Origin of the sequence: Providencia sp. PROV197 (assembly GCF_028479625.1) — a bacterium.
Taxonomy (GTDB): domain Bacteria; phylum Pseudomonadota; class Gammaproteobacteria; order Enterobacterales; family Enterobacteriaceae; genus Providencia; species Providencia vermicola.
The window spans coordinates 1-115343 of sequence record NZ_JAMPNZ010000029.1; the positions used below are offsets into that span (position 1 = coordinate 1).

Genomic DNA, 115343 nt, shown 5'->3' on the forward strand with positions numbered 1-115343 from the left:
CACCCCTTAAAATAAAAAACAATAAAATCAATACATTAAAAAATCACATATTATTTACATGGTTTTGTTACAATTAATGAATGTTCGTGTTTTTTAATACCATTGGATTAATCAAATTATGATCGGCAATATTTTTATTACTTTCTTTATTTTAATTTATGAGCCCTAATTTTTGTACTAATGCTCATGACGCAATAATAACACTGTCAATTTATGACTATTTTTCACTCAATATATTACTCAAACATTTAAAAAAATTTTTTTTAACTTCTATAAAAAATGAATTCGATAGTTTAATCGTGAAAACCAAATCACAATAATCAAAAATTGACACACAGAGGAAGCACAAAAAAACGAGGAATATTTTTACGATGGCATAGTATCCAAATCAACGTTATTCAGTTTAGGATACCAACGGTTAAAAAAATTTTCTTATTCATCATTTAAAATAATGAATACCTTCTTAGCGCTATTGCACTTACTGTTTTTCACTATCCAATTTGTAATAACTTTATTCACCGTCAATCTCACAAATGCCGTTGAAATAGGTTCACCATAACGATACCGTTCTCCATCATTTGGGATCATCTCTTAATTAGGAGAGCATAAAAAAGTGAGGGGTATCCCTTTAATCAATTAGTATGATCGTTCTCGTATTAATTGTGACAAAGGAGGAATAATGTCTGTCTATAAGGTCAAAGTGACTATTCGCGATATTAGCCCGATGATTTGGGGCACTGTTGCAAAGTTTGAATGACCTCTTATGCTAAGTTAACCAGCCCGCGATGGAAGCTTACTTCATGAATGCATTTAAAGGTCGCCATTTCACTGGCATTATCATCCTGTGGGCGGTACGTTGGTACTGTAAGTACGGCATCAGTTACCATGAGCTGCAGGAAATGCTGACCGAGCGTGGAGTAAATGTGGAGCACACCTCAGTCTATCGTTGGGTTCAGCGCTGTGCACCACAAATGGACAAGAAACTCCGATGGTATTGGCATAATTCAACCGGTGCCCGAACCTGGCACCTTGATGAAACTTATATAAAAATCAATGGAAAATGGGCATATCTATACCGTGCAGTTGATAGTAAAGGGAATACGCTGGATTTGAATTGAAATTGTGGCGACGAGGAATGAATTGGGATCAGGAACGCGCAGCTGAAGAACTGGGCGTAAGTGTGCGAAGTTACAAACGTTATGAAAAAGCACAAAACATCGCTAAACTCATTGAGCTAGCGACGTTTGCGTTAAGCACAAAAATGACTAAGGAATAGGGTAATACTACTGAAGGGAAATGAGCTCTTCACGGCTTAAACCGGTACTCTCAACAATAAGATCAAGGCTAACCCCATTTTTAAGCAAGTTACGAGCCATTGTAATTTTAGCTTCCCGCATACCTTCTTCGCGGCCTTCTTCACGGCCTTTTTCCCAGCCGATTTTCTCGCCTTTGTCTTGCAAGCGTTGTGCAATATTCATAATTGCCTCCTTGTGTCTTTCTGCCTGTTCACTCAATTGCTGGACAATATGTTCAAAGTTGGGGGAGTCCAGCGTAATAAACAGGTAATTAAGCATCGTCACGATGTCATTATCACTATTATACTGTTGATCCATCGCTTGTGCCAATAGGGGGATAATCGTGTCAAATTTATCCCGTAAATATTTGTGCTTCATCGCCAGCTCCATCACAGCCACTTTGCGATGATTCACCAATTCATTATCATCAATTACCGTCACATCAACCAACGGGAACGGTTGAGTATACAATTCATAGGCCATATCCGGTAACGAAAAACAATCGGTCCACAATTGGGAATAGGGGTAGGGCGAACGGCCACCGTGATAAAACAGCACGGGGATCACTAACGGGAGTGTTTTATGGCCTTGCTGAAGGTGCTGATTCATGGCTAAGAAGGCATAGTGAATAAGTCGCCAAGCCATGAGTTTATCAGGCGTCGATTGGTGTTCCAGAACCAAATAGACATATCCTTCCCCCTCCGTCGTTTGTACCGAATAGAGCACATCCGATAAGCGTGAGCGTAATTGTTTATCAATAAACGAGGAGTTTGTCAGGGTCAAGGTACTAAAATCACACAGTGATTTAATGTGCTCGGGCAAGTGGATATCAAAAAAGTCCCGCGCATTCTCCACTTGCGTCATAAACCCTTTAAAAGCCGCATCATGTGCCGTCGGCGTGTGCTTAGGTTTCATTATTCACTCACTCTTCACTAAAGACTGTGCATCATAGCGCAGAATCGATTTTCTGTCTGTTTTTCGACTTTTCATGTTCACGTTAAGTCGAATTGGCCTTTTCGCCCACCCATTCAATCAATTTAATGTCATTATTTCAATAAATTAGTGAATTCATGGACGATAAATGAAAAATCACACTTATTTTCGTCCAGGTCAGGATGTCAATCCAATCACGAAAAATGTTAACACTATTTGCTAAATAGTCATGATATTAAGCTAATTTGACAACCATTAACGTCTAAACGACAAACCATTCAAGGGATTGGCTTTACATTTCATTCCATAAGCGTGGGGCTGGCGATTGGGTGATGATGAGTGTCACGGTCAATAAAATAAAACAAAAGACTAATGTGTTTAAATATTTATCTGACCCACCATGAAGACGTGAACGCAGATACACAAATAACATCAAGCAAAACACAATAACTTGTGTCGTCATTAAAATGATAAACACACTTAACTCTTCTGACTGATGTGTTATGCCGATATTATCGGATCTTACGCTATAAATCATGCCGACATTATGATATAAACACATTTGCATATAAACAAGAGTGTTAATTAACATGAAATTGATTGACTATATTGAAGCCGTTTATGGATGTGATAGAGGCAATAAAGCGGCTTTTCTTAAGGCTAACCCCCGAATTTTACCTCAAGAACAGTTGCCCACCTACGGTGGGAGCTAAGGCTCTGTAAGAGTAAAGCTTTATTCAGGCTTCATCGCTCGCTATAATCCCTCAATGCACATACCTCGACCCGCAAAACTTCTTTTCCAAATTGATGATGGATGGGATCAGCTACTCATTAAAAATGGCCATTCCATTCCTGAGTGGACTAAACTCGTCATTGAGCGCGTGCTCGCTTGCGGGACCAGTGCCATGGGCATTCGCCGGTATTGCTGTGCCTCACCTGCCTGCTCGCACACAAAGTATTTCTGCCAAAGTTGCAAAAGTAAAGGTTGCAGTGCCTGTGGCATGAAGGCCACGGAGCAATGGATTGCCCAGCAACAACATGTTCTCCCTGACTGTGAATGGCAGCACATCACCTTCACCATGCCTGATAAACTCTGGTCTGCTTTTACCAACAACTGGCCGCTACTTAATCAACTTTTTGCCTGCGCTGCCAATACCCTGCTGAAATGGGCGAAAAAACTCAGCATCGAAATCGGCTTGTTTGTCGCCCTTCACACTTACGGTCGCCAACTCAATCAACATCCTCATATCCATTTATCGGTGACTCGCGGTGGGCTGTGTCACAAACACGGTATCTGGCGCCCTATCTTCTTCAAAAAGAAAATCGTTGAGCGTTACTGGCGTCAGGCCGTCATCAACTTGCTACGAAAAAATTATCCTTCACTGAATTTACCCACCGCAAGCTACCCACATATCCGTGATTATCGTGAGTGGTGCCAGTTTCTTGAGGCCCAATTCCAGCGCCGCTGGAAAATTCACTTTGCGAAAAAGACTCGAAATCCCCGACAAAACGTCAATTATCTCGGCCGTTACTTAAAACGCCCACCGATTGCCGCCTCAAAATTGCGTCATTACACCGGCGGAGCCGTGGTCCATCATTACTTTGACCATCGAACACAGCGGCATCGTATTCAACGGCTCACTCAGGAAGAGATGCTATGGCGTTATATCAGGGGGCCGCTTGGAAAACGGAAATTATCCCACGCTAAGACTATATTTTGTACAGCAGTGGAGAAGGATGAGAGACCAGCAGTTCATTAACAGGGACTCCTTTTTGCTTAAGCGGCTCAATGGTTCTTTCTATATAAACTGTATTCCAGAGTGTTATCGCCGCCGTATGTAGTGTCAGCGCCGGTGGCGTGGTAACGCTGATCCTCCCACCCCCAGATCCCTGATTTCATTCAGCCGGTGCATGAAGGATGCTCGCCCAAGGGCCTCACCCTTATTCAGCCCCGCCTGTATGCATCGGCCTAAGCCTTTATCGCAAAATCAGTCCAGCATAAACAGCGTCCGATCTCTGCAGAAAATCGCCCTCTGCGCTACGAGTTTGAACGCATTTACTCTGTTTATAGGTAACGGGGTTTGAAGCCCAACCGTGCGCAAACGTACGCTAAGTACATTTATTGACCATTATTGCTGACTCTATGTATTTGTACAGCGTTGGCTTCGATACTCCCATCAATACACAAATCTGCGCAACAGTATGTTTTTTATCGTTATAGAGTTGAACTGCCAGAGCCTGTTTATCCTGACTTAGTGTTTTCGGCCTACCGCCCTTACGTCCCCTGGCTCGTGCAGCCTGAAGTCCGGCCTGTGTTCTCTCTCTTGTCAGGTTACGTTCAAATTCTGCCAGTGCCCCAAAAAGATGAAATATCAGCATTCCGGAACTGGAGGTAGTATCAATCGATTCCTGAATACTTTTTAAACCGATACCGTTCGACTCCAGATGTTTAACCATCTCAATTAAGTCTTTCAGGGAACGGCTCAAACGATCCAGTCGCCAAATCACCAGGATGTCTCCGGGCCGAGCAAAGTGGAGAGCAGCCTGAAGCCCTGGGCGTTCAACTTTGGCTCCACTGATTTGGTCTTCGAATATTTTTCCGCACCCTGTCGTTTGAAGTGCATCCCGCTGCAAATCCAGATTCTGGTCATCGGTTGAGACACGGGCGTATCCGATTAGCATAATTTCATCCCCAATATGGCAATATACTCGTTAATTATAATTAAATATTAACATTGATTTCTTTACTGGGTATATTAACACCAATTATTCAGTCTTTTCGTTTTGAGTTTAAACGAGGGAGTAAAGTAAAGAAAACGACCGTTTTTTTTACTTTGCTAGGGAGGCTATTTTGCCCGCCGATTTTTTAAATGCCGAACAACGGGCCAGCTATGGTCAGTTTTCCGGTGAACCTAATGATGTTCAGTTGGCCCGCTTTTTTCTGCTGGATGAAGCTGATATAGATTTCATTAACAATCGCCGCGGCAGGACAAATCGTCTTGCAGTGGCATTGCTGATTGGATGTGTTCGTTTTCTTGGCAAATGGCCTCATAACCTGTCATCAATTCCGGCTAACGTACAGTGGTTTGTTGCACGACAACTGGGAATATCTGATATAGGTGTTCTTTCTGAATATTCCAGAAGAGAAACCACATTGCGAGAACATCAGGCACTAGTACGACGTCAGTACGGTTATCGTGATTTTGCCTGGCCATGGACCTTCAGGCTGAGCCGTTTACTGTTCACCCGCAGCTGGCTTAGCAACGACCGACCGGGGCAGCTTTTCGATCTGGCTACCAGCTGGCTCCTGCAAAACAAAATACTATTGCCTGGCGTAACCACATTGACTCGCCTGATATCGGAAATTCGAGAAAAATCAGCAGACAGACTCTGGTCACGTCTTTCGGGACTGGCATCGGGCGAACAGTGCTCATCACTTGAAGAACTGTTACAGGTGCCTGATGGAGTGCGCACTTCACGTTTTGAACAGTTAAGAAAAGGTCCTGTTGCCATCAGCGGCCCAGCATTTAATCAGGCCGTCGCGCGCTACCTGAAACTGAAAGCATTTGGTATGCAGGATCTCGACTTTACCGGTATTCCTCCGGTCCGTTTCAATGCGCTCGCACGGTATGCTGAGATGATTTCAGTGTACAAAATAGCTCGGATGCCTCCCGCAAGACGAATAGCTATGCTGGTTGCGTTTGTCCGTTCCTGCGAAGTTTCGGCACTGGATGACGCACTAGACGTTCTGGATGGAGTCATTGCTGATATCGGCCGGGAGGCGAAAAAAATTGGGCAGAAAAAACGCCTGAGGACACTGAAAGATCTTGATAAATCAGCGTTAGAACTGGCACATATCTGCTCGGTGCTTCTGGATGAAAATATCGACAGTGAACTGCTACGCTCGACAATATTTAAAAAATTCCCTCCGACCAGGCTGGCCGATACCATAACATTTATAAACGCTATTGCCCGCCCTCCGAATGCCAACTTTCATGATGAAATGGTGGAACAATATGGCAGAGTCCGCCGTTTTCTTCCCTGTTTGCTGGAAAATATTGAATTCAGCGCTGCTCCGGCAGGTGAAACTACGCTGGAAGCTATACGCTATCTTGCGGCGATCCGGTCAACCCGAAGACAGCATATTGATGATGCACCGGGGGCAATAATTACCGGTCCCTGGAAGCGACTTTGCTATGGCAAAGACGGACATTTATCCCGGCAGGGCTATACTCTCTGTGTTATGAATAAGTTACAGGACAGTCTGCGGCGACGGGATATTTACGTCGTACAGTGCGAACGCTGGGGTGATCCGCGGGCTAAACTTCTCCAGGGGCAGGACTGGCACACCAACAGAGTGCAGGTGTATCGCTCCCTCGGACATCCCCTTAACGCCGTAGAGGCTGTCAACGCGCTTACCCGGCAACTCGACACAGTTTACTGGCAGGTTGCCAAAAATTTTTCCGATAATCAGGCTGTTTCGCTGGATTTTACAGGCAAACGCACTAAGCTGACCATTGCTCATCTGAACGGACTGGATGAGCCGCCAACGCTGAAGTTACTCTCAAAACGTATATCTGATCTGCTACCAGTTGTCGATCTGACAGAACTCCTTCTTGAAATTAATGCGCATACAGGATTTGTAGATGAGTTTACTCATGCAAGCGAAGCGGGCGCACGTATGGATGATCTGACCGTCAGTATCTGTGCAGTATTGCTGGCTGAAGCCTGTAATATTGGCATAGACCCCTTTATTCGCCCCAATATTCCGGCGCTGACCCGTTACCGTCTGAGCTGGACCAAGCAAAATTATCTCAGGGCAGAAACGTTGGTCAAAGCAAACGCCAGACTGGTTGATTATCAATCTACTCTGCCTCTTGCTCAAAAATGGGGCGGTGGTGAGGTAGCCTCTGCTGACGGCATGCGGTTTATTGCTCCGGTGCGAACGGTGCATTCTGGCCCTAATCGAAAATATTTTGGCTCCAGTCGAGGGATCACCTGGTACAACTTCATTTCAGATCAGTACTCCGGATTTCATGGCGTTGTCGTTCCTGGCACGTTAAGGGATTCCATCTTTGTACTGGAAGGGCTACTGGAGCAGCAAACCGGGTTAAATCCAACGGAAATAATGACGGATACAGCGGGCTCCAGTGACTTGATTTTTGGCCTTTTCTGGTTATTGGGCTATCAGTTTTCTCCACGTCTAACGGATGCAGGCGCTTCAGTATTCTGGCGCGTGGATAAAGAGGCGGATTATGGCGTACTGAATGATCTTGCCCGTAACACTGCCAATACGCGGAAGATAGAGCAGCACTGGGATGACATGATGCGTATGGCCGGTTCTCTGACTCTGGGGAAAATCAGGGCCTCAGTGGCGATCCGTTCATTGTTGAGCAGCGATCGGCCTTCAGGTCTGACGCAGGCGATTATAGAAGCGGGAAAAATAAATAAAACGTTGTATTTACTTAACTATATTGATGATGAAGATTATCGGCGCCGCATTTTGACTCAACTCAACAGGGGAGAAAGCCGACACGCCGTCGCCAGAGCCATCTGTCATGGACAAAAAGGTGAAATCAGAAAACGCTATCAGGACGGGCAGGAGGATCAGTTGGGTGCGCTAGGGTTGGTGACCAACGCAGTTGTTCTCTGGAATACCATCTACATACAAGCTGCGTTAGATCATTTGCGCAATGAAGGTGAAACCACCAATGAAGAGGAAGAAGCCAGGCTTTCGCCACTGAGACATGCGCATATAAACATGTTGGGGCACTACACATTCACGCTTGCAGAGCAGGTAACAAAAGGTCAACTTAGACCACTGAAACAAGCGGAAGAAACTGATGAATGGCCGCTGTGACGGTCATATTTGAGTGAGGCCATAATTCGTAATTGTATAAAAAACGTACTTAGCGTACGTTTTCGTACGATTGGGCTTCAGACCCCTTAAACATCTGGAGTCGAACGGTATCGGTTTAAAAAGTATTCAGGAATCGATTGATACTACCTCCAGTTCCGGAATGCTGATATGTCATCTTTTTGGGGCACTGGCAGAATTTGAACGTAACCTGACAAGAGAGAGAACACAGGCCGGACTTCAGGCTGCATGAGCTAGGGGACGTAAGGGCGGTAGGCCGAAAACACTAAGCAAGGATAAACAGGCTCTGGCAGTTCAACTTTATAACGATAAAAAACATACTGTTGCGCAGATTTGTGTATTGATGGGAGTATCGAAGCCAACGCTGTACAAATACATAGAGTCAGCAATAATGGTCAATAAATGTACTTAGCGTACGTTTTCGCACGGTTGGGCTTCAAACCCCGTTACTACCGGGAGAATATCAGCGGTACAAAACTTGACCGTCCAGAGCTGGGACGCTTACTGATGGACAGTCACCACAATGATATTTTACTGGTCGAGCAGATAGACCGACTGACCCGTCTGAGTAACAGCGACTGGATGACGCTGAAAAAACAGATAGAACAACACGAGCTGCGGATTGTCAGCCTGGATGTCCCCACATCATGGCAGGCGCTGTCAGATAAAGATCCTTCGCAGGCTGATCCAATCACCCGCGCAGTGATAACCGCCATCAATAACATGCTTATCGACCTGATGGCCGCGATGTCTCATAAGGACTGGCTGAGCCGTCGCCAGCGCCAAAAACAGGGAATTGAACGGGCCCATACGCAGGGTAAATACCGGGGTAAGCAGGCCGATCTGGAGCGTCACCAGAAAGTCCTCTACTATCGGCAGACTAAGAAGCTGAGCATTCAGGAAACAGCTGAAGCTACGGGCTATAGTCGTTCACAAGTCTGCCGTATACAGTCCCTTTACCGACAGGAAGATAAAGGATTATGAATAAATACAAATTCAAACCCTGGCTGAGTCACTGGGAACTCATTCCAGATGGCGCTCCATTTGTAGATTTACATCATGGTAACAGGCTATCCAATGCCGAATGAATCAGAACGATTATTTTGGAAAACTCTAAAACCGTGGCCAATTTTTGTTGACCACTGCATACAAATTCCCCCAGATGGGGAGGGATAGATTGAACAGATTAGTAACAATTAGGAGAGCATCTGCACATGATGCTGAGACATTGGGTGTGGTTGGTCCTGCCGCTTATGCTGCGGCATACCATTACCTGTGGAGTGACTGCGTTGCTCTAGCTCATCAACTCGATACTTTTAGTAAATCAGCATTTTTGGTACTGTTACAACGAGATAACTCAAGGGTATGGGTTGCCGAAATATCGGGTAAAATTGTTGGTTTTCTAACAATGTTAATAAATTCGGAAAATCCAGTTACACATGATATTAGCGGTGCAGAAATTTCGAGGATTTACCTACTTCCAGGTAGCCAAAAGATGGGGATTGGCATGCAACTGCTGAATGCAGCACAAGAACATGCGAGTGAACTTGAGCTTACGCATATGTGGCTTGATGTAATGGAGTCAGCAACAGCAGCAAGGAATGCGTATTATAAATGGGGTTTTTCAGATATAGGGAGTAAAGATTTTCCTCGTCAAGTCAAAGCAGATTTATCGAAAATGATTGTTCTGAGTATAAGGCTCAATGCTAAAGGCAACAGAACATTGTCGTGTATGAGGTAATTATGGAACTACGAAGATTCGTAGATGGTGACGAAATTGCTTTGCTCAATGTATTTTTATCCTCTGTACGTCACATCGCGTCGCACTACTATACACATGAGCAAATAGAGGCTTGGGCTTCTCCAGATATGGACCCGGAACAATGGGGCAACTACATGAGGGAATTGCGGCCATTTATCGTTGAGGTGGATGGCGAAATAGCGGGATACGCAGACGTCCAGCTGAATGGATACATCGATCACTTCTTTGTATCGGGAACCTATCCCAGACAGGGAGTAGGGACACTATTGATGAATACCATTCATGAAAAAGCCAGACAACTGGGCGTTTGTGAACTTACGTCAAATGTAAGTAAGGCAGCAGAAGCATTCTTTCTACGACACGGTTTTCACGTAGTGGAGCGAGGTTTTCCTGTTCGCCGTGGCGTAGTATTGCAAAATGCATTGATGCGAAAAAAACTCTTGAAGCCATAAAGAGCTAATTGAAAGGAAGAATCGTCCTTTACGACCAGTTGATGTCAGTTAGTACAAAAAAAACTTAAAATACAATATTTTCCGTTTCCTAAAATAAAAGGAGCCATATACTATCGTTCATAATTTGAATGATCTATGGGTATCAGTTCATGGTTAGCACAAAAGAGATGATGGAGCATTATGTCATCGATCCTCAGGATAGCTACTTTGTTAATGGTGTACCGCCGATTGAGAATGTTGCGGTCGTTGCTTATGATCCGTCGTGGCCGGAAATATATGAAGCATTGGAATCTAAAATTAAGAATAAATTAGGTTCGAATCTACTAAAAATTGATCATGTGGGTTCAACGGCAGTACCTGGTCTGACCGCTAAACCCGTTATTGATATTGACGTGACGGTTGCCGATGCTGCAGATGAAGAAATATATTTATTAGCGCTTGAAAACCTTGGGTTTAGACTAATTGTTCGTGAACCCCGCTTCCATGGTCATCGTCTTTTTCATTATGAAAATCCTAGAGTTAATCTACATATTTTTACTCAGGACACCCCTGAAACAGCTCGGCATTTGCTTTTCCGAGATTGGCTTAGGCAGTCAGAAGATGACTGTCTGCGGTACGCGAATGCAAAGCTTGAGGCAGTGCAAGGTTGTAGCGTAGATATCGCAAAATATCATGAAAATAAAAAGAGAGTAGTTCATGATATTTATAGAAAAATTTTCCAATCTCTTGGTTATTTAGATAGTGAAGACGCATAGCGTATCCATAGATAATCCAGCCGTATATTTCATATCTGGACGATCAGCCCGCCATGATTATCCGATTTAGCACTGCCTGGTGTCTTATGATCCAGGCTGCACTGCGAGTTCTCCACGATATGTAACCCATACATCACAACTCCTCCCGGTTAAAACATCAACCGATGGCATAAAAGCGATGCTAAAAATTATCGATGACCTGGAAGAACAAAGAGGTAATGCACTTATGGCATGGTGGGGAGGACGTGGAGCTGCCCCAGTAATTTCCCATGAAAATGAGGCAATTCTTCTGGAGCGTGCCACGGGGCCCGCATCTCTGTCCACGATGTCCAGAGAAGGTCAGGACACAGAGGCTTGCCGTATTCTGTGCCTTACAGCAAACCAGTTGCACATAGGTCAGAAACAGCCAATACCACAACTTACTTCTCTTCATGACTGGTTCCACGCCCTTAAACCAGTCGCCCGGATATATGGGGGGGATTCTGAAACAGTGCGCAGAAATATCTGAAGATCTGCTATCTTCGCCGCATGATGTGACCACGCTACATGGCGATTTGCATCACGCTAACGTCCTTGATTTTGGGTCATCTGGTTGGCTGGCAATTGACCCGAAAGGCTTAAAAGGTGAGCGAGGGTTCGACTATGCCAATATTTTCACAAATCCGGACCTTGGTAATCCAGCTTCTGGAATAGCCGTTGTCCCGGAAATATTTAAACAACGACTTAATATCGTGACCGAAACTGCCGGTCTGGACAGAGAGAGGCTGCTGATGTGGATCTGCGCATGGTGTGGATTATCCGCGGCTTGGTCTTTGGAAAGTAACGACCCGGTCACTGTTACAACGAAAATAGCAGAGCTGGCACTATCTGAACTGGAAGTTAAGGTTAACTTTTGCGATTAAAAATCAGCCGTAACGTACAATAATTTTCGATATCCAAACTGACCCCTATTAGGTTAAATAAATAATTAGAATTCAACTATGGTAGTTATAGTGAAATTAAGCATTTTACTAACCTATAAGGCTATATATTTCTTAATAAAGGCACATTAAATAATACAGAAAGTTACATTTTAATAATCAAGTAACTTGTGAAATAATGTTTAAATTCGATTATATAACGTTATCATTCTCAATTTATGATAATGATTTGTACTCATTTAAAAGGAAATAGAATGCCATTATCATCAAAAAAAACAAGAAGGTGGGGGAAAATAAATCCGCCCGTTTTTTTTGTTTCTGCCTTTATTATTTTATGCGTCGTTGCAGTAGCCGCTATTTTTCCTAAACGTTCTGAAATTTTGTTAAAATCCTTATAAGCTCAACTTTTTGAGAATGCCAGTTGGTTTTATATTCTAGCTGTCGCATTGATTTTATTGACTGTTGCCTATTTAGGACTCTCTCGATTTGGCCAAATCAAACTCGGTCCAGATCATGCTCAACCGCAATTTAGTTATCTTTCCTGGTTTGCTATGTTGTTTTCAGCAGGAATGGGTATTGGACTCATGTTTTTCGGGGTCGCTGAGCCAGTAATGCACTATCTTGCCCCCCCCCCCGTTGGAAACCCACAAACTGTTCAAGCTGCAAGAGAAGCAATGGAAATTACATTTTTCCATTGGGGCTTACATGCTTGGGCTATTTATGCCATTGTCGCCTTAATTCTCGCTTTTTTTAGTTATCGACATGGCTTACCGCTTACATTGCGTTCAGCTCTCTATCCTATCATTGGTGAACGTATCTATGGCCCAATGGGACATGCTGTTGATATTTTTGCTGTTGTTGGCACCGTTTTTGGGGTTGCAACTTCGCTTGGATTTGGTGTTTTGCAAGTCAACGCAGGATTAGCGCATTTATTCGGTTTTCCTGTCAGTCCAACGATGCAAGTAATTTTGATCGTTGTGATCACGGGATTAGCGACGTTATCAGTCGTCAGTGGTTTAGATAAAGGCATACGAATTCTCTCTGAACTCAACCTAAGTTTAGCGGGTTTATTATTATTATTAATTGGGATTTTAGGCCCGACAGTACTGTTACTTAAATCTTTTGTCCAAAATACCGGGGCTTATCTTTCAGATATCATCAATAAAACCTTCAATCTTTATGCCTATGAGCCGCAATCGAGCGAATGGTTAGGGGGATGGACATTATTGTATTGGGGATGGTGGCTTTCATGGTCCCCTTTTGTGGGCATGTTTATTGCGAGGATCTCTCGGGGGCGTACTATTCGAGAGTTTGTTACAGGTGTTTTGTTTGTTCCTGCTGGGTTTACACTGCTTTGGATGACTTTTTTTGGAAATAGTGCCATACATTTGATCCGTGATAATGGGGCAGAAATGTTGGCACAAGTCGTTCAAAAAGATGTTGCTCTCGCCTTATTTGAATTTTTAAATTACTTTCCGTTTTCATCTGTTCTTTCTTTTGTCGCTATGCTGATGGTCATTGTTTTTTTTGTGACATCAGCAGATTCCGGGGCCATGGTTGTCGATACGTTAGCCTCTGGTGGTGAAATACACACACCGGTTTGGCAACGTATTTTTTGGGCCTTTTTGATGGGGGCTGTTGCAATCACACTTTTACTGGCAGGCGGATTAACGGCATTGTAAACCATGACGATAGCGACCGCACTTCCCTTTGCAATTATTTTATTGATTGCTATTGTCGGATTATTAAAAGCCTTACGTATTGATGTGTATAAAAAAGACAGTCAACAGCTTGCTACCTTAGCACCGAACACTGGGCGAGGGGGATTATCATGGCAACGTCGATTACGTAAAATAGCTTTTTTCCCTAAACGTAATCAAGTTAAACGTTTCATGGCGGAAGTGATTGAGCCGGCTATGCAGTCTGTCGTTACTGAGTTGGAAAAGCAGGGGACCGAGGCCGCTATCCATAATGAGAAAGACGATAGGGTGACTCTTGAAGTACAATTTGGTGAGAACCTCAATTTCCTCTATGAAATACGATTACGAGACTATTTGACGCCTTCTTTTGCATTAGTGGGTATGGATGATGATGAAAATAATGAGTCTCAGAAATACTACCGCGCTGAAGTTTATTTAAAGGAAGGTGGGCAAGACTACGATATTATGGGATGGAGTGAAGCGCAGATTATTCATGATATCCTCGATCAATATGAAAAACACATTCATTTTATTCATATTGTCGATAAATCGTAGCCACTTATTATGATAGAGAGGCGACGAAAGTGAGTCACCTCTCTTGGTAATAATGACTATAGACGAAAAGACTAACGAATGATGAGTAATGATACTGGCGTTTTATGTATCATCTCTGTCGTATGACTTCCAGTAAAAAATTGCCTCAATCGCGAATGACCAAAAGCCCCCATGATGATCAAATCAATATGGTGTTGTACTGCAAAGTTACACAACTCATCAACGATGCTATCGGCACCCTCAAGTAAATAGACTTTCACCTTAATACCGGCTTGATGAAGTCGGTTTTGTGCTTTTTTGAGCTGACTGTCTTGGTTACCGTGCATTACCAGATAGCAATCACTACCGGCTAATAATTTCACTTGTGTTAACCGCAGAATGACTCGTTCACCTTCCTCACTGCCATCAAACGCAATCATAATCTTTTTCGGAGGGGTAAAATTTCGCTTACAGATAAGTACTGAATTTTTTTGAAGACGGATGATCCCCTCTAGCTGACTGCCGATATGACCCGTTAATTCAGATTGCTCGCCTCGACGACCGAGTACAACAATATGCGCATCTTCATGATTAAGCATTTCGGCTAAAGACCCTTGCCGCTGAAGTGTATTAACATCATGAAGACCTAAATCTTGAGTGATTTTTTTTGCACTCATTAATAATTGTCGACCTTCCTCACGGGTTAAACGCGCTCGCTTTTCTTCAATATCCACAAGTTCATTCAATAAGGTTTCTCGGGTGTCAAATCCGATAATCCCGCTTAAGTCATGGTGTGCCGATGTTGGGATTTTTTCATTCATGTGTAACAGTGTCAGCGGAAGATTAAGTGTTTGGGCTATCCAAGCACTGGCGTGACAAACGGCAATCGCCGAGGGCGAACGGTCTATACACCCAATTACGCAAGTTTTTTGAATGATATTTGCTGCCATAATTAATGACCTCCCATGAATTTTTCAATTTTTTTCGGGTCGTCATGAATACCAAACTTATCAACCAACGTTGCAGTGGCTTCATTCATCCCCTTAATTTCAATATCAATGCCTTCACGTAGAAACTTAATCACCACTTTATCTAACGCGCTGACGGAAGTGATATCCCAAAAATGAGCATGATTCACATCGATAATCGCTTTATCAATGTCTTCTTTAAAATCAAAGGCATTAACAAAGCGTTCCGATGTGGCAAAGAAAATTTGTCCCCGAACTTCATAATGATGTACCTTTCTGTCTAGTCTTGATATAACTGTCATGTATCTCGCGACTTTATTGGCAAAATTAAGCGCGGCGATGAGCACCCCGACAAGTACCCCGTAAGCCAGATTATGGGTCCAAACGACAACAATGACGGTGGCTATCATAACGATGCTGGTTGATAGCGGATGGACTCGTATATCGGCAAGGGATTGCCAAGAAAAGGTTCCAATTGACACCATAATCATCACAGCAACTAACGCCGCCATAGGGATTTTTGATACCCAATCATTAAGAAAAACTACCATTAGCAATAAAACAACACCCGCAACCAGTGTCGATAATCGACCTCGGCCACCCGATTTTATATTGATAATGGATTGACCGATCATCGCACATCCCGCCATCCCGCCAATAAATGCAGTGGCCATATTGGCAATGCCTTGCCCTTTACATTCTCGATTTTTATCACTGGTTGTATCCGTCAAATCATCCACAATCGTTGCGGTCATCATTGATTCCAATAAGCCAACAACAGCTAGAGCTAATGAGTAGGGCAATATGATAAGTAGCGTTTCAATGTTCAAGGGAATATCGGGCAAAAGAAAAATAGGCAAACTGTCAGGCAAAACGCCCATATCACCAACCGTTCGGATATCAAGACCAAGCCATATTGAAATTATCGTTAATACAACAATACACACTAATGGCGAAGGAATGGTTTTATTGGCTAATGGAAACAAATAGATAATCCCTAAGCCTGCCGCGGTCATGGCATAAACATGCCAACTCACATTGGTTAACTCAGGAAGTTGGGCTAAAAAAATCAAGATAGCTAGCGCATTAACAAATCCCGTTACGACAGAGCGTGAAACAAATCGCATTAGACTACCCAATTTTGAATATCCTGCGATAACTTGAAATATCCCAGTTAAAACCGTCGCGGCTAATAAGTACTGAAGACCATGTTCTTTCACCAGAACAACCATTAAGAGCGCCATGGCACCTGTTGCTGATGAAATCATGCCGGGGCGTCCCCCGATGAAAGCAATAATCACTGAAATAGAAAAGGCAGCGTATAACCCGACTTTGGGGTCGACGCCTGCAATAATTGAAAATGCGATGGCTTCAGGAATTAACGCTAAAGCAACAACAATACCGGCGAGGACATCCCCACGGATGTTACCCAGCCAGTCCTGACGAGATGAGGACAACAGCATATTAGACTACCTTGTAATCTATCAATCCCAAGATGGGAGAGCATATTTTAAATAAACGAAATTATCCCAAAGAAGGGATGTGGAAATTGGCTGATTTAGCATCAACCTAAAAGGAAGGAGGTATCTCAGGGTGGCGTAAGGCGCATAATATGATCAGCTGTTCCTATGAATTGTATGTTTTTTTAAAATACCAATATCAACGACCTTAAGCAAGTACCGGATTAACATGAGCGTACTGATGCCCTGCATCAGTACGCTCATCATGATAAATATCGTCAGTGATTTACTTTACTCTGATGCCTTGTTTATCAACAATAACCTCGCCATCTTCTTTGATAAATTCACGTTGTTGCGAATGAGGTAATATATCCAAAACGACTTCTGAAGGTCGGCAAAGCTTAGTTCCTACTGGTGTAACAACAATCGGTCTATTAATCAGTATTGGGTACTGCAACATAAAATCAATGAGTTGGTCATCTGTATAAATATCTTTTTCTAAGTTTAATTGCTCATACGGCTCAACATTTTTTCGTAATAACGCCCTTACCGTAATTTTCATATCGGCAATAAGTTGCACTAACACATCTTTAGTTGGAGGCGTTTCTAAATAATAAATGATCGTCGGCTCAACGCCACTATTGCGGATCATGGCAAGGGTATTACGTGATGTACCGCAATTCGGGTTGTGATAAATTGTAATTTCATTCATGGGATCACTCTTAATTTAACAGTGAGAGTCGAAGTACTAAAGTGATAAGTGTGACGGTGAGTACAGGGATCGTCATGATAATTCCCGTTTTAAAATAATATCCCCACGTAATCGTCATGTTCTTTTGTGATAAAACATGTAACCACAACAATGTAGCCAAACTCCCTATCGGTGTGATTTTAGGCCCCAAATCGGCACCAATCACATTGGCATAAACCATTGCTTGTTGAATTAGCCCTGACGCTTCACTCCCTTCAATGGATAAAGCACCAATTAATACCGTTGGCATATTATTCATTATTGAGGATAAAAATGCAGTTATAAATCCCGTACCAATTGTTGCTACCCATAACCCTTTGTCTGCAAGGTAATTGAGCGTTTCAGAAAGATAATCGGTTAACCCCGCATTTCTTAAACCATAAACAACCAAGTACATACCTAAAGAGAAAATGACGATTTGCCACGGTGCTCCACGTAATACTTTTTTGGTATTAATCGTATGGCCTCTGGCTGCAATCACCCAAAGAATTAAGGCGCCAATAGCCGCAATTGCACTCACTGGAATACCTAATGGTTCTAAGACAAAGAAACCAATAAGTAGCAGTACCAATACCAGCCAACCTGCTTTAAACGTTGTCATGTCCTTAATGGCTAAAGTCGGTTCACTCAGTTTGGTAACATCATATTGTTTAGGAATATCTTTGCGGAAAAACCAATGCAGCATCGCTAATGTTGCAATAATTGCTGCAATATCCACTGGCACCATAATCGATGCATATTCAGTAAATCCAATATTAAAGAAGTCCGCAGAAACGATATTCACGAGGTTCGAAACAATCAGCGGCAAGCTCGCCGTATCTGCAATAAACCCAGCAGCCATGACAAATGCTAATGTTGTGCCTTTGTTGAAACCAAGTGCCAATAACATCGCAATCACAATGGGCGTTAATATCAATGCTGCGCCATCATTGGCAAATAAGGCCGCAACCGTTGCACCCAGTAACACGATATAACTGAATAACAGTTTTCCTTTACCCCCGCCCCACTTGGCAACATGTAATGCAGCCCATTCAAAAAAACCACTTTCATCTAAAAGTAGGCTAATGATAATGACGGCAACAAATGTCGCTGTGGCGTTCCAAACTATGTTCCAAACAATCGGAATATCTTGAAAACTAATTACACCAAAAATCAGTGCTAATACTGCCCCTGCTGTAGCACTCCAGCCAATACCCAGTCCTTTGGGCTGCCAAATAACAAAGGTGATCGTTAAAATAAAAATGAATGCGGCAATAAACATAACAACCTCATTTAAAAGGTGCTTTTGTGCACCTTTTATTTTTAGAAAATAAAACTTACTCTGCGAGCTGACTTAATGCAGATATCCCCACAGGCTCTGTTTCAAGCAAAGGAACAATAGCAACACGTTTTGCCAATGTTGATGTCACTTTTTCTATCTGTGTAGCTTCCTGCTCTGCCCTAGAAAGTAACAATGGTGAGGTTGTTTCCGTGATAGATAGACTGTTATTGATCACCCACGCCCACGGATGTATGTCTGCCCGTATTAAATCATTTTGCAAATTTTCCGCCTCAAGCACAGGCGTTGTTTCAGCGAGTGTCGTAATAATGACTTTGGTGCGTTCAGGATCTTGTAATTGCATCATCGGCGTTAAATAGTGGCCTTTTTCACCCATCTTCTTAGCAATTTCTTTATGGTATGCCCCTGTTGCATCCAGAAGTAATAATGTATGCCCAGTCGGCGCAGTATCCATGACGACAAAACGTTTACCCGCGTCTCTAATGATGCGAGAAAAAGCCTGAAATACCGCAATTTCTTCTGTGCATGGAGAGCGTAAATCTTCCTCAAGTAATGCACGCCCCTCTTCATCTAAATCTTTCCCTTTGGTTTCTAAGACATAATGACGATAACGCTCAGTTTCAGCGATAGGGTCAATTCGGCTAACTTGAAGATTGGGTAAAACACCATTGAGGGTTGATTCAATATGCGCGGCTGGATCAGATGTGGTCAAATGGACATCAAGCCCTTTTTCTGCCAATTTAACTGCGATTGATGCCGCAATCGTTGTTTTCCCTACACCACCTTTGCCCATTAACATAATCAGCCCATGCTGTTGCTGAGATATTTCGCCAACCAGTTCTGACAAGGTAGGTAAAGAAATAGGTTGTTTTGTCGGGGTAATAATTGGAACTTGTGGCATGTCATTAGATAACAACTGCTTCAGTGCATCGACTCCGACCATATTGATATTTTGTAAATAAAGAATATCGATAGGTAACGAGCGTAATGCTTCAGGCATAGATTCCAATGCCGTTTGCTCGCGGTTATAGAGTGCATGGGATAACTTATCATTTTCAGTCATCGCCTTTTCAGGGAAAACACCATTGACTATTAATTGCTGATTTTTGATACCCAGAGATGACAACTCGCTATAGGTTCTCGCCACTTCCCTCAATGCCGCTGATTGAGGCCGAGCAACTAATACTAACCGTGTTAGTGATGTATCACTCAATGCTTCCACCGCCATGCTGTATTGCTCACGTTGTTTATCAAGACCAGACATTGGCCCTAAACATGACGCACCATCAGGATTGTCACTAATAAAATCACTCCACGCACTCGGGAGTTGTAATAAACGGATGGTATGCCCCGTTGGTGCAGTATCAAAAATGATATGGTCAAATTGTCCCGTAATTTCGGTATTGGTTAACAACCCAGTAAATTCATCGAAAGCTGCAATCTCTGTGGTACAGGCACCTGATAGCTGTTCCGTAATACTTTGAATTACCGCTTCAGGTAAACTTTCTTTGATTGGATTAATAATTTTGTTTCGATATTCTTCGGCTGCGGCTTGAGGATCTATTTCAATAGCAAATAAATTTGGAACCAATGTTATCTGTTTAATATTGTTTCCGATCGATTGAGAGAACACTTGCCCAACGTTAGAAGCTGGATCAGTGCTCACCAGTAAGACTTTTTTTCCGTCCTCTGCCAATTTAATTGCTGTCGCACAGGAAATAGAGGTTTTACCCACACCACCTTTCCCAGTAAAAAATAAATAATTAGGTGTGTTATCTAAAAATTTCATTTTATTGCTCCTGTTAACAACACGTTTTGTCATTACCGCAACACGATTTAACTATTTCGGTTTTTTCAATATTCAGGCGAATACCAAACCATCTTGCTAGCTCATGTCGTTTCGGGTATCGACCAGTCAGCACAATCTCGCCATCAAGAATCAATAGTGGAAGTGACTCGGCACCTGCGGTTTCCAAAAATGCTTTTGCTTTTGTGTTGTTAACGAACTCCATAGGCTCTTGCGCTAAATTAAAACGCCTTATACTTGCCCCTTGTTTTTTTAACCAATCCACATCTGTTGCGAAATCGACTAATGCTTGATCGACTTCGGTTCCGCAAACACCGGTGCTACAGCATAATGCGGGATCAAATACTTCTAGTTTTTTCATCGCTCAACCTTATATGTGTTTTTTCAAATATGTTAACTTAAAAATTTTTATATAGAACAGCTACTCGCAGGTTCTTTTGTCTCTAGACTCTTAAGCAAATCTGCAACTCTATTTTTCTCTGTGGCGTAAGTGACATCAATGATACTTTTCACCCACGGTAGTAATGCAGGAGATAAACGATAATGAACCCATTTGCCATGTTTTGAATTGAGCAAAAGACCTGATTCTCTTAGCATTGCTAGGTGTCGAGAAGTCTTTGGTTGCGATAAATTCAAGGCTGTATAGATATCACAGACACATAGCTCACCAGATGCTTTCAAAAGCAACACGATATCGAGCCTGGTTTGGTCACCTAAAATTTTAAACAGCTGAAGTGGCTCCATATTTTCTCCTATGCTTAATATATATAACGTACACGTAATAAACATATTCGTCAAACTATATGTGTTACGCGACTATAAATTGCCTAAAAAGTTACTTATAACCATAATCATTTATTGTCGGATAATAAGCTTCATATAAAAAGATACCTAACACATTGAGATAACTAATACAAATTTACTTCATTAATTTATTATGGCTAATTGGGTTTACTTATAACCGTCTGCTAATGAGTTTAACCCATCAAGTTTGGGCTAGTTATTTAATCTATAATAAGGCCTAGTTCTATAAGGCTTTGTATCAATGATAGAATGACAATCTAAATATTTCGAAGAAATATGATCTAAGTCTCTAACGCATTGATTTATTAAGATAATTAATGAATTGTCTTTTTAGCTATTAATAAGTGTAATAAGTATCATGACAATATTGATTATATCAACTAGTTTTCTTCCTTAAAAACGTAAAAAAGCTAAATTTTTATGTTAATGTGATTAGATATATTATGCAATTTATCGTCATCAAACCGCAAAATCAGGGAGGGACAGAGAAGATGCTATTAGTAATAGAAAATTTTTTACAAGGGAAGCGTAATCTGATAATAATAGTAGTATCAGTTAGTATTAATTTTTATTTTGGTGATTTCATCATGAAATAGATATGTTAACTCGAAAATAATCATTTAATATCAATTAATTGTTCAGGTTTTGTGCTTGGTGCTGACTAGAAAAATCTATTATTCATATCAACATATAATAGATTTTATGTATCATTTTTTTACACAATGAGTTTCCCAGAGCCTATCAAATTCATCTTGATGGTTAGGAAAATGGGTGAATGGTTTAACGAATCTATAACGATATGTTTCGGTATCAGAGTCTGTTAAAGGGGCTCTGTTGTATTTAAACCTAACTATGATAACGTGTAATTGCGCTATTTTTAGCTAAAAACTGAAGTAATAGGCACACTGATCCTAGTCCGCAGTTTGTAACCATCGTTTTTTAGCCATTTTATCCTGCCTTTCTGACAGCAAAGTGACTGCATGTATTCCTTTTTCCGCACTAATAAATCTCAGTCAATTTCCACATAAAATACATTGGTGCAGTATTTAAAAATCCTTTAATCAGTGCCGCAAAGCTAGGTTTTTCGGGTACGTTAGAGTGTAACATATCCAACGTGTCATACACTTTAGGTAATAAGCGCCCATGTTTGCGATTAGCTAAAAAACCGTAATAGCGGATCATTTTAAAATGCTGTGCGGGGATATGATTGACATAGCGTCGGATCATCTCTTCTTGGGATAAGTCTGTCGTCGGTATTGCTGGCTGTGGTGATCGTAATAATGATGGACCACGGAGCCCTCGCTGTAGTGTTTCAACTGAGACGCCGAGATAGGGGGACGTTTAAAGTAGCGCCCCAGATATTTCACATTATGCCAAACTCCTCGGGTCTTTTTGGCAAAATGCACTTTCCAATAACGTTGAAACTGGGCGTTAAGGTAACGGCACTACGTCGGATAATCGCGAATGTGTCCAAAGCCCAGCAATGTGTTGGGCGGGGGTTGAAAATAACTATCCGAAGGAGCCGAACGACCGCACTACGCCAGACTTTTTCGACGTCTTTCTTTTTGAAAAAAATCGGCTTCCAGGTGTCATATTTCGTGAGACCTCCTCTGATCACCGACACATGAATATGGGGATGTTGATTGAGCTGGCGACCATAAGTATGTAAGGCACAAAAAATGCCAATTTCGAGGCCTTGGTGCCAGGCATGTTTGAGCATGGTGCGGGTTGCACAGCGAAAGAGTTAGTTGAGCAAGGGCCAGTTATTGTTGAAGAAAGGTCAAAACAGATGGGGCATCGTGAGGGTGATATGTTGCTACTCGCAATCCGGCAAAATATGGCGCTGCTGGGCAATCCACTGTTCGGTGCCTTTGAGGCCGCAGGCACCGCAATCTTTTCAACACAGAGGAGTTGCCATTCATCGACAGGGTTGTTATCAATGAAACGGTTCCATCCGTCATCATATTGGAATAGCAATTTAGCGGGTCTGGGAATATGCATGGAGTAGATTATAAAAGACGAGAAGGGAGTTACCTAGAAATAGAGCTGCTCTGCCGCGATGTTCACGCCGTAGGAGTGCTTATGTTCATGGATAGTAGTGAAGTGGTTAACTAATATTGGCCACGTCATTAGACTGTTTGTAGAACTGCCGCTCTGATTCATTGGGGGTTAATCCGCCGTTATACCAGTGGGGTCTGATGCTACTTAACCCTTGATATAACGAACAATGCTGAATTCTGCTTCTTTCGGGGGGGGGCATAACCCATTGAAGGCATCCACTCATGTTTTAAACTTCTAATAAATCGCTCCATTGGGCTGGTATCCCAACAAACACCTTGGCGACTTAGGCTTTGACCATTTGATAAAGCCATAATCGCAGACGATACTCAAGGCTGGGATAATGGCTGCCCTGTCGTTATGAAATATCAGTCTGTTTGGCTGTCCCCGCATTTCCCCAAGCTATATGCAGGGCTTTTAAGGTCAACATGGTATCGGGGAGACGTGGATAGTGCCCAATCAACGGGTTTCCGTGCAAATAGGTCTAACACGACGGCGATATACGCCCACCGTTTTCCTGTCCAAATGTACTTTACATCATCGCACTACACTTGATTGGAAGTTGTGACAGCAAATTGGCGGCCGAGTAAATTAGGGATATCCGACATGTTCTTTTGCCCCGCGCTTATAGCGATGTTTCACGTGTTGGCAACTCCTAATCCCGATTTCCTTCATTAACTTACCGGCAAGATAACGGCTCATCTTCACACCGTACTATGTCGTGATTATTGTGGCGATAGCCTTTGTGCCCGCAGCGCCGCCACTTAAGTTCCAAGCCTCTTTAGCTAAACTTCGTTTAATCGATCGAGCTCCGTCCGGCACGACATTTTTATTCGATGATGCCAATAACGATAGCTACTACGATGGTGTTCAAAAAGTTGGCATAGCGTTGTGACGGGGTAATGCGCTCTTAGTTTGTCGATTATTGCGAATCCTTCAATGAGTCCGACATTAAGAGCTCCCTAGTTTTTTATAATTTCGTTTTTCTATTTCAATATGTTATATCTTTTCTTTCATTTCACGAAGTTCAAGTTATTCCAGGGTAAGCGGAAGTCCCGTCGGAATTTTACCTTGATGCTCTAATCGCAGTTTTTTAATCCATCGATTAAGTGCGGCAAAACTAACGCCCATTGTCTGTGCAGCTTTAGCCACTGAGTAATGATGATTAACCACCATTTTAGCGGCATCGAGTTTAAACTCTGCTGAATATTGCTTAACTATGTGCTCACCTGTGATGTTATTGAAGTAAGAATATCACTTCTAATCAGGTGGTCAAATTAACTATGCCACTTCATAGATACGCTATTTACAGTATTAATTGACTACTTCAATGAGTAGTAAGTGTTGGAATAGATGTGAGCAAAGATTCCTTAGATTTCTTCTTATTATTAAATCAAACCAAGAGCGGTAGTAAGTTTCGTTATTTTAAAAATCGGGAAGTCGACAGGAGTTTATCATGAGGCGATAGCCTTATATTTACACTCAATGAATTTTCAAATCATCATTTCAAACCTAGGAAAAGCAAAAAAGTACTCATAATCATTAGGATTAATTCATAAAACTGATAAATCCGACGCGTACACCTTCGCAAGGTGCGGTGATGTACAATATAAGTATGTTTTATTATGAAAACTTGAGGTAAATAATGTTAGAAACATTAAATCACAGTCCGCAGTGGAAAAAATCGTTTGAGAGAAAGTTAATCGACTTGAAGCTAGTCGGATTAATACCTCTTATGACCGAGTGCTGTTATCAATTTTACGAATGACCCATATTCTGGATATTGAAATCAAAGGTATCGAACGGGAGATTAATGTCACTATTTCAGCCTGCCCAGTAATAAATAAGAGCCATGACTTACTTATGAATGTTGTAGGTATTGAAAAGGTAATGTCCAGAGAGTTGATGTATTTATTATCAACCAAAAATATCTCAACTGAAAAACTGGCAGCTGCATTCGTTGGTATTACGCCAAGGCTAAATGAGTCAGGTTCATTTAAAGGCAAAACAACATTGAGTAAAATAGGGCCATCTAGAATCCAATTATAAATATTTTTAGCCACAGTTAGCACTGGTACACATCACCCAGATATCAAAGCACAAAAAAAGACTTTTGTCTGTTGGAAAAATAAAGATACAAGTATTAGGGGCTACAATACGAAAGCTGATTCAAATCTATTTTGGGGTTATAAAAAACAATCAAGAATCAATATCATAAATTAGAGACTTGCACTTGCTATTAGCCTAAGGTTGGACTAGTGGATGTAACTGATATAGCGAACAACATATCTTACTAATTTCGTAGTTGCGTTCGGTGGTTACGGATGTGTAGATAGCTTAATGCTAGTAACGTTCCCGATTTTTTTATAGAAAATTCTTAGTATAATATAGATAAAGTTATACGATGGAAGCTAAAATAATTGAGTTCCTAATCCATTAAAGAAATTAAGTAATAATACAACTGTTGCCCCCATAATTGCCGATATTTTTTATAGTATTAGATTTTGACTGTAAATTCAAACAACCCCAAAAAAATCATTTTAAATAAATAGGTAATACCAGCGATAAAAGATGGTAACAAAGCATACAGGTTTAATTTTTATGTAAATTAAAATTCTAAATGTGTTTTTTAATTTATTTCTTGCATTTCAAGATATAAAAAAAACTCTGCCCAACTTTTATTTAAAGTCCGTAAAAGTTTATTTAGCTGAGCTAATGTTAATGGAGTAACACCTAATTCATAACGTGAAATTTGTTGTTGACTGACGTTAATTAATCTTGCTAACTCTTTACCTGTCAAATCGTTTTCTTTACGTGATTTTTGCAAAAAACGACCCACAACGATATTAATATGGGGTGGGGTGCTCATAATATTAACATACCTCTAAAAATATAGAACAATAATGTGTTGATCATAATGTTATCCAGAATGAGAGTAAAAATGATTATACCGATCAATTCAAGCTAGATTGATCGGTATGGCCTATTGATTATCTTTGTATCGATCGGTAAAACTTAGTAAAAACTCTTTAGGTGGGTTAAACGTAAAAAAAAATATATATATTTGTTTATATTACAGTTGGTTGATTTTTATGTGAATGTAAGAATATATTTTAACAAATTTTTTAAGCTCAAATAAAAATTTACAAAAATCTACATTAATAATATTTTGTAATAAAATAAATGTGGTAGGTTATGATTTATATCAAATAGGCATTATCTGATTCACATATAAGGAGTAAACGGGTATTTCCGCTAGTGTTAACATTATTAAAATCATATGTATGACTAGTCTTAATAAATTAATAACTAATACTAATTTACTGTGTATAAATTTAAAATTGTAACTAAATGTTTAAAACTCTTTTTTGGAGTAATTTATTGTTGTATCCTTTAAAAGGTATTCAGCCTACACTTATTCGTCTATTAAATAAATTAATGAAGGTAATTTAAATATGAAAATAATTCCTATTTTAGTCGGTATCACTATGGGGGTATCTAATTTTGCTTTTGCAGCACCACAAATCATATTTCAAGGAGAAGTTTCAGCTCAGACTTGTGAACCGTTAGTGAATGGCTCAACAAATAGCACTGTTTTATTATCAACAGTACGCAGTAGTGATTTGACAACAGCAGGTTCAACAAGTGGCTTTAGACCTTTTACAATTAGCCTCATGAATTGTACTGCGCCGACAGATTCAGATTTGAATATTAACACCGTATTTTTAGGACATAATGTCACAGCAAACGGTAATTTAGGAAATGCCGCACCAGATAATGAAGCTACAAATGTAGCGCTTCAATTGTTAGATTCTGAAACAGGTACTAATCCTATTATACTTAATGGGCCAACATCAGTTCCAGGACTAGTTTTAGGGAAAGATTCCACTACAGCTAATTATAAATTCGGAGTTCAGTACATTTCTGAAAATGGTAATGCAACACCGGGGAAAGTAACTGCAGTTGCAGAATATACTCTTAGCTATTTATAGAATACTTTAGAGCCTTGATATTATTTAAGGCTCTTTTATTAGTTTAAGGTTAGAATATGTTTTCTAGGTTACTATTGTCCATTAAATGGTTTACTTATTTGTGTATTTTTGTTCCTTTTATAAGTCATTCTTCAGTTGTAATGACAGGGACTAGAATTATATATAATGAAAGTAGTAAGGAAAAAAGCTTACAATTTACAAATAACAGTGATACACATTATGTTGTTGATATATCGATTACAGATAAACCTAAAGCTCAAAGTAACAAGAGTGTAGGCAATCAGTTTATAGCTATTCCACCTATTTTTAAAATCTCACCTCAAGAGGGGCAAGTTATAAAGTTGGTTAAAATGGCTGATAACTTACCTAAAGAGGTTGAGTCTGTTCTTTACTTTAATTTCACTCAAATTCCAGGTGTTTCCAGAGAGCAAGAATCACAAAATCAATTAACATTATTATTTAACTCTCAAGTGAAAATTTTTTACAGGCCAAAATCAATCGAAAATCAATTAAATACCCTAGAAAAACTAACTGTTTCAAAAAATAAAGACCAATTTAGGATAGATAATCAAAGTCCATTTCATATTGTGATAAAAGAGGCTCGTTTAATTTCAGAGAAAAATAAAGTTACTCTTGTTAGGTCAGTTATGCTTTCACCAAAATCCGTTTATACATGGGATAACCCATTAAAAAATGGTATAGGTCATGGTGCGAAAATAGAGTTTGAGATCATCAATGACTATGGTTCGAGTCAGATTTATACAAAAAAAATCAATTGAAGGAAATGGTAATGCGAATGAAATTAAAACTGACTTTAGTAATAATGTTAGTTGGTGCTACATTTATTTCGCAAATATCTGATGCAAATAATAGCGATAAAATTTATTTTTCTCCTCAGCTATTTCAAGGTAAAAATATCAGCGATGAACTGATTAAAAAGTTAAATAATGGCGACTCGCTCCTAGCTGGAAGTTATAAGCTAGATATTTATATTAATAATAACTTTATTATTAATAGTTTAGTAACCTTTGAGGATGGAAATGGTTCAGTCCAGCCATGCTTTACATTTGATTTTATTAAAACTCTTGGAGTTAAATCAATTAATTTACCGTCAAGTAATGCCCAAAATTGTTATTTTTTGAATGAATTAGTTAAATCCGCTTATACCAATGTTAACGTGAGTACTTTACGCCTTGATATAACGATACCTCAAGCGGATTTAATAAGTATTCCTAAGGGTTACATTCCCTTAAAAGATTTGAATTCGGGAGACTCAATAGCATTTATTAACTACTTAGCAAACTATTATCATGTCGATAATAATCATACAAAAAGTCAAGATAGTACTTATGTTTTTTTTAATGGTGGCGTTAATCTAGGAACCTGGCAATATCGACAACAATCAACAGGTAATTACTCAAACAATAATGGCACAAGCTGGAATAACATACGAAGTTATATACAAAAGCCCATTCCAAAGCTACATGGCTTAACGAAAATTGGTCAGTTACTGACATCAGGACAAGTTTTCTCTGGGGTTAATTATACTGGCTTCAGTTTTGATACAGATGAAAGAACATATCCCCTGTCACAAAGGGGATATGCACCAACAATTTCAGGTATTGTAGACACAACAGCGACAGTAACCGTAAAACAAAATGGATATAAAATTTATCAAATCACCGTTCCCTCAGGGCAGTTTGTTATTGATGATCTGAATCCAACGAGTTATAACGGAGATTTAGATGTTGAAATTAAAGAAGCTAATGGAACAGTAAAACATTTTACTGTTCCATTTTCTGCTGTATCTCAATCACTACGCTCAGGTCAATCAAAGTATAATATAGCGGTTGGTAAAACACGAGATACAGCAAGTAAATCATTCTTTTCTGACATAGTTTATCAAAAAGGGATAAGTAATAGTATTACATTAAACTTAGGCTCCCGAATTGCTAATAATTATATTGCTATTGCGTCAGGGGGGGTATTAACTAACTCATTAGGAGCTTTTGGTGTTCAGACTACCTATACGAATACTCGAATAAATGATTATGATTCTAATAGGCTAACAGGGCTAAGAACTTCTTTATCCTACAGCAAAACAATAGCATCAACAGATACAACAATATCATTAGCCAGTTATCATTATTCTACATCTGGCTATAGAGAACTTGTTGACGTACTTTCTCTGCGAGATAAAAATCAAAAGGAATCTGAGCAAAATTCGAATACCTATCTACAAAAAAATCGCTTTGATATTACTTTAAGCCAAAAAATTCATGATTCGGGTAACCTATTTATTACTGCTTCTCGACAAGATTATCGAAATGGACGGCCGACTAATAATCAGCTTCAATTTGGTTATAGCACAGTTCTTAATAACAATGTAAGTTTAAATATTGCTATTGCAAAGCAAAAAGTGAGTAGTTCACATAATACTCAAGGAACAAATGAAACCGTGACATCATTGTCATTATCAATGCCAATTGGTTCATCAAATAACAACAGTAACACTTCATTAGGTATGAACTATAGCCATAGTAAAGATATGGGAAGTCAAACTCAAGCTTCATTAACAGGGCAATTAAGTAAATATAATTATACAGTTGGGCTTAATAACCTTAATAAGAGCGATATGCGCTCGATTAATGGAAGTTTACAAAAAAACTTTTCAAAGGCTAATATTGGCATAAATGCATCGAAAGGTAATCAATACTGGCAAGCCGGTGCAAATATACAAGGTTCTGTCGCTTTGCATTCTGAAGGAATTACTCTAGGTCCTTATTTAAGTGATACGTTTGCATTGGTAGAAGCTAAAGGCGCAGAAGGCGCACAAATATTAAATGCTCAAGATACAACTATTGACAGTAATGGGTTTGCGTTAGTTCCGACGCTTACTCCTTATCAATACAACAGTATACTGATTGATCCTAAGAATACAAATAACACCGTCGAACTCTTAGAAAATGAAAAAAAAGTTGCTCCTTACGCAGGGGCTGCGGTTAAAGTTTCTTTTTCAACAAAATTTGGTTATCCTTTATTAATTAAAGTAAATACACCGAATCATACCCTTATCCCATTGGGAACTGAAGTGAAGAATAGTGAAAATATTTCGATTGGTATGGTCGGTCAAAATAATCAAATATATCTTCGAGCTAAAAAATTAAAAGACAAAATCTATCTATCTTGGGGGGGCGACAAATCCTCAGAACATTGTGATGTTAGTTATGATGCATCACCTTTTTATCATGCATCAAGTTCATTGACTCACATCATTGTAGATTGCCGCTAAAGTGGGATTAGTATGTTAAAAATCAAATTAATGGTATCTCTTTTACTTAGTATTTTATATCTATTAGCAATCCCTGCTCATGCCCGGTGCTTTATGACTGGAGCTGCACAAACTGAAGATGAGCGAGCTGCGTTGTTACCCTTTGGTCGAGTAAATATGACAGATACTTACTTTCAGCCGGTGGGGTCAATATTATCCAGTATCGTTGTTCCCCCCACCTCTTATAATTATGGTGGAGCAACAGCATCAACGGTTCTGTGGGAGTGTGAAAAAGAGGATCTTCCTAATATTTATTTTCTCGTAGCAACCAATGGTGATGATCGTGTCGGTGGTTTTTTTCAAATTGGCGAAAATGATGGGTTACAAGAAGTTTACGCTACTAAGTTTGCTTACGTTGGATTAAGGCAAACAATGTCGGGAATTGTCGTAACGCGTTATTGGCAGAAAATTCCCATTCAAACTTATACAGAAACATCAAATGGAAAGATACAAATAAAGCTTTCTGATATTCCTCCTCTACAAGCCGAATTAATTCGTGTGAGTTCGTTAACGCCAGCTACAGGCGCTAGAAGTAATTATTGTGGTTCAGGATTATACGAGGCCAATTCATCTGGCATAGTCTATGCTTGTAATCAGCCGAATGCTTATATTCAGCTAGTTGGACCCGGTTTAGGGCACGACAATGTGGGGGAAGATAGTTCTGTTTATTTTCGATTTTGGGGGGCTGATAATGGATTCGGCTACCGTATGCAACACACTGTGTTAAGCAATAACGCCACTTGCGTTGCAAGAAATGCGACTCCTTATGTTCTTTTTCCAACAGTTACTACTCAGGCACTTAATGATGGGGGAACGCGAGAAGCCTCATTTTCTGTTCAGATTGAGTGTAGTGATTCTGCAAAATCTGGTATATCAGGGGGGCAAACAGCAATCGGTATACAAGTTTCCCCAGGCTCCTATAGAGCAGCAGAAAAGTTAGGTTTAATTAATGCTACTGGTGGTGTAAGCATGCTTCTCTCTGATAATTATGAAACCGATCCTAATTTAGCAAGAGGGGTTGGTATTCATTTATATAATGCGACCACACAAGCTAAGTTGTTTTTTTTGGGACAACCTGATTATTCGTCTTCTACTCCTTGGGCTAGTGGGATAAATAGTGGTTGGTATCCAGTCTTAGATGGTGCTCAATCTATGGGAGTTTCAGTAGCAGGTTATAGTTATTATCAACAACAATATACAGCTGCTATAAGTAAAATACCAGGAGAAACCGTTACCCCAGGTAAGATTTATGCAACCGCTCATGTGATAGTAAAAGTTCAATGAAATATATTTTTTTAAGTTTTTTCCTGTTTATGATATCAAATTCATATGCTGGGGTATTAGCAAATAAAAGTCGTATAATTTTCGAATCAAATAATGATGTACAAACATTACTTATTGCAAACACAAATAAATACCCTATTGTAGTACAAACATGGGTGGATCATGGTAATGGAAGCCCATTGAGTGTTGTTCCGGTTTTCGTCACACCGTCTACATTTAGATTAGAGCCGAAACAAGTACAAGCATTGAAGATATTTAATTTCAACGAACAGAAAAGTCCTTTAGAACAGGTCTATTGGCTTAATCTTTATGAAATTCCCCCAAAAGATATCAGAAGGGACGGAAATAATACTCACAGAGTGGATTTAACGATGAATACGCAACATAAAATATTTATTAGATCCGAACAATTAGGCTCATTTCCGTCTAGTATTGAGAAGTATCTAATATTTAAAGTTATAGTAAAGAATGAGCAAGCTTTATTGCAAATTACCAATAAATCAAATTTTCATATTTCTTTTACTCAATTATGTCTTTCAACTAAAAAGAATAAAAACTGCATTATCCCTATCAAACAAGAAATGGATATGATGTTAAAACCTAATATTACAAAAAAATATTTACTAGAAAATATGCCGAAACCATCTAATGATATAGTTATTTATCGATTTGTGAATGATAGTGGTGAAATAGTGGAAAAAATCAGTCATTTGCAATGAAAAATATTACGTTTAATTTATCTATAGCCATGTAATATAGTGAATGTATTTTACATGGCTTATTAGTAAATTAAATTTGAGTGATAAATTGTTATTTGATAATAATATATACCCCTCCATTAAACGATAAATATTATCCATATAATAGCTACAAACAAAACGAGTTTTAAGTTAGTGATTTTGTGTTTTTCAAAATTAAACCTAGAAATATAACTGTGTTATCAGTATAATATTTAGAGTGACAGTTCGTTTTTTACCTGGAATAAAAATGAAGTACTATATTAATACATTGATTGATGAATATGCACAATATCAAGTTCACCGACAGGATTGCAGCTATTTGCCCAAAGAGTTAAATAGACTATTTTTGGGGGATTTTAAAGATAGCATTTCTGCGGTTGAAGCTGCAAAAGCGTTTAGTTATTCTAAAGCAAACGGTTGTTATTGGTGTTGTAAAGACGCTTATTCATTAAAATAAAATCATTTAAGTAGATATCTTATCTAAGATAGTTAGATATCCTAAAATTATATAAATTTTATTATTTTCTATATTCTGCTGTTTTCTGAATTGAGACTATTCTATTTAGAGTTTTTTAACTGTTTCCGATTTATTTTCAGTAGAAAAGGGGAACTTCCATGAGCCAGGTTTCAGCGGCAATCTTGTTACCGAAACCATGCTAGACAATGTTTCTCGAGTTTATAAAATTTACTAACAGATAAGCCTGATTTTTTAATTATTGGATATGATTAGTCGTCTTGCCACCATGTTTGGATTTCTACTTATAATAAGTAGTATTACTGTTATCATTTTTCTGATAGTAGTCATTGATTTACATCGTTGAATCAGTGAGTTTTAAAAAATTAATGATTTGGGCTTCGGTAGAGCATTTTGGGGATAAGGGGGTACTGAACTAGAGGAAGTTAATAAAGCTAGCATCAGGGGAGCATCTTCGAATCAGGAGCTCTGGAAATAAATGGAATTGCTAGAGAATTAATTAAGAATACCCCCCTCTTTCATAAGTGGCATTTTACAAAAAAGGGAAAATATGAATAATAAGTCAACCTCTTTAGCAAATAATGATAATGAGCAAGAGTATGTTTTCCCTGCTAAAGATATGAGGTCACAACAAATTTTAATGGGAGTTATATTCATTGCTGTTGGTGTGTTTACACTGGATATGGGGTCTAGAGGTATACCTATTGGTTTTGGTGTTATTTGTTTTATATAACGTAGCTGAACTCGACAGACTTGTGAACAGCTATGGCCCGTAGCTTCAGCAGTTCCTCGAATACTGGAACATTTGGTTTTTTCGGTAGTCAATCACTTTATCATGACGCTCTTTACCCGCTTGCTTTCCTTTGTATTTACCTAAAGACTGAGCGCGTTCGATACCTTGTTTTTGCCATTCATGGCGACTGATCTGGACATGGCTGCCATCAAATCAATTAACAGGGTATTAATAGCAGAAAGTACTGCTTGTTTGATGGATCATTTTGTGGGGCTTGTTACAAATAACGAATTAGCGAGTTTTTTTACTCAAAACTAATAGGCTATTTGCAACAAGGTCCGCTTCAGAGTATCGACCGCTCTTTTCATATAAACTGAGGTGGCTTAGTTTATTTCGCTTCCTGACTATATATCAGCTCTCCCGATATACTTCTCTTTAATTAATGATGCCTGAATAGCTATGTCGAGTATTGGTGATGGCGGCAGAAAATTGGCTTTTCCTAACTGCTCCATGGCACTAACCAAAGGGTTATCGATACCTAAAGCATAATCAGCCAGTAATGCCCCTGCGATAGTTTGCTTTGAAATTCCCGCACCATTGCAACCACCTGATGCATAAATTCCCTTGGTTAGTTGCCCCCAAACAGGTGCACCATTACGCGTGACACTAATTGTGCCTGACCACGTATTGGATATTGAAACATCAGATAATTGCGGATAAATTTTGCTGAATAATCGCTGATGTTGTTGAGCCACTTGATAAGTTTGTGCTGCAGTAATGCGCCCTTTTAGGGCGGGTATAACATGTTGACGGATTAATAAACGGTTATCCTGTGTATAGCGAAGAGTTGCTCCCGCAATGGCATTTATTGGCGTTAATCCCCAGCTGCTCATTTTTGGTAATCGTTGTTGTTGTTCAAGAGTAAGGGGGGCTGTAATACTGGCAAAAGTTGCCATCGCGGCTTGATTGCTTCTTTTAGGCGCGAGCTCGGAAGAAAGTGCATTGGTCGCTAACATGACATTGGCCGTACGAATTTTGCCATACGGCGTAAAAACGTGATTCATTTTTCCTGTCTGTATTTTCATGACAGGGGTATTATTATAGATGGTCACATTTTCAGGCAATGAGTTAGTGAGTCCGATAATAAGATTCGCGGGATTAACTAAAATTGAATTGGGTGTATAGATACCCCGATGATAAAACGATGTCCCGAGTTTGTGATAAAGCATTTCTTTATCTAAAAGTTGGTAGGGTTCATTCATGGTGTTGAGGTTTCGCACATATTCTTGCAGTACAGCCTCATTTTTTTTATCTACTTGACAGTGGTATTTGCCGACGCTTTCCCATTCACACTCTATTTTATGTTTCGAAATGAGATTTGTTAGCTGGGTTATTCCTTCTTCTAAAAGAGAACGATAAAGCTCGGATTTTTTTAACTCTGCTGTTGAACTACCAATATTATGAGGCAACCCAATAATAAACCCTGAATTTCTTGCGGAAGAGCTTTCCGCGGCTGTCGAAGAGTCAATAAGGATAATGTTTAGTCGTGGGTCATGATGGGCTAATTTTCTCGCAAAAGAAACGCCAGCATACCCTGAGCCAACGATAACCCAGTCTGCATCAATATCTTTATTTAGAGTGGGGTATGGGTTTAAGTCTAAATTTTCTTTCAACCAGCCATTTTTATTTTGATTAAAAGGGACTGAAGCATATTTCATGAAGGTGGGTCCTAGTTATTTTTTATTGTAAATGACGATATTTATAGGGTACTAACCGATATTGTATGATGACTAACTTAATTTTGTAACGTGTTTAATCGCTCGGCTGATAGTGCCTCGGCTGCAATTTAATACTTTTTGGATTTGACTCCATGAATGGCCACTACTAAGCAATCGGTTAATAGCATCATATCGATTTTGATTTACCTGACGGCCTTTATATTTACCGTCTTTTTTTGCTTTTTCTATCCCCTGCTTTTGCCGTTCACGATGTTGCTCGTAATCACGTCGTGCAACAGCGGCGAGCATATCAAGTAACATATCATTAATGACTGCAAACATTCGACTGTCAAAATCATTCATATTTGTGGATAACCAAGTCGTTGGAACATTGATAGCCATGATTCGAATGTCTTTTTGATGGAGCATTTTTTTTAACGAATTCCAATCCGAAGTCGTTAGCTTGGAAAGCCGATCAACATCTTCGATTAATAAAATATCTTGAATTTGACAATCGTTAAGAAGCCGAAACAATTCTGGCCGTTCTAATCGCGAACCGGATTCATTTTCAATATAGTAATTGCAAATAGTCAGTCCTCGTTCTTTAGCGAATGCTTCCATTGAATTTTGAGCACGAGTTGCATCTTGTTCAGATGTCGATGCTCGAAGATAAGCTCTAACAAAGCGATTTAGTACTGTTGAGGTCATTATAGAGAACCAGTTCTATTTAAATAGTGACTAACAAGTTAAACAGTACCAGAATTGCATAGTATTGGAAAGGTATACCTAAATTGTACCAATGAATTCTACCTATATGCTACACACGAGTGTATTGACAATAGATACACACAGGGTTATTGTGTATCTATTGTGTATGTGTGTATAGGAGTTAAGATCATGCGTAATGCTGCAATTAATCTTCGGGCTTTACCTGAACAACGAGACTTAATCGATGAGGCTGCTAGTCTTCTTGGTAAGAATCGGTCTGACTTTATGCTTGAAGTCGCTTGTGAAAGAGCACAAGCAATATTACTAGATCAAGTTTTTTTCCAATTAGATAATGAAAAGTTTCAGCAATTTAATTTATTGCTTGATGCTCCAGTTAATAGTAACCCGGGTCTAGATCGTTTAATGGCAATAGAAACACCATGGAAGGAAATATAGTGAACTTGCAACTATCAGCTCCTAAACCATTATCGTCATCTCATAGGCTTGATGATTTTTTTTGTGGTGAATCATCTTTAGATGATTGGTTAAAGCGTCGGGCTCTATCTAACCATTTGAATGGAGCTAGTCGAACCTTTGTTATCGCTGATTCATATCAACACATTTGGGGTTATTATGCATTAGCGACCGGAGCAATCTCTCATAATGAAGCCACAGGTCGTGTTCGTCGAAATATGCCTGAGCCAATTCCAGTTATTGTACTTGGAAGATTAGCAATTGATTTACGTGCTCAGGGAAGAAAACTTGGTGCTTCTTTATTACAGGATGCTGTTGTTAGAGTTAGAGCTGTTGCTGAAAATACAGGGGTTCGTGCACTACTTGTCCATAGTTTGAATGATAAAGCAAAACAATTTTATGAATACTATGGTTTTACTGCATCCCCTACTAGCCATATGACATTGATGCTTAGACTATAATTTAACCTGCATTTTAAGCTTTATCTTTTATAAGTGGGTTCAACGATATCTTATCATTTAGTCAATGAACATAAGTGAAATGATACGTTACACGATCTACACTCATACCTTTCATATAGTTATACTCAAATGATATAGCAAACAATACAACACAAACATTAGAATTTAACTAATAGCTTCAATTAAATATATCTTTATAACTAGCAGTTAGCTAGCTTATAGCATGCAGCAATTATATAGGTATCCATAAAGGATATATTAAGTTAACTTTTTAATAGCTGGCTATATGATTGCAGCTATCTATCTTTCAGCATGAAGCAATCTTGTAGTTGTCTATAATGAATGTAATAAATAAGCTAGCTTTCTTTTAGATAGTTGCAAGATTGCAGCTATCTATCTATTATGTATTTAAAATACTACGGAGGTTATATGGCGTGGATAGTAGCGTTTATTTCTCAGAAAGGTGGTGTAGGGAAAAGTACTGAAGCAAGGGCATTAGCTCGTGAAGCAACAATGGGAGGGTTGAAAACTAAACTAGCTGATTTAGATACAGAGCAAGCAACTTCAGCTGATTGGCATAGAAGGCGGTTATCTGCTGGATTACCCCCTGCTGCTTCTGTGGAAGTTTTTTCAACCGCAGCTCAAGCTCTTTCAACAACAGAATCATATGATTTATTAATTATTGACGGACCAGCCAGGGCCAGTAAAGGTACATTAGAAATAGCAAAAGTTGCCGATCTGGTTGTTCAACCAACAGGAGCATCACTAGACGATTTAATTCCTGCGGTCAAAGTATTTAATGGATTGGTCAAAGATGGTATCCCTCGTTCAAAGTTGATCTTTTCATTGAGCAGAATTGGAACTGATGCAGAGGAAAGTGATGCAAGAGAATATATCAAGGATGCAGGCTATGAAGTTCTTAATGGCTGTCTTTTGGAAAAACCTGCATATAGGCAGGCTCAAAATGCAGGGCTAACTATTTCAGAAACTAGATATAAAGGACTTAATACACGTGCGGATGAATTGATTCAATCTTTAATTAATAAGATAGGAGAATAACATGGTTGATGTTTCTAAACTAAAACGAGGGAAATCTAGACTGGGAACTCCTCCATCTTCAGAGGAAACTGCTCCAGGTTTATCTGCTCCTGAGATTGCTCCATTACCACAAGGATCTCAGTCAATAACAAATGAGACTACTGTTGCTGATAATCATTATATTAGAAGAGATGGACGATCAGCACGAAAAACGAATCGAACACTTGCTTTTGCAACGCGTGTAACTATTGAGTTTGACAAAGAAATTCGTGAAATAGCTGAACGAGAAGGATTGTTACTTGTTGAGGTGTTAGAGGAATCGCTCAACGCTTACAAAGAAAAGAAAGGTTATTAGACGTTATTGCAGCTAGTTTGCTGCAATAATATAAGCTTAAAATCTTGCTGCAAGATTGTTGATAGCTTGTAGCTAGATAGATGATAGGTTGCATTATGATTGCAGATAGATTTTTGGTTTATTTTATTATAAGATACTCAATGTGAGTTTTAACTTGTAATTATCTTTAGTAAATCCTCAAATTGAGTAATTAAAAATTGCAATTAATACTCAAATTGAGTCATAAGTGGGGATGTATGAAATTATATTGCGACGATGGTTCCACAAATGTGAAGCTGGCATGGTTTGACAAACAGGCACTTCAAACTAAATTATCAACGAATTCATTTAAAAAAGGTTGGAAAATTGAAGGGTTAGGTGGAAAGGGGACGTTTAACTATGAATTAGATGGTCAAAAGTTCACTTATGACGAGGTCAGTGAGCAGGCAATTAGAACGACTCATATTGAGTATCAGTATACAGATGCGAATGTCCTTGCTATCCACCATGCACTTTTAAGTAGTGAGCTTGAACCTCAAGATGTCGATCTGGTTGTCACTTTACCTATCAGTGAGTTCTATACGGCAGATTGCCAAAAGAATGAGTTAAATATTCAGCGAAAGATTGAAAATGTTCTACGCCCTGTAAAACTGAATAAAGGAATAACCTTTACGATTAAAGACGTCGAGGTGATGCCTGAATCTTTACCTGCCGTGTTAACCCAATTAGTTAATGATAATGTGGGTGAGTTTGAAAAGTCACTGGTAATTGATTTGGGGGGAACAACACTGGATGTGGGCGTGATTGTGGGTCAGTTTGATGGGGTGAGTGCCATTCATGGTAATTCTGAAATTGGTGTTTCAATGGTCACTCAAGCTGCGCTGAGTGCATTGAAAATGGCGTCCAGTGATACCAGTGCGCTGGTTGCGGATGAGTTAATAAAGCAACGTCACAACGACCAGTTTGTGCGTCAAATTGTGAATGATGAGTCGAAAATTCCATTAGTATTAGAAACCATTGATTCTGCAATAAAACAATTAGGAGAACGTGTCGTCGATGAACTCAGCCAGTTTAAAAACGTAAATCGCATTTATCTGGTTGGCGGCGGGGCTCCTTTAATTGAACCCGCAATCCGAAAAGCATGGTGTCTTATAAATGATAAAATTACACTGTTAGACTCGCCACAAACGGCATTAGTTGAAGCCATAGCCTATTTTAAAGAGGATTAACTCGATGAGTCTTGAGCGGAAAAAATTTACGTTATACCTTCATCCCGAAAACCCAGCTGATAAACAGGCATTAGAGATTATTGAATCGATACCACGTTCAGCTAGGGGGGAGTTTTTCCGCCATGCATTTATCTGTGGCGCGGCATTACAACACCTCGATGCACGATTACCTGCGTTGTTGGCCACACTCTTTAACGAGGCATTGACGGCAGAACAGCTTGTTATGTTAGTCTCTCAAACGACGGGTTGGAAACCATCACAGGCTGAAATTCAGTCTGTCATCAAAGCGCTTGGCGTTAATTCAACGTTGAAAGAAGACAGCAGTATCACAGAGATAAAAGCTAATCAGCCTTTAGTGAAAGTAAAAAACAAGTTATCAAAACTAGTATAAAAAGAGTACTCGGGATATTTGTGTAGTGTGAAAATATGCAGTATATTAATACTGTTTATTTATGGGTCTTCCCCTGTTGTGGTGGGTGGTACATAATTGATTGATTTTCAAACACCACACAGTGCCTTTATGGTGTCTCTTTTTACATGAGAGGGAATTCTTATGAGTGTGCCGCAAACAAAAGCTGAACTGCTTTTAGCTATTGATAAAAATTTCAGTAAATTAATTAGTTACCTCAAAGCAATCCCGCCAGAAATTACCTCCGATAACTCAATGGATGGACACGCTAAAGGAACAGAGATGAGTGTTCGTGACCTCGTTTCGTATCTGATCGGATGGAATGCTCTTGTTGTAAAGTGGATCACTTCTGATGCTAAAGGTCTGCCTGTCGACTTTCCGGAAACTGGCTATAAATGGAATCAGCTTGGCCTTCTTGCTCAAAAATTTTACTCAGATTACAGTGGGTTAACTTATGAATTGTTAATAATTGAACTTCAGACTGTAAAAAATGAAGTTGTGAAGCTTATTGATGAGCGTACCGATGATATTTTGTATGGAAGACCATGGTACACAAAATGGACGATGGGGAGAATGATCTCATTTAATACATCTTCGCCTTATGCTAACGCTAATGGAAGATTAAGAAAGTGGGCAAAAAATAATAATATCAGTTTAAAGTAAGCATCAGAGTGAAATTATATGGACGAAAAATCGCTCTATGCCCACATCCTTAACCTGACTGCTCCATGGCAGGTTAAATCCCTTACCCTCGATGAAAATGCAGGTTCCGTTACTGTTACAGTCGGAATCGCTGAAAATATTCAGTTAACCTGCCCGACCTGCGGTAAATCCTGCCCTGTTCACGATCACCGACATCGTAAATGGCGTCACCTTGATACTTGCCAGTTCGCCACCCTGGTTGAAGCCGATGTCCCCCGAATCATGTGCCCGGACCATGGTTGTCAGACCCTGCCTGTTCCATGGGCGGGACCGGGAAGCCGCTACACGCTGTTGTTCGAGTCGTTCGTCATCTCATGGCTGAAAATCAGCACCGTCGATGCCGTCAGGAAACAGCTGAGGCTGAGCTGGAATGCCGTCGATAACATTATGCAGCGGGCGGTTAAGCGTGGACTCGCCCGCCGTAAAGCCCCGCAGTCAGCACGTCACCTCTGTGTTGATGAGGTCGCCTTCAAAAAGGGTCATCAGTACGTCACGGTTATCTCTGATACACAGGGACAGGCCCTGGAGCTCAGGGATGATAGCGGGGTTGAAAGCCTGGCGGGTTACCTCCAGAGCCTGGGTGACCGTCAGATCGAATCCATCAAAACCCTGTCGATGGACATGAATCAGGCTTATATCAGCGCAGCCCGTATCCACCTGCCTAACGCGGTAGAAAAAATCGCCTTCGATCACTTCCATGTCGCGAAAATGCTCTGTGCCGTCGTGGATAAAACACGACAGTCCGAGATGAGAATCATCCCGTTACAGGCCCGAAAAAGTGCACATCGCTCCCGTTATCTGTGGTTGTACGGCCGCCATAAACGTCATGGTCGAATAGCAGAAAGACTGGAGGCGGCGCAGATGGTCCTGCCTGAAACCAGCCGTTGCTGGGCAATGAAAGAGATGGCCCGAGAGCTCTGGAACCGTCGGTATGACGGGCACAGCAGACGTCTGTGGCTGGAATGGATCGCGATGGCCAAAGATGTGGGAGTCCCGCTGCTGAGCAGTGCAGCCCGGACGTTACGTAAACGGCTGTACGGGATCCTGAATGCCATGAAGCACAGGGTATCAAACGGCAACGCAGAATCACTGAACAGTAAAATACGGTTGCTGAGAATCAAGTCGAGAGGATACCGGAACAAAGAGCGCTTCAAAATCGCAGTGATGTTCCATTACGGCAGGTTAAACATGGGGTTATGAGTCTCCCACCATGATCGGGGAAGACCCTTATTTATACAGTATTTGGTGGTCTATGCAAATTCCCATTTTTGAAAGTCAAATCGCCTGTGGCTTCCCTAGCCCAGCTCAAGATCACGTTGAGCGTCGTTTATCGCTTGATGCAGAGCTTATTCGCTATCCAGAGAGTACCTATTTTCTTCGTGCTTCAGGGGATTCGATGAAGGATGCGGGGATTTTTGACGGTGACCTATTAGTAGTCGAAAGCCATCTTACTGCCCGTCATGGGGAGATTGTCGTGGCTGAATACAACGGTGAATTTACCTGTAAATACCTGCAAATTACGCCGAATAAAGCCCTTATTCCCGCTAACAGTCAATATTAAGCTATCCACATTAATGACGATACAGACGTGCAAATCTTCGGTATCGTTCGTTATGCGGTGCATACTTGTCGGTAAATAACATGTTTGCGCTTATCGATGTCAACTCTATGTATGCCTCTTGCGAAACCGTATTCCAGCCCGACCTGAAAGGTAGACCGATTATTTGTCTTTCAAATAACGACGGATGTGTTATTGCGCGTTCGGCATCTGCTAAACCCTATATCCGCATGGGGGCACCGTATTTTGAAATTAAGTCGATAATCAAACAAAAGCAAATCGCTGTATTTTCTTCAAATTATCCCTTGTATGCCGATTTTAGTAATCGGTTTGTCACAGTAGTTTCGAGTTTAGTGCCCCAAGTTGAGGTTTACAGCATAGACGAGTGTTTCTGTAATTTATCAGGAATGGAGGGGATTTATTCCTGGCATGAACTTGGCCATAAACTCAAAGATGAAGTTTTGAAGCGCGCGCATTTACCTGTTGGGGTTGGGATTTCAACCACAAAAACGTTGGCTAAGCTCGCTAACCATGCCGCTAAAACATGGAAAAAAACCGAGGGTGTTGTTGACCTTAGTTGTCCCAGCCGACAAAAAAAACTCATGGCATTGACGGCCGTAGGTGATGTGTGGGGAATAGGGCGAAAACTGGCACTGAAGCTTAACCAATGCGGGATTAAAACGGCACTAGATTTAAGCCGTTTACCTACCCATGAAGCACGCAAACTGTATTCCGTGGTACTCGAAAGGACAGTAAGAGAGCTGAATGGAGAATCGTGTCTTCAGCTTGAAGAAATTGCCCCACCTAAAAAACAAATCATTTGCTCACGTTCCTTTGGTGACAAAATTACGGACTATCATTTATTACGTGAATCTGTCTGTGCATTTGCTGAACGAGCTGCCGAAAAATTACGCGAAGAAAAGCAGTATTGCAGGATGGTGTCTTTATGGGTTGAAAGTAGTTACTTTGCTACTCAACAACCGTTTTATCATGGACATGAAACACAGGCACTGGTTTATCCTACTCAAGATAGCCGGGATATCATACACGCAGCAGTAACTTTGCTAGAAAGATTGTGGCAGCCTAATGTGAAGTACAGTAAAAGCGGCATTATGCTCAGTGAATTTTCCCCTTCAGGGCAAGTACAACTGAATTTATTTGAAAACCATCAATCGTATAAAAACAGTGAAGCGTTAATGCATACTATCGACCTAATCAACCAAGATAAAGGAACCATTTGGTTTGCGGGCCAAGGTATCCAGTCCCAGGTAATGCCATGGAAAATGAAGCAGCAGTTTTTATCTCCCCAATGGACAACAAAATTTTCAGATATTCCCATTGCAAAGTGTTAGTGTGATTAAAAAACGCCCACTCAATTGTTTGATTGAATAATCAGACAATTACAGTAATTATCCCCACTAAAAGTGGCAGTTATCCCCTGAAAATGGGGATAATGCCCGCAAAATTAATTCAGATTAGGTCCTCATTCTTTCAGAATGAGCCACACTATTTAAGTGCTTTGGCCGTTTTTTTGGGACTGTTATTGTGATAAATCTGCGTATAGTTGAACTGTCTAAACTTAACTCGTTGATAGTAAGGCCAAACCATTAGTATTCGTTAATTTCATCGAGGGAGAACGTCACCCCCTAAAATGGCGCTGCCCTGAGTTTTTTGTTTTAAATGGCCTCTCAAGTAAGCCTTTTGTACCATGGCCAAACTACAGCGAAGGTGAAAGCCAAAAAATGGCGGATTACTTAAATCAAGTTGTCATGGATGCCAAAACTAATACGCTGAAAAATACCCAATGAGTAATGAAGCCACGAAAATTAAAGTGGCTTTTTTTACACCTTAAAAATTGCATTAAAATGCAAATTGCAGTATAATGCAATATATAGGGGGTTGGAAATGTATACTGTCAGATACCACGAAGAAGCAGAAAAAGAAGCTAATGACTTACCGATTAAGATAAAGGTTAAGTATGACCGTATTGTACAAAAAATGGAAATCAATCCACATATATTAAGAGAGCCCGACACAAAACCCCTAGGGGATGGGCTATTTGAACTCAGAACAATGGGGAATGATATTGCACGAGGAATTTGGGTATACCATAAAGGAAAAACGATTTACATGTTGCGGATTTTTATAAAAAAATCTCAAAAAACGCCAAAAACAGAGTTTGAGATAGCTAAAGCGAGACTACAGGAGATACTGAATAATGAAAACGCATAATGAATTGCACAATGAATGGATGAAAAACCCAGAATATAAAGCCGCTTATGAGGAAGAACTACAAAAAGAAAAACTCCAAGCTCTACTGACAGAATGGCGCACAAATGCAGGTTTGACTAAAGCGGAATTAGCCAAAAAACTGGGTGTTAATCCCTCTACAGTCACGCGCATGGAATCCAATGTCGATAACGCGAGTATCAGAAATATTATCAAATATGCAGCTGCTTGTGGTGTTAGAAACCCGACAATCTCATTGTAAGGAAATTTTTGATGATCATCACTCATGCGAGCTTCAATAAAATTACTGAGGTAACAAAGGACATGGATGTACCCTTTTTAAAAGGCTGTCTGTGCTTTGGTAATGAGGGAAACGAATACAATCTATCGGCTTGTAATTATCAATACAATATCGAAGTCGATAATATCATTGATACTAAGTCATTTTTTTATCGACACGACGTTGATGAAAAGGCAGTGCAAGAAGTCTTTCAACAAGTGAGAAAAGACTTAGGACTATTAGACGTTGATGATGATGTGATAGCACAATTATTAGATGAGTCTATTAGCGTGTGGGACAATGATTTTAATTACAGCCATTCTTATGATGATGATGGTGAAGCATCCTGGGCTATTCAACAATATCAAGGCATTCTAGCTCATAAACTTGGTTATGATTGCGCAAGATCGACAGATGAGCAAGGAACCGTGTATATCGCTTATTGTGTTGGTCGCCCGTTGCTCGAAGTGCCATGCGAGTAATGTTCCTTCAGCTATCTTTCCTTCACGCATCCCCTACGAATTAAGCCAGGCATTGAGCCAAGCTTAATTCGAACACCCGTTACCCACTTTGACACACAATCGGTGCAGGTTCCCCGTACACTTTCGTGAGGCCAGCTTTTGAAGGCTGTCCTCACTGGTTCACCTCATGTGGACAATGTGGATAACGGGCTTAACGTCAACCACTGCGCCTTTTAACGTTTTCAACGTGGCGCAAAGGGCAGGGGTGCAGCTCCCTGCGGGACCGCCCCTGGTTCACTGCTTAGCTGCGCTAAGCGCTAATGGCGACTTGCCGTTCGCTTCTCTCGCTGCAAGTCGGGTGCTGCCATTTTCATCGCCTGTGTCGTTAATCGTTCGTTGTGCCCCACCGCTTGGCCTAAAACATAGCCTCACCTCGTCATACAGCAAGGGTTAAGTGCACTCCACCAAAATTCTTGCCGCTGCGCTTTCCAACAATTTTGTCTCCGCCCTTGCTTCCTTCCTCGTCTTGGCTCTGTGCGGCCTTTGCAGCGGAGGAACTCAACGAAAGAAATCATTAACACGGTGGAGGATTCAAAAATGTCATCACATCAAAACCTTGCAGCTCCAGAATCTAACGAAAGAAGGGGTAAAACCCCACTGACTCATGACCAGAAAGAGGATTTATTGCATTACATCGCGCCATTAACTCGTCTGTTGGATTTGTTCGAGGGTGACATTTCAGCGGAGTTATACGACGAAGAAATCACACTGCACAGTGATGCATTCGATTCTAAGAGTGTTTTTATGAAAGACGGGTATCCGATTGGATTTAGTGACAATTTAAACAACATGTTCTATCTGCGCCCTGAACTGATTCAGGCATCTTAGGTGCTAAGGGAGTTGTTGAGCCTCCCTTAGCTTAGACACAATAAACTAATAAGGTTGAATAATATGTCTACATTAGAAACTATCATTAACCCAAAACAACGTAAAGCAAAAAAAGGCGCAAAATCCGCACAGGCCGACGCGATTTATCAGGCATTGGACAGTATGGAAGCACATGTATTGCCGTTATCGGCATTAGTACAAAGTGAACTCAATGTGCGTAAACGTCCGATGGATGAAAAAGCCTTGTCAGAACTGGCTGACAGTATTCAAGCGGTCGGGGTGTTACAAAACTTGGTGGTTTACCCGATGGACAATGACGTCTACGGGGTTGCTGCGGGTCAACGTCGATTAATAGCGTTACAACAATTGGTTGCAAAAGGGCATTTAGCGTCGAGTTTTCCAGTGCCTGTCAAGATTGTGCCTGAATCCGATGCGCTGATTATTTCCCTGACGGAAAACAGCCAACGTGAAGCCATGCATCCAGCCGACCAACTTCATGCTTTTATCGAGCTACAAAAAACAGGCAAGAATGCGTCTGAAATTGGTGACTTATTGGGATTCAGCACTCACCACGTGAAAAAATGTCTACGCTTGGCCAATATGGCTCCCGAGCTATTAGCTGAATTGGATGCGGACAATATCACCTTAGATCAACTACAAGCGTTAGCTGGAACCCCTGACCACGACCGCCAAGTCATGGTATGGAACAATGCCATTGGGTGGAAAAAAGAGCCACGTTACTTACGTGAAGCAGTTGAAGAAACCAAAACCCCCGTCGAAAATAATCGACTGGTGAAGTTTGTTGGGTTGGATGCCTACGAGCAAGCAGGAGGAACCCTTGAAATTGACCTCTTTACCGAAGCAGGATTTATTGAAAACGCCCCACTATTAGAAAAATTGGCACTCGATAAACTCACTGTCTGTGCAGAACTGTTAGCGGATATTGAGGGCTGGCAGTTCGGTATTGCCCGTTTAGAGCGTCCAAGTTTTTACGGTAATGACGGGGAAACCTTGTCTCTCAGTCATGCGCCCGAGGCGGTCATTCCCCCTGAATTTGCGGATTTACTGGCTGAATTGCGTGCTCGTGAAACAGATTTACGTCAGCAATCATGGGAAACAGATGACGAAAATGAACAAGCTGACCTTTGCCAAGCCGTGGCAGACTGCGAAAAGCAAATCGAAGACATTAAAGATCGTACCAAAAATCAGGCGTGGACAGCTGATGGAAAAGCAACAAAAGGCGTAGTGGTCTTCCTTGACCGTGATGGAGAACCCTGTGTCATCCGTGGCGTCATTGACTTAGCACAGCAAGAGCCACAGTGCAGTGAAGAGGAAAGCAAAACTGAAAGTGTGAGTGAGCAATCAACGACTCAAGTTGAGACGGTTTCTACCTACAGTGCAGCCTTGTGCAAAAGTCTCTCTTCTGAGCGCACCTTGGCAGTTCAAGCAGCACTGACTCAGCATCCGATCGTGGCACTGGCGATTTTGGTTCACGGTGCGTGTATTCAGGTGTTTGGTTCACCGTATGCCAAAACTGCATTTAACATTAAATTCTCGCTCTCTCAGGAGGAGTTACTCAAAAATGCCCCGACTGCCCAAGACAGTGAAGCATTGCAATTACTCAATACGCAATTTGAGTCATGGTCTGCCCGTCTCCCCGATGGGTGGCAAGCGGATTTCTCATGGTTGTTGTCATGGGAACAAGCGGATCTAGTCGCATTACTGGCGTTTTGTTCCGCGCAAACTTTAAGTGAAGTAAACCATCATGCTCCGCACGATAACACGTTAGCTAAAGCCCTGCGCCCCATTGAACACGCGATTGCCTTCGATTTCCGCCAGTGGTGGCAGCCAACCAAAGCCAACTTCTTTGGGCGCATCAGTAAAGACCAAATCAGTGATTGTTTAGCAGAGGCAGGCGCATCAGATAAAGCCCTTGAATCAGTCAAAATAAAGAAAGGGGATGCCGCGGAATTAGCTGAAAATACCCTCAAAGACACACATTGGCTGCCTAGCTGTTTTCTCGATGTAAAAGCCGACACTCACCACTCCGATAACGCGCAATAATAAGATGGGAGACACTGCCCGAAAGGGCAGTGTGAATAATCATGACAACCATTCCAAACCATTTAGCCCTTGTTCCCTTTAATGACCGTCAATATGCCGCTGCAAAAGCCATCCTCTTTGTCGAAGATAAAATGCAAAAAGGACAATATCAAAAACGGTATCCGTATGCGTGTGCGTTAATTCGATTTTTTACGGGGAATAAAGGGGCAATAACCGCAAAAGACTTGCACTCTACGTTGGTATTAGCCTTTGAAGATAAACGTGAAATGCCATCAAAAAATCGCTATCTTGCCGCCCTTGATACGTTTATTCAGTCACGTGGTTATATTTGTCCGTTGCCGCTGTGTGATCATCATGTCCGAGATTTTTTTCCTGAGCTGGATTACCGCGACCGCGAACGGCAGGGGCGAAAAATTCAGTCTCAAGTGCATGTCGTGAGCCGTGCCCGACAAAAAGCGCAAATTAAAGCCGAGCAACGGTATCAAAATCGACTAGCTCAAGCCGAAATTGAGTTAGCCTTTATTACCCCCAGTGAGTTTAAATCGTGGTACAACCGGTTTAATCATGATGGGATTGAAGAGTATGATTTGATTGAATTGCTTGTAAACTGGACGACGCGATTTAACAATTTAAACTTGAGAAAATACCTTGATTTTGCACCGTTGTGGTCGGCTCTCTTAGATTTCAATGAGGATATCGATACCCGATCATATGGTGAGCAATTACTGGATAATTATACTATTCCCAATAAATTAACCCGTTTAAAGGGCGTTGACGATGAATGAATGGAATGTGGTGTTACTCGAAACTGAAGACAGTTTGGTGTTAATGATGCGGGGTGAGCACACGAAAGAAACCGTCATTAATTCAGCGATTGCAGCGAATGAAATCGCTGAGAGTGACCGCGTCACGTGGTTAGCCTGTGAAGATATCAACGTAGGTTATTACAAAACGGTGTCCAGAGAAGGGTATGAGACCTATTATTATCCCGTCAGTCAGGATATTAACGGAGCATTTTTAGCCACGTGTCTTGTGATCTTTTAAGATGGGTAGTGTGAGTTTGAAAACGTCCATATTGAACTGTGTCATCGCGCGTTAAAAGTCGTTGAAGAGTAAGAATAGTCAAGGGCTGTTCGGGTAACCCCGACCAGCCCTTGATCTCTTGAATACGGGTGATCGCAAGTTAGCCGCTAAGTGTGAAAATAGTGGATTTTGATATAAAAATAATGTGGTTTCATTGAGGTGGCGATTAAGTACAGTAGGTTTATATTCGTAAAACAATGAGATACAGCATTTTAATCATAAGTTTGAATTGAAGCTCATTCATCAAAAAAATAAAGTCACGTCTTATGGGTTCCTACGGCAGCTCGATTTCGTCGAGCTGTCGCCTACACTCCAACGCCATTCGTTTTACGAATGGGTTTCCGCAGAGCCGCACACGTCTCTGTCCTTCGGATAGCAAGCGAAACCTAACAGCACGGCATTTCGTGCTTCGCACGGCCGTTAAGGACGCCACGCGTTGCATGTCGGCAGAATTCATCCTTATCTACAGGTTTTTATCTCTCTGTAAGTACTTCCGCTAGGGCGTGTATTTCGCCCCCAAACTCAAGAACTTGCAAGGGTTCGCTCCGCCGCGTTGCGCCCTTGCAAAACCTTTCCTTTGTTTGCTCCATCGCCCTTGCCGCGAAAGAACTCACAGAGAGATGATTTAAAACTCGCAGGTAAACCAGGATGCTTTCGGAGAACGTCAACACCGCCGCTCCTGAATCTTCAGAAAGATGAGTTGAAAGCCAAAAATAAGGAGTCTCAACATGAATTATCAAGTTTTATTTTCAGAAACCCATAAGAAAGATGCAACAGGGGATGCGCATGAGGTTTATCACTTTGACTCAATTAACGCATTTTTCACGTTTCTAAAAAAAACGAGATTCACTGAAAAAATGAACACGCGTTATCGCTACATCTTAACGGATGGAGCTACACATTTTGATTTAACTTACCGCGAATTAGTTAGCTCAAACCACATTAAGCCATTTAAAAGAGCGCTTCGCCAATACCGTTAAAGCGACCTATTGAATAGCGCGACACCTTAACGCGCTATTCAATGTCGAGCTTATTCGATATTGATTCAATCACGAAACCACAAAAGGAGAAACAGTATGTATCACGCATTAGAGCAGTACGAAACAGACAGTTATCAAGAAACCCAAAGCGCGGAAATAATGTATTGGATCGGACGCGAACAAGCCGCCAAAACTGCCCCAAAAGAAATCACCTTAGCGCAATTTATGGATGCTTTATCGGTTATGCCCCCGTTGGATTGGCAAGGCAATAACAAGACGGAGTCCTTTAAATTGCAAGAAATGGTCATGGGAAACGTGACTGATATTTTTGTCAAAGTGGGCGGGCGGTATTTCACGTTTAGGGATGTATCAACGTTATCTCACGCGCAAATTATTTCGCGTGTACGTTGTGCTGGATTACTGGCGCAACAATGAAAAAAGCAGGCTTTCGCCTGCTTAATCCGTGCCTTGAGACGCTTTTTTGCAGGAAGAAACTCAAGGCATATCATCAACTCAAAGGAGAAACTCCGATGAATACAAATATCATGGCATACGCTGCCAACCCTGTAAAGCCCCAAATACCCGTTGTGTCAAAACGTCGGGTTGTACGTCACGATATCGCAATTTGTGATATTGAGCCTACCTATCGGGCAATGGCGCGACATATCGACAAACAACTTAAACGTAAACAGCCCGTTCGCATCCCTGCAATGAATAACCATTGTTTGGGGCAACTTTTGCGCTGTTTAGAACTGCGTAAATCTTGGCTTTAAATTAACTCACTGCCCCTTTTCAGGGGCAGTTTTGGAGCGTCGATATGTCACAATTGAGTTTTTTTGATGTAGATTTAAGCCAACCCGTGAAAACACCCAGTCCTATCATCTCAGGCTCACCCAGTAAGATAGACACAAAGACAGACAAAACAGTCGAAAAAGCAACCCTAACAATGGCTAGCACCAAGTCAAAGCGTGATTTTCACACCGAGTTTATTCAATTATTTAATCAAACGGCACGTTATCACAGTCGTTTAGACGTGTTTCGGGATTTTATTCATGTTTCGGCAATAGCTTTAGAAAACAGTGTGAAACAGTGCCCTGAATTGGAACAGACCTACTTTAAGGTGATTGAGCGTTATGAACGCGTGGATTTGGATGCGTTCGCAAAACTATTAGCCCTTTGTGTTAACGCCTTAGACCATCAAGCGACTGATTTTTTAGGCGCAGTGTTTATGTCACTTGAGTTAGGCGAAGGGGCATGGGGGCAATTTTTTACCCCATTTCATATCAGCCAGCTAATGGCAAATCTCATCATCGGTGATTGCAGCTCGATAATTGAAAAAAATGGCTATATCAGTGTGTCTGAGCCAACGTGTGGTGCAGGCGGAATGGTGATTGCCTGTGCTAATTCTATTTTACAGCAAGGTTATAACTCACAAACGCAAATGATCGCGGTGTGTACCGATATTGATGAGGTTGCCGCCCGAATGTGTTACGTCCAACTGGCATTATTGGGAATACCTGCCATTGTGAACATCGGCAACAGTTTAACGCTGGACGTTCGTCAAACGCTGTATACCCCGATGTTGATGTTAAATTCATTCCGCTTTAAACCCTTTCTAACAGCCTAATTCACTGTATTTTCAAGGGGATTTATTCCCCTTTTTGCGCATCGGCTTAACCCTGGCATCGAGCCAGGCTCAATCCGACAATACCAACCCCTGCGCCTTTTTACGCTGGCGCTTGGCGCAAAGGGCAGGGGTGCAAGCTCCCTGCGGGAGCTGCCCTGATAAACCGCTTAACGTTGTTAAGCTCAAAGGACGCCTTGCGGTTCGATTCTCTCGCCGCAAGTCGGGTTGCGTCATTTTCAGCCACTGTGTTGTTAATCTTTCGTCGTGCCCCTCCGCTCGGGCTTAAACATAGCCTCAAGTCGTCATCCAGCAAGGGTAAAATGCACTCCACCAAAATTCTTGCCGCTGCGCTTTCCAACAATTTTGCTTCCGCCCTTGCTTCCTTCCTTGTTTCGTCTATGACCGCCCTTTGCAGCGAAGGAACTCAACGAAAGAAATCATTAACCCAAAGGAGACACTAAAATGACTCAACAACAAAACCTTGCAGCTCAAGAATCTAACGAAAGAAATGGAAAACACGAAATTGTAATCACCGCTATTGAAGTGAAGAACGAACAAGCCCGTTTAAAGTTTTTGCCCTCAAAACTAGGTCGTTACTGTATTGCATTTGAAAATGCCATATATAACTGGATGGATCGAAATGCAATTGCCTATAACGGCGGATATTGGGTTTTTTATACATTGTCGAATGGCGGCTTTTTTCTGCAACCGACAAAAGGTTATATGATCACTTCTCCAAATGGGTTTATGGATGATGTGACCGCCCAAGAAGCGGGAATTATTGTCACGTTAATGATGTTAAGTCATTTCTCATTTGTCACCTATGAAAAAGGGCAACAGGAAGATTGTGAGCGTATTTCTGCCTATTTTCACCACTTACGGGATTTTATTTTCACCTTATCCCCTGAATCACAAACCAAAATATTAAATGCCATTGATTAATTAAATCCCGCGCAAGTCTTAGGCCTGCGCTTCATGTGAATTCAATCAAAAAATCAGATAAGTAAGAGGAAAATAAAGATGGAACAGCAAACATTATTATCAGTCGGGCAAGTTGTTTATACGAACTTATATAATCATGGTTTGGGCGTGATCACCCAAATTCATGGAGAACAAAAACCAGATACAGTGACGAATCTATGTAATGTTATGGTGAGTGGGGGAAATGCAGAATTTGATATTGTATTTTACAATGGTGATAAATCGAATCGCTTACCGGAATCTATTCTAAGAGGGGGGATCCAGTGGGAAGTTAAAAATGAATTTGTTGATAGTGAAACAATTGAATCATTAATTAAACAGTCAGAAGAATTCGAACAAACGGAAAAAGCCGAGGAAGAAAAAAAACTAACTGAATTTAATCAAGATGTCGAATTTCAAAAAAACAATAGTCAATATTCATACTTAACTCAGATAACCGATAATTTAGACAATAAAGTAAAAATAGTCGGTAAAAATATCCGTGCTGAATTAAAAAAACATTTTCCAAAAACTAAATTTTCAGTTCGTAAACAATATTACAGTTCTTATTATGTATCATGGACAGATGGCCCAACAGTGGATGAAGTCGACTCGATTGTTAAAAAATATAAAACGTCACGGTTCGATTGCTATACTGATTATTCTTACAATGAAAATTCACCATTTAATGTAGTTTATGGTGGTGCCGATTATGTTTTTACGAATCGTCATTACAGTGATGAAATAATCGCACTGGCAATCAAATCATTGATTGATAAATATGGCGAGTCTTATGAGTTTGATACTGCATTAATGACCGTTGAAAATTATCATCAAGGTAAGCTATACAAAATTGGACGCGAACAAATTATTGGAAATGATGGCATCGGCGGAGAAATTAATCGCGTTCTAAGGAAAACGAGTTATTAAAGAAAACGCGCCAAAAGGCGCGTTTCTCGTTTAATACTAAGCCACATGCATTACTTAATATTGAAATTGATTATAATGTTAAAAAGAGAAAATGAAAGGGTTAAATTTAGTTATTTTGTTTAATATTGAGATAAATGTGATAGACCTCAAGTGCGTATTGATTTCTTTTTTTCTCTTGAACCTCGGATTTTTTTAATCCTGCATTATATGCGCCAACCCCTTTCCAGATATCCCCTTGTATTCGAATAAACTTTGCCAAATAAAATGCCCCCGTATAAATATTCATGCATGGGTCTTGCCTTAAATGATTTTCGGTAATGCCATACTGCGCTAATTCATTAAAGTTTTGCGAATGAATTTGCATTAACCCGATAGCGTATCGAGTGGTTGACGCTTGATTAATTGCATTAGGTTGGAATGAGCTTTCACGAAACGCAACCGCGCGTAATAAATCAGGGTCAATTTGATAATCTTTTCCTGCTTTATCATAGCAATCAAACGAAAATGAAAAAGGCGAAAAAACTAACGCAATGAGAATACAGATCATTCGCATATAAAAATCCATTAAATAACGAATTTCTTTAACTCAGAATCGCCCATTTTAATTAAAAAATAAAGCACTATTTAAACGCAAGCCAAAAGAAACTGAGGAGCGATAAATATGCTCCTCTGAAAGAAAGACATCACACCCCACGCAAAATTTCATTTTGCAAGAATTTATTTTTAAATCATGGTGTTAATTAAAAATAAATAAGTTAAATTTTTAAAAATCATCATGCAAAGCCCATTGATAGCCCACTAATAGCGTCTATAAATGGGCTAAAGGGATGCACTTTGTGTGTTTTGTTAATGATATCAAATAAATAAATTTTTCACCTAAAAATAGTGGGCTAATGGTGGGCTATTGTAATATACTGTTTATATGTGATTTATTTTTTATGATTGTATTCTGTGGGCTATTTGTGGGCTGTATGTTAATTGACCATAGCCCACAAATAGAGGCTAGTAAAAACTAAGGAAATAAAAGAATGCCACGTCAACATATATATATGAAGCAAAAAACATTAGATGGAATTCGTAATATTGTGGATAAACGAAAAGCGGATGGCGCTGATGCAAACATTTCCAGTGTTGGCTCTGAGCTACTGGATATCGGATTGCGGGTTGTTGAAAATTTAGAGAAAGACAAAGAAGGGGATGATGGTTTATCCCTAGAGGAACGTTATAAAAAACAACTATTAGAAGAAGTAACTAAATCACGGCAGTGTATACAGATTTTATTCAAGATGATGTTTGATTTAACAGAAATCAAAGAAGACAATCGATACAACTATCGAGAATATATTGAAGATTTTAAAAATAGAACAAAATCCATGTTAGATGAATATTTTCCTGAAAGCGATTAGAGAAGTAGAAATTATTTTTGAGAAAATTGATGAACAAAAAAATTTACTTATATTTTGATATATCTAATCTAATAGAGAGTGAAAATCATATTTATTTAGCAGAATGAAAATATATTAATTGATTCAATTATTGCTAATATGGTATGTTTGAATTAAATAGAATCACCCAATAATCGAGCTCCAACTCGATTATTGGGCTAATCAAATAACCCCACAGTTAAGGACGGTTAAATGACTACCTTCAATAATATTGATCCGCAAAGTGGATCTCAAGCAATTTTTGATATCATTCATCAATTTAATGATAAAAGTCTCTTTTATATCCGTAATGAGAAACATAATATCACTCAAGTTAGTGATAGCTTCTGTAAAATGGTTAACATTCCATCACATTCTCCTGTCTTTTTAAATGATTTTCCCAAACTGAAGAAATTAGAAGCTTTGGAAAAATCGGTCCTCACTCAAAAAAGAAATAAGTTTGTTTTTTTTGCATATAAGATAAAGACAGATTTATATTATCTTTTTTACGTCAGTATTAAAATAATAAAGTTTAATAACAATAATTATACAATAACAAGTTTCAAAAAATTTAGTGATTTCTTTAGTTATGAGTCTATTTTGAACTCAATTAATGTTATCGATGATTTTTTTGTTGATGATGGATTCCCAATTGATAACTATTATAATATTAATCCTCTTTCATTAACTTTGAATAACGTTGCCAAAAAAGAGGAAAAAATATCATGGCATATTATTTGGTTTTATTTAACAGGGAAATCTATTAGGTGGATTGCTGAATTTAGCCAATTAAATAAAAAACAGGTCGAAAATTCATTAGGTAAGTTCTATACCAATTCTGGGGTTTTAAATCAAAAAAATCTTCGTGTCGTCGCTCGTAAATATGGTTGGTGCAACTATGTTGATAAAAATACAGTCGAACTTATCAACTTTAGCTTAGGGAAAGATGAAAAGATTTTAATTTAGATAAATATGGTTTAATAAACTTTATTATCATTAATGTTTGAAGTTATTATCTTTTTGGGGTTGTTTTTGTGAATTCCATCACAATCACCCCCCTTTATTTGGGACAGCTGTCCCAAGACATTGATTTTTATTTGTTTAATATAAATTCAGTCCAAAGGGATGGGTAAGGATATGAATGCAAATAAACATAAAAAAATTAGTGTTGATATTAGTTTAGTAGCAGAGGAATGGTTGGTTAAGGCAACTGAATTATCAGGAAGAACCAAAAGGGAAGAAATTAGAATACGTCTTGCTCATAGTTTAAAACACATTGATAAAATAGATGAAAATTATTGGGAAATAATCTCAGCCTAATTTAATTTCGTTAGTATATAAACTGTTAAATAAAAAGACAGCGGGTAGACTTTGCCATTTAAAAATGGATTTGTCGGGCTGGGGCGGTAGCGCATTCAATTTAGAATACTTTTATCACGCTTTGTTTCTTACTTATATTAAGTGTTATTAATTCATTAATTAAGTCGGGAATAAAGCGAGCTAAAGGCTCAATTGTCATTAAATACTCTTTAAGAGTTTATTTTGAAAATAATGAAATATCTATTAACAAGGAAATAGCTATGTCACAACTTACTATCGAAAATACGCCAGCCCGTAAGAAGGGATTATTTAAACGTGCTATTGATGCAGTGAACTTTAAACTTGGGAAAATCTTATTTCGTTTAATTGGTTTACCGATGATGGCATTTTTAGTCTCTAAAGGGGCGATGGCTGCGGATGACTTAATGGCCGCTGGCCGTGAAGATGCCGAAGCGAGCTTCGGGGAAGATTCAACCCTGATTTATTACTTCATGTTAGCGGAAGTGGTGTTGGTCTTCTTAATGTATCTGCGTAATCACAACCCAGCGACATTCGTGTTAATACCAGTGTTCTTTGTGATCACCGGTATTATCTTTGCCATTATCCGTGCCCGTGCACCTGGCGTGACACCATAAGATAAGTTATTGGTATTGAAGGAACAGCGTAATGGAAGAAGAGCGCGCTAAGCGATTCATCTTTCCTCAGACGCTGACGGAGCAAAGCCGTCCAATCGGCTTACCGCTCGATGAAACCTGTGCCATTGCTCTCCCATTATGCTGGGGAGTCATGGACAAGCAATATATTGCAGGGGTTGTCGTTGGCGCTTTGCTCTGGTTTGCACTGAGGTATTTCAAAAAAGGGAGGGGAACAGATTGGCTGATTAATGCATGTTACTGGTATTTGCCTTCCTTCTGTTTTCAGGGAATGTACAAACGACTTCCCGACTCCGCGTTAAGGCTCTGGTTAAAATAACAGGAGGTCACGGTGAAACTGAGCGCAGCCAAATCTGCCCACAAATTCACATCACTCGTTTTCATCATATTAGTTTGTTTATTAGGAGGGAGTATTACGGGGAATATTCTGGCTTGGTCGAATATTGCCACTTTAATTGATAGCCGTGAAATGACCTATATCCCGCAATTCTTTGAAACCCCGTTTACCTTAAGTCGCTCACATGCTGACGCCAACTATCTGGAACAAACTGCACAATCGCTGATTTTCCTGCGTTATAACGTGTCGCCTGAATCGGTCACAGCTAATCACAAAGCGTTATTACGATTTTTTGATAATGGCCAGCGCCCACAGATGCAAGAGCTCTTGGCGGAAGAAGCGAAGCAAATTATTGAGAACAATGTTACCAGTGCTTTTTATTTGTCTGGAATGGATGTGTATCCCAATTCTGGCATTGTCGATATTCACGGTGATATCCAAACGTGGATTGGCAACCGTAAATCGCTACCTGAACGGGTGACATTACGATTAACCCTGAAGTATGCAAATGGGCTCACGACAATAGGGGGCTTTGAGGTACAAGTCGATGAAAAGAAGAAAAAGTAAATTAAGTCAACTGGCGTTATTGGCCCTGAGTTTGGGCCTCTTCTCTGCCTTGAGTTTAGCTGAGCCCACTGCATCTTTACCAGTGCAAATTCCAGTCTCGCCCGATTCACAAGTGCGTGTTGCCTTTAGTAACAGTGAACCGAATATGTTGGTGGTGCCAGGCGACCGAATTGTCGCGATTGATAGTGCTCAAGGCATGTTTATCAATGGAAACCAAAAAGGGGCAACGGGGCACCTCAGTGGTGGGGTGGTGTTGATGACCACACAAACCAAACCGTTTACCTTTTATGTCCGTACCGCAGGCGGTTTGACTGTATCAGTGGTGGCGGTTCCGCAAAAACGGGATGGGCGCGTATTGCAGTTGGTGTCGTCAGTCCCTGCGAAGCGACCAGCCGCCAAGCAATGGGAGCGTTCTCTGCCTTATCCCCAAATGCTGATTGGACTGCATAAAGCATTATTGAACGGTGAGATACCGCAAGGTTTTGCTAAAGCACCTGTCACCGTTACGCCAACCTTGTCATTACCGTCGGGGTATGTGGTGTCTGCGGATGAAATGTGGAATGGCGGCGAAGTTCGGGTATACAAACTGGCGGTGCGTAATACCACGGCCAACGCTAAACCGATCACTGAGCGATTGTTTAATGCGCAGGGGGTAAGGGCAGTATTGATTTCGCCGTATAGTGAACAGGTGTTACCCGGTGCGACCGCAACCGTGTGGTTAACGGTGAGTAATGAGGTGACGCATGGCTAATTTAAATGTGAAAACGCGCCGTAAACAACTCGTGGTTTTTTTGATGGTGGCGTTAGGAGCCAGTGCCATTGGTGGGGTTGCATGGTGGTTCAGCAAACCATCAAAACCCAAAACCAAACAAACGGTGCAAAAGCCTGTCCCGAACATGACGGGAGTTGTCTCTTCCACCTTTGACCGTAAAGTCGGGCAAGCGGCGATGGCGGATTTGCAATCCACCGCATCACAAGTGGACAAGCAGATGAAAAGTGTGAACGCCCGAATCGAACGTTTAGAGCAGGAAAACAAAGCCTACCGAGACAAAATTGAGCAACAAGATAAAGACTTAACGACGTTGCAAGACCAGCTGAATGAGGTGAGTAATGGGTTGATCCATGGCGACAATACCTTACCTCAATCTCAAACGCTGCCAGTTGGCACGATACCGACACCGAATGGTCAAGCCAGTCAGCCGATTATCCCGCCGCCAACGGCATTTTATCAAGGCGGGCAATACCCTGTTGGGCAATCTCAAATCAATGTGAACCCAGTACTAAAGCAAGGCTTACATTCGATGACTATCGAATATGAAGAGGATAAGGTGGATAACAGCTTACCCGCTTTACCTTATATCCCGTCAGGGAGTTTTGCCAAAGCGATGGTGATTGAGGGTGCGGATGCCAATGCTTCTGTCACGGGGAACAGTAATCCATCACCGATGCAGTTTCGCTTAACGGGTAAACTGATTATGCCGAACAATGAGGAGTATGACTTAAGTGGGTGTGCGGTGACGGCGGGCGTGTATGGCGATATTTCCAGTGAACGCGGGCTTGTGCGTACTGACCGTCTGTCTTGTAAGTTGTTTGGCCATACGATTGATATGCCGTTTAAGGGGCATGTTTCCTTCATGGGGAAAAATGGGATTAAGGGAGAACCGGTCATACGAAATGGTGAGTTAGTCGGTTATGCCTTTGGCGGTGGGTTTATCGAAGCGGTCGGGTCGGGCTTTTCCAAAGTGGGGAGCGAAACCGTCGGTATTGGCGCCAGCAGTACCACTTCAATGGCGGATGTGATGCGCGGTGGGGTCGGTGGCGGTGTTCAGCAATCGGGCAAAATGTTGTCGGAATACTTCATTAAACGCGCGGAACAATACCACCCAGTGATCCCAATTGGCGCTGGAATTGAGATTACTGTCGTTTTCCAAGAAGGTTTCCAATTGGAATTTATTGAACAGATGCGCAAAAAGAAAAGTAAGGATGCCGTTGCCGAGCCTGTGCAGCAAACTCTTAATCAAGGCATTACGGTGACGAAACAAGCGTTGCAAGAAATTTCACTCGGGGATGCGGTTCCATCCACAAATTACCCGCAATACCCAACACAACAATAACGTCTTTTACGCCTCCTTATCGCCAACACCAGGGCAATCCTAAGGAGCATTTATGTTAACTCTACCCACTAAAACTAATACAAAAACGCGATTAAAAGCGATCCTTCTTATGGGTCTCATCAGTTCACCTGCGGTGATATTGGTGTGTACCGACATCAGCTGGGATGGATTGCTTTTTCTCGCTATCTATACCGGTTTGAGTGCCTGGGTGACTCAAATCTTAAATAACGACTCTCAACAGAAGTGAATGAACAGATGGATAAATGGTATTTATTGTATTGCAAAACAGGGCAAGATTTACGAGCGATTGAACATCTTGAACGTCAAGGTGTGAACAGTTTTTCCCCGCGTTATGAGGCGGAGAAAATGGTGCGAAACCGGAGACGCAAAGTGATGGAACCTCTATTTCCAAACTACTTGTTTGTGAAATTCGATTATGAAGTTATCCATTTTTCGACCATTAACTCAACACGGGGTGTGAGCTACTTTGTGCGCTATGGCAAACTGCCTGTGGTGGTGCCCGATGAAATCATTGCGTCACTGATGGTGCCGAACTTTATGAAAGAGGTGAGTGAGCAGTTACCGCAAAAAGGGGATGAAGTGGTCATTTATGACGGTATCTTCCAAGGTGTGCGGGCGATTTACAGTGAACCTAACGGGGAGGCGCGTTCGGTGTTACTCCTTAACATCCTCAACAAAGAAGTTCCTCGGGTTGTTGATAACAAGAATTTTGAAACCATTAATTAGCTGGGTGAGAGAGGGATATGCCAATAGAAATTATTATTCTACTTTCTGTTTTAGATGTGGTTTTTGCCATATGTATCTTTATAGCCCTGAATGATAAAAAGTATGGTAAGGCTGTGTGGATGACATTTATTTTTGTTGTTTTATTTTTAACAACATTGACCATCGTTGTGTATGGTGATGAGACTGAAAGTGTCACGGTCGATGAATATCAAGAAGCCATTCAAGCCTATCAACATAGTCGGTGATTAAAATGGGATTTGTGGTTTTATTTTTGTGCTTGGTTCTTTTAGGGGTGTGTGTTGTTGGTAAGATAATATCAGAAGAGCCACTTCTCGGTTTGTTTTTTGGCTTTTCCTTCCTGATACTATTCATTATTTTGGGAAGCGAAGCTTACTCGCTAATGAAAAATGGAGCTCCCAAGCAAATTGAACAAGGTCGATATTACACAACTGAATGCTACATTCTAGAAACTAACGTTGAAATTAATTTGGTCTATCCACATACGCATAAGCTTCAATGTGGCCCTTTAATTGAGTATGTTGATATCAAATCCTATCGCGAAGCTGTCAAGGCGTATCAAGACAGCTTATTGATTGAAGAGAAATAGACTCAGTAAATTAAAAGAGAACGGTATGGACGGTATGCCACTTTTTATTCTTATGTTTATTTTTATTATTTATGTCATCGTGTTTGGTTAACACACTCAAAACACAATGGAATACCCTATTCTAGAAACTGATGTTGAAATTAAATAATATCGCGAGGCAGTAAAATTCTATCAAGAAATTTTGATTATTGAATCGAAATAAAACCACCAATTTAAATAAGGAATATTAAAATGAAAGTCAATACCTCGTGGATGCTCCCAGTGATCCCTATCCTGATTTTTATTGCTTTCATAGCGGGGTGTGTTTTTTTAAAACATAAATCCAATTATGAAAAATCAATTAATGATGGAGAACGTTACTCTGAATTGCCAATTATTAAAACGGTGGAGAAAGATAGTTATATTTTTTACATTTTAGGTGATGACGTGAATCAAATTGAGGTCAATAAAGATTATTATGAAAAAGCAATAAAGAATTATAAGGATAGTCAAGATGGGAAATAAGAAGTTATTCAAGAGAATTTTGCATGTAAGCAATATCCCTGAAGATATTTTCAACAAAAAACAAGCGGGAAGTTTATTTTTTATTTATATCTTTTTAGTTGTATTGTTCTATTTTGTTGTTAAATATTTTAATGCTTATTTTTTAACTGGCCATAATCAAATTGCGTTTGCGTTAAATTTGATTTTACCCATTGTACTTACAGTTATCATTAGTGTTCTATTTAAAATAGAAAATAAAATTCATTATAAATGGGCATTTTTAGACAAGCTTCTTACTGAGTATTCGCCTAACAATATTGACGTATATGAAGAATTAATCAGGTTGACAAAGGCAGAGCCCCGTTCATTCCCCCAATACTTTGAGGATTGGTTAGCTATAGAAAGCCAATCCTATGAAGAATATCAGATAAAAGAAAAATCTTATCAGTTTACTGAGCCTAATCGTCAAAATAACTCAATTAAAAAGTAAGGTTAATTTTATGAATAGACAGTATTTGCCGACGGATGGCATTTCAATCGCCAGCTTAGTGGCTAAAGGAACGCAAAGTAATGATTGGAATGGGGCGGGTGTAGGCGTCGGAAGCGGTGGCTTAGTCGTTGGTGGTGCAGCGGGACAATCAATATCACGGTCTCAGTTAGCGAAAATTTTTGATGTTTTGGAAAAAGAACCGGAACGAAAACCTGCTAACTATAATTTACTGGTAAGTCCCCTGCTTTTTATTCTGCTATTTAGTTTCGCTATGCCAATAGTACAAGATGATACTAACAAGACAATTATTGCTATTGTATTCCTTGTTCTTGGTACTGTTTGTACTGTGGTACATGGTATCTACTTTTCAGGGATAAGAGATAAAGAAATCTGGGAAGAAAATGCCAGGTTGAAGCGTGAGTATGAATTGAAAAAAGCCATCTATTATCGATTACGCTTTGTTGAGGCTGATTTTGTGGTCTTTGACCCCGAGACGGGATATTGGGCTTATGCAGAAAAAGCGAAACTCATCGCACTAATAGCAAAAATCAAAAATAATATTGATAAGTAAAAAATGAGATTAATAATTTTTTAAAGTTTAATAAAGGTAATGTGATTATGGAGATAAACTATATTTGGCTTTTCTTTTATATGGTGATTTTTTTGGTTCTTCTTTTTGGTTGGCTTGTTTACTCGGCAAATCGCGATGTACGTGAAAAATACATTCCAAATGGTGAGCGATATTCAAAACTTGAAATTTTCAAATCAATAGAACGAGATGGGAAAGTTATTTATTACTTGGGTGATGAAAAAATACAAATTGAAGTCTCTAAAGAAGATTACGATTATGCGATTAAGGTCTACCAAGAGAGTATAAGTGAAAAATAAATCTAATTTGAGGTGTTTATGAGTAACTTTATATTTGGTTTAATTGTTGGTTTTGGTGTGGCGCTACTAATTGGTTACGTTGCTAATGTAAACAGCATGGATGAAGGAAAAGCCTTTTTGAAAACCTGTCCAGAATATCGGGTTGAAGTGGATAATGATAAGTATAAATTATCGTGTGAAAACGGACGTGTAGAAATGAGTGCATACGGTTATTTAGAATTCATCAAACTGAAAGAATCTTTAGCTAATAATTAAAATTATTATGAAACGCAAATTAAAGATTAACTGGCTAGGGCGCTGCGTGGTATGTGGCAGTGAGAACAGTATTGTCGAAACCGAGTTTGGCTCAGAAGATTTACTATTTGAAAAAGATAAAATCACCTGCTCAGGCTGTGCTCATCAAGGCCTTGTAGTCGTTGAAAATGATGTTGCCTATGCAATTTGGAATACCCCTGAAATCAGGGAAATACCCGAACAATGCGAAGAGAAGGATTAAATTCATTTCAGCCTTCGGGTTCGTATTTACCTCTCATGTTTAAATGAACAATATAAAGTGATAACCCTTATGTTTAATCATAACAGTGTCGACCAAAATATAACGTCAATTCAACCTTGTAACCCAAATCATCTAGTGAAAATCCAAGACCGAGAAGATAAAACCTTTCTTATTCAAACCTCGCTTATCCGGCTCGTCGAACCCGTTAAAATAAGGGTTAGTGCGGGAGGGTACAAAGAAAACGCGTTTATTAAATTCACCAATGACAAATCAATTGAATTGGAACTGACGGTTGAAGAGTTGCTTTCACAAATTAAGGAAAATTTAAACAATCCTATTTCGAATGACCTTTGGAGCAAATGGTAGAAGAAACCTTAAAAATAGAGGTCGCACAGTATCAAATGTTAATTAAACGGATAAAAAAATATTATTAGATTTTATTTAAGTAAAGGAATGAATATGCAACTTTTTAATCGTAATAAACAAGCGCAGCAAGCATTAAAAATTGAACGGCTTAACCGAGAGATTGAGCTATTAAAGCAATAAAATAAGGCCTATCAGAAATTTGTTGAGCAAACGTATTACTACGCTGGAAACTATCCCGCAATTAAGTTAATTAATGAATTTCGCTATTTTTCGCCATCTGTTGAGTGCGAAAAAAATTATGCGATTGAAATATACAGTCTGGTTCAAAATTACCTTTATCGTTATTTAACTTTATTACAAACTATCTCGCCAATCCGTGCGAATGATTGGGAACATACCTTCGAGCTGTTTTTAAAAGAAATCAAGGACAATATTGATAAGCATCCTCTGCGTCATCTTGAATAATTTAATGACTTTAAATAGGTTTTATTCATGTGGTTGATAAATAAACTTAATTTATTCGATAAGTTAGTTATTAAACTTAAGTTGTTGTTGAATAAAAGGCGAATACTTCGAGATTATCGCACTTCCTATGTTCAAGAGGGTGATACCGGACGATGTCTAGCCATTTATAAAGAGGTTGAGTTAGGGAATGCAATTGTGTCTATTCAGGGAAACGAATTATATCTTCACAATATTGTTATTCATCCTCTATTTAGGCGAAAAGGGATTGGTAGCATATTAATAGAACGGCTTATTAACCAGTTTATAGACAGTGAGGTTATCTGTTTTAAAGGAAAAGTTGACGATGAATCAGTTTTAAGCTTTTACACAAAGCTAGGTTTTACCTTTGATAGTAATAACATGATATATCGCTCTTTAGAGGACAATACAGTGGAGCAACTTGTTAAATTTAAAGATTTTAATACCTTCACTCTCTCGATGAAACCTGATGATTATTTTAGTAAGCAATTGGCGTGTGAAGCCCTTAATTTATGGCTTGCAGAGAATAAGGCACTGAATATTAAAATCATCAATATCGAAACAGAAGAAGATAAGTCATCCAGTTCTATCATGAGGATGGGGCGATCATTTCAAGGTATTCGCGTGTGGTATACAACAGAAACATAACATGATCCCCAGCTTAAATTCAATTCTGCACAATCGTTGGAAACTTATTTATCTCACAAATTACATTATTACCAGCTACTTAACTTTGTTTCATTGGAGGGGTTATGACCAGCCCTGAAGAACGGCTGTTTCAATTTAAAGTGATGAGTACACTTGAAATTATCAATGTGCTCATTGCGATAGTGAGTATGGGTGTTTGGGGGAGCAATTTTTTTATCTCCTCACCTTTACCTTTGTATCTCAATTACATTCCCTTGTTATGTGCCGCTAGTACAATGGTTGTTTTTGTCTGTATCGGGCAATACTCAAAGGCAGACTATATCTCAGGAAAAGCCGGATTTCCTTCACGCAAGAAAATGGTCCTATTTATCGTCAAATGTATTTTTGTTTATGTGCTTTTCTTTTCTATAGGACTCGCCATTAAGCACAGTTAGATAACATTGTTTTATTCGACATTCTTCGTCGCACCTCCTCTTTTTATCAACTCTGTATTCAATAAGGCTCAATTATGAAAAAACTCCTAATTCTAGGTGCATTAACTCTGCTCGCGGGTTGTACGGCGGGCATGAAAGATTCCTTTGATTGTAATGCGACCGCACAAGACAGTTGCATGACCATGGAAGAAGCCAACCAAAAAGCGGCGCAGCAAAATGTGTCTTGGAACCATCCTACTAATGGGGAGGGCACATCCCAAAAGCGAGCCGAGTTGCCGCGGTTAGCACCGTTGGCAACCCCGACGGTTCCTGTCGTCACAACCGCTTCCACATCGCGCTCAGTGCGTACCGTGGAACCGAGTCACGGCGCGACCTCACAGACCGTGACGGCATTAGGGGCATTTGAGTCGTCACCGACCCCCATAAAAAAGTCGATCCCCGCCAATTCACTGCCACCAATTTCACAGCCAACCCAAACGTGGTCGGGTTGGGCCGATATTGGGATGGTGCCACCGGTGCGATTACCCGCAAGTACCGCGCGGTTGTGGATAGCCCCGTGGATTGATGAAGAGCAAAACTTTTATCAACCGGCTGTTGTCTCCTTTGTCGTGAAAGAGGGCCAGTGGAAGGAGCAGTTACAATGACCCAAAAACGCGGCTTCTTGCAAAAATTGAAGCAACTCGGCAATCCCCATGCAAAAGATGCGGGCGAATCCCCGTTTATGGAGAGTTTATTCAAAGGATTACTCTCTAACTGGAAACAACCTGACGGGGCACGAAAAGCCCATGAAGCGCTGGAAGAGATGGACTATCCGTCTTTTAGCAGTGTCTTACCGTACCGCTATTATGACGCCGACTCGGGGCTTTTTATTAACAAAGAGACGGCGGGCTTCGTGTTGGAATGTGCCCCCTTGATTGGTGCGAACGATAAAATTGTCGATGCACTGGATTATTTTTTGAGAAATAAATTGCCGCGCAAAACTCCTCTCACCTTTTTGCTGCTTGGCAGTAAATGTATCAGCGGCATGTTGGATTACGGTCTTAGGGACTTTAGCTGGGACGGGGAGTTGGCGTCAAAATTCAATGCCATTACTCGTGCTTATTATGAAAATGGAGCGATGAATGGCTTAGCCAACAAACAAGGCTTGCCATTAACACTGCGGAACTATCGCCTGTTTGTCATCTATGCCGAACCCGTTAAACGGGCGGATGCGTTGACGCTGCAAAATTTGAATCAAACCTTGAGTGTGGTGCAGCAATCCCTCCTCGGCGCCAGTATCGGCTCGGAGCGATTGGATGATAAAGGCTTAATCAAGTTGGTGCGGGAAATGGTGAATTTTCGTCATCACAATATTGCGGAGCCATCCGACGAAATCGAGCCTTATGAAGAACTTAACGCGCAGTGTGTTGACCGTTCGTTCGTCATGGAGCTGAAACCCGAAGCCATGCACCAGAGTTTAATGGATGAAAAAGGGAAAAAATCGCGTACACGGATACTCAATTATAGCCTTGCCAAAAACCCGCAGCGGTTTGCGCTATGGCAAGGAGGCGATAATCTCAGCAATTTGCTTGATCCTGCGGCTTCCGTGTCATGCCCGTTTGCCATTACCTTGACGCTGGAAGTCGAAGATTTAGTGCGAACCCAAAACGAATCGATGACCAAATCAGCCACGTTTAATAAGCGTGCAGAATCGAAGTTCTCCAGTTGGGTGCCAGGTGTGAAACAACAGGCCAAAGAGTGGACGGATTTACGCGAACGGTTGAGTAAAGGGCAATCGGCGCTAGCACGATACAGTTATGGCATTACGTTATTTTGTGAAGATGACGACGACAAAGCCCTGAATGCTGAAATGGCACTGATGAACACGTTCAACAGCAACGGGTTAACGCTTATGCCCCCCAGTTTTATGCAGCTGCGCAATTACATGGCGTTATTTCCGTTTGTGATGCAAGAGGGCTTGTGGGGCGACATGAAACGCTCAAGTGGCACACTGCGGGCAGAGTCTTTTAACGTGGCCAACTTGTTGCCCGTGGTCGCTGATAACCGCATTTGTCGCAGTGGATTACCTATTTCCTCATATCGTAACCAGTTATCTTATCTCGATATCTTTGATGATGATTCGGGTTTGGGGAACGATAACTACAATATGGGGGTGTGTGGCACCTCGGGGGGGGGTAAGTCCTTCTTAGTGCAAGCCATTATTCGCCAAATTCTTGATAGTGGTGGTTGGGCCTATGTCTTGGATATGGGTGAATCCTACAAAGGGCTATGTGAGAGTGTTGGGGGCGTTTACGTTGATGCGCGCGACCTTAAATTTAACCCGTTTGCGGGGGTGGCCAATATTAAAGAAGCGGCCGAAAGTATTCGCGACTTGCTATTGGTGCTTGCTAATCCGTCAGGGGATATGGATGACACCTCTAAGTCAATCTTATTGAACGCGGTTCAAGATGTTTGGGAGGGGGCGGCGCCGAGTAAACGTCAGGGTAATGCGGTGCTTATCGATGACATTTCAGAATACTTAACGTGGCAATTAGAGCAGGGTGTTTTTGAAGACGCTGACTCTGTGCGCAATAAGATGCACGAGATTGTTGTTTCATTACAAAAATACACCACCAAAGGATTGTACGGGGAGTATTTCAATAGCCCTAATCCTGCCCTTAATGACAATGTGCGGTTTACCGTACTGGAAATGGGCGGTCTGCAAAATAAGCCTGACTTGTTAGCCGCCGTCATGTTTTCCATGATGATCTTTATTGAACAGCGCATGTACTTATCCCCGCGAGACATCAAAAAAGCCGCCATCATCGATGAAGGTTGGAAACTGCTCGACAGTGAAAATAGTTTTGTCGGTAACTTTATTGAAGGGGGCTATCGTACTGCCCGTAAGTACCGCGGTGCCTACATTACGATTTCACAGGGAATTGAGGATTTCGATGGTGAGGATGCGAGTGTGGCTGCGAAAGCTGCATGGAGTAACTCGTCGTACAAAATTATCTTGCGGCAAAATTTGGAGTCGTTCCGTAAATATAACCAGAAAAATCCCGACCAGTTCAACGTGTTGGAACGTACCGTTGTGGAAGGATTCCCGTCAGCAAAAGAGGCGCACTTCAGTTCCTTTATGTTACGGGTGGCGGGACAAGTGTCTTATCACCGCTTGTTGATTGACCCCATCAGTCGCACCTTGTTTTCCACCGATGGGAAAGACTACCAGTTCCGTGAAAATGCCGCGGCACAGGGACTTTCCCAGCAAGCCACGTTATTGGCGTTAGCCCAACAAAAATTCCCAAGAGAAATGGAGGCCTTATCCCAATGGCAGACCCAAACACGACATTAGTCGACAAAGTGCAAAAAACGCCCGCACGGGGCATGAGCCGTCGTCGCAAAGAATGCTTAAAAGCCATGAGCTTTTTTATGGTCATTGCCGTGGTGCTAAGTTTTAGCATTTCGGTGTTTGTGGTGCGTTGGCTTGCCCCCGTAACCGTCACTTTCGACATGACGGGCACGGTCAACCAATATCAGCAACAAATGGCCATGCAGTTTAATGCGGAAACTCCGCTCAGTGAGCAACAAATCGCCGATGCCACTCACCGTTTTCAAGTGGCGCTCAGTGATAGCTTATCGGAGTACCAACATGAACATCAGGCCCTGATTTTAGTCACCCCTGCGGTGGTGATGGGGGCGGAAGATATCACGGTCGATATTCAAGCCGCAATCGCCGACAAAATGGCGCAATAAAGGAGGGCAGATGAAGCGAATGCGACAGTCTACATTGGCAATGTTGTTTTGTTTACCTTGTCTTGTTACCGCCAAAGATCTCGGGGTCTGGGGGGATGTCTACCCCGTTCAAGAGCAAAGCATGTTGGACTTTATCCAGGGGCGGTTAAAGCAGATGGAGGGCACGGGGGAAATCGCGCTGATGCAGCAGGATTTTAAAGACCGCGTGATTGAAAATACCCTGCGTCCACCGCCTGTGGAGTGGCTCAGTACCGATACGGAAGCACACACGCTGTGGTACGACCCGACGTTTACGGTTCAAGGCGATTATGCCGATCACAATGGCGTGGTGTTTGCTCGTCAAGGCGACAAAATTAACCCGCTGAGTCACGTGGCGCTTGGGCAAACCCTGTATTTTTTAGATGCGGATGATCCGCGCCAAATCGCGTGGATGAATGCCCAGCAACCCGCCACCTTGCGCTACAAAGTCATATTAACCAACGGCAATATCAAGGAGGCCTCGCAGGCGCTGAATACCCGTGTGTTCTTTGACCAAGGAGGCAGTTTGAGTCGTCAACTCGGGCTTCAGTATATCCCCGCGGTGGTGACACAAGAGGGCGAAAAACTCAAAATCGCGTCGGCGGCAATGCAGGAGGGGCGTTAATGAAAAAATGGCTGGTCAGTGTGTGTTTACTCGGCAGTGTTTTTCTGTCAACCCCCACGAAAGCCGATGCGCTGTGTGAGGGCAATTTCGTTAACCCGATCACCGATATTTGCTGGGATTGTTTGTTCCCGATGACCATTGGTAATGTGCCTGTATTTCCAGGTGTGGCACCGGATACGGAAAACCCGTCCAGTCCTATTCAGATTTGCCCGATGGGGATTTTATACCGTATTGGCCTTGCCATTGGCTATTGGGAGCCATTTGCCCTGACGGATGTGACCCGTTCACCGTATTGCATGGTGAATTTAGGGGGCTTTAACATCAATGTGGGTAAAATGGGCGCGGGCAAAGGCACGCAAAATGACCCCGAAACCCAAGGGGCGTTCTACCATGTGCATTGGTACAAATACCCACTGACCTATTGGCTCAATATCATCACGTCGGCAGGTTGTTTAGAGCGGGGGGATATGGATATTGCTTATTTGTCCGAGCTAGACCCTTTATGGAACGACAGTTCGTTGTCGTCGATTATTGCCCCTGAAGCGTTTGTGTTTGCCAATCCCATTGCTCAAGGGGCGTGTGCCGCCGATGCGATTGCCAGTATTGGCAGCAAGCCCTTAAATGCGCTCTTTTGGTGTGCGGGTTCTCAAGGCAGCATGTATCCGTTTACAGGTTATACTAGCAATGAATTTAGCCCGCAGGCCTCATCGGTTCTGCTTTCCGAGCGCATGGCATTTAAGTTGCATCGGCAAGGTTTGGTGATGAACAGCGTCGGGAAGAATCAGGAGGTGTGTTACACCTATCCGTCCCCGATTATCCCGAAAGACCGTTATCGCTATCAAATGGTGAACATGTACCCTGATACAGGGCAATGTCATCCCTTTGGTCGCTCGGTGATGCGCTGGCAAACGGGGCATGCTTCACCCAACAGCCGTAAAAACTTCGGTTATCTCATCTGGCGTAAACGTAACTGCGTTTTCCTCTAACACGAGGTACTTTCATGAAATTCCTTTTATTTTTGTTCGCAAGTCTGGTGCTTGTGCCGACGGGTTATGCCTTAACGGATGACCAACAGTTTTTAGAGCAGCTGCGTGACCAAAGCGCGGCCTTGCTCGAACAGTCCTTGCCGCCAGAGGGATTTAAACCGCCTGAAATTTCCGCTAAGGATAAAGCCTGGATAGATAATTTATTGGCCAAACAGCAGCAAGCGCAGCAACAAGCCGCTGATGCGGCTAAAGAACAAACTGAGCAGGAAAGTCCCTTTGTCTACTTTGTGTCGTTTTCTATTCCCGAAGCGGGGCTCAAACAGATGGTGCCTGAAGCCACGCAGCTTGGTATCCCCACCTTGATTAATGGCTTGATTGACAATGACTTTCGTAAAACGGCCTCGGCGGTGTTTGAACTGACGAAAGACACGGGTGAAGGGGGCGTGCAAATTGACCCAAAAACCTTTGCCCAATACGGCATTACACAAGTGCCTGCACTGGTCGTTCGCTGTGAACAAGGCTTTGATGTGATGTACGGCAATATCCGTTTGATATCGGCCATTGAACGGATTGCCAGCAGTGGCGATTGTCATGAGGTCGCTCGAGATTGGCTAGTATCGAGGGCACGATAATGAAACGGTTATTGATTGCGTTATGCGGGGTTGGCGTTCTGTCACTGTGCTTTGCGGCCAATGATTATAAAGCGGGGTCGGAATTTGCGAATAGCCTGAAAAACACGGGCACGGACACGATAAAAAACACCAATCCCGCCAATATCATTCCGAACTATACCGCGAACCCGTCAGAGAGCGGCTATTACGGTGGGGTAACGTCGGGCGGAAGTGGTGGGTTAGAGCAGGCGGGGAGCAAAGCTTTACACAGTAATGAGGCGGGGCAACTGACCATGGATGTGCTCAAAAATAAGCCAGAAGATAAGCTGGATTTGGATGCGCCCTTTATTAAAGGGGGGCTGGATATGCGGGATAAAGCCGAGGATATCACTGGCGGGGATACGGGGCTCTGCCAAGAAGTGGTACTCGATAAAACGGAGTTTACCAGTCACCAATGTGACCGAACACCCGCCGTGGAGTTGGCCTGTACGCGAACCGCACGGATTGAACTCAATGCTAAAATCGTGAAAAAGACCCGCAAGGTGACGAAAACGGTGAGGTTAGAGCTGAATAGCCGTGTGCGCCCGATGGCGTACCGACATGAATTTTTATCCCCTGAGGCGGGCAAGCTCATTTCAGTGTCATTGGATTCTGACGCGGTGCTTATCCCGTATAACAGTGATTGTGGCGAACGGGAGAGTGCAAGAACGTGTATGAACTCCGTTGATGAAAAGATGCAGTTTTTCGGGAAAACCTTTCCTGTGACTGTCGTGAAATACCCCCGTGCGAGCAGTTCATGTTCGGGCGGGGAGAATGACCACTGTAATTACTATACCCATGATGGGGTCGGAAAGATCCACACGTCATTTGCGGTGAACCAGGAGGTGGCGTTAGGGCAAAAGTTCTTACTGACCAAAACTTCAAAATACTACGGCAACAATTATAGAGGGGGTTTTAACGTCAATGTCACCTTCACGTATGAATACGACGATGTGGAAGCCAATCCCGAAATTATTTGGACGGAAGAGTGTCCGTTTGATAAATCGGAAGAGGTGAAGATAGCAACGCAGTGTACGGAAAAAGGCGGGCCGAAGACCGTCACGTATGGGGGGAAAAGTTTCACTTTGTACAGCGATTGTTGGGCATATAAAGACACCTATGTCTCACAAAGTGCAGACAATGGTAGTTGCCAAGAGTACATGAATAACAAAGCTTGTACGTTAGTTGGCACAGTATGTCAGGAGACCGTAAGCGGTTCTTGTCTTCGTGAGCAGGCGACCTTTTCATGCCAGAAGGGCTTAAGTGGCACCGCCCAGCTTTGCGGGACAGAGCTGATTTGTGCCAGTGGAGAGTGTGACCAAATTAAGAATGACAAGGCGAACAGTTTCCAAAAAGCGGTATCGGCGTTAGCCGCAGTAGCCGCCGCAGGGGAAGATGTGGCAGAGCTTAATGATGTCAATGTGAAGGCGTTTACGGGTAAGCGCACCACCTGTCGTAAAGCGGCAATGGGTTTCAGTAATTGTTGCAAAAGTGGTGGCTGGGGTAACGATGTTGGCTTAGCGCATTGTGACAGTGAAGAAAAGGCCTTGGGCAAAGCCAAAAGTCGCAATCTCACCATTTATGTCGGTTCCTATTGTTCCAAAAAAGTCCTCGGGGTGTGTCTTCAGAAGAAAGAAGCCTACTGCGTGTTTGACAGTAAGCTCGCCAAAATTGTGCAAGAGCAAGGGCGTGGTGGGCAGTTACGGATTGGGTTTGGCAGCGCCAAAAACAGTGACTGTCGCGGTATCACCGTCGATGAGTTGCAGTCCATCAACTTTGACCGATTGAACTTTGCGGATTTCTATTCCGATTTGGAGTCGGGCTCCGATATTCCGGCTGACCAAGAACTGATTGACCGCGTAAAAAATCAAATCGCCAATGGCCTACAAGGTCAGGGAGGGCAAGGATGAAACGGATTGTATTAATATCGCTTGTCAGCTTGGTGATATCAGGAAGCGTATTGGCCAACCATAGCGAACAAACTGAAACGCGAACCTATGTGGATGAACCTATCGTCGGTTGGCACTGGTATAACGAACCGCAACCAGAAGACGAGGAAGCGCCGCCAGAGCCAGAGCAAATCCCACTTTCGACGTTATCACCGACCTTACAAAAAAAGGTCATGCAAAAGCTAACCGCAGAAGCGTTAGACACTGCGATTATGCAGCCAACCCCTGAGAATGCCGCGAAATTCGTGGCACTTCAGCGGTATTGGCTCAATCAATCTGGCAAGTTTGAACGCTCTGTGCAAAAAGCCCTGCTGCTACATCCTGCGCTCGATTACAACTTGGAGCATTCCTTTTATAACAGTACGGTGCCTCAGCAGCTTTCTACATTACGCAATAAAGAAAAACAGGCCATTTCGCAGTTAGCGTCGCAGTATGGATTGTTCTTCTTTTATCGGGGTGGTGAGCCGTTGGATAACCAGTTAGCCAGTGTGGTGGCACAGTTTGCCGAGCAACATGGGGTCGTGCTGATCCCGATATCGGTGGATGGACAACGTAGTCAGCAATTGCCAAATACTAAGCCAGACAACGGGCAAGTGGCGAAAATGCAAATCACGCATTTTCCTGCCCTGTTCTTGGTTGACCCGAAAAACGAATCTTACCAGCCGTTAGCCTACGGTTTTATGACGCAAGATGCGCTAGAACGTCGCTTTTTAGATATTGCGACCGATTTTACTCCGAACTATTGAGAATAAAATGATGGAAAGAACCTTAAAAGCTCGATTAATTGAGAATGCGTTATTGTATGTCGGTATTGCGCTCATGATAGCGGCCGTGGTGTTTTGGGGCTTGATTGAAGTGTTACTGAAGGTGCGTAAAGTCAGTATCACTGACGATTTACTGTTAACTCTTCAATGGGTACAAGATATGGGTACGGTCTTTATCTTTGCCGTGGGGGCTGCGGTGGGTGTGGCTGGATTTTTGTATGCAGCTGTTCGTGCCTGGCAAGTCTTTCAGGGCGGTGGAAATAAGGAGAAACACCCATGAGAGCGTTACTCTTTTTCGTTTTGCTGCTCGGTTTCAGTGTCGCTCAGGCAAGTGTGATGGATGAAATTGCCGCGCTAGAGTCCCATAAAACGGCGGCGAACTCTCAGTCCAACATGAGCACTGAAACTTTCAAGCCTGAAACGATTGTTCCTGCAAAACCGCCAGTGAAACCGTATTCGTTACCCAATGGCAAAGTGGTGAATTTGAATGATTATACGTTAGTCCTCTTTATGCAGTCGAGTTGCCCGTATTGTCATCAATTTGACCCGCAACTTGCGTTGTTATCTGCGCAAACGGGATTAAGTGTATTCCCGTATACGCTCGATGGGAAAGGGGATATGGCTTTTCCGAATGCCATTCCCGCCCCGCCTGACGTCGTGCAGTCTTTTTTTGGTGCAGGGTTACAAGTCATCACGCCCACGGTTTTCTTGGTGGAAGTGAATACGCTACGCACTTATCCGCTCCTACAAGGGTTGACTGATATGCAAGATTTGATGAACCGCGTTAACAGTAACTTGATGTTAGCTAAATGAAAAAACGTGATTATCACATCATAGACCCGCTGATTGAGTCGTTGGTTAATACATTCAATCAATGCGGCTTTAGTACCTATGCCTCCTGTCAAGGGCATGGTTGTCCTGTTGACTATATGAAGCCCTATATCGCGTTTATGTCTACAACGGAAGATGCTGGGCGACTTGAGCAATTATTGCGGGAGGATATGGAATCACCGTTACCCAAACTAAACTGGGGATGGATGATTGAGGGAAGATTTAATGATGCCTATCAATTGTGTTTTTCACTGAGACTTTGTGGACATCATCGATGGGTTTATCGCTATTGGCGGCCTTCTATCAATCATGACTTTGCAGTTATCGAGAAGATGCTCATCACCGAGTTTGGTTTTATTTATCCAATCCAATAAAGCGGTTTAGTTCGTTATCACTTTTTAATCTCACTTTACTCTTTAATGCCGACACGCAATGACCTTGCGGGTGATGGCGCTCAATAAGGTTTACATAAAATGAATGATTTAATTACCCTTACTCTGTCTTGGAATAAGGCGATAAACCCTGCCTGTGTGTTGTGTCGGCATGTTGATATTCAATGCGGAGGCTACAATGCGTAAAGGACTCATTGCTGTCATGTGCTCGGCGTTATTCAGTCACACAGCGGCAGTTGCCAATGTGAATGGCGACATGAATAACTTTTTCAATAAACTTGGTTTTGAAGGGAATGCGACCGAAGCCCGAGCATGGGAAGGGCAAGCCGCAGGCTATGCCACGGGCGGCAACTTGTTTATTCGCAATCAAGTCAAACAGTTACAAATTGCCTCATTTACCCCGCCAAATATCAATGCAGGGTGTGGGGGGATTGATGCATATTTGGGGTCATTCTCTTACATCAATGGTGAGCAGCTTCAGCAGTTTGTGAAACAATTAATGCAAAACTCCACCGGTTATTTCTTTGACTTGGCGTTGCAAACCACGGTGCCTGAATTGAAATCTGCCAAAGATTTCTTACAAGGTATGATTTCCGGTATTAACAGTATGAATATTTCTTCCTGCCAAGCGGCACAAGGGATTGTGGGCGGCTTATGGCCAACGAATACCGTACAGTCGCTAAAAATCTGCCAAGATATTGCAGGGCAAACCAATATGTTCGCAGACTGGGCGGCATCGCGCCAGGGTTGTACTGTCGGGGGGAAAATGAATGATGCGTTTAATCGCGCCCCTAAAAACATGAAAGACCAAATCATCCAAAATAAAAATCTCATGTGGGAAGTGCTTAACAGCAACAAAATGTTGGATGGCGATGACGAGCTCAAAGAGCTGATTATGAATCTGACGGGCACGTTAATTTTTGGCAAAGACAATGGCGACGTGACCACGACTGTTCCCAAAGTAAACCGTCAGGAGTTAATTAAAGCATTGATGTACGGTGGCACTATCAGTATCGAAGGGTGCGTTTCGGTTAATGGCTGTCTCCAACTGAAGAAAAAAACCATTACCATCAGTAAAGACAATGGCTTGAATTCATTGGTTAAAAAAATCATTCAGCAAATTCAAGGTAAATTAAAAGAGGATATTGCCTTAACCCTGGGTGAGAAAGGATTTATTCAAAGTACGTCGGTGCCTATTTTGAAATATTTGGTTGACCCGATGCAGCTCAATATCAATGTGTCCATCTTGCCCGCGCTGTCCGATTACATTGCGTATGACATTTTACTTCAATACCTACTCGAGCTGATTGACCAAGCCAAAATTGCTTTAGGAAACCGTAACTTTCCCGAACAGCCGTTGGATGTTTTACGTAAAAACGTCGCTGAGGCCAGCCGCCAGTTGGAAGACTTACAGCGTCAGGTTGAAGTGAAAGCCAATGTGTTGATGGAAATGGAGCGGCAGATGAGCTACTTGCGTCAGCAGACGTCCAGTCAACTCCAAGAGCGTTACCAGCGTAATTATCATTTCAATATGTTTACCCCAGAACAAAAATCAAATCAGGGAGGGTGATGAAGATGGCGTCTATCGATACGGTGTATGTTTTAGGCGGTGGTGAATACCTAATGCAGGTCTTCAATGGCGTCGCGGCGATTGTGGGTTCTTCATCGTGGGAATCCATGTTCCGCATTGCGTTGCTGATTTCCGCTGCCTCCTTCTTTGTGGTGTATCTGCGAGGGCATGACCCGAAGGAGGTTATCAAGTTTGCCGCTTACATTATCTTGGTTTCCAGTGTGCTCCTTGGGCCTAAGCGTTCTGTGCAAATCATTGACCGAACTGACCCTCTCGGTGTCTATTTAGTCGATAATGTCCCCCTTGGGTTAGCTGCCCCTGCGCATATGATTAGTTCGATTGGTACGAGTTTAACGGAGCTGTATGAGTTGATTTTTCATGCACCAGACTCATTGAGTTACAGTAAAACGGGCATGTTATTTGGGGCAAATTTGGTGGGGAATCTCAGTGATATCATGTCGACGGATGGCGATATTGCTGAATTAATGAGTTTGTACACCAAAAACTGTGTCATCGGGGATATTCTGATTAATCACAAATATTCCTTTCAAGAACTGATGAATACCCGAGACCCCTACCTCCTAGTTTTCCAGAAACCGAGTCCTTTACGCGGAGTCATGGTTCCCGAGGGAAATAAAAAAGCTAAACCTGCGGGGTTTTGGACATGTGAAGACTTGGCTAAACGCGTACTAATGCCCGCGATTGGTGTCGATACGGAAACGGGTGGAGAAACGTGGGTGTATACGGTTAAACGTATTTTTGGCGGTCGTCCTGATGCGAATGTGTTGTTTACCGCCATGCTTGGGGACAGTTACAATTATTACTACTCAGGTAGTGAAACTGCCAGTCAGTTAATGCGAAATTCCGTGGTCATGAATGCGCTTAAACAAGGGATTGCTGGATACAGTGCACAAAGTGGCGATACCGCCAGTTTAGTGAATTTAGCCTCCACATCATCGTATAACAAAATGCGGCTTTCATGGGCCACATCAACAACGGTGGCGACCAATTTTACGCCGTTGTTGTATACCATTCTGTTTTCGTTAATTGTGGCGTTATTTCCCATTTTTATCTTGCTGATGACCGTTCATGCGCTGACGACGCGCATGTTATTTAACTACATCATGTCCATTATTTATCTGCAATCCTGGGCACCGATGTTCGCCATACTCAATCATGCAACGAGTTTTTATTTGCGTGGGCAAACCAATGGATTGGATTTCAACCTAGCGAACCAGGCGCATATTCAGCAAATTCACAGTGATATTGGGCTAATTGCGGGTTGGCTAACGTTGTCTATTCCCTTTATTGCCATGGCGATAGTGAAAGGGTTAGGGCCCGCTGTTGCACAAGCGGGGAACTATCTTGGTACGGCCATTAACAGCTCTGCCTCGGCGAGTTCATCGCAAGCTGCAGATGGAACTTGGGCGTTTAATAATATGCAGACTGACAATGTAGCGGGCAATAAGTGGGATACCAACTCGAGTTTCCGTGATGGTCAAATGACACGACAACTCGCTAGCGGTGCAACAAACACGGTGACCAGTGGTGGTCAAGAAATCATGGATACCAGTGGGGCAATGTCACGTTTACCGATATCCATAAAAGGCAGTGAAGCAATGGTGAGTTCGCTACAGCAAAGTGCGAAACATGCTGAAACCCGTGCCGCGCAGTCGATGCATTCATTCCAAAGCGCAATCAATTCAGGGTGGAACCAGCTCACACAGTTGAATAAACAGGCAGGAAATAGCTCGACGGCCTCAACTTCGACTGATTCAGGACTTACCGCCGCCCAGTCTAAAGGTGTGAAAATGATGATGAATGCGACAGAAACGCTAGCGAAACAAGATAATATTGGCAAGGAGGAAGCTTTGGCACGATTAGTGAGTGAAAACTTTGATGTTTCCAAGTCAATGGGCGTTAAAGCTGAAGGCGGCTTCTCCTTTTCAGGCTTTGGGGGAGGGGGATATGTTGAGGGCGGTACAAAAGATACCGACAGTAAGCAAAGCAGTATTCAAGATCGCAATGCACGCAATCAAGATGCACGCAGTGAATCTGGCTCTCAAACCTCGAGAGACTTTAATCAAGGACTGGAGCTATTAAATAGCAGTAAGTTATCCGAGGGAACGAATCGTCACGAAAATCAAGCCAACTCGGCAGCAGACCAGTTTGGGGCGACATTAACCATTGCGAAAAATCAATATGAACAATATACGCGTAGCAAGGCTGAAAGTCAGGAAAGCAGTGAGATGGCCAGCTTTGCACAAAACAACAGCGCGCAAATAGACAGAAACTTAGACCAAGAGTTTGCCAGCTATGTGAGTCAAAAAGCACCAGACCGTGCCGAGGCGTTATTGGGGAATACCAGTGATATGCAGATTGCTAAAGAACGGGAAGCGTTGGCTCAATCTTTTATGAAAGAGCGCTTGTTACCTCAATTGGAGCAGGAATATGCGAAAAATCGGGGGGATATTGAGGCTAAAGGCGTCGGAGATACCGCCAACTCGATGCCATCGGGTGATGATTTAATTGCTGCTCATCAGGCAAATCGGCAGCGGATTAACACGATGAGTGAAGAGGCGGGGATAAAATATGACACAGTGCAAAAAGTTACCGAAAAAGAACAGGAATATCAGGGTAAATTTGATACAGTGAAACAAGATATTCAGTCTGGGGAATCAGAAATAATAAAGCATAAGGAAAATATCAATACAAATTATCAAGAACAGAATAAAAAGTATGAGGATAAATTAGAAAAAGAAAAAGAGAAGAAAATGGAGGCTGGCTTAATTACAGACACGCGTCGTGTCGAAAAAACGCCACACAATAATGGATTTATGAGTCAAGAGGAATATAATAAAAGGAATAGTGATTAAATAAGGGGATTGCGTGTTCTCATTTAAACGGTTTATTATACTCAATAATATTGTTTTATGTTTTCTTTGTATTGGATTATTTATTTATCAAACAAAGTCAGGACATGTTATTGGTCGTCGTTATTGTTTAGTTAACTTTTTTTTACTCTTGATTTCGAGTGGTCATGCATATCGTCATTTTTATTATTTCAAGCAGTTAAAAATAACAATTAAACAATATATAAAAGTGAATACTCCTCTCTTTTTTATCGGGCTGGTGCTCATTGCTGTGATATTCCCTGAGCGGGAGCATGAATTAAATATAGTGATTTCATTATTGATCGCGGTTAATACCCTATTTTTTGGGTTAATATTCGTTGTGCACTGTGGACGATGGAATTTAACGTTTGAAAAATTTCATTTTAACAACACAAACTTAGACTCACACTCTAATACGAATATAATTTTTGATCGGCCTTATCGGTATAGTGAATTATCCTCGGCTCAAAATATTGGTTTTGAGCATCATGAGAGCTTTACCTGTCATGCTAGTATATTTGACCATTCTCTTTATCACTCTAATGGTTTTTCTCAGACCGATAGCCTTTCATGGGGTGGGAGTGATATGGGCTACTCCTCTATCAATCCCGCTTCTGGCCTTCCGATGGTAGACAGTTGTTTTGATTCACATGGAAATATATATGGAACGTATGATTCGCATTATTAAAAGAGGGTTGTTTGGTATTGGTATTTTGTTATTAACAACCACTACTTATGCTAGTAGCGTAGGGGACTATTTGGAGTTAAAACGGCATTCAGACCAAGTCAGGTCGAATGAAATAATAGAGGCATCATTTGATAATTTAATAGAAGGAATTATATTTACTGAGGCGGCTGTAAGTATTGTTAATGGTGAAAAAACCGTAAATGACCATAAAATAAAAAAATTCTATTGCTCTCCCCCTAAATACCAGTTCAGTGGGAAAGAGCTAATGGAATATGTTGATGAATATTTAGGTAACTATTCAGTTTCAGGCGATGAACGACTTGCTTTTATTGCTGTAATGGCATTAAAAGAAAAGTTCCCGTGTAAATAATATTAATATTCCTAACGCACTTCGTTTGTTAACGGACTATTCCCCTAAATAATAAATTTTTCAGGGGAATAGTCCCTCTCGTTTCAAGAGGTTTCCAATGGCGGATGAAATTGATGTCTCTCAAGCTGAGAGTGAGTTTTTGCTGTCTTTAAGATTGAGTCAACGTGCAAAGTATCAAGGTCAAAGTGCAAAAGTTTGTGTCGAGTGCGGTGATAGTATCCCGCTGGCACGCAGAACCGCCTTAACCGGTGTGCAACATTGTGTTAGTTGTATAGAGCGCCAAGAGCTTTCTCGCCTAAGATAATCACGCTTTTAAATTAACCCTACCTACATTTTATATCGAATTCTAATTTGAGGTTATCATGAATAAATCAACACTGAATAAAGTGGGGATCGCATGGTTATTATTTTTATTTACCAATGCTTCTTTCTCATCAACATTAAAAAATGAAGATACATATATCCCCAAATACACCGACTTTATTTTAGAATGCAGTGATTATATTGTCGGTGATAAATACCCCAATAATGCAACCGAACAAAATCTACCCATTGATTTAAGTTACCACCAAGTCTCGGAGTCGACTAGTCGTCAAATAACTGAAGAACTGATGAAATTAAAACGGTTTTTACCGAAATTGAATTTACCCGCTTTTCTGAATGGTCGAGATCGTGAATATGCGATTACATTTTGTGCTGTTGTGACACATGATAAAATCAAATCGTTAGAAAAATCACTCAGCATTAAAAAATAATTCCTTTCGTTTTTCATCTCATATGTAGGGAGTACGTCTCTCTATATTCTCTTTATTTGACAGAGTGATCTTATTATGAGTTCAACCAAGCATATTACGCAGGGTGGACAAGTCTTTAGCTATATGCTCGGCATGTTCATGCAGGTAAATAAACGGATTTCTTTTTGGCTCGTGAATTTTTATTTAATTTTATTACCCTTAATTTTTTATTTAAAAGTCCCTCTACAAGAAATTAAAAATGGCGGTCTGTATTGGTGGCTGTATTTCACGTCTGCGGGCGAGAAAGCCTTATATCGAGTTCCGCCGCTTTATGATGTGCATTTTGATGGCCAACTCTTTCGATTTACGTCGGCCAATATTTTAAAAGATCCCTACATGATGTATGCAGGTGACATCTTTCTGCAAGAACTCTGGCTCTCATTTGTGTGGGCCTCCGTGTTTGTCGGCATTCTCGCCTTTGTTATTTACCGTTTTTTGCACCGTTTAGGTCAGCGTCAAGCCAAAGACGATGTCATTGGTGGCCGTACACTCACGGAAGATATTAAGCTAGTCCGTAATATGCTCCATTCACGCCGTGAAGCCTCTCCGATCACGTTTGATGGGCTCCCGTTGAAACTCAACAGTGAAGTTCAAAATATGTTGTTCCATGGCACACCTGGGTCAGGGAAATCGAATGCAATCAATAAGCTGCTTATTCAATTACGTCAGCGGGGCGATATGGTGATTGTGTTCGATAAGGGGTGTTCTCTGGTCAAAAAGCACTACAACGAAAACATCGATAAATTGCTCAATCCATTAGACGAACGTTGTGAAAATTGGGATTTGTGGCGGGAATGTCTCACGACACCTGATTTTGACAGCATGGCGAATACGCTTATTCCACAAAGTACGTCGGAAGATCCCTTTTGGACAGGATCGGCGCGCACCATCTTTACGGCTGTAGCCAATAAACTCAGTTCTGACCCGAAACGCAGTTATAACAAGTTGTTGCGGACGCTTTTAGCGATTGATTTAAAAACATTGCGAACTTATGTCGCAGGTACTGAAGCCAGTAACTTGATGGAAGAGAAAGTGGAAAAAACGGCCATTTCAATCCGAGGGGTTCTGACTAACTATGTTAAATCTTTGCGATATCTTCAAGGTATAGAACGTAATGGTAAGGAACCTTTTTCCATACGTGAGTGGATGAAAACCGTTAATGAGCCTAAACAGCGACATGGTTGGCTCTGGGTAACAAGTAATGCTCGCCAGCATGAATCCTTAAAACCGTTAATTTCCATGTGGTTAGCCCAAGCCGCTAACTGTTTATTAGAGATGGGGGAAAATCCTGAGCGACGTATTTGGTTTGTTTACGATGAAATGGCTCAGTTACATCAACTGCCCGAGTTACCGTTAGTGGTATCAGAAGGCCGAAAATTTGGTGGGTGTTTTGCGCTTGGTTTTCAAAATAAACCTCAATTAGATGTCATTTATGGTCGTGATAAAGCTGATGGTTTGATGGATTTGCTTAATACGCGCTTATTCTTTCGGTCACCCGATGAAAGTGTCGCTAAGTGGGTACGTGACCAACTCGGGCAAGAGCGGATCAAACGCTTCAGTGAGCAATACAGTTACGGTAAAGAGACGGTACGTGACGGGGTTTCGTTTAATAAGCAGCAAGAAGACAGTGACTTAGTTAACTACTCCGATGTGCAATCGTTACCAGATTTAACGTGTTATATCACGTTACCGGGTCAATATCCTGTTGTGAAACATGCGATGCGCTATGAAAAAATCAAACCTGTTGCGGCCGAATTCACGGCTCGTGCGATTAATGACAGCTTAGACCAAGAGATTGAAGCTGAAATTAACGAGCGATTAAAAATGGGTACACTCCCTGACGGCGTCAATCAGGTCATTGATAGCTTGATAAGCGGTCAGCCGATTGAAACGCCTGTTGAGACCACACAAAACAACACCGACACGGAAGTGGCTCAACCTCAACCACAGTCTATCGTTGAACTCACACCGAAGTCAGTCACACAAAACTCCACTCCGATAACTTCGGAAACCGCAGCATCTGGCAATCCACTGGAATCCCAAGGCGGGCAAGAGGTCATCATTGATAACGTCAAGGTGGATACAGAAACAGGTGAAGTTTTGGGACCAGTTATTGAACCAGAGAAAAACTCCCAAGACCTGTATGACAGCTATACACGCATGCGGCAAGAAGAAAAGGAAATTTTAGGCCATTCCGATATTTCACATTCGAAACAGACTAACCGTAATGATACTCATGATGAACCGGAGATGTGGTGATGCTGACTGTTGCACCTATCGCGAATAATGCGGCAAATTATTATACCCATGAAGATAATTATTATTTCCTCGGCAACCTTGAAGCTCGCTGGATGGGTGAAGGTGCTAAATCACTCGGGTTAGAAGGGGAAGTTACTAAAGAGCAACTGGGTGAAATATTGGAGGGACGTCTACCCAATGGCCAAAGTCTTGAGCGCATGGAAAACGGTAAAAACGTCCACCGTGAAGGACAAGACTTAACCTTTTCGGCACCTAAAAGTGTCTCTGTATTAGGGCTTGTACTGGGCGATAAACGCATGATTGACGCACATAATCATGCCGTCGAGGTCGCCTTGAAAGAGGTGGAGAGCCTCGCGTCAACGCGAGTGATGGTTGAGGGCAAAACCTCACTGGAAATGACCAAAAACCTGGTTATTGCGGCATTTAACCATGATACGTCCCGCGAGCATGACCCCTTAGTCCATACGCATGCCCTTGTGATGAACATGACCGAACACAATGGCGAGTGGCGTACCTTATCCAGTGATACACAACAAAAAAGTGGCTTCAGTGAAGCAGTTTATGCATTACAAGTGTCATTAGGGCAAATCTACCGCCATGCTTTACGTGAGCGAGTGGAAAGCTTTGGTATGCAAACCCATGAAACGGGAAAAAATGGGTTATGGGAAATAGTAGGGGTGCCTGTTGTGCCTTTTTCTCAGCGGCATTACCAAATCATGGATGCGGTAGGGCATGAAGCCTCACTCAAATCCCGTGATGTCGCGGCCCTCGATACCCGTCAGGCCAAAACAACCCCTGAAAAAAGTGAGTTATTAACCGACTGGTTTGACCGCTTGGATAAAAATGGCTTTGGTTCTGAAGCGCGTAAAACGTTTTACGCTGAAGCCGAGCAGCGTCTTGCCAAAGGGGAGGTGGGGCAGGCTTCAAGGGAGATTCAACCCGATATTACACGCGCCGTCACCGATGCCATCGCGTTACTCAGTGATAAACAACTCAGTATGACCTACAGCCAAGTGCTCGCCAAATCGTTAGGTGGTTTAGAAGCCCGTGCGGGCATGATAGCGCAGGTGCGTGAAGCGATTGATGTGGCGATTGAACAGCGTCAACTTATCCCACTCGATGAGAAAAAAGGGTTGTTTACCTCCTCCATTCATTTGATGGACGAGCTGAAGCTGCAACAAATTGCCACTGACATGAAGCAACATAACCGTACCGTCAGTTTTCAGGCGCGGACAGAAACCCTCACTCCCGTGATGGAAAAAGTGGCCGATACGTTACCCAATATTGCGATTGTTGCCAGTCAAGGACTCGGTAAAGCGCAGCGAGATGGCGTACTAGAAGGCGTCACGATGGCGCAATCGCAAGGGCGTGATGTGGCGGTGATGACCCTTGATGCGACCAGCGGTAAAGCGTTTGCCAATGATAATCGCTTTGCCACTGTGCCGAAAATGACCCTGGGTGATGGTCAATCGCTTAAACCCAACAGTACTTTGGTGGTTGCCAATGCCGAAAAACTGTCATTGAAATCGGCCTTATCTCTACTGGAAAGCGCCCAATCTGCCAATGTGCAGGTGCTCATGATGGACAGTGGCGGCCGTAAAGGCACGGGGAACGTGTTGGCCACCTTACAAGATGCGGGGGTGCCACGTTTTCAAGGCGAGGCTTCAGCTGTCTTAACGGTGAAAACGGCACACATTCCCGATAAAAATCATCGTTATGCGGCACTGGCGGCGGATTATGCACAGCTGCACAGCGACATGAAACCCGTGGTTGCGCAGGTCAGTGGCGTTCGGGAGCAAAAAATTGTCACCGACACCATTCGCCAAACGCTCACCGATCGCGGCATGCTCAGTGAAAAAACGGTGACGGTGACCCAGCTCAAACCCGTGTGGCTCGACAGCCATTCGCGCAAGCAAATCGACAGTTACCGTGAAGGTATGGTAATGGAGCGTTGGAATGCGGACAAGAAAGAGGTTGAACGCTACACCATTGACCGTGTGACGCCGAAAACCCGGTCGGTCACTTTACTTGATAGCCAAGGACAAAAGCAGGTGATGAAACCGCAGCAATTTGATGGCCAATGGAGTGCGTATCAGCGCCAAACGATGGACATCAAGCAAGGTGAGCAATTAACGATATTGGCGAAGCAAAATAAGCTCTCTGCACGTGACAGGGTCACGGTAACTGGGTTTATGCCAAATGCGATTATGGTTAATTTCAACGGCAAAACGCATCGGATTGATGTACGGGACGGCGTCAAAGCTGATTACAGCTATGTTACCGCCCCAGGGCAACAGGCTAACGATACGGGCACGGTGTTATTGGCCGCGTCTGCGCGTGATACACAGCCTACATTACTCAATACGGCTGCACGCAGTGGTGAACATATTACCGTGTATACGCCACTGGATAAGATGGAAACTGAGCGTCGTTTATCGCGTTCGCCAGTCTATCAGCAAGCGCGACAGTTAGCGGGGGTTGAAGGATTAGACGGCAAAGCCATAGAGCAAGCCGCCGATAATGCCGCGCACGCGTTATGGTCTAAACCCGAAAAAGCGTTACAACAAGGGATAGTGTTGGCACAAGAGAGTCAGGTTTTTTTCTCGCGTATCGATGCGATTGCCAAAGCGTTACCATTACACAACTTGCTCGACAGTCAATCGCTGGGGAAAGCCTTTGACCGCTTAGTCGCCCAAAAAGCCATTATACCTGTAACCAGTGGTAAAGGTGCCGCCCAGCAACATTACGTGACGGCCAGTACGTGGGAGATGGAAAAGCAAATCCTGACCACCATTTTAGCAGGCAAAGGAACACAAACCCCGCGGATGGAGTCTGTCCCTGATGCCGTACTGGAAGGGTTAACGGAGGGGCAAAAGGCCGCCACCACATTGATTTTAACCACTCGCGACCAGTTTGTCGGCATACAAGGCTATGCAGGAGTGGGGAAAACGACCCAGCTGAAGGCCGTTATCAAGGCACTGGATGCACTCCCTGCTGCGCAGCGACCGGAAGTGATTGGTCTTGCCCCCACGCACCGAGCCGTCGGGGAAATGGCGGCAGTGGGGGTGAAATCACAAACCTTGCATGCTTTCTTGATGGATGCCAACCAACGCCAACAGCAAGGGGAAGTGCTGGATTTTAAAAACACCCTCTTTTTAGTGGATGAAGGGTCGATGGTCGGTAACAAAATTATGACTGAGGTGTTAGATGTGATTGGGCGCGGTGGCGGGCGAGCGCCCATTTCAGGGGATAGGGCGCAGTTATTGTCGGTGGACAGTGGTACACCTTTTTCCCTCGCGCAAGACCGTTCAGCACTGACGACTGCGGTTGTGAACGAAATTGTGCGGCAAAGACCCGAGCTTCGTCCTGCCATTGAAGCCATCATAGCCGGCAATATTCAAACTGCGATGGATACGATGAATCGCGTGACACCGGATGTGGTTCCCCGTCGAGCGGGGGCGGAACACCCCGAACAGTCGGTGATAAATTCAGGTGACAAGGTCATCACACATATTCTCGATGACTATCGCGGACGAACAGCTGAAGCGCAAAAAGAGACGCTGATTGTGGTGCAAACCAACCGCGATAAAGATGAACTTAATCGCGGTATTCATCAAATTTTAGTCGAGCAAGGGCAATTACAAGGGGGAAAAGACGTCCCGATATTGGTGCGTGAGAGTACGCGCACAGAGGCCTTGTTATCAACAGCGGGACTGGTGAAACATGCTGGCAAAATAGCGCTCATCCAAGAACAGTACTATCGGATTGAAGTGACCCGAGAGGGAATCAGTGATGGAGTTGTGACCCTGGTTGATGAACAAGGCAAAGGGCATTTACTCTCGGCTTTTGAAAGTAGCTTGCGGGATATTGGTATTTACCGCCAAGAAACGCGCCATATTGCTGCTGGTGAAAAAATTAACTTTACCCGCACAGACAAAGAGCGTGGACGCGTGATGAACAGCGATTGGACGGTCAGTGAAGTTAGTGGCAACGGGCAAATCACCATTACTAAGGGTGACGAGTCACGCATCCTTAATCCGAATAGCGAATTGACAGACCAACATCTGGATTACGGCTATGCGGGCACGGCACACAAAGCCCAAGGGGCAAGTAGCCTGTATGTGATTGTCCTCGGCGGTGCCGAATCAGGACGACGTATGCTGGCCACCTTGCGGGATGCGTATGTGGCTTTATCTCGGACTAAAGCCCATGTCCAAACCTACAGTGATGACTTGGATAAATGGACAAAAGCCATTGAGAACCCAGGGAACCGGCAGACGGCGCACGACGTGTTGTTAGCTGAACAAGACCGTGCCGCCAAAGTGGGTAATCAATTGTTTGACCATGCGAAACCCCTTAATGATACGGCGATTGGTCGCGCTTTAAGTCGGCAAATGGGGCTCGGTGAATCCCATGAAGGGAAGTTTGTTTATCCGTCCACCAAGCACCCCGAACCGCATGTGGCGTGGCCCGCATTTGATGAACACGGTAAAGCCCAAGGTACGGTATTACAAGCGATTGAACTTGAAGAGGATAAATTGCAGGGGCTTCGTGCTGAAGGGCGTTTACTCGGGAGCGAGCAGGCGCAATTTATTGTCGTCAAACCGAGTCAAAACGGGCACACCGTGATTGTGAACAGTTTTGAGTCCGCCTTTGAGACGATGGCACAGCAACCCGAACAGGGTGTGGTGGTGCAACTCAATCCGGATGAACGTTTACACACGGCCATGATTGAGAAAATCACGCAAGGTGAAGTGGATAACGCCTATGCAAACCCAAATGCCACGCAAACCGATAATGCAGACAGTGACCCGAAAAATCTGCAAACCCCAGAGGAGCAGGCGATTGATAAAGCCTTAAAAGAGGCTGAAGCTGCCCTACGTCAGCAAGCGAACAGCGAGCCTAAAGTGCCAGAACTGAACGAAGACGAACTGCGGCAGGTGATGGCGCAAGAGCGTGACAGTTTGCTGAAAGGGGAACATGACTTAATGGAGGCGAAAGAACGAGTCATTGAAAAGGCCGTTCAGTTTGAGCGTGAACATCAGCAACAACAACGGGAAGTTTTGCGCCAGCAAGAGCGTAAAATCGTGATAGAAAAATATCGAGACCGTGAATTTGGTGATTAAGTCACTGTTATTTATTTTTTAACCCGCATTGTCGGTGATTTCCGCCAGTTTTATTTAGTTTTCTCCTTTGTAAACCTCAAATTTTATCACAGTTTTTGTGAGTAAATGGCGTCTTTATCGTGAAGACGTTGCTTGAATTTGCATAGAGTGCTAGATTAGCCGACAATTGATGTGAATTTTGTGGTCGCCACGCCGAAAGGTGGCAAGAACTGGGATGTAATACACGAAAAGTGTTGTGACCCCAAATAGAAAACCCCTGAAATCTTCTTCAATCTTGGCGGGTCGAAAAGATTATCAGGGGCCATCAGAGTAATTCCGCTAGGGGTATGTTGAACTCCTAGTGGGGAGTATAGAATTATGCGCAAAAAAATTCAACTCCTTCCGTACAACATAAGTGCGGAGAAGCATGAATAATGCTATCTCAAATTCTGCAGTTACTTGTTTCGTCGGTAAAATTCATCGGCATTATGCTCCAAAATTTTTGGGGCAATTACCGAAATTAGTGCCTGTGCGTCGCTTTGCGGCCGCATTAAAGTGCCACGACTGGAACCGAAATCCCCACATTTACCAACTACGCTATAGCCGAAAGCAACGGATATCGGTGCGTTCAGAGCGTCGAGAAACCTTTGATGCGTTGGCAATGGCCATGATTGCGTATGCGGATTATAACCCTGAAAGTGACGCACTGTTTGAAGTGATGTGCTCGGTGGAGAAGTTGGCGGAAGTGTGTGGTCAACTGTTTCGCTATGACAGTGGGCGTAAAAGTTATGACCCCATACTCCATGCCTTGCGCGATTGGGAACAAGCTAACCTGATTGTCATTGACCGCGATTTTGATATTGAGGCCAAACAATACAAAGCCATGCGTATTTGGATACGCCCTGAATTTTTTCATGGACTCGGTTTTTCCGTGTTAGAGCTCCGCGAAGTGGTGTCCAGTTTTAGTCGTTGGATGGAAAAGAAGGGATTAAAAGAGAGCTACCAAAAACGCTATGCCCAACATGTCTTGCGACTTGTGCGGGCGAATGTGGCATCACTGGATACTAAACACAAACTTCGCAACCTACTCAACAAACTCAAAACCCTCGTGGTTGGGAAAGATGAAGCGCTCAAACAAGAAAAGAAACATCTTGCTAAGGCATTGAAGGAAAAGAAAGCGTTAGCCAAAAGTTTGGAAGCGCCAGAAAGCCCAGAACACGCCGCATGGCGTCGCTTTGAAGCTTGGAAGGTGACGCAGCCTATTGCAGCAGTCATGGCCTTTGAGCGTCAAATGAAGGCCTTGTACCCGAGTGTTCAAGGGCAGACTCTTTATCTGCATTACCTCGCGCACCTACCCGACTCTTAATTCATCTTGTTAAATTTACCGCCTTGACTGGCGGTGGTTTCGTACGTCCTAAATCTGGATAGCCTGTTTTTTGAACAGGAAATTCGTTGTTCTAATCTCTCCATTCATCTCGACGATGACATCGCGACTATTTTCGTTGGATATTTACCCTATTAACTTCGAATGCGTTTATTCTCTGCAGTTAACTTCGAATCCGTTTGGGGTTTTAGAGTTAAATTCGTTTTTAGGTTCTGAACTAAACGTCCTTTTTAATAAAAGGAGTTGCGGCTCTGCTTTTTCAAGCCGCACACTCTAAAGAGATAAACCCAATAAAGCCTTCGCTTACAAGCCATAAATGGCTGTCGCTCAGAACACGGTGTCAGCATTGTGCGATTGCCCCCGTAAAGCTGGCCTCTGGCCACCTTAACGCGCAGTTACAGCCGTTCATCGAGGCTACGCCTCTTGTCCGTCTCACTGCGTTTTTCAAAGGGTCAAACAAACAAAATGACGGTTTTAATTTTATTCCGCTCAACCAGGACAGGGGACGGATTGGGGCATTAAACAGCGTGTAACCGCTGACGCGGGTCTCGACGGCCCTCACCTTTGTTTGTTCTTTGTCATATTATTTGCCGTCTACAGCCCTATGGGCGGGTGATTTCGGTGAAATTTCGTGATAATCTGCTATTAATGCATTGAGAATAAAAGCGATTTTGGTGTGAGGATGGTATGGAACGCAAAAAATTGACCTTAAAACGGACGACAACTGAAAACGTTGCAGAAAATACAGCACCCGTTATTTCGCGTCGCCGTAAACAAGTGGTGATCAATTCACAACGTAAACCCAATAAACCTGCCAAAATAACGCCAAACCAACCTCCTAAAAAGGTGATGTCCCCGCTGGAGAAAAAACAGAAAGCGGTTGTCCTCCCGTTAGAGAAAAAAGTCATTCCCCCGACGCCACCAAAACAACATCTCTCATTAGAGAAGGCTATCGCGAACCTCTCAGAATATTGGCCACACCTCTTTCCTGATGGACAACTTCGACCGATGGCGGTTGGCATACGTGAAGCCTTATTTGCTGATAAAAAGGTGCGTGAATTGCCGATATCGTATAAAAAAATGAAGCGCAGCCTTGCAGCGATTAGTCACAGTGTGAAATACCGTACCACGATTATGCCAGGCGCAGTACGCTATGATAAAGACGGTCAACCGAATGGGATTGTCACGGAATCGGATGTCGCCGATACGTTAAAACGCATTCAAAAACTTACTAAGCAACGATCGAGAGTAGGGGATTTATCTAGAACAATGGTTAATTATGATTAGAAGATGTTAATTGAGAAACGTTAGTTGTGACAATGTTTTGCTCTCTTTTGTTATCTCAGTAACTCTGTTTTATCTGAAAGGCGAGTTGAAAAAAAAAGGCCCAAAAGCAGTTGTTCCTCCAACGTTCACTATTGCTCAATTCCAAGCACTTTAGATAATTTGAATTACGGGGAGGAGGGTCTTTAATGAGTATAATTTCAGTTGATTTGCCTTTAATTTAGGTGCAAATTTTTAATTTGAATTTTTTGCTTTATGGTTTTATGTTTAAGATGCTTACGCGAATTAAGCATAAAACCACCTGCTATGCGGGTGGTTATGATTTTTTAGATAATAATTAGCATTTTCTATTTATTCTGATTACTTATTATTTCAAATGTAATTGATTGCACCTCTTCGGTTAGGAATATTTATAGTCTCTTGGAGTACTCATCCTCAAATAAATAAGTAAATAGATGAAAATTATTAAACCGAACTCTAAACTCACTATTGATTATATTGTGATGATTTTATTCTATAATATATAATAATAAAAAGTTTGTACTGAACCTTATCATCAATAAAGATCTGGTATCTGAAATGAATCGTTTAGTTGATTTCAACTAAACATAATGCATATATCTTGTTATGTAGATTTATTTAGTTTACATAATCATTGGCCTGATTTATATATAATAACATCATAAGTTACTTGGCGTTTTTTCTTGGTGGAGATTTTGAATTTTAGAATATTCTTACATTTTGGTTGATGAGCCAAATAACGTTTTGGCCTCCTTCTGAAATTAGTAGTCATCTCGATTTAGTTACGGTTCGGTTGAAAAATTCAGTTGGATCTGAACATTTTTGGGGCATTTACATTTAATAGTTATTCAAAAGGTAGCATTGATGAAATTTGTTATAAGGTGTTTGTTTTTACTACTAATACACACTACTGCTAGTATGGCACAATTAATAACGTGTAATACCCAGAATATTTTTAATGTAGAGACAGTCACGCTTGCAGGCTCTATTTCTGTAGGGGAAGATACTCCTGTGGGAACAGTGATTTATAAGGCTATTTATTCTTCCCCTAAGGGTAGGTCGACGTCAATGTTCTGCGATACAACTCATTGGAAGGATAGTAACCCTCCTATTACTGGATTTGTTAGGAGTCAAATAATATCTATGCCGTATCCTGTTGTGCCAGGAATATTGGGACCATATAATGCGAATGTGTACTACACAAATATTTCTGGTGTAGGTGTTTCTGTTATACCCTTTGAGGGTAAAGAGTACTATAGACCTTGGGCACCAGGCATTATATCCTCTTCAACTACAAGTAGTGTACATTCGTACGAATTTTATTTGGTAAAAATAGGTAAAATATCTCCAGGTCTGCTAGATGGTAGTCTGGTACCTAGTTATCAGACAAGTATTAATTCACCAGACCCAATCGCAGGTATAGAGTTTCTGGGGTTTCCTGTTACTTATTATGAATTGAAATATTCAGGGCAAATACAGATCGTTACGAGTACCTGTGATATTATTGCACCTAATTTTTCAGTGGAGTTAGGTGAATATACTCACAATGATTTTAGTGGAATTAATAGTTATACCCCTTGGAAAAGTGCGACTATCGAATTACAAGGTTGCACCGCATTTTCACCTGGTTATTACTCTAAATATAGTGATGCTAATGCGATCGTTGGGGGGGGGGTTGTAAACGTAGGAGAAACAAATGTTAAAAACCGAATTTCAATGTCGCTTTCTTCTCCCAATGGATATATATCTAACCTTAAGGGCATAATATCTTTAGAAGCGGGGACTAATGCTGCAAAAGGCATTGGTATACAGATTGCTTTAGAGAAAGATGGCGTTATATCTCCTGTTTCATTCAACAGTAAACAGTCAATAGAGTTACCAAATGCGGCAAATCAAGTAAAGGTTCCTTTATTTGCTCGTTATATACAAACGAATGCCGTTATTACCGCTGGCCTAGCAAAAGGTGCTATTATCTATAACATCAATTATCATTGATTTTACTTTTTTATAGAACTAGGCTATCCATGACCTTAACATCATGAATAGCTAAACATTATATTAACTAAGCTTCTGCCGCTTGTCGTAACCATCGCGCAGTTTTAAATTGTTGACGACGCATATCTAATAACGTTTCGGCTCGAAGTCCCGCCTCTGCACAATTAAAAACCATTCGGCTCCCACACAGCACACATTGGTAGGGATCCACATTCGTAAAGTGCTTCACTATCATCCCCAGTGCTTCATACACTTTCGGTAATAAAACTCCCCGCTTTCGATTGGCTAGAAAGCCGTAATATCGGACCATTTTAAAATGGCGAGACGGGATATGACTGATATAACGCCATAGCATCTCTTCCTGGCTCAGTCGTTGTGTGTGGTGGCGCCCAGTTCGATGGCCAAGATAATTGACGTTTTGGCGGGGATTTCGAGTTTTTTTAGTGAAGTCAATTTTCCAGCGCCGCTGATACTCAGCTTCAAGAAACTGGCATAAATCGCGGTAGTCACGGATGTGCTCGAAGCCTGTCGTGGGTAAATTCAGTGTCGCGTAGTTTTCCCGCAATAAGGCAATGATGGCCTGACGCCAGTAACGTTCAACGATTTTCTTTTTTAAGAAAATGGGTGCCAAATACCATGTTTGAGGCAGAGTCCCCCGCGAGTCACCGATAAATGAATGTGAGGATGTTGATTGAGTTGACGACCGTAAGTATGAAGAGCGACAAACAAGTCGATTTCGATACCGAGCTTTTTTGCCCATTTGAGTGGGGTATTGGCGGCGCAAGCGAAAAGTTGGTTGAGTCGCGGCCAGTTGTTGGCAAAAGCTGGTCAGAGTTTATCCGGCATGGTGAAGGTAATATGCTGCCATTCACGGTCGGGGAGAACATGTTGTTGTTCGGCAATCCATTGCTCTGTGGCTTTCATGCCACAGGCACTGCAACTTTTACTTTTGCAGCTTTGGCAGAAATATTTGGTGTGGGAGCAAGCCGGTGATGCGCAACAATAACGGCGAATGCCCATGGCACCTGTCCCTCAAGCGAGCATGCGTTCGATGACGAGTTTAGTCCACTCGGGTACGTAATGACCGAGTTTAACGAGGAGTTGATCCCAGGAATCATCGATCTGGAAAAGGCGTTTTGCGGGGCGAAGTATGTGCATTGATGGATTATAGCTAGCGATGGAGACTGAATAAAGCACTACTCTTACAGAGTCTTAGTTCCCACCGTAAGTGGGTAACTGTTCTATCAAAAAAATTTATACTATTATTCTTTAACCTTTTTTCTAAAGATCTACTTCCAGAGTAGCTGTTCAATAATCCTTTCGTAGGTGCTGTTTGTAATATATTAAATATTTTTTGTCCATTCTCAACGTAAGCAGATTGATAAAATATTAGTTCAATTTCAATTAATACCGATGGAAAACTAAATTTTTTAGTTTTAAAATTTAACTAGTTGAAAATTAATAGGTTTACTACTTAAGAGAATTTTGTTTTTAATTTAGTTTACACCCTCCTGTAAAAATATGATAATTAATTATAAAATTAATTAGGGAAGTATAATGAGTCAATATAATATCGCCATGAATAAAAATAACACAATCCTTATCAGTGTTAAAGGGAAAAAAATTCATTTTAATGAGCAAAACGAATTTACTCTAAATAAGATGATAGGTCGCTATATACAACGGAAAAGAAGAAATTATGGATTAACGGGCAATGAACTTGCTCGTCTAATTGGAGTGAGCCAACAGCAAATTTCCCGCTACGAGGGAGGGGTTACTAATATTACGTTACCTAGATTACTTGTGATTATCAACAAATTGAATGTTGATATCGAGACCTTTATTATCGAATTTATTTCTATTATTGAACAGTTTTATGAGGTTACCAATCAAAGATAGTGATAGATAAAGATTCATATATGAAAAATTATCTATCACTATGATTTTTTAATCATTGGCAGTAAGATATATGCATATCGTTAGTGAAAAAAATATAGCCTCCTCCATTTTGAGGATAGACAAAAACATCCATATCTAAACCAGGATTTAGATATGTCTGTGCTAAGTATTTTTTTAACTCAATAGTATCAGAGTTATCTGTATCAAGCAGAAGATTTCTCTTGGATCTTATTTTAATACTGTTACCAACTTTAATAACATCAACATAAACTTTTCTTGCAACACTACTTACTACACCATCATTATGAAAAGTTCCTTTTAAATTAATCCAACCATCATGATCCCCTAAAGTATAAGAGATATTCAATGATACATTCACATTTTTTTTAATGGAAATGGTTTTAAATGATGAGCGACAGACTATATTATTTGGGACATTAGTGTCATATATAACAATAGCAGAAATAATAATTACCGATGCATAAATAATCGATTTTAATATGCTTTTTTTCACTTTAAATTATCCTAATCAATCAATTATATAGTAGGAGACACACTTGTTTTTTTTCAGAGAGAATAAGCCTAGCTCATTTTTACAATAAATAACTGAAACTTTGTTAGTGAAATTTCTTCTCATGATGTAAAGGTAACTATAGTCATTAAAGGATTTTGCAATAACTTCCTCCGATATGACTTTAGATAAATTATCTTCTAACCCCAACTGAGTATTACAAAATATTTTTTTGCTATCAATTTCACCACAATTAGTATAATAGGTGAAAATGTCATTTCCTCTTTTATAATTAATATAATTAAATAGAATAATCATTATTATTATAATCAATACTAGTATTGTTATTATTTTTTTTATTTCTAATCTTGAGAAGACTAGCCATTTCATTCTGTTTTTTTTTATATCCTTATCAGGGGTAGGTATGTCTATATTTTTTTTAACTTCTAAATTTCTAGTTTCTGGAATATGATTTTTTTCTTTTTTTATTTCATGGTTTTTATAAGATTTAAACTTACTCTTAAATTTAATATTCTGTAAGTTATTTAATGATGTATTAATAATATTTATATCATCAACTAACTTATACCCTACTTTTGGTATGTTTTTTATTAAATCAAAATCTTTTTCAAGTTCAATGAATGCTTTCCTGAGCAATAAGATATTTTGGTAGAAAGTACTAATAGTAACGAAATTTCTTTTCTCTCCCCAGCCTATATTAAACAAATCATCTTGAGAAATAATATCATTATTACCATCAACTTTATTCTTTATTAAAAATAGCAATATGTTTGCTGCAGGTGTTAACAATTTCTTGTTACTTCCATTTGTCAAATATGTTATTTTTTTGTTGGTGTAGTCAAATTCAAATTTATCATTAATTATATACTTTATATGTGGTTTCATAATTCCATTCTTTATAAATCTGTAATTCAATACTATATTGTACTACTTATGAGAGTTTTTTAAAATAAAAATAAAAATAAAAATAAAACCTAAATTACCTAAATTAAATTTAATTTTAGTTGATTGATTTGCTGGGTGTGTTTTGTAAGTGATTGTTATTTTTTTGTTTTTTTTTGATTTATATAAAAAAATAAATCAAGCCACTTATTTGGTTTATATAATTGTTAATATGTTTATTATCTTTCTTGCTGAATGCTATATTTGGATTGAAAGTGAAAGCCTTCAATTTCAATAATGGGCTTGAATCAAGCGAGATGATACAAATTTATGGATGATTATCCTTATCATCATAGTAATTATTATTAATGTATTAATTGTATTTATTTTAGGATGTTAAAAATATGAAAATTATTAAATTAGCGGGCGCATCATTATTTGTTTCTTTAATATCAGTGGGGGCTTATGCCGCATCAACAGGAACTATTACTTTTAACGGTGAATTAACAGATACAACTTGTAAAGTCGATATTGAGGGGCAGGGTTCAGATGCTACTGTGGTTTTGCCTACTGTAAGTGTAAGTGAATTAGCGGCTGCAGGTGATATCACGGGTAGAACCGCATTTAATATGAATTTATCGGATTGTGTTATTGGTGCTGCTGGTCATAATAAAGTTGCATCTTTCTTCCAAGCTGGTAGTTCTGTTGATTTAGCTACGGGTCGTTTGAAGAATGTAGGTGGCTCAGCTACAAATGTTGATCTGCAACTTTTGGATCCATCTAATAGCTATTCAACGATTAACGTTGGTAATACGAATCAAGTTAATAATAGTGCTTATGCAAATATTGCAACGGATGGGACTGCTACACTCCCTTACGCTGTTGAGTATTATGCAAATGCGCAGACAACACCAGGTACAGTTACCAGCACAGTTGTTTATAACCTAATGTACAAATAATTTCATACTTTTTCGTTAAGGAGGGGTAACTCTCCTTTTTATGCGGGACGCTATAATGCAGCACAAATATGGCTTTATTCATAATTTTTTTTATCTACTTATTTTGTTTTTTTCATTTTCTAGTCAAGGAAGTGTCGTTGTTAATGGGACTCGTGTAATTTACTCTGGTAATGAAAAAGAGGTTACAGTAAAACTTTCAAATAAAGGAGAATATCCAGTTCTGGTACAAAGTTGGATAGATGATGGAGATCAAAATGCTCTTCCTGAAAACATTAACGTTCCTTTTTTTTTAACACCTCCGATTAACCGGATCGAGCCAAATAAATCACAAACATTAAGAATTAGCTATACTGGGAATAAAGACCATTTAAAGAATGAAGAGTCTATTTATTGGCTAAATGTATTAGAAATCCCACCTGCACCTAAAGCAGATGATAGCCAAATTGAAAATAATTTACAGATTGCTTTTAGAACCAGAATTAAGCTTTTTTATCGACCTGAGATTATTAATAATAAAGTTTCTGCTGCAAAAGCCGCAGAAGAACTGACTTGGTCAATAAGTAATGGGGAATTGGTGGCATATAATAATTCACCTTATTTTATTTCTCTTATTTCTATTGTATTAGGTAACGAAAATAGAAATGATATTATAGAGGGTGATATGCTTTACCCTCATCAGTCAAGAAAATTCAAACTTCAGAAGGGAAATATTTCCACTATAGAAAAGAATATTACCTATGAATATATCAATGACTGGGGTGCTATTAATAAAGTTAATTATTCACTAAAAAATTAATGATTTTATAATAAGGAATTTTAATCTGTGAATAAAATAAGTTCTACCTTAATAGCTAGATTAATCTCTTTTTGCGCTATTGCTTTTATTTCATTATTTAATACTGGAGCAAGAGGAGATGAAATAAAAAAAGAAAATAACAGAACTGTTTATTTCAATCCAATATTTCTCGGCTCAAATAATATTAACCTTTCGCGTTTTGAGAAAGGAGGTTCGGCTACGCCAGGAATTTGGCCTACTGCCATCTATGTGAATAATGAGAGAATTCCTTATAAATCAGTACGCTTTATAGAGCAAGAAGATAACAAGGTAATCCCATGTATTTCATTGGATATTATCAAGAATATTAATTTTAATTACTCAGAACTCCCTTTAGATTTTAGAGAGGCTTTAAATCAAAGCGAACAATGTTATTCTTTAGATACACTAATTCCTCTTGCATTTGTCTCTTATGATTCAAATGAAGAAAGGTTAGACATTAGTATTCCACAATCCATGCTTATAAAAACAGCAAGAGGATATACCGATCCCAATCTTTGGGATCGCGGTATCTCTGCTGCTTCTCTTGGGTATAATATAAATCACTATATGTCTCGGGTACGAGGTGTTACCTCACGATCTTTCTATGCGGGGATTAATGCAGGAATCAACATTGGCACTTGGTATTTTCGCCATGATGGTAGTTATAACTGGCAAGAACATATGAATGATAGTTATCAATCCATTAATAACTATGTTGAGCGAGATATTCCCAGTCTACAAGGCCGAATTCGTATAGGGGAAACCATAACTAAAGGTGTGTTATTCGATACTCTTCCATTTCGAGGTATTGAACTTGTTAGTGATGAGCGTATGCTGCCTGTATCTCGTCGTGGATATGCACCTGAAGTCAGGGGAATTGCGCGAACTAATGCTCGAGTAAAGGTATCTCAAAGTGGTAGAGTAATTTACGAAACTACGGTTTCACCTGGCGCCTTTACGATTAATGATCTGAATGCCACGGGTTATGGTGGTAACTTAGAAGTAGTTGTGACAGAATCAGATGGCAGTGTGCAAACGTTTTTAGTTCCTTACTCTTCAGTAACTCAATTACTGCGTAAGGGCGTTCACCAATATGACTTAGTCGTAGGAAGATTGAACGACCCATCTATTTCTCATCGTTTTAATCTCTATCAAGCCATCTATCAGCGAGGATTGACTAATTATGTTACTGGATTTGGTGGTATTCAATCGAGCGGTCGTGATTATGTAGCGATACAGCTCGGTAGTTCAGTTAGCACTTATTTAGGTGCTTTTTCTTTTAGTGCGACCCACGCAAAACCTCGTTTTGAACACTCAGATATTGCAAACAATGGTGGGCAGAGCTATCAGGTTAGCTATAGTAAATACTTACAAAGTACAAACAGTAATCTAACTATTGCGGCTTACCGTTATTCTACATCTGGTTACTTCGATTACCTTTCGGCGATGCAAGCATTAGATGCCGAAGAGCATGGTTATTCCATGAATAATATTTGGCGTCCTAAAAATCGTTTTAATATTACGATGAGCCAAGGTTTACCCGAAAACTGGGGACAAATGTATATCACGGCTTATAGCCAAGATTATTGGAATAGAGGCTCTTCAGACTTGCAATACCAGTTGGGTTATAGCAATCAACTTGGTGCTCTTAGCTTCAGTATTAATGCCGGAAGAGCAAGAAATGGGCGTGGTCATATGGAGAATAATATTTTTGTCAACTTTTCTATGCCACTTGCTAATCGCTCTAGCAAACACATACCAATGTTAAATGCAAGTTTTAATCGTAGTGGTAATGGTAGAACAGGAACACAAATTGGTACCTCTGGCTCGTTCGGTGATGATACTCAATACAACTATGGCGTTACTGCGGCAAACTATAACCAAGGAGGCGGAAGCAGCCTAGCTGCGAATGGCGGTTGGCGTTCTCCAGCTACGCACTTAACTGGCAGTTATAGTATAGGAAAGCATTACCAAAATATGTCATTAGGTGCCAGTGGTACGATTATTGGATGGGCTGATGGTGTCGTCATGACACCATACCATGGTAATACTTTTGCAATTGTGGAAGCAAAAAATGCTAAGGGTGCAAAATTGAGTGGCTATTCAGGTATTCGTATCGACTCTTGGGGACATGCGGCGGTACCTTATCTGAATCCTTATGAGATGAACGACATCAGTATCGATCCAAAAGGCTTACCCCACGATGTTGAATTAAATAATACGACAGAAAAAGTTATACCTTACTCTGGTGCGATCACTAAAGTAGAATTTAAAACACAACGTGGTATTCCAGTATTAATTCACTCTGTACAAAGCAATCACCAGCCCATTCCTTTTGGTGCGGAAGTGTTGGATGAGATGGGACATCACGTTGGTAATGTTGGGCAAAATGGTCAAATATTTGCACGCGTTGAGCAGAGTACGGGGCAGTTAACTGTGAAATGGGGGATTGAGTCTTTGAATACTTGTCAAGTATCTTATGATGTTACAGAGAATGTAAATCATACATTTAATCAATATAACTCTGTTTGCCGTTAATAACGTGCATGAGTCGAGTGAGTAAACATTCTTAAAAATGTAAGAGGGGATATGAAAGTTTTTATAGCGTGCTTATTTTTGTTATTGATAAATTACTCATCTTCCAGTATGGCACAATTGGTAAAATGTTCTTATGATTTAAATCCATTTACAGATACCGTGACGCTTGCAGGCTCTATTTCTGTAGGGGAAGATGTTCCGATAGGGTCTGTTATTTATCAGGGATCGTATTCTCCTGATCAATATGGTATCAGCATGTTATGCAGGGCATCAGCTTGGAATACGAGTTTGCCTGAGATTATAGCATATCCTACTGTTAGGATGGTATCAAATCCCTATCCTGTTGTACCAGGAATCACTGGGACAGGTATTGACCACCGGTTAGTATATAAAACAAACATTCCTGGCGTGGGGGTTGCTATTGACTGGAATTTGGGCGCAGAATATTATGTGCCTCATGTTATAGGGGTCAATAACGGAGGTACTAGATCATCTGGACATAAAATCTATTTTTATTTGATAAAAATAGATAATATTTCCCCTGGTCTATTAAATGGGAATATACTGCCTACTCTTCAGGCATATATTAGATCCCCAGTGCCAATGCCTGGTGTAGAGTTTTCGGGCTTCCCTACTATTTATTACGACCTTAAATTTTCAGGGCAAATACAGATCGTTACGAGTACTTGTGACATTATCACCCCTAATTTTTCAGTTGAGTTAGGTAAATATACAAGCAACGACTTTAGTGGAGTTAATAGTTATACTCCTTGGAAAAGTGCGGCTATTGAGTTGCAAGGTTGCACCGTATTTTCCCCTGGTTATTACTCTCTGGATGTTACTCGTTATGTTAATTGGGTCCGAGGGGAGGGGACAATAAGAGTAGGTGAAACAGATACTAAAAACCGAATTACAATGTCCCTCTCTTCTGTCAATGGAAATATTTCTCCCGTTAATGGCATTATGTCTTTAGAATCTGGAAGAAATACTGCAAAAGGCATTGGCATACAGATTGGTTTAGAAAAAAATGGTGTTATCTCTCCTATTTCATTATCAGAAACACAGGAAATAGATTTACCAAATGCAGTAAATCGAGTAAAGGTTCCTTTATTTGCTCGTTATATACAAACGGATACAGTGATTACTGGTGGTCAGGCAAATGGGGCTCTTATCTATACCATCAATTACCATTGATATTATTTTTATAAAATAGGTTATCTTTCAATACTAAAATCCATGAATAGTTTTATTAAGGTGTTTTATAATTATAATGATATTTAATTAGGTAAAGCCTATTCTAATTCCATTTCTTTTCAAATAGCCCCTGAAATTTAATTACATTTAAAGGGAAATAACTGATCGTCAGCCGCCCTGAAATTGCTATATAATTCCGACCCGCAATAGCTTGCGGGTGATGGCATTCAATAAGGTTTATCCACAATGAATGATTTATTCTGGCCTGTAATAGTGCGTTAAATCTGGCCTTTTTGATATGTCCGCAATTAGCTAAAAATCAGGACAAATATACAGAGAAACTGTCTAAATTAGAGGTGGTACTTGATAGGTGGATTTATTTGGCTGATAAACAGAAATGGTAACAAACGAAACGATACCTAGAAGCAAGAGAGCTCAGAAAGAATATTTATGGTTAGAAATTTTAGTTTTGAACTCACCTATCTGAATTTTTAATACAAATTAGGTACACTACCAGAGCATAGTATACCTATTACTTGAAATGTGATGTTTATATATTTGATAATTAATTTTTTCCATAATAATGGATAATTATAATGAACACTATGCTAGATGCGCTAATTTCACCTCTGCTCTCTATTTTAGAAAATAAATTCTTACTTTTCATTCTAATCTCTATTTTTACTATAGGCTTTATTTTTTTATAAAAAAGAAAGCAAAATCAGATTTTTCGATATCAGATATATTTTTTAGATTTTGGACCAGACATAACATTGAAAGTAATAATGACTTGTTATCTGACATAAAAGAAGTTGAAAAATTCAATTATGATATACAATATGAATGCAATATCGAAAAGGAAGAAATATAACTTTGAATCTTGGGTGAAAAAATACGAATTAGATTTTAAAGTTATTTCAAAGTTAACGTTTTTCTTTTCTATTGAATATTTAAAGGTAAAAAAATACATGTTCTGATCCCATTAAGTATGTTTTTTCTATTAATCATAATCGCGTTTATTTTTTCAACTAGCACTACAATAGCGGTAAAACCAGCTGGATTGATCAAGTTTGATGACACTGGGTGGTTTTGGTTTAATAGTTATGAGACGGTAGAATACAATTTTATCAAAAATGATATTAATGATTGGCGCATTACCAAAGAACAATATGATAAAGGCGAATTTTCAGTGAGGTTGTTTTATTTGTGATGCTTTTAATGATAAGGTTTCAATAATCTAATAAAAAAATAAAGATGTTTTTTTGGTTCTATCAGTGCATTTTTATCTTTAGCATTCCTTTATTTATTTTTAAAAAAATTACAATTTTAATGAGTTATGATGCGAGGAAAATGATTTATTATGAAAATAAACAAATATAGAAAAATAGAAATTAAATTATCTAAAATTATTTTTAATGAAAAATATAGGGCGAAAGATTTTTAGAGTTAGAGATAAAGCGATTACTATTTTATATTATACTTACTTTATCTTATAATTCTAAGGAACATTTTGAAGAGGTGAGCGATGAGAACGACGACATTTGTGACTAAAGCTAAATTTTCTACGTCTTTGGAAAACTATAGAATCAGCCTTTCATATGAAGGTATTATTTTGAAAAATAAGGAAAAAAAATTTTCCATTTCAGAGCTAAAACGCAAATATGCGCGATAAATATGGCATAGGCCAGGATTCCTATTGTTATCCTGGCACGGATACTCTTATCAATATTCTAAATATACAAGATATAGAGCTTCTTGAAGAAGCTGAAATTGCTTTTACAACTGCGCGATATCTTTCATATCAAAGTGAACTATCGCTCCTTTCGCAATTCGATTTTTCTCATTTAAAGTTTTTGCATTTTATCTCTTTCAAGACCTATATGCGTGGGCAGGTAAGGTTAGGGATATCGATATCTCAAAGGGTAATACTCGTTTTTGTACTTTTTCAAGAATTGAACCTGAAGCAATAAAGCTTTTTAATACCATCCCAAAACTTGCAGATAATACCAATATTACTGATTTAATTAAAGATTTAGCCATTTTATTCTGTGAGCTTAATCTACTTCATCCTTTTCGAGAAGGAAATGGGCGAACATTGCGTTTCTTTTTTGAAGAAATGCTTTTTGTTTTAGGCTATGAAATACAGTGGCCAGCCATTTCTCAACAGCACTGGATAGATGCAAATGTCGCTAGCGTCTATCTGGATCTCAATCCATTAATTGCAATTTTTACGTCGGCGGTAAATCCTCGGTAGTGATATCCATTGTTATTTCCCAGTCAATTCCCTTAACAGGTCTTTTTCTTTAGTTGCGTTTAGGCTCTTTATTCGTTCATACCTCATTTTCTTCAAAAAAAGTCTTACATAGCTAAATCTTCCCACAATCGATTTTAAGCCATTTTCACTATTATTTAATAAATCGCATTAGAGGTAGTTAGATATCCTCTCTTAATAAGTTCTGTGGAGCCTGTTTTTTAATCAATTATTTGCATTTTTTATTATTGCGCTTTACCGTCATTCTCCGCAAATGATGTATTTCGCTTATTTTCCCTTATTTAGTATGATCGTTATGAGGATCTTCACTATATCTTGTTTTTTTGAATGATTAATATTATCCGTGTTATGTAACTTATTGCGGTTTAAGGGAAAAAACGCAATAATACCTAAATTCAGCAGAGTTAAAAATCGGCTCTAAAAGGTGAAAGGATCCGATGATCGTCATGCGCGTGTGCGCGATTTTTCTGTTACCGCGTCACTTTTAATTTCAATAGACGATAATATTAAAGGTAACTATAAGTATAGTGATTATTAAGGTAATGTATTATGTCTGCTTTTTTTCCGGTCAAACCTGAAAGTGGTAAATCAATTTTACAGCGACAATCTCAAGCCCTTTTACAAAATGGTTATCTAGAGCGTGCGCGACAATTACGAAATTTGGCCATTGCAGCAGAGTTAGATTGTCCAAAATATTTATTGGCCCCAGAAGTGAATCAACTTTTACAATTTATTCCCGATCTGCATCAGCGTACGTTGATTGATACGTTATGGAATACGGGCGCTCGTATCCATGAAGCGTTGGCATTAACGAAAGGGGATTTTTACTTAGATGAAGAAACTCCTTTTGTGGTGTTAAGGACGCTCAAGCAGCGGGAAAGGCAAACAAGCGTTGGTCAAACCAAGGTTAAATCTCGGCCTAAACGGATTGTTGCACTCTTTGATCCTCAATATGTGCAATTGATGAAAAGTTACTTTGCGACGATGCGATTGAAGAATCAAAGCCAGATTTGGCTAATCCAAAGTGATAACACGGTCCGAAATTGGCTACGTTCTGCGGTTGAACAAGCGGAAGTGAATGGTGCTTCATATGTTGTTAATCCGATCACCTGCAAAACATTTCGGCACAGTTTTGCGATGCACCTCATTTTTAATGGTGTCCCGATGAAGGTCATCCAAGCATATTTAGGACATAAAAAGTCAAGTTCTACAGATATATATACGAAAATATTCACTCTAGATACGATGTTGCATTTTGATATTTCTTTTAGATAACTATATTGGAAATTATATTTTCAATATCATGGTGATTTCAGATTGAAATACTCAGTTAAAATTTAATAATTATAATAAAAATCAATAAATTATAGTGACCAAAATGATGGAGAGAGTGATTTTTAAAGAATAATATTACATAAGTAAATTAATTTTAAAATAATAAATATTTACTTATTTACTTATTTACTTATTTACTTATTTACTTATTTACTTATTTACTTATTTACTTATTTACTTATTTACTTATTTAATTTTAATATTAGTAATTTTTTTTACTAAATATAAAATATCTTCTTAATTTTAATTTTCCTAAGATCTATTAATATTGGCGATTTCAGACTGAAATACATTCCCGTTTTTATAATTAACTGTATATTTATCAATTCGTTATGGTTTATTTCTTGATGGGGATAAAATAATTCTGAAAAGGTTGTTTACAATATCTAACTTATGTAGGATTATTCTTTCTAGTTAAGAATGCTGCATACGGAGATTATCTAGCATGGTTAGGGTAAATAATCAGTTCAACAAAATTGCAAGCCGTTCCGTAAGATTGTTACAGTCATTGACATCTCAAGTTCAATCGCAAAAAGAAGAACTCAATGAAACGACTTATTATCAAGTTTACTCTAAAGCTGCGGTCGCTAAATTGCCTAAACTTACTCGAGCTAGTGTCGATTATGCCGTCAATGAAATGGAGAATGATGGATACTTGTTTGAGAAAAGACAAGCCGGGACAGCATCAAAATATGCGATGACGATCCAAAATATTATCGATATTTATCATCACCGTGGTGTACCAAAATACCGTGATCGTTATTCTGAAGCGTTTACTTTTTTTGTTGGTAATTTAAAGGGAGGGGTATCAAAAACCGTCAGTACAGTATCATTAGCGCATGCATTACGTACGCACCCTCATCTTATATATGAGGATCTTAGGATCTTAGTGATAGATCTTGACCCTCAAGCATCTGCAACGATGTTTTTGGATCATATGCAATCTATTGGAACTGTTGATACAACAGCCGCTCAGGCAATGTTACAGAATGTTAGCCGTGAGGAATTATTTAACGAGTTTATTTTACCTTCTGTTGTACAAGGCGTAGATGTTATCCCAGCGTCTATTGAAGATGCATTTATTGCATCTCAATGGGAGTTGTTGTGTGCGGAACATTTACCTGGGCATAATATTTATACTGTTTTACGTGAGAATATTATCAATAAAATTAAGCAAGATTATGATTTTATTTTTATTGATAGTGGTCCTCATCTTGATGCTTTTTTATCTAATGCAATCGCAGCAGCAGATATCTTAATGACGCCGGTACCACCTGCACAAGTTGATTTTCACTCAACATTAAAATATTTAACTCGCTTACCCGAGCTCATTGACTTGATAGAATCAACGGGGGTAAGCGTTAATTTGATCAGTAACATTGGGTTTATGTCTAAATTAGTCAATAAAACAGATCATAAATTATGCCATAGTTTAGCAAAGGAAATTTTTGGTGGAGATATGTTAGATGTTGCCTTGCCAAGACTCGATGGGTTTGAACGTTGCGGCGAATCATTTGACACGGTTGTTTCTGCTAATCCAGCCACATACATTGGCAGTGCTGAAGCGTTAAAAAGTGCAAAAATTGCTGCGGAAGACTTCTCTAAAGCTGTTTTTGATCGGGTGGAATTTCTTCGCATGAATAGAGGTTATTATGCAAACTAAAAGAAAAACTATCGGAAGAACGTTGAGTGCCTCAACGTTAACGCATTTAGCAACAGATCAAAAGCACTCACAACGTTTTATGCTTAAATCAGGTAAGTCAGCTATTTTTTATTTGACTGACATTCCTGCCGATGAATTAGCAGAGAAAACTTTTGTAAGGTTCTTAGTTAATGGTCGAGATCAAAACGCATTAACGCCAGAGTCACTTGCGGATATTACAAGAACCATTAAGTTACAACAATTTTTTCCTGCTATTGGTCACAAAATAAATGGAAAAATCGAAATTTTAGATGGCTCAAGACGACGTGCCGCTGCTTTATTATGTCATGTTGGATTATCTGTTTTAGTCACTGATTCAGAAATCAGTAATGATGATGCCAGGCAATTGGCTCTCGATATTCAAACTTCAAAAGAACATAACTTAAGAGAAGTTGGACTGCGGCTTTTAAAGTTACGAGAGAAGGGGATGTCACAAAAAGAGATTGCTCTTTTTGAGAATTTATCAGCGGCAAAGGTTACGCGAGCAATTCAAGCAGCTTCGGTAACAGATGACATTATTGCATTATTCCCTGTTCAATCTGAATTGGCTTATAGCGATTATAAATTACTGCTTACTATAGACCAACTCATTGATTCAAAAAAGCTTATTAAGAAAGACATCATTAATGACGTTAATGAAAGAATTGAAAGACTAATAGACATAAACAAAATAGCACCTGATGAGTTAAAGAAAACAATTTTAACTACATTAAAAAATATTACAGATCAGTTAGTCTCTAAAAATAAAAAAAATGAAGTGACAGTAAAACAACTTTGGGGTTTTGAAGATAAGAATACTTATGCCAGAAAACGAGTAAAGGATCGCGGATTTAGTTACGAATTTAATCGGATGCCAAAACAATTACAGGAAAAACTAGATGAAACAATTCAAACTGTAATGCAGACGTATTTTGATAATATAAATAAAGAATAAAAGAAATTAAGCCTAAAGTGACCACGCTATAAGGTGGCAAGACATGGGATGTAACACACGAAATGTGCTGGGAACCCACAAATAGAAAACCCCTGTAATCTTCTCTATCTTGGCGGACTGAAAGATTATCAGGGGTCATCAGAACAATTCTGTTAGGGGTAATGTTGAACTCCTAATGGGGAGTATAGAATTATGCGCAAAAAAATTCAACTCCTTCCGTACAACATAAGTGCGGAGATGCATGTCTAATGAGACCTCAATTCCTGTAATTCCTTGTTCTGTTCGTAAAATTCATCGACATTACACACCAAAATTTTTAGGCGAATTACCTAAACTGGTGCCCGTACGTCGTTTTGCCGCGGCGTTAAAACGGCATGACTGGAATCGCAACCCGCATATTTACCAACTGCGTTATAGCCGAAAGCAGCGGATATCGGTGCGCTCAGAGCGTCGAGAAACCTTTGGTGCGTTAGCTATGGCAATGATTGCCTATGCGGATTACAACCCAGAAAGTGATGCATTATTCGAAGTGATGTGCTCAGTGGAGAAGTTGGCAGAGTTGTGTGGTCAACTGTATCGCTATGATAGTGGGCGTAAAAGTTACGACCCGATATTGCATGCACTGCGTGATTGGGAGCAAGCCAAACTCATTGTGATTGACCGTGATTTTGATATCGAAGCCAAGCAATACAAAGCGATGCGGATTTGGATACGTCCGGAGTTTTTTCATGGACTCGGTTTTTCACCGTTGGAGCTGCGGGGTGTGGTATCCAGCTTTAGTCGCTGGATGGAAAAGAAGGGATTAAAAGAGAGCTACCAAAAACGGTATGCGCAGCATGTGTTACGGCTCGCCCGTGCAAATGTGGCATCCCTCGATAATAAGCACAAGCTTCGCAACTTACTTAACAAGCTCAAAACACTTGTGATTGGGGAAGATGATGCACTCAAACAAGAGAAAAAACATTTAGCGAAGGCGTTGAAGGAAAAGAAAGCTTTAGCGCAAAGTACCCGCGCGCCAGAAAGTCCGGAGCATGCGGCATGGCGGCGTTTTGAAGCGTGGCGAGTGACACAACCGATAGCCGCGGTTATGGCATTTGAGCGTGAAATGAAAGCGTTATACCCGAGTATTCAAGGTCAGGCGATTTATCTTTACTATCTAGCGCATTTACCTGACGCCTAATCCTTCTTTTTAAATTACCGTCTTGATTGGCGGGGGTTCTGTTCACCCTAAATTTGGTTCTCTTATTTTTTAAGCGAAATTCTTGTCACTTTATGCTTCTCATTCATCCCGATAATGAAGGCGCCTACATATTCGTTCTTTATTTATCCCATTAACTTCGAATGTTGTTTTCTTCTTCAATTACCTTCGAAGGGTATTGGTCTTTTACAGTTAAATTCGTTTTTAGGTTCTGAACTAAACGACCTTATAAATAAGGAGTTGCGGCTCTGCTTTTTCAAGCCGCACGCTCTAAAGAAGTAAAACCAATAAAGCCTTCGCTTACAAGCCATAAATGGCTGTCGCTCAGAACATAGCTTCCGCACCGTGCCATTGCCCCCGTAAAGCTGGCCATAGGCCACCTTAACGCGCAGCTACAGCCGTTCATCGAGGCTGCGCCTCTCGTCCGTCTCACTGCGTTTTTCAAAGGGGCAAGGAAATCAAATTATCGTTTTAATTTCACTGGGCTTAACTAGGACAGGGGATAGATAGGGGAATTAAACAGCCTAATACCGCTAACGCGGGTCTCGACGGCCCTAACCTAATATTGTTCTCTGACACACTGTTTGCCGTCTACAGCCCTTCGGGCGGATGATGTCGGTAGGAGCTTTAAAAATATGAAGTCAATGTTGATAATGAAATAACATGCTAATAAATAAAAAATAATTCAATAATATCGTTAGATAAAATCTGTATAGGTTTCTAATGTAAAACTACAAATCAGGTCTATTAGGGGTCAGTTTGGATATCGAAAATTATTGTACGTTAAGGCTATTTTTTGACCTTTCGACTTTAGCGGGTCTCAACCGACGAAACTTACCGGAAGCCGGTATCCGGTTGCTTTTCCAGATATAATCGCCTGTCAGATTGATGTGCTCCCAGCCTAATGGCGACAAATGCGACAGCAGTTGTTCGTTGATCTTTAGTCCCTTACGCTTCAGGGCATCGATCGCCCTTTCCATATACACAGTATTCCACAGCGAGATCGCAGCCGTCAGAAGCGTCAGACCACTGGCGCGATAGCTCTGATTTTCCGGCTTTCTGTCCCTGATTTCTCCCAGCCGGTGCATAAATACCGCCCGCGCCAGTGCGTTACGTGCCTCACCTTTATTCAGCCCCGCCTGTACTCGCCGACGCAGTGCAGGATCGCGGAACCAGTCGAGCATAAACAGCGTTCGCTCAATGCGGCCAATTTCTCTTAGTGCTTTGGCAAGTCCGTTTTGCTTGGGGTAGCTGGCTAGTTTTTTCAGCATCAGAGATGCTGTCACGGTACCCTGCTTTATCGAGGTCGCCAGACGCAGCACTTCACGCCAGTGAATTTCGATCTCTTTCAGATTCAGGCTGGTCGTTGATATCAGTGACTGAAGCGCCGGGTATTGGTCAGCTTTCCCTTTGATAAACAGCTTCTTGTCGTGGAGATCCCTGATTCGCGGACAGAACGCAAATCCCAGCAGATGCATCAGGGCAAAGACATGATCGGTGAAACCAGCTGTATCGGTGTAATGCTCCCTGATTTCCAGGTCGCTTTCGTGGTACAGAAAGCCATCGAGAACATGGGTTGAATCCCTGACCCGACTGATTATGCAGGTGTAAAACGGGCTGTATTGATCCGAAATATGGGTATAAAACTGACGTCCGGGCTCCTGCCCATATTTCGGGTTAACCTGCCCTGCGTAGCGGCCTGAGCTGCCTGTTCTGAAATTCTGTCCATCTGATGATGACGTTGTCCCGTCGCCCCAGAATGCCGCCAGTGGTCTTTTTCCCTGCGCATTTACCACCTCTGCAAGAGCAGCTGAATAGGTTTCATCGCGGATGTACCATGCCTGAATATCTTCGAGTGATGATTTGGTGCTACCGGGGCAGGCGGGTATCGGGACGGGTAATGTCATTTTTTATATGCGAAAAATGTCGGGTAAACGTCGTCCAGCTGTTTACCTCATCGAGAATTTCCGTGATTTTAGGGCGCGGTAGCATGCTGTAAACCAGCTCTGCCAGCGGTGAAACCTGCGCCGGAACGCTGTTGTCCAGCGGAGAGACTTTTACGCCCCTGTCGGAAATCTCCACATCGGGCAGTTCACCAATGGCAGCCATGGCATTGACCTCTTCAAGTCTGGACTGAAGCAGGGTCATGCGGCTGGTAATGTACTCATGAAAATCAGCAGATACGGGCAATGGCAGCGCCGATGTGAGTTTGTCAAAGTCCTTTTCGGGAATGAGGTAATCATCAAAATTTTTGTAGCGGCGTGAACCTTTAACCCAGATATCCCCGGAGCGCAACGCCCCCTTAAGCTCGCTGAGCGCACAAAATTCATAGTACTGCCGGTCAATACCTGCATGTGTAATTACCACCTTGCGCCAGCTTTCGGGGACAAACTCCAGCGGCGCTGTCGCCGGAACTTTACGTGACTGTTTCCGGTACATATCCTTAATCACAACCAGCGCCTCAGCCAGAGGTTGCGCTGCCGGGGTTGCGACTAACTGTAAAGCGGACAACATGCGCGGGGCATATTTCCGTAATGTGCTGTATTTCTCAGTAATAATATGCAGCGGGTCAAAATTATTTTTTCTGGCGAGATGACGTGTTTCCTCCAGACTGGCGACAAATTCAGGCCATGGGAGTATGTTTTCTATTGCGAGCCATGGATCGCCACCGGAATCGCGGGCATCAGACAGCGCCTGACCGACATCGATGTACTGCCTCAGTTTTGACTGGATCAGCTTTCCGGTCTGCTGAAGGCGCTCAGCCTGTGTTCTTTTGGCTTTGCTGAAAAGGCTGTTCAGCATTCGCTGGCTCTGGCTTCTTCCAGCACGCACACCAGGATCGCATGACGCCGGGCTGCTGAAAATCGGGTCAAATCCCGGCTGCTCATCTTTCGGCCTTCCCGCGCCAGTTTCAGCAACCGGTTCTGGTGAATGGTACGATCTATACCTTCCGGTAATGCCAGCGATTCAATGCTACTGAGCCGATCAAGATGTTGCAGCACGTTCTTACCATTGATTTTACCCGGAGGTTGCAGAAGCCAAGTCAACCTGGAAGACTTATTATCCGATGACTCAAGTAAACGATCCAGGGCATCCCTGTGAGCCTGAGTTAACGGGGCATTCAGGGTCTGAAACACGATTTTATCGCCGCCTGCCATGGCCTCAGCACAGGTACGCTCCACGACATCAATCGCGGGGATTATCACGTTGTTCTGCCGGAGCCAGACCAGTAACTCTTCAGCCAGGAGAATACCTTTATCGGTGCGTGTCGCCATCGGTAGCAGGTGTGTAATACAGTTCTGCTGTATTTTGCCGGTGAACGCCTTTACACCAAGGTAGCGGTACAGTTCGGTTAAATGCTCGCGCCGGGTGGTATCCCTGCCGGAAAGGTAAGCAGGCCAGAGATCCCCGGTAAGTTTTAGTCTGCTGGCGATATGCTTCAGCAGCGCATCAGAGGGTGGGATTTTTTTATCCGGTGCAAAGCCGACATTTTTCAGATAGCAAAGAAGGACGGCAAAACCAAAACGGCTGGCAGGTTTACGGTGGGCACTAATAAGCGCCAGATCATGCTCACTAAAATACGCCATTCGTGTCAGCGTTAACTCATCGTCCGGTAATGCCAGTAATGATTCTCTTTCCGACAGAGAAAGAATCTGCCTCCTTGCCATATAGTTTCCCTCATAAATTATCCGATGCGGTATTTTTAACAAAAATGGTTATCGCATAAGGGTATACTCCAATGACATAAGATAAAAATCATCAATTCACTACCAATGATATAACCTATATGCGATACTTTTAATGAGATAACTTAAATGCGATAGATTGGTGAAAATATGTTCATACGTGCTTACCTCAGAGCCTCTTCTGAAGATCAGTATGCAGATAGAGCAAAAAATATGCTGAATGACTTTGTTGAAGCACGAGGAGGAAAAATTGCGAATTATTATCGCGAGCATATTAGCGGCACAAAATTAGAACGCCCTGAACTTTCTCGTCTACTCAGTGATAGTCAACAAGGTGATATCTTATTAGTTGAACAAATTGATAGGCTCACTCGATTAAATAATGCCGATTGGCTAAAACTGAAAAAACAAATAGAGCAACATGAGTTACGGATTGTCAGCCTTGATATTCCTACATCTTGGCAAGCCTTAAATAGCCATGATCCCACACAAAATGATCCCATCACACAAGCAGTACTTTCTGCTATTAATACTATGTTGATTGATTTGATGGCGACCATGTCACACAAAGATTGGATCAGTCGCCGCGAACGACAAAAACAAGGTATCGAACGCGCCCAGACTTTAGGTAAATACAAAGGAAAGCAGGCGGATAAAGAGCGTCATGAGAAAGTGATTTACTACCGAAAAACAAAAGGACTCAGTATTCGTGAAACCGCAGATGCCACAGGCTATAGTTGCTCACAAGTCTGTCGAATTCAGCTGCGTTATCAACAAAAATAATCGGTATTCTATTTAGAGAGGAAAAACGTATGGCGATATCAACAGAACAACTCCTCGGACTATTACGTCGAGGATATACAATCACCACATTTTATCGTTTATCCACAAAGGCCGCCTTTCAATCCTCGGTTCGCATACCCCAAGGTTATCTTTTGCTATCACAAAATGGAGGAGAAGAATGCGTTTTAACGCATATC

At 41.0% G+C, this 115343-nt stretch carries 109 protein-coding genes and 13 pseudogenes (1 of these 122 running past the window's edge); 99 read left to right on the forward strand and 23 right to left on the reverse strand.

From position 1 onward, the window contains the following. Positions 1–800 precede the first annotated feature (800 nt). Positions 801–1109 (forward strand): annotated as a pseudogene (locus tag PR808_RS16135) (IS6 family transposase); the annotation flags it as partial. A gap of 26 nt (positions 1110–1135) precedes the next feature. Further along, on the forward strand, positions 1136–1276 hold the full coding sequence (locus PR808_RS16140) for a helix-turn-helix domain-containing protein (RefSeq protein WP_231137044.1): 141 nt from the start codon (positions 1136–1138) through the stop codon (positions 1274–1276). Positions 1277–1283: 7 nt separating this feature from the next. Here PR808_RS16140 and PR808_RS16145 read toward each other — a convergent pair whose 3' ends face one another. Further along, a complete protein-coding gene (locus PR808_RS16145; RefSeq protein ID WP_272520899.1) occupies positions 1284–2210 on the reverse strand; it encodes an Rpn family recombination-promoting nuclease/putative transposase in 927 nt (308 codons plus the stop codon). A gap of 310 nt (positions 2211–2520) precedes the next feature. After that, positions 2521–2706, reverse strand: a complete 186-nt coding sequence (locus PR808_RS16150) for a hypothetical protein (RefSeq protein WP_006663562.1) — start codon at positions 2704–2706, stop codon at positions 2521–2523. Positions 2707–2995: 289 nt separating this feature from the next. Between PR808_RS16150 and PR808_RS16155 the strand changes: the two are divergent. Next, a pseudogene (locus PR808_RS16155) lies at positions 2996–3898 on the forward strand (IS91 family transposase); the annotation flags it as partial. A 55-nt stretch (positions 3899–3953) separates the two neighbouring features. Here the strand turns inward: PR808_RS16155 and PR808_RS16160 are convergent. Both PR808_RS16160 and PR808_RS16165 read right to left on the reverse strand, forming a co-directional pair. After that, positions 3954–4267, reverse strand: a pseudogene (locus tag PR808_RS16160) (Tn3 family transposase); the annotation flags it as partial. A gap of 70 nt (positions 4268–4337) precedes the next feature. Beyond that, positions 4338–4910 carry a recombinase family protein gene (locus PR808_RS16165; protein ID WP_272539652.1) on the reverse strand — a complete coding sequence of 191 codons (573 nt, stop codon included), beginning with the start codon at positions 4908–4910 and terminating at the stop codon, positions 4338–4340. Positions 4911–5079: 169 nt separating this feature from the next. Between PR808_RS16165 and PR808_RS16170 the strand changes: the two genes are divergently transcribed. The 9 genes and pseudogenes from PR808_RS16170 to PR808_RS16215 all read left to right on the forward strand — a co-directional run bounded on the left by PR808_RS16170 (position 5080) and on the right by PR808_RS16215 (position 14250). After that, entirely contained in the window at positions 5080–8088 is a 3009-nt protein-coding gene (locus tag PR808_RS16170; RefSeq protein ID WP_272539653.1) for a Tn3 family transposase, read from the forward strand. A gap of 70 nt (positions 8089–8158) precedes the next feature. Further along, entirely contained in the window at positions 8159–8338 is a 180-nt protein-coding gene (locus PR808_RS16175) for a recombinase family protein (RefSeq protein WP_272539654.1), read from the forward strand. A gap of 30 nt (positions 8339–8368) precedes the next feature. Then, positions 8369–8518 (forward strand): annotated as a pseudogene (locus PR808_RS16180) (helix-turn-helix domain-containing protein); the annotation flags it as partial. A gap of 35 nt (positions 8519–8553) precedes the next feature. Then, positions 8554–9090, forward strand: a pseudogene (locus PR808_RS16185) (recombinase family protein); the annotation flags it as partial. A 250-nt stretch (positions 9091–9340) separates the two neighbouring features. After that, the gene (locus PR808_RS16190) at positions 9341–9847 is read left to right on the forward strand and encodes a GNAT family N-acetyltransferase (protein WP_272539655.1); all 507 of its coding nucleotides are present in this window, start codon (positions 9341–9343) and stop codon (positions 9845–9847) included. Between the two features lie 2 nt (positions 9848–9849). Continuing rightward, positions 9850–10320: a GNAT family N-acetyltransferase gene (locus PR808_RS16195; RefSeq protein ID WP_142975044.1), complete on the forward strand. Its 471-nt coding sequence runs from the start codon at positions 9850–9852 to the stop codon at positions 10318–10320. A gap of 149 nt (positions 10321–10469) precedes the next feature. Beyond that, entirely contained in the window at positions 10470–11075 is a 606-nt protein-coding gene (locus PR808_RS16200; protein WP_254842505.1) for a GrpB family protein, read from the forward strand. Positions 11076–11151: 76 nt separating this feature from the next. Then, a pseudogene (locus tag PR808_RS20705) lies at positions 11152–11977 on the forward strand (aminoglycoside phosphotransferase family protein). Between the two features lie 272 nt (positions 11978–12249). Continuing rightward, a pseudogene (locus PR808_RS16215) lies at positions 12250–14250 on the forward strand (BCCT family transporter). A 71-nt stretch (positions 14251–14321) separates the two neighbouring features. Here the strand turns inward: PR808_RS16215 and PR808_RS16220 are convergent. From PR808_RS16220 to PR808_RS16275, 9 genes and pseudogenes are all read right to left on the reverse strand, one after another. Beyond that, positions 14322–15179, reverse strand: coding sequence for a universal stress protein (locus PR808_RS16220; protein ID WP_272539658.1), 858 nt, complete (start codon positions 15177–15179; stop codon positions 14322–14324). 2 nt (positions 15180–15181) lie between these two features. Continuing rightward, positions 15182–16660, reverse strand: a complete 1479-nt coding sequence (locus PR808_RS16225; RefSeq protein WP_272539659.1) for a SulP family inorganic anion transporter — start codon at positions 16658–16660, stop codon at positions 15182–15184. A gap of 283 nt (positions 16661–16943) precedes the next feature. Further along, the gene (arsC, locus tag PR808_RS16230) at positions 16944–17369 is read right to left on the reverse strand and encodes a glutaredoxin-dependent arsenate reductase (RefSeq protein ID WP_272539660.1); all 426 of its coding nucleotides are present in this window, start codon (positions 17367–17369) and stop codon (positions 16944–16946) included. Between the two features lie 10 nt (positions 17370–17379). After that, positions 17380–18669, reverse strand: coding sequence for an arsenic transporter (locus tag PR808_RS16235; RefSeq protein ID WP_272539661.1), 1290 nt, complete (start codon positions 18667–18669; stop codon positions 17380–17382). Between the two features lie 55 nt (positions 18670–18724). After that, on the reverse strand, positions 18725–20476 hold the full coding sequence (gene arsA / locus PR808_RS16240) for an arsenical pump-driving ATPase (protein WP_272539662.1): 1752 nt from the start codon (positions 20474–20476) through the stop codon (positions 18725–18727). A gap of 13 nt (positions 20477–20489) precedes the next feature. Continuing rightward, complete coding sequence (gene arsD / locus PR808_RS16245; protein WP_272539663.1) at positions 20490–20855, reverse strand: arsenite efflux transporter metallochaperone ArsD; 366 nt, start codon at positions 20853–20855, stop codon at positions 20490–20492. Positions 20856–20902: 47 nt separating this feature from the next. Next, positions 20903–21238, reverse strand: a complete 336-nt coding sequence (locus tag PR808_RS16250) for a metalloregulator ArsR/SmtB family transcription factor (protein WP_272539664.1) — start codon at positions 21236–21238, stop codon at positions 20903–20905. A gap of 971 nt (positions 21239–22209) precedes the next feature. After that, positions 22210–23299 (reverse strand): annotated as a pseudogene (locus PR808_RS20710) (IS91 family transposase). Between the two features lie 106 nt (positions 23300–23405). Next, positions 23406–24532, reverse strand: a pseudogene (locus PR808_RS16275) (IS3 family transposase). A 588-nt stretch (positions 24533–25120) separates the two neighbouring features. Between PR808_RS16275 and PR808_RS16280 the strand changes: the two are divergent. Further along, complete coding sequence (locus tag PR808_RS16280; RefSeq protein WP_272539669.1) at positions 25121–25405, forward strand: transposase; 285 nt, start codon at positions 25121–25123, stop codon at positions 25403–25405. 580 nt (positions 25406–25985) lie between these two features. On the opposite strand, the gene PR808_RS16285 is transcribed toward PR808_RS16280, so the two are convergent. Further along, entirely contained in the window at positions 25986–26183 is a 198-nt protein-coding gene (locus PR808_RS16285) for a helix-turn-helix domain-containing protein (protein ID WP_272539670.1), read from the reverse strand. Between the two features lie 628 nt (positions 26184–26811). On the opposite strand from PR808_RS16285, the gene PR808_RS16290 reads away from it, so the two are divergent. From PR808_RS16290 to PR808_RS16320, 7 genes are all read left to right on the forward strand, one after another. Continuing rightward, positions 26812–27348 carry a fimbrial protein gene (locus tag PR808_RS16290; RefSeq protein ID WP_272539671.1) on the forward strand — a complete coding sequence of 179 codons (537 nt, stop codon included), beginning with the start codon at positions 26812–26814 and terminating at the stop codon, positions 27346–27348. Positions 27349–27404: 56 nt separating this feature from the next. Further along, positions 27405–28127, forward strand: coding sequence for a fimbrial biogenesis chaperone (locus PR808_RS16295; protein WP_272539672.1), 723 nt, complete (start codon positions 27405–27407; stop codon positions 28125–28127). Positions 28128–28144: 17 nt separating this feature from the next. Further along, a complete protein-coding gene (locus PR808_RS16300; protein ID WP_272539673.1) occupies positions 28145–30640 on the forward strand; it encodes a fimbria/pilus outer membrane usher protein in 2496 nt (831 codons plus the stop codon). A gap of 12 nt (positions 30641–30652) precedes the next feature. Further along, positions 30653–31963 (forward strand): fimbrial protein, encoded by a 1311-nt coding sequence (locus PR808_RS16305; protein ID WP_272539674.1) that lies wholly within the window; start codon positions 30653–30655, stop codon positions 31961–31963. After that, positions 31960–32682 carry a fimbrial biogenesis chaperone gene (locus PR808_RS16310; RefSeq protein WP_272539675.1) on the forward strand — a complete coding sequence of 241 codons (723 nt, stop codon included), beginning with the start codon at positions 31960–31962 and terminating at the stop codon, positions 32680–32682. Before PR808_RS16305 ends, PR808_RS16310 begins: the two co-directional genes overlap by 4 nt. A gap of 268 nt (positions 32683–32950) precedes the next feature. Further along, positions 32951–33160 (forward strand): hypothetical protein, encoded by a 210-nt coding sequence (locus PR808_RS16315; RefSeq protein WP_272539676.1) that lies wholly within the window; start codon positions 32951–32953, stop codon positions 33158–33160. A 568-nt stretch (positions 33161–33728) separates the two neighbouring features. Next, on the forward strand, positions 33729–33911 hold the full coding sequence (locus tag PR808_RS16320) for a hypothetical protein (RefSeq protein ID WP_272539677.1): 183 nt from the start codon (positions 33729–33731) through the stop codon (positions 33909–33911). Here the strand turns inward: PR808_RS16320 and PR808_RS16325 are convergent. The 3 genes and pseudogenes from PR808_RS16325 to PR808_RS16335 form a co-directional block, all read right to left on the reverse strand. Then, a pseudogene (locus PR808_RS16325) lies at positions 33893–34168 on the reverse strand (recombinase family protein); the annotation flags it as partial. The gene PR808_RS16320 and the pseudogene PR808_RS16325 overlap by 19 nt on opposite strands. 147 nt (positions 34169–34315) lie before the next feature. Then, positions 34316–35629, reverse strand: coding sequence for an NAD(P)/FAD-dependent oxidoreductase (locus PR808_RS16330; protein WP_272539678.1), 1314 nt, complete (start codon positions 35627–35629; stop codon positions 34316–34318). Between the two features lie 72 nt (positions 35630–35701). Next, the gene (locus tag PR808_RS16335) at positions 35702–36337 is read right to left on the reverse strand and encodes a recombinase family protein (RefSeq protein WP_272539679.1); all 636 of its coding nucleotides are present in this window, start codon (positions 36335–36337) and stop codon (positions 35702–35704) included. A gap of 189 nt (positions 36338–36526) precedes the next feature. Between PR808_RS16335 and PR808_RS16340 the strand changes: the two genes are divergently transcribed. The 22 genes and pseudogenes from PR808_RS16340 to PR808_RS16445 all read left to right on the forward strand — a co-directional run bounded on the left by PR808_RS16340 (position 36527) and on the right by PR808_RS16445 (position 52154). Next, entirely contained in the window at positions 36527–36793 is a 267-nt protein-coding gene (locus PR808_RS16340) for a type II toxin-antitoxin system TacA family antitoxin (RefSeq protein ID WP_226693811.1), read from the forward strand. Next, a complete protein-coding gene (locus PR808_RS16345) occupies positions 36778–37272 on the forward strand; it encodes a GNAT family N-acetyltransferase (protein WP_272539680.1) in 495 nt (164 codons plus the stop codon). The genes PR808_RS16340 and PR808_RS16345 overlap by 16 nt, the downstream gene beginning before the upstream one ends. Positions 37273–37701: 429 nt before the next feature. Beyond that, positions 37702–38331 carry a ParA family protein gene (locus PR808_RS16350; protein ID WP_036967867.1) on the forward strand — a complete coding sequence of 210 codons (630 nt, stop codon included), beginning with the start codon at positions 37702–37704 and terminating at the stop codon, positions 38329–38331. A gap of 1 nt (position 38332) precedes the next feature. Then, positions 38333–38665 (forward strand): hypothetical protein, encoded by a 333-nt coding sequence (locus PR808_RS16355; protein ID WP_166685671.1) that lies wholly within the window; start codon positions 38333–38335, stop codon positions 38663–38665. 236 nt (positions 38666–38901) lie between these two features. Further along, complete coding sequence (parM, locus tag PR808_RS16360) at positions 38902–39873, forward strand: plasmid segregation protein ParM domain-containing protein (protein WP_272539681.1); 972 nt, start codon at positions 38902–38904, stop codon at positions 39871–39873. A 4-nt stretch (positions 39874–39877) separates the two neighbouring features. Beyond that, positions 39878–40264 (forward strand): plasmid partitioning/stability family protein, encoded by a 387-nt coding sequence (locus PR808_RS16365; RefSeq protein ID WP_272520771.1) that lies wholly within the window; start codon positions 39878–39880, stop codon positions 40262–40264. Positions 40265–40426: 162 nt separating this feature from the next. Next, complete coding sequence (locus tag PR808_RS16370) at positions 40427–40945, forward strand: ClbS/DfsB family four-helix bundle protein (RefSeq protein WP_265829513.1); 519 nt, start codon at positions 40427–40429, stop codon at positions 40943–40945. Between the two features lie 18 nt (positions 40946–40963). Next, on the forward strand, positions 40964–42184 hold the full coding sequence (locus PR808_RS16375; RefSeq protein ID WP_272539682.1) for an ISL3 family transposase: 1221 nt from the start codon (positions 40964–40966) through the stop codon (positions 42182–42184). A gap of 52 nt (positions 42185–42236) precedes the next feature. Beyond that, positions 42237–42620 (forward strand): annotated as a pseudogene (gene umuD / locus PR808_RS16380) (translesion error-prone DNA polymerase V autoproteolytic subunit). A gap of 5 nt (positions 42621–42625) precedes the next feature. Next, positions 42626–43894, forward strand: coding sequence for a translesion error-prone DNA polymerase V subunit UmuC (gene umuC / locus PR808_RS16385; RefSeq protein ID WP_272539683.1), 1269 nt, complete (start codon positions 42626–42628; stop codon positions 43892–43894). A 553-nt stretch (positions 43895–44447) separates the two neighbouring features. Continuing rightward, positions 44448–44774 (forward strand): type II toxin-antitoxin system RelE/ParE family toxin, encoded by a 327-nt coding sequence (locus tag PR808_RS16390; RefSeq protein WP_272520774.1) that lies wholly within the window; start codon positions 44448–44450, stop codon positions 44772–44774. After that, positions 44761–45033: a helix-turn-helix domain-containing protein gene (locus PR808_RS16395; RefSeq protein WP_219249711.1), complete on the forward strand. Its 273-nt coding sequence runs from the start codon at positions 44761–44763 to the stop codon at positions 45031–45033. Before PR808_RS16390 ends, PR808_RS16395 begins: the two co-directional genes overlap by 14 nt. Positions 45034–45044: 11 nt before the next feature. Continuing rightward, complete coding sequence (locus tag PR808_RS16400; protein ID WP_272539684.1) at positions 45045–45533, forward strand: hypothetical protein; 489 nt, start codon at positions 45045–45047, stop codon at positions 45531–45533. A 166-nt stretch (positions 45534–45699) separates the two neighbouring features. Continuing rightward, positions 45700–45966 carry a hypothetical protein gene (locus PR808_RS16405; protein WP_272539685.1) on the forward strand — a complete coding sequence of 89 codons (267 nt, stop codon included), beginning with the start codon at positions 45700–45702 and terminating at the stop codon, positions 45964–45966. Positions 45967–46109: 143 nt separating this feature from the next. Further along, a complete protein-coding gene (locus PR808_RS16410) occupies positions 46110–46400 on the forward strand; it encodes a hypothetical protein (protein WP_272539686.1) in 291 nt (96 codons plus the stop codon). A 63-nt stretch (positions 46401–46463) separates the two neighbouring features. After that, on the forward strand, positions 46464–48464 hold the full coding sequence (locus PR808_RS16415) for a ParB/RepB/Spo0J family partition protein (protein WP_272539687.1): 2001 nt from the start codon (positions 46464–46466) through the stop codon (positions 48462–48464). 41 nt (positions 48465–48505) lie between these two features. After that, a complete protein-coding gene (locus tag PR808_RS16420; protein WP_272539688.1) occupies positions 48506–49249 on the forward strand; it encodes a plasmid SOS inhibition protein A in 744 nt (247 codons plus the stop codon). Beyond that, the gene (locus PR808_RS16425) at positions 49242–49508 is read left to right on the forward strand and encodes a hypothetical protein (protein WP_272520781.1); all 267 of its coding nucleotides are present in this window, start codon (positions 49242–49244) and stop codon (positions 49506–49508) included. The genes PR808_RS16420 and PR808_RS16425 overlap by 8 nt, the downstream gene beginning before the upstream one ends. Positions 49509–50275: 767 nt before the next feature. Next, the gene (locus tag PR808_RS16430) at positions 50276–50527 is read left to right on the forward strand and encodes a hypothetical protein (RefSeq protein WP_272539689.1); all 252 of its coding nucleotides are present in this window, start codon (positions 50276–50278) and stop codon (positions 50525–50527) included. Between the two features lie 96 nt (positions 50528–50623). Further along, positions 50624–50962, forward strand: coding sequence for a hypothetical protein (locus PR808_RS16435; protein WP_272539690.1), 339 nt, complete (start codon positions 50624–50626; stop codon positions 50960–50962). A gap of 95 nt (positions 50963–51057) precedes the next feature. Further along, positions 51058–51300 (forward strand): hypothetical protein, encoded by a 243-nt coding sequence (locus PR808_RS16440; protein ID WP_272539691.1) that lies wholly within the window; start codon positions 51058–51060, stop codon positions 51298–51300. Between the two features lie 44 nt (positions 51301–51344). Then, positions 51345–52154 (forward strand): N-6 DNA methylase, encoded by an 810-nt coding sequence (locus PR808_RS16445; protein ID WP_272539692.1) that lies wholly within the window; start codon positions 51345–51347, stop codon positions 52152–52154. A 69-nt stretch (positions 52155–52223) separates the two neighbouring features. Here PR808_RS16445 and PR808_RS16450 read toward each other — a convergent pair whose 3' ends face one another. After that, complete coding sequence (locus PR808_RS16450) at positions 52224–52388, reverse strand: hypothetical protein (RefSeq protein WP_272539693.1); 165 nt, start codon at positions 52386–52388, stop codon at positions 52224–52226. 228 nt (positions 52389–52616) lie between these two features. Here PR808_RS16450 and PR808_RS16455 point away from each other — a divergent pair, with 228 nt between their 5' ends. Together PR808_RS16455 and PR808_RS16460 are read left to right on the forward strand one after the other, a co-directional pair. Beyond that, the gene (locus tag PR808_RS16455) at positions 52617–53096 is read left to right on the forward strand and encodes an antirestriction protein (RefSeq protein WP_272539694.1); all 480 of its coding nucleotides are present in this window, start codon (positions 52617–52619) and stop codon (positions 53094–53096) included. Between the two features lie 78 nt (positions 53097–53174). Continuing rightward, positions 53175–54044, forward strand: a complete 870-nt coding sequence (locus PR808_RS16460; RefSeq protein ID WP_272539695.1) for an LPD29 domain-containing protein — start codon at positions 53175–53177, stop codon at positions 54042–54044. Between the two features lie 106 nt (positions 54045–54150). Here PR808_RS16460 and PR808_RS16465 read toward each other — a convergent pair whose 3' ends face one another. Next, positions 54151–54597 carry a transglycosylase SLT domain-containing protein gene (locus tag PR808_RS16465; protein ID WP_272539696.1) on the reverse strand — a complete coding sequence of 149 codons (447 nt, stop codon included), beginning with the start codon at positions 54595–54597 and terminating at the stop codon, positions 54151–54153. 475 nt (positions 54598–55072) lie between these two features. On the opposite strand from PR808_RS16465, the gene PR808_RS16470 reads away from it, so the two are divergent. From PR808_RS16470 to PR808_RS16675, 42 genes are all read left to right on the forward strand, one after another. After that, positions 55073–55450 carry a relaxosome protein TraM gene (locus PR808_RS16470; RefSeq protein ID WP_272539697.1) on the forward strand — a complete coding sequence of 126 codons (378 nt, stop codon included), beginning with the start codon at positions 55073–55075 and terminating at the stop codon, positions 55448–55450. 231 nt (positions 55451–55681) lie between these two features. Then, on the forward strand, positions 55682–56434 hold the full coding sequence (locus PR808_RS16475) for a hypothetical protein (RefSeq protein WP_272539698.1): 753 nt from the start codon (positions 55682–55684) through the stop codon (positions 56432–56434). A gap of 171 nt (positions 56435–56605) precedes the next feature. Beyond that, positions 56606–56788, forward strand: a complete 183-nt coding sequence (locus PR808_RS16480) for a TraY domain-containing protein (protein WP_272520790.1) — start codon at positions 56606–56608, stop codon at positions 56786–56788. A 260-nt stretch (positions 56789–57048) separates the two neighbouring features. Further along, positions 57049–57423 carry a type IV conjugative transfer system pilin TraA gene (locus PR808_RS16485; RefSeq protein WP_272520791.1) on the forward strand — a complete coding sequence of 125 codons (375 nt, stop codon included), beginning with the start codon at positions 57049–57051 and terminating at the stop codon, positions 57421–57423. Between the two features lie 31 nt (positions 57424–57454). Then, positions 57455–57760: a type IV conjugative transfer system protein TraL gene (traL, locus tag PR808_RS16490; RefSeq protein ID WP_272539699.1), complete on the forward strand. Its 306-nt coding sequence runs from the start codon at positions 57455–57457 to the stop codon at positions 57758–57760. A 12-nt stretch (positions 57761–57772) separates the two neighbouring features. Further along, complete coding sequence (traE, locus tag PR808_RS16495; RefSeq protein ID WP_272539700.1) at positions 57773–58345, forward strand: type IV conjugative transfer system protein TraE; 573 nt, start codon at positions 57773–57775, stop codon at positions 58343–58345. Next, the gene (traK, locus tag PR808_RS16500) at positions 58326–59096 is read left to right on the forward strand and encodes a type-F conjugative transfer system secretin TraK (protein ID WP_272539701.1); all 771 of its coding nucleotides are present in this window, start codon (positions 58326–58328) and stop codon (positions 59094–59096) included. The genes traE and traK overlap by 20 nt, the downstream gene beginning before the upstream one ends. After that, positions 59089–60459, forward strand: a complete 1371-nt coding sequence (traB, locus tag PR808_RS16505) for an F-type conjugal transfer pilus assembly protein TraB (protein WP_272539702.1) — start codon at positions 59089–59091, stop codon at positions 60457–60459. The genes traK and traB overlap by 8 nt, the downstream gene beginning before the upstream one ends. Positions 60460–60714: 255 nt before the next feature. Next, positions 60715–61206: a transcription/translation regulatory transformer protein RfaH gene (gene rfaH, locus PR808_RS16510; RefSeq protein ID WP_272539703.1), complete on the forward strand. Its 492-nt coding sequence runs from the start codon at positions 60715–60717 to the stop codon at positions 61204–61206. A gap of 17 nt (positions 61207–61223) precedes the next feature. Then, a complete protein-coding gene (locus tag PR808_RS16515) occupies positions 61224–61451 on the forward strand; it encodes a hypothetical protein (protein WP_272539704.1) in 228 nt (75 codons plus the stop codon). A gap of 5 nt (positions 61452–61456) precedes the next feature. Next, positions 61457–61813, forward strand: coding sequence for a hypothetical protein (locus PR808_RS16520; RefSeq protein ID WP_272539705.1), 357 nt, complete (start codon positions 61457–61459; stop codon positions 61811–61813). Between the two features lie 231 nt (positions 61814–62044). Next, complete coding sequence (locus PR808_RS16525; RefSeq protein ID WP_272539706.1) at positions 62045–62317, forward strand: hypothetical protein; 273 nt, start codon at positions 62045–62047, stop codon at positions 62315–62317. Beyond that, positions 62307–62786 carry a hypothetical protein gene (locus PR808_RS16530; RefSeq protein ID WP_272539707.1) on the forward strand — a complete coding sequence of 160 codons (480 nt, stop codon included), beginning with the start codon at positions 62307–62309 and terminating at the stop codon, positions 62784–62786. Before PR808_RS16525 ends, PR808_RS16530 begins: the two co-directional genes overlap by 11 nt. A 10-nt stretch (positions 62787–62796) precedes the next feature. Then, on the forward strand, positions 62797–63357 hold the full coding sequence (locus tag PR808_RS16535) for a hypothetical protein (RefSeq protein WP_272539708.1): 561 nt from the start codon (positions 62797–62799) through the stop codon (positions 63355–63357). Between the two features lie 47 nt (positions 63358–63404). Further along, entirely contained in the window at positions 63405–63674 is a 270-nt protein-coding gene (locus tag PR808_RS16540; protein ID WP_272539709.1) for a hypothetical protein, read from the forward strand. An 18-nt stretch (positions 63675–63692) separates the two neighbouring features. After that, a complete protein-coding gene (locus tag PR808_RS16545; protein ID WP_272539710.1) occupies positions 63693–63929 on the forward strand; it encodes a hypothetical protein in 237 nt (78 codons plus the stop codon). A 7-nt stretch (positions 63930–63936) separates the two neighbouring features. Then, the gene (locus PR808_RS16550; protein WP_272539711.1) at positions 63937–64170 is read left to right on the forward strand and encodes a hypothetical protein; all 234 of its coding nucleotides are present in this window, start codon (positions 63937–63939) and stop codon (positions 64168–64170) included. Positions 64171–64239: 69 nt separating this feature from the next. Next, on the forward strand, positions 64240–64536 hold the full coding sequence (locus PR808_RS16555) for a hypothetical protein (protein ID WP_272539712.1): 297 nt from the start codon (positions 64240–64242) through the stop codon (positions 64534–64536). 492 nt (positions 64537–65028) lie between these two features. Beyond that, positions 65029–65667 carry a GNAT family N-acetyltransferase gene (locus PR808_RS16560; protein ID WP_272539713.1) on the forward strand — a complete coding sequence of 213 codons (639 nt, stop codon included), beginning with the start codon at positions 65029–65031 and terminating at the stop codon, positions 65665–65667. Between the two features lie 104 nt (positions 65668–65771). After that, positions 65772–66101: a hypothetical protein gene (locus PR808_RS16565; protein WP_272539714.1), complete on the forward strand. Its 330-nt coding sequence runs from the start codon at positions 65772–65774 to the stop codon at positions 66099–66101. A gap of 74 nt (positions 66102–66175) precedes the next feature. Beyond that, on the forward strand, positions 66176–66745 hold the full coding sequence (gene traV, locus PR808_RS16570; RefSeq protein WP_272539715.1) for a type IV conjugative transfer system lipoprotein TraV: 570 nt from the start codon (positions 66176–66178) through the stop codon (positions 66743–66745). A gap of 77 nt (positions 66746–66822) precedes the next feature. Then, on the forward strand, positions 66823–69435 hold the full coding sequence (gene traC / locus PR808_RS16575; RefSeq protein ID WP_272539751.1) for a type IV secretion system protein TraC: 2613 nt from the start codon (positions 66823–66825) through the stop codon (positions 69433–69435). Beyond that, on the forward strand, positions 69411–69836 hold the full coding sequence (trbI, locus tag PR808_RS16580) for a type-F conjugative transfer system protein TrbI (RefSeq protein WP_272539716.1): 426 nt from the start codon (positions 69411–69413) through the stop codon (positions 69834–69836). Before traC ends, trbI begins: the two co-directional genes overlap by 25 nt. Positions 69837–69855: 19 nt before the next feature. Beyond that, positions 69856–70479 carry a type-F conjugative transfer system protein TraW gene (gene traW, locus PR808_RS16585; protein ID WP_272539752.1) on the forward strand — a complete coding sequence of 208 codons (624 nt, stop codon included), beginning with the start codon at positions 69856–69858 and terminating at the stop codon, positions 70477–70479. After that, a complete protein-coding gene (traU, locus tag PR808_RS16590; protein WP_272539717.1) occupies positions 70479–71465 on the forward strand; it encodes a conjugal transfer pilus assembly protein TraU in 987 nt (328 codons plus the stop codon). The genes traW and traU overlap by 1 nt, the downstream gene beginning before the upstream one ends. A gap of 14 nt (positions 71466–71479) precedes the next feature. Next, the gene (gene trbC, locus PR808_RS16595; protein WP_272539718.1) at positions 71480–72097 is read left to right on the forward strand and encodes a type-F conjugative transfer system pilin assembly protein TrbC; all 618 of its coding nucleotides are present in this window, start codon (positions 71480–71482) and stop codon (positions 72095–72097) included. Then, positions 72097–74025 (forward strand): type-F conjugative transfer system mating-pair stabilization protein TraN, encoded by a 1929-nt coding sequence (gene traN, locus PR808_RS16600; protein WP_272539719.1) that lies wholly within the window; start codon positions 72097–72099, stop codon positions 74023–74025. Before trbC ends, traN begins: the two co-directional genes overlap by 1 nt. Next, on the forward strand, positions 74022–74810 hold the full coding sequence (gene traF, locus PR808_RS16605; protein WP_272539720.1) for a type-F conjugative transfer system pilin assembly protein TraF: 789 nt from the start codon (positions 74022–74024) through the stop codon (positions 74808–74810). The genes traN and traF overlap by 4 nt, the downstream gene beginning before the upstream one ends. Positions 74811–74817: 7 nt before the next feature. Then, positions 74818–75108, forward strand: a complete 291-nt coding sequence (locus PR808_RS16610) for a hypothetical protein (protein ID WP_272539721.1) — start codon at positions 74818–74820, stop codon at positions 75106–75108. After that, positions 75105–75641 carry a type-F conjugative transfer system pilin assembly thiol-disulfide isomerase TrbB gene (gene trbB / locus PR808_RS16615; protein ID WP_272539722.1) on the forward strand — a complete coding sequence of 179 codons (537 nt, stop codon included), beginning with the start codon at positions 75105–75107 and terminating at the stop codon, positions 75639–75641. The genes PR808_RS16610 and trbB overlap by 4 nt, the downstream gene beginning before the upstream one ends. Next, positions 75638–76033 (forward strand): hypothetical protein, encoded by a 396-nt coding sequence (locus PR808_RS16620; RefSeq protein ID WP_272539723.1) that lies wholly within the window; start codon positions 75638–75640, stop codon positions 76031–76033. Before trbB ends, PR808_RS16620 begins: the two co-directional genes overlap by 4 nt. Before the next feature lie 196 nt (positions 76034–76229). Further along, on the forward strand, positions 76230–77621 hold the full coding sequence (gene traH / locus PR808_RS16625) for a conjugal transfer pilus assembly protein TraH (protein ID WP_272539724.1): 1392 nt from the start codon (positions 76230–76232) through the stop codon (positions 77619–77621). A gap of 5 nt (positions 77622–77626) precedes the next feature. Beyond that, positions 77627–80497 carry a conjugal transfer mating-pair stabilization protein TraG gene (gene traG, locus PR808_RS16630; RefSeq protein ID WP_272539725.1) on the forward strand — a complete coding sequence of 957 codons (2871 nt, stop codon included), beginning with the start codon at positions 77627–77629 and terminating at the stop codon, positions 80495–80497. Positions 80498–80510: 13 nt separating this feature from the next. After that, positions 80511–81203, forward strand: a complete 693-nt coding sequence (locus PR808_RS16635; RefSeq protein WP_272539726.1) for a hypothetical protein — start codon at positions 80511–80513, stop codon at positions 81201–81203. Then, complete coding sequence (locus PR808_RS16640; RefSeq protein WP_272539727.1) at positions 81178–81573, forward strand: hypothetical protein; 396 nt, start codon at positions 81178–81180, stop codon at positions 81571–81573. Before PR808_RS16635 ends, PR808_RS16640 begins: the two co-directional genes overlap by 26 nt. 97 nt (positions 81574–81670) lie before the next feature. Further along, entirely contained in the window at positions 81671–81877 is a 207-nt protein-coding gene (locus PR808_RS16645; protein WP_272539728.1) for a TraR/DksA C4-type zinc finger protein, read from the forward strand. A 58-nt stretch (positions 81878–81935) separates the two neighbouring features. Continuing rightward, the gene (locus PR808_RS16650) at positions 81936–82328 is read left to right on the forward strand and encodes a hypothetical protein (protein WP_272539729.1); all 393 of its coding nucleotides are present in this window, start codon (positions 81936–81938) and stop codon (positions 82326–82328) included. Between the two features lie 75 nt (positions 82329–82403). Beyond that, positions 82404–84626, forward strand: a complete 2223-nt coding sequence (traD, locus tag PR808_RS16655) for a type IV conjugative transfer system coupling protein TraD (protein ID WP_272539730.1) — start codon at positions 82404–82406, stop codon at positions 84624–84626. Next, complete coding sequence (gene traI / locus PR808_RS16660) at positions 84626–89752, forward strand: conjugative transfer relaxase/helicase TraI (protein ID WP_272539731.1); 5127 nt, start codon at positions 84626–84628, stop codon at positions 89750–89752. Before traD ends, traI begins: the two co-directional genes overlap by 1 nt. 406 nt (positions 89753–90158) lie before the next feature. Further along, positions 90159–91097: a RepA family replication protein gene (locus tag PR808_RS16665; RefSeq protein ID WP_272539732.1), complete on the forward strand. Its 939-nt coding sequence runs from the start codon at positions 90159–90161 to the stop codon at positions 91095–91097. A 705-nt stretch (positions 91098–91802) separates the two neighbouring features. Next, a complete protein-coding gene (locus tag PR808_RS16670) occupies positions 91803–92402 on the forward strand; it encodes a ProQ/FINO family protein (RefSeq protein ID WP_272539733.1) in 600 nt (199 codons plus the stop codon). A gap of 882 nt (positions 92403–93284) precedes the next feature. Beyond that, positions 93285–94415: a fimbrial protein gene (locus PR808_RS16675; RefSeq protein ID WP_272539734.1), complete on the forward strand. Its 1131-nt coding sequence runs from the start codon at positions 93285–93287 to the stop codon at positions 94413–94415. A 67-nt stretch (positions 94416–94482) separates the two neighbouring features. Here the strand turns inward: PR808_RS16675 and PR808_RS20715 are convergent. Beyond that, positions 94483–95573: pseudogene (locus tag PR808_RS20715) on the reverse strand (IS91 family transposase). Positions 95574–95972: 399 nt separating this feature from the next. Here PR808_RS20715 and PR808_RS16695 point away from each other — a divergent pair. Next, the gene (locus tag PR808_RS16695) at positions 95973–96314 is read left to right on the forward strand and encodes a helix-turn-helix domain-containing protein (protein ID WP_272539738.1); all 342 of its coding nucleotides are present in this window, start codon (positions 95973–95975) and stop codon (positions 96312–96314) included. A 52-nt stretch (positions 96315–96366) separates the two neighbouring features. Here PR808_RS16695 and PR808_RS16700 read toward each other — a convergent pair whose 3' ends face one another. Both PR808_RS16700 and PR808_RS16705 read right to left on the reverse strand, forming a co-directional pair. After that, positions 96367–96828: a hypothetical protein gene (locus PR808_RS16700; RefSeq protein WP_272539739.1), complete on the reverse strand. Its 462-nt coding sequence runs from the start codon at positions 96826–96828 to the stop codon at positions 96367–96369. A 15-nt stretch (positions 96829–96843) separates the two neighbouring features. After that, entirely contained in the window at positions 96844–97731 is an 888-nt protein-coding gene (locus tag PR808_RS16705; protein ID WP_272539740.1) for a winged helix-turn-helix domain-containing protein, read from the reverse strand. Positions 97732–98132: 401 nt separating this feature from the next. Here PR808_RS16705 and PR808_RS16710 point away from each other — a divergent pair, with 401 nt between their 5' ends. The 10 genes from PR808_RS16710 to PR808_RS16745 all read left to right on the forward strand — a co-directional run bounded on the left by PR808_RS16710 (position 98133) and on the right by PR808_RS16745 (position 110659). Beyond that, positions 98133–98687, forward strand: coding sequence for a fimbrial protein (locus tag PR808_RS16710; protein WP_272539741.1), 555 nt, complete (start codon positions 98133–98135; stop codon positions 98685–98687). Positions 98688–98742: 55 nt separating this feature from the next. Then, the gene (locus PR808_RS16715) at positions 98743–99483 is read left to right on the forward strand and encodes a fimbrial biogenesis chaperone (protein ID WP_272539742.1); all 741 of its coding nucleotides are present in this window, start codon (positions 98743–98745) and stop codon (positions 99481–99483) included. A 27-nt stretch (positions 99484–99510) separates the two neighbouring features. Further along, positions 99511–102042 (forward strand): fimbria/pilus outer membrane usher protein, encoded by a 2532-nt coding sequence (locus tag PR808_RS16720; protein ID WP_272539743.1) that lies wholly within the window; start codon positions 99511–99513, stop codon positions 102040–102042. 51 nt (positions 102043–102093) lie between these two features. Next, a complete protein-coding gene (locus tag PR808_RS16725) occupies positions 102094–103236 on the forward strand; it encodes a fimbrial protein (RefSeq protein ID WP_272539744.1) in 1143 nt (380 codons plus the stop codon). A 988-nt stretch (positions 103237–104224) separates the two neighbouring features. Beyond that, the gene (locus tag PR808_RS20720) at positions 104225–104446 is read left to right on the forward strand and encodes a DUF6216 family protein (RefSeq protein WP_442960066.1); all 222 of its coding nucleotides are present in this window, start codon (positions 104225–104227) and stop codon (positions 104444–104446) included. A gap of 702 nt (positions 104447–105148) precedes the next feature. After that, positions 105149–105490 (forward strand): Fic/DOC family protein, encoded by a 342-nt coding sequence (locus PR808_RS20725; protein WP_442960067.1) that lies wholly within the window; start codon positions 105149–105151, stop codon positions 105488–105490. Positions 105491–106057: 567 nt separating this feature from the next. Beyond that, the gene (locus PR808_RS16730; RefSeq protein ID WP_272539745.1) at positions 106058–106783 is read left to right on the forward strand and encodes a tyrosine-type recombinase/integrase; all 726 of its coding nucleotides are present in this window, start codon (positions 106058–106060) and stop codon (positions 106781–106783) included. Positions 106784–107288: 505 nt separating this feature from the next. Beyond that, the gene (locus tag PR808_RS16735) at positions 107289–108506 is read left to right on the forward strand and encodes an AAA family ATPase (protein WP_110592996.1); all 1218 of its coding nucleotides are present in this window, start codon (positions 107289–107291) and stop codon (positions 108504–108506) included. Further along, on the forward strand, positions 108496–109479 hold the full coding sequence (locus PR808_RS16740; RefSeq protein WP_123382871.1) for a ParB family protein: 984 nt from the start codon (positions 108496–108498) through the stop codon (positions 109477–109479). The genes PR808_RS16735 and PR808_RS16740 overlap by 11 nt, the downstream gene beginning before the upstream one ends. Positions 109480–109720: 241 nt before the next feature. Then, entirely contained in the window at positions 109721–110659 is a 939-nt protein-coding gene (locus PR808_RS16745) for a RepA family replication protein (protein ID WP_272539746.1), read from the forward strand. A gap of 791 nt (positions 110660–111450) precedes the next feature. Here PR808_RS16745 and PR808_RS16750 read toward each other — a convergent pair. Then, positions 111451–114345, reverse strand: a pseudogene (locus PR808_RS16750) (Tn3 family transposase). Between the two features lie 168 nt (positions 114346–114513). Here PR808_RS16750 and PR808_RS16755 point away from each other — a divergent pair. Together PR808_RS16755 and PR808_RS16760 are read left to right on the forward strand one after the other, a co-directional pair. Beyond that, positions 114514–115146, forward strand: coding sequence for a recombinase family protein (locus PR808_RS16755; RefSeq protein ID WP_272520768.1), 633 nt, complete (start codon positions 114514–114516; stop codon positions 115144–115146). A gap of 29 nt (positions 115147–115175) precedes the next feature. Then, positions 115176–115343, forward strand: the 5' portion of a protein-coding gene (locus tag PR808_RS16760; protein ID WP_272520767.1) for a cytoplasmic protein. The gene runs 111 nt beyond the window's last position; only the first 168 of its 279 coding nucleotides appear in the window; the start codon lies at positions 115176–115178; its stop codon lies beyond the right edge, outside the window.

Excerpts from the sequence above, each read along its gene's own strand:
- PR808_RS16715 (WP_272539742.1), top strand. The coding sequence starts at position 98,743 with ATGCAGCACAAATATGGCTTTATTCATAATTTTTTTTATCTACTTATT.
- PR808_RS16675 (WP_272539734.1), top strand. The coding sequence starts at position 93,285 with ATGAAATTTGTTATAAGGTGTTTGTTTTTACTACTAATACACACTACT.
- PR808_RS16310 (WP_272539675.1), top strand. The coding sequence starts at position 31,960 with ATGAAATATATTTTTTTAAGTTTTTTCCTGTTTATGATATCAAATTCA.
- PR808_RS16445 (WP_272539692.1), top strand. The coding sequence starts at position 51,345 with ATGTCACAATTGAGTTTTTTTGATGTAGATTTAAGCCAACCCGTGAAA.
- PR808_RS16320 (WP_272539677.1), top strand. The coding sequence starts at position 33,729 with ATGAATAATAAGTCAACCTCTTTAGCAAATAATGATAATGAGCAAGAG.
- traK (WP_272539701.1), top strand. The coding sequence starts at position 58,326 with ATGAAAAGAAGAAAAAGTAAATTAAGTCAACTGGCGTTATTGGCCCTG.
- PR808_RS16440 (WP_272539691.1), top strand. The coding sequence starts at position 51,058 with ATGAATACAAATATCATGGCATACGCTGCCAACCCTGTAAAGCCCCAA.
- PR808_RS16555 (WP_272539712.1), top strand. The coding sequence starts at position 64,240 with ATGTTTAATCATAACAGTGTCGACCAAAATATAACGTCAATTCAACCT.
- arsD (WP_272539663.1), bottom strand. The coding sequence starts at position 20,855 with ATGAAAAAACTAGAAGTATTTGATCCCGCATTATGCTGTAGCACCGGT.
- PR808_RS16415 (WP_272539687.1), top strand. The coding sequence starts at position 46,464 with ATGTCTACATTAGAAACTATCATTAACCCAAAACAACGTAAAGCAAAA.
- PR808_RS16405 (WP_272539685.1), top strand. The coding sequence starts at position 45,700 with ATGTGGACAATGTGGATAACGGGCTTAACGTCAACCACTGCGCCTTTT.
- PR808_RS16355 (WP_166685671.1), top strand. The coding sequence starts at position 38,333 with ATGGTTGATGTTTCTAAACTAAAACGAGGGAAATCTAGACTGGGAACT.
- PR808_RS16365 (WP_272520771.1), top strand. The coding sequence starts at position 39,878 with ATGAGTCTTGAGCGGAAAAAATTTACGTTATACCTTCATCCCGAAAAC.
- PR808_RS16540 (WP_272539709.1), top strand. The coding sequence starts at position 63,405 with ATGGAGATAAACTATATTTGGCTTTTCTTTTATATGGTGATTTTTTTG.
- PR808_RS16225 (WP_272539659.1), bottom strand. The coding sequence starts at position 16,660 with ATGCTGTTGTCCTCATCTCGTCAGGACTGGCTGGGTAACATCCGTGGG.
- traV (WP_272539715.1), top strand. The coding sequence starts at position 66,176 with ATGAAAAAACTCCTAATTCTAGGTGCATTAACTCTGCTCGCGGGTTGT.
- PR808_RS16465 (WP_272539696.1), bottom strand. The coding sequence starts at position 54,597 with ATGCGAATGATCTGTATTCTCATTGCGTTAGTTTTTTCGCCTTTTTCA.
- PR808_RS16435 (WP_272539690.1), top strand. The coding sequence starts at position 50,624 with ATGTATCACGCATTAGAGCAGTACGAAACAGACAGTTATCAAGAAACC.
- PR808_RS16370 (WP_265829513.1), top strand. The coding sequence starts at position 40,427 with ATGAGTGTGCCGCAAACAAAAGCTGAACTGCTTTTAGCTATTGATAAA.
- PR808_RS16525 (WP_272539706.1), top strand. The coding sequence starts at position 62,045 with ATGAAAGTCAATACCTCGTGGATGCTCCCAGTGATCCCTATCCTGATT.
- PR808_RS16290 (WP_272539671.1), top strand. The coding sequence starts at position 26,812 with ATGAAAATAATTCCTATTTTAGTCGGTATCACTATGGGGGTATCTAAT.
- PR808_RS16515 (WP_272539704.1), top strand. The coding sequence starts at position 61,224 with ATGCCAATAGAAATTATTATTCTACTTTCTGTTTTAGATGTGGTTTTT.
- PR808_RS16450 (WP_272539693.1), bottom strand. The coding sequence starts at position 52,388 with ATGACGCAACCCGACTTGCGGCGAGAGAATCGAACCGCAAGGCGTCCT.
- PR808_RS16145 (WP_272520899.1), bottom strand. The coding sequence starts at position 2,210 with ATGAAACCTAAGCACACGCCGACGGCACATGATGCGGCTTTTAAAGGG.
- PR808_RS16420 (WP_272539688.1), top strand. The coding sequence starts at position 48,506 with ATGACAACCATTCCAAACCATTTAGCCCTTGTTCCCTTTAATGACCGT.
- traG (WP_272539725.1), top strand. The coding sequence starts at position 77,627 with ATGGCGTCTATCGATACGGTGTATGTTTTAGGCGGTGGTGAATACCTA.
- PR808_RS16535 (WP_272539708.1), top strand. The coding sequence starts at position 62,797 with ATGAATAGACAGTATTTGCCGACGGATGGCATTTCAATCGCCAGCTTA.
- PR808_RS16395 (WP_219249711.1), top strand. The coding sequence starts at position 44,761 with ATGAAAACGCATAATGAATTGCACAATGAATGGATGAAAAACCCAGAA.
- PR808_RS16610 (WP_272539721.1), top strand. The coding sequence starts at position 74,818 with ATGATGGAAAGAACCTTAAAAGCTCGATTAATTGAGAATGCGTTATTG.
- PR808_RS16665 (WP_272539732.1), top strand. The coding sequence starts at position 90,159 with ATGAATAATGCTATCTCAAATTCTGCAGTTACTTGTTTCGTCGGTAAA.
- PR808_RS16375 (WP_272539682.1), top strand. The coding sequence starts at position 40,964 with ATGGACGAAAAATCGCTCTATGCCCACATCCTTAACCTGACTGCTCCA.
- traD (WP_272539730.1), top strand. The coding sequence starts at position 82,404 with ATGAGTTCAACCAAGCATATTACGCAGGGTGGACAAGTCTTTAGCTAT.
- PR808_RS16485 (WP_272520791.1), top strand. The coding sequence starts at position 57,049 with ATGTCACAACTTACTATCGAAAATACGCCAGCCCGTAAGAAGGGATTA.
- PR808_RS16710 (WP_272539741.1), top strand. The coding sequence starts at position 98,133 with ATGAAAATTATTAAATTAGCGGGCGCATCATTATTTGTTTCTTTAATA.
- PR808_RS20720 (WP_442960066.1), top strand. The coding sequence starts at position 104,225 with ATGTTTTTTCTATTAATCATAATCGCGTTTATTTTTTCAACTAGCACT.
- PR808_RS16195 (WP_142975044.1), top strand. The coding sequence starts at position 9,850 with ATGGAACTACGAAGATTCGTAGATGGTGACGAAATTGCTTTGCTCAAT.
- PR808_RS16250 (WP_272539664.1), bottom strand. The coding sequence starts at position 21,238 with ATGGAGCCACTTCAGCTGTTTAAAATTTTAGGTGACCAAACCAGGCTC.
- PR808_RS16645 (WP_272539728.1), top strand. The coding sequence starts at position 81,671 with ATGGCGGATGAAATTGATGTCTCTCAAGCTGAGAGTGAGTTTTTGCTG.
- traU (WP_272539717.1), top strand. The coding sequence starts at position 70,479 with ATGAAAAAATGGCTGGTCAGTGTGTGTTTACTCGGCAGTGTTTTTCTG.
- PR808_RS16755 (WP_272520768.1), top strand. The coding sequence starts at position 114,514 with ATGTTCATACGTGCTTACCTCAGAGCCTCTTCTGAAGATCAGTATGCA.
- trbB (WP_272539722.1), top strand. The coding sequence starts at position 75,105 with ATGAGAGCGTTACTCTTTTTCGTTTTGCTGCTCGGTTTCAGTGTCGCT.
- trbI (WP_272539716.1), top strand. The coding sequence starts at position 69,411 with ATGGCAGACCCAAACACGACATTAGTCGACAAAGTGCAAAAAACGCCC.
- PR808_RS16730 (WP_272539745.1), top strand. The coding sequence starts at position 106,058 with ATGTCTGCTTTTTTTCCGGTCAAACCTGAAAGTGGTAAATCAATTTTA.
- traN (WP_272539719.1), top strand. The coding sequence starts at position 72,097 with ATGAAACGGTTATTGATTGCGTTATGCGGGGTTGGCGTTCTGTCACTG.
- PR808_RS16335 (WP_272539679.1), bottom strand. The coding sequence starts at position 36,337 with ATGACCTCAACAGTACTAAATCGCTTTGTTAGAGCTTATCTTCGAGCA.
- PR808_RS16560 (WP_272539713.1), top strand. The coding sequence starts at position 65,029 with ATGTGGTTGATAAATAAACTTAATTTATTCGATAAGTTAGTTATTAAA.
- PR808_RS16550 (WP_272539711.1), top strand. The coding sequence starts at position 63,937 with ATGAAACGCAAATTAAAGATTAACTGGCTAGGGCGCTGCGTGGTATGT.
- PR808_RS16165 (WP_272539652.1), bottom strand. The coding sequence starts at position 4,910 with ATGCTAATCGGATACGCCCGTGTCTCAACCGATGACCAGAATCTGGAT.
- PR808_RS16650 (WP_272539729.1), top strand. The coding sequence starts at position 81,936 with ATGAATAAATCAACACTGAATAAAGTGGGGATCGCATGGTTATTATTT.
- PR808_RS16425 (WP_272520781.1), top strand. The coding sequence starts at position 49,242 with ATGAATGAATGGAATGTGGTGTTACTCGAAACTGAAGACAGTTTGGTG.
- PR808_RS16735 (WP_110592996.1), top strand. The coding sequence starts at position 107,289 with ATGGTTAGGGTAAATAATCAGTTCAACAAAATTGCAAGCCGTTCCGTA.
- traH (WP_272539724.1), top strand. The coding sequence starts at position 76,230 with ATGCGTAAAGGACTCATTGCTGTCATGTGCTCGGCGTTATTCAGTCAC.
- PR808_RS16330 (WP_272539678.1), bottom strand. The coding sequence starts at position 35,629 with ATGAAATATGCTTCAGTCCCTTTTAATCAAAATAAAAATGGCTGGTTG.
- PR808_RS16740 (WP_123382871.1), top strand. The coding sequence starts at position 108,496 with ATGCAAACTAAAAGAAAAACTATCGGAAGAACGTTGAGTGCCTCAACG.
- trbC (WP_272539718.1), top strand. The coding sequence starts at position 71,480 with ATGAAATTCCTTTTATTTTTGTTCGCAAGTCTGGTGCTTGTGCCGACG.
- PR808_RS16200 (WP_254842505.1), top strand. The coding sequence starts at position 10,470 with ATGGTTAGCACAAAAGAGATGATGGAGCATTATGTCATCGATCCTCAG.
- PR808_RS16345 (WP_272539680.1), top strand. The coding sequence starts at position 36,778 with ATGGAAGGAAATATAGTGAACTTGCAACTATCAGCTCCTAAACCATTA.
- arsA (WP_272539662.1), bottom strand. The coding sequence starts at position 20,476 with ATGAAATTTTTAGATAACACACCTAATTATTTATTTTTTACTGGGAAA.
- PR808_RS16300 (WP_272539673.1), top strand. The coding sequence starts at position 28,145 with ATGAAATTAAAACTGACTTTAGTAATAATGTTAGTTGGTGCTACATTT.
- PR808_RS16695 (WP_272539738.1), top strand. The coding sequence starts at position 95,973 with ATGAGTCAATATAATATCGCCATGAATAAAAATAACACAATCCTTATC.
- PR808_RS16475 (WP_272539698.1), top strand. The coding sequence starts at position 55,682 with ATGACTACCTTCAATAATATTGATCCGCAAAGTGGATCTCAAGCAATT.
- PR808_RS16745 (WP_272539746.1), top strand. The coding sequence starts at position 109,721 with ATGTCTAATGAGACCTCAATTCCTGTAATTCCTTGTTCTGTTCGTAAA.
- PR808_RS16280 (WP_272539669.1), top strand. The coding sequence starts at position 25,121 with ATGACCCATATTCTGGATATTGAAATCAAAGGTATCGAACGGGAGATT.
- PR808_RS16305 (WP_272539674.1), top strand. The coding sequence starts at position 30,653 with ATGTTAAAAATCAAATTAATGGTATCTCTTTTACTTAGTATTTTATAT.
- traI (WP_272539731.1), top strand. The coding sequence starts at position 84,626 with ATGCTGACTGTTGCACCTATCGCGAATAATGCGGCAAATTATTATACC.
- PR808_RS16140 (WP_231137044.1), top strand. The coding sequence starts at position 1,136 with ATGAATTGGGATCAGGAACGCGCAGCTGAAGAACTGGGCGTAAGTGTG.
- traB (WP_272539702.1), top strand. The coding sequence starts at position 59,089 with ATGGCTAATTTAAATGTGAAAACGCGCCGTAAACAACTCGTGGTTTTT.
- PR808_RS16725 (WP_272539744.1), top strand. The coding sequence starts at position 102,094 with ATGAAAGTTTTTATAGCGTGCTTATTTTTGTTATTGATAAATTACTCA.
- PR808_RS16640 (WP_272539727.1), top strand. The coding sequence starts at position 81,178 with ATGGAACGTATGATTCGCATTATTAAAAGAGGGTTGTTTGGTATTGGT.
- PR808_RS16350 (WP_036967867.1), top strand. The coding sequence starts at position 37,702 with ATGGCGTGGATAGTAGCGTTTATTTCTCAGAAAGGTGGTGTAGGGAAA.
- PR808_RS16340 (WP_226693811.1), top strand. The coding sequence starts at position 36,527 with ATGCGTAATGCTGCAATTAATCTTCGGGCTTTACCTGAACAACGAGAC.
- PR808_RS16670 (WP_272539733.1), top strand. The coding sequence starts at position 91,803 with ATGGAACGCAAAAAATTGACCTTAAAACGGACGACAACTGAAAACGTT.
- PR808_RS16460 (WP_272539695.1), top strand. The coding sequence starts at position 53,175 with ATGGAACAGCAAACATTATTATCAGTCGGGCAAGTTGTTTATACGAAC.
- PR808_RS16470 (WP_272539697.1), top strand. The coding sequence starts at position 55,073 with ATGCCACGTCAACATATATATATGAAGCAAAAAACATTAGATGGAATT.
- PR808_RS16400 (WP_272539684.1), top strand. The coding sequence starts at position 45,045 with ATGATCATCACTCATGCGAGCTTCAATAAAATTACTGAGGTAACAAAG.
- PR808_RS16480 (WP_272520790.1), top strand. The coding sequence starts at position 56,606 with ATGAATGCAAATAAACATAAAAAAATTAGTGTTGATATTAGTTTAGTA.
- PR808_RS16410 (WP_272539686.1), top strand. The coding sequence starts at position 46,110 with ATGTCATCACATCAAAACCTTGCAGCTCCAGAATCTAACGAAAGAAGG.
- PR808_RS16565 (WP_272539714.1), top strand. The coding sequence starts at position 65,772 with ATGACCAGCCCTGAAGAACGGCTGTTTCAATTTAAAGTGATGAGTACA.
- traL (WP_272539699.1), top strand. The coding sequence starts at position 57,455 with ATGGAAGAAGAGCGCGCTAAGCGATTCATCTTTCCTCAGACGCTGACG.
- umuC (WP_272539683.1), top strand. The coding sequence starts at position 42,626 with ATGTTTGCGCTTATCGATGTCAACTCTATGTATGCCTCTTGCGAAACC.
- traW (WP_272539752.1), top strand. The coding sequence starts at position 69,856 with ATGCGACAGTCTACATTGGCAATGTTGTTTTGTTTACCTTGTCTTGTT.
- traC (WP_272539751.1), top strand. The coding sequence starts at position 66,823 with ATGGAGAGTTTATTCAAAGGATTACTCTCTAACTGGAAACAACCTGAC.
- PR808_RS16430 (WP_272539689.1), top strand. The coding sequence starts at position 50,276 with ATGAATTATCAAGTTTTATTTTCAGAAACCCATAAGAAAGATGCAACA.
- PR808_RS16455 (WP_272539694.1), top strand. The coding sequence starts at position 52,617 with ATGACTCAACAACAAAACCTTGCAGCTCAAGAATCTAACGAAAGAAAT.
- PR808_RS16530 (WP_272539707.1), top strand. The coding sequence starts at position 62,307 with ATGGGAAATAAGAAGTTATTCAAGAGAATTTTGCATGTAAGCAATATC.
- PR808_RS16295 (WP_272539672.1), top strand. The coding sequence starts at position 27,405 with ATGTTTTCTAGGTTACTATTGTCCATTAAATGGTTTACTTATTTGTGT.
- PR808_RS16620 (WP_272539723.1), top strand. The coding sequence starts at position 75,638 with ATGAAAAAACGTGATTATCACATCATAGACCCGCTGATTGAGTCGTTG.
- PR808_RS16390 (WP_272520774.1), top strand. The coding sequence starts at position 44,448 with ATGTATACTGTCAGATACCACGAAGAAGCAGAAAAAGAAGCTAATGAC.
- PR808_RS16520 (WP_272539705.1), top strand. The coding sequence starts at position 61,457 with ATGGGATTTGTGGTTTTATTTTTGTGCTTGGTTCTTTTAGGGGTGTGT.
- rfaH (WP_272539703.1), top strand. The coding sequence starts at position 60,715 with ATGGATAAATGGTATTTATTGTATTGCAAAACAGGGCAAGATTTACGA.
- PR808_RS16220 (WP_272539658.1), bottom strand. The coding sequence starts at position 15,179 with ATGGCAGCAAATATCATTCAAAAAACTTGCGTAATTGGGTGTATAGAC.
- PR808_RS16545 (WP_272539710.1), top strand. The coding sequence starts at position 63,693 with ATGAGTAACTTTATATTTGGTTTAATTGTTGGTTTTGGTGTGGCGCTA.
- parM (WP_272539681.1), top strand. The coding sequence starts at position 38,902 with ATGAAATTATATTGCGACGATGGTTCCACAAATGTGAAGCTGGCATGG.
- arsC (WP_272539660.1), bottom strand. The coding sequence starts at position 17,369 with ATGAATGAAATTACAATTTATCACAACCCGAATTGCGGTACATCACGT.
- PR808_RS16235 (WP_272539661.1), bottom strand. The coding sequence starts at position 18,669 with ATGTTTATTGCCGCATTCATTTTTATTTTAACGATCACCTTTGTTATT.
- traF (WP_272539720.1), top strand. The coding sequence starts at position 74,022 with ATGAAACGGATTGTATTAATATCGCTTGTCAGCTTGGTGATATCAGGA.
- PR808_RS16705 (WP_272539740.1), bottom strand. The coding sequence starts at position 97,731 with ATGAAACCACATATAAAGTATATAATTAATGATAAATTTGAATTTGAC.
- PR808_RS16315 (WP_272539676.1), top strand. The coding sequence starts at position 32,951 with ATGAAGTACTATATTAATACATTGATTGATGAATATGCACAATATCAA.